Source organism: Polynucleobacter paludilacus, from assembly GCF_018687595.1.
In the GTDB taxonomy this organism is placed as follows: Bacteria; Pseudomonadota; Gammaproteobacteria; order Burkholderiales; family Burkholderiaceae; genus Polynucleobacter; species Polynucleobacter paludilacus.
Map to the genome: position 1 here is coordinate 1,427,321 of NZ_CP061298.1, position 114,491 is coordinate 1,541,811.

Annotated in this window: 115 protein-coding genes, 2 tRNA genes and 1 other RNA gene (2 of these 118 running past the window's edge); 56 read left to right on the forward strand and 62 right to left on the reverse strand. The window is 46.5% G+C overall.

Annotation, left to right across the window (positions count from 1 at the left end; all coding sequences use genetic code 11):
* Both groL and AOC06_RS07475 read right to left on the reverse strand, forming a co-directional pair.
* A protein-coding gene (gene groL / locus AOC06_RS07470; RefSeq protein ID WP_112205210.1) for a chaperonin GroEL crosses the window boundary here: on the reverse strand, positions 1-406 show its start. Its footprint begins 1,247 nt before the window's first position; only the first 406 of its 1,653 coding nucleotides appear in the window; its start codon is at positions 404-406; its stop codon lies beyond the left edge, outside the window.
* A gap of 27 nt (positions 407-433) precedes the next feature.
* A complete protein-coding gene (locus AOC06_RS07475; RefSeq protein ID WP_087909492.1) occupies positions 434-724 on the reverse strand; it encodes a co-chaperone GroES in 291 nt (96 codons plus the stop codon).
* Positions 725-1,038: 314 nt separating this feature from the next.
* Between AOC06_RS07475 and AOC06_RS07480 the strand changes: the two genes are divergently transcribed.
* Genes AOC06_RS07480 through dacB form a run of 4 tightly spaced genes read left to right on the forward strand, consistent with a single transcriptional unit; the run spans position 1,039 to position 6,521 of the window.
* Complete coding sequence (locus AOC06_RS07480) at positions 1,039-1,872, forward strand: diguanylate phosphodiesterase (protein ID WP_215379880.1); 834 nt, start codon at positions 1,039-1,041, stop codon at positions 1,870-1,872.
* Positions 1,872-2,495, forward strand: coding sequence for a response regulator transcription factor (locus AOC06_RS07485; protein ID WP_215336245.1), 624 nt, complete (start codon positions 1,872-1,874; stop codon positions 2,493-2,495). Before AOC06_RS07480 ends, AOC06_RS07485 begins: the two co-directional genes overlap by 1 nt.
* Positions 2,496-2,502: 7 nt before the next feature.
* Positions 2,503-4,995 carry an ATP-binding protein gene (locus AOC06_RS07490; protein WP_215379882.1) on the forward strand — a complete coding sequence of 831 codons (2,493 nt, stop codon included), beginning with the start codon at positions 2,503-2,505 and terminating at the stop codon, positions 4,993-4,995.
* A gap of 2 nt (positions 4,996-4,997) precedes the next feature.
* Positions 4,998-6,521 (forward strand): D-alanyl-D-alanine carboxypeptidase/D-alanyl-D-alanine endopeptidase, encoded by a 1,524-nt coding sequence (dacB, locus tag AOC06_RS07495; protein ID WP_215379884.1) that lies wholly within the window; start codon positions 4,998-5,000, stop codon positions 6,519-6,521.
* Here dacB and AOC06_RS07500 read toward each other — a convergent pair.
* The 7 genes from AOC06_RS07500 to AOC06_RS07530 all read right to left on the reverse strand — a co-directional run bounded on the left by AOC06_RS07500 (position 6,467) and on the right by AOC06_RS07530 (position 13,997).
* Positions 6,467-7,558, reverse strand: coding sequence for an L-threonylcarbamoyladenylate synthase (locus AOC06_RS07500; RefSeq protein ID WP_215379886.1), 1,092 nt, complete (start codon positions 7,556-7,558; stop codon positions 6,467-6,469). The genes dacB and AOC06_RS07500 overlap by 55 nt on opposite strands.
* Before the next feature lie 3 nt (positions 7,559-7,561).
* Positions 7,562-8,746 carry a 5-(carboxyamino)imidazole ribonucleotide synthase gene (locus AOC06_RS07505; protein ID WP_215379888.1) on the reverse strand — a complete coding sequence of 395 codons (1,185 nt, stop codon included), beginning with the start codon at positions 8,744-8,746 and terminating at the stop codon, positions 7,562-7,564.
* A 5-nt stretch (positions 8,747-8,751) separates the two neighbouring features.
* Positions 8,752-9,258: a 5-(carboxyamino)imidazole ribonucleotide mutase gene (gene purE / locus AOC06_RS07510; RefSeq protein ID WP_215351890.1), complete on the reverse strand. Its 507-nt coding sequence runs from the start codon at positions 9,256-9,258 to the stop codon at positions 8,752-8,754.
* Positions 9,259-9,331: 73 nt separating this feature from the next.
* On the reverse strand, positions 9,332-10,231 hold the full coding sequence (locus AOC06_RS07515) for a phosphoribosylaminoimidazolesuccinocarboxamide synthase (protein WP_215379891.1): 900 nt from the start codon (positions 10,229-10,231) through the stop codon (positions 9,332-9,334).
* A 7-nt stretch (positions 10,232-10,238) separates the two neighbouring features.
* Positions 10,239-11,303, reverse strand: coding sequence for a class II fructose-bisphosphate aldolase (fba, locus tag AOC06_RS07520; protein WP_215379893.1), 1,065 nt, complete (start codon positions 11,301-11,303; stop codon positions 10,239-10,241).
* A gap of 43 nt (positions 11,304-11,346) precedes the next feature.
* On the reverse strand, positions 11,347-12,783 hold the full coding sequence (pyk, locus tag AOC06_RS07525; RefSeq protein ID WP_215379896.1) for a pyruvate kinase: 1,437 nt from the start codon (positions 12,781-12,783) through the stop codon (positions 11,347-11,349).
* A gap of 2 nt (positions 12,784-12,785) precedes the next feature.
* On the reverse strand, positions 12,786-13,997 hold the full coding sequence (locus AOC06_RS07530; protein ID WP_215379899.1) for a phosphoglycerate kinase: 1,212 nt from the start codon (positions 13,995-13,997) through the stop codon (positions 12,786-12,788).
* Positions 13,998-14,188: 191 nt separating this feature from the next.
* Here AOC06_RS07530 and AOC06_RS07535 point away from each other — a divergent pair, with 191 nt between their 5' ends.
* From AOC06_RS07535 to AOC06_RS07550, 4 genes are read left to right on the forward strand one after another with little or no spacing between them, the layout of a single operon-like run.
* Complete coding sequence (locus AOC06_RS07535; RefSeq protein ID WP_215336265.1) at positions 14,189-15,112, forward strand: branched-chain amino acid transaminase; 924 nt, start codon at positions 14,189-14,191, stop codon at positions 15,110-15,112.
* Positions 15,113-15,136: 24 nt separating this feature from the next.
* Positions 15,137-15,325 carry a zinc-finger domain-containing protein gene (locus AOC06_RS07540; RefSeq protein ID WP_215336267.1) on the forward strand — a complete coding sequence of 63 codons (189 nt, stop codon included), beginning with the start codon at positions 15,137-15,139 and terminating at the stop codon, positions 15,323-15,325.
* Positions 15,326-15,376: 51 nt separating this feature from the next.
* Complete coding sequence (gene waaF, locus AOC06_RS07545) at positions 15,377-16,405, forward strand: lipopolysaccharide heptosyltransferase II (protein WP_215379902.1); 1,029 nt, start codon at positions 15,377-15,379, stop codon at positions 16,403-16,405.
* A gap of 21 nt (positions 16,406-16,426) precedes the next feature.
* Positions 16,427-16,861 carry a nuclear transport factor 2 family protein gene (locus AOC06_RS07550; RefSeq protein ID WP_215379904.1) on the forward strand — a complete coding sequence of 145 codons (435 nt, stop codon included), beginning with the start codon at positions 16,427-16,429 and terminating at the stop codon, positions 16,859-16,861.
* Positions 16,862-16,873: 12 nt separating this feature from the next.
* Here the strand turns inward: AOC06_RS07550 and AOC06_RS07555 are convergent, their stop codons facing one another.
* The gene (locus AOC06_RS07555; RefSeq protein ID WP_255879932.1) at positions 16,874-18,592 is read right to left on the reverse strand and encodes a M48 family metalloprotease; all 1,719 of its coding nucleotides are present in this window, start codon (positions 18,590-18,592) and stop codon (positions 16,874-16,876) included.
* A 22-nt stretch (positions 18,593-18,614) separates the two neighbouring features.
* Between AOC06_RS07555 and moaC the strand changes: the two genes are divergently transcribed.
* Complete coding sequence (gene moaC / locus AOC06_RS07560; protein ID WP_215379906.1) at positions 18,615-19,094, forward strand: cyclic pyranopterin monophosphate synthase MoaC; 480 nt, start codon at positions 18,615-18,617, stop codon at positions 19,092-19,094.
* 29 nt (positions 19,095-19,123) lie between these two features.
* Here moaC and AOC06_RS07565 read toward each other — a convergent pair whose 3' ends face one another.
* The 10 genes from AOC06_RS07565 to AOC06_RS07610 all read right to left on the reverse strand — a co-directional run bounded on the left by AOC06_RS07565 (position 19,124) and on the right by AOC06_RS07610 (position 26,986).
* The gene (locus AOC06_RS07565; protein ID WP_215379907.1) at positions 19,124-19,642 is read right to left on the reverse strand and encodes a pilin; all 519 of its coding nucleotides are present in this window, start codon (positions 19,640-19,642) and stop codon (positions 19,124-19,126) included.
* Between the two features lie 127 nt (positions 19,643-19,769).
* A complete protein-coding gene (locus tag AOC06_RS07570) occupies positions 19,770-20,477 on the reverse strand; it encodes a TerC family protein (RefSeq protein ID WP_215379909.1) in 708 nt (235 codons plus the stop codon).
* 80 nt (positions 20,478-20,557) lie between these two features.
* Positions 20,558-21,451: a succinate--CoA ligase subunit alpha gene (gene sucD, locus AOC06_RS07575; protein WP_215336282.1), complete on the reverse strand. Its 894-nt coding sequence runs from the start codon at positions 21,449-21,451 to the stop codon at positions 20,558-20,560.
* Between the two features lie 16 nt (positions 21,452-21,467).
* On the reverse strand, positions 21,468-22,637 hold the full coding sequence (gene sucC / locus AOC06_RS07580; RefSeq protein WP_215379911.1) for an ADP-forming succinate--CoA ligase subunit beta: 1,170 nt from the start codon (positions 22,635-22,637) through the stop codon (positions 21,468-21,470).
* 187 nt (positions 22,638-22,824) lie between these two features.
* A complete protein-coding gene (locus AOC06_RS07585; RefSeq protein WP_215379912.1) occupies positions 22,825-23,352 on the reverse strand; it encodes a regulatory protein RecX in 528 nt (175 codons plus the stop codon).
* Positions 23,353-23,356: 4 nt separating this feature from the next.
* Positions 23,357-24,442 (reverse strand): recombinase RecA, encoded by a 1,086-nt coding sequence (gene recA / locus AOC06_RS07590; protein WP_439650702.1) that lies wholly within the window; start codon positions 24,440-24,442, stop codon positions 23,357-23,359.
* 139 nt (positions 24,443-24,581) lie between these two features.
* Positions 24,582-25,103 (reverse strand): DUF2878 domain-containing protein, encoded by a 522-nt coding sequence (locus tag AOC06_RS07595; protein ID WP_255879933.1) that lies wholly within the window; start codon positions 25,101-25,103, stop codon positions 24,582-24,584.
* A gap of 54 nt (positions 25,104-25,157) precedes the next feature.
* Positions 25,158-25,234: transfer RNA gene (locus tag AOC06_RS07600), tRNA-Met, on the reverse strand.
* A 31-nt stretch (positions 25,235-25,265) separates the two neighbouring features.
* On the reverse strand, positions 25,266-25,883 hold the full coding sequence (locus tag AOC06_RS07605) for a flavin reductase family protein (RefSeq protein WP_215379918.1): 618 nt from the start codon (positions 25,881-25,883) through the stop codon (positions 25,266-25,268).
* Between the two features lie 5 nt (positions 25,884-25,888).
* Positions 25,889-26,986 carry a linear amide C-N hydrolase gene (locus AOC06_RS07610; protein ID WP_215379921.1) on the reverse strand — a complete coding sequence of 366 codons (1,098 nt, stop codon included), beginning with the start codon at positions 26,984-26,986 and terminating at the stop codon, positions 25,889-25,891.
* Positions 26,987-27,259: 273 nt separating this feature from the next.
* Between AOC06_RS07610 and AOC06_RS07615 the strand changes: the two genes are divergently transcribed.
* Positions 27,260-27,889, forward strand: a complete 630-nt coding sequence (locus tag AOC06_RS07615; protein WP_215379922.1) for an MOSC domain-containing protein — start codon at positions 27,260-27,262, stop codon at positions 27,887-27,889.
* Between the two features lie 58 nt (positions 27,890-27,947).
* Here the strand turns inward: AOC06_RS07615 and AOC06_RS07620 are convergent, their stop codons facing one another.
* The gene (locus AOC06_RS07620) at positions 27,948-29,618 is read right to left on the reverse strand and encodes an MFS transporter (protein ID WP_215379924.1); all 1,671 of its coding nucleotides are present in this window, start codon (positions 29,616-29,618) and stop codon (positions 27,948-27,950) included.
* A gap of 156 nt (positions 29,619-29,774) precedes the next feature.
* Here AOC06_RS07620 and AOC06_RS07625 point away from each other — a divergent pair, with 156 nt between their 5' ends.
* Positions 29,775-31,373, forward strand: a complete 1,599-nt coding sequence (locus tag AOC06_RS07625) for a gamma-glutamyltransferase family protein (protein WP_215379926.1) — start codon at positions 29,775-29,777, stop codon at positions 31,371-31,373.
* Here the strand turns inward: AOC06_RS07625 and AOC06_RS07630 are convergent.
* Together AOC06_RS07630 and AOC06_RS07635 are read right to left on the reverse strand one after the other, a co-directional pair.
* A complete protein-coding gene (locus tag AOC06_RS07630; protein ID WP_215379928.1) occupies positions 31,360-31,989 on the reverse strand; it encodes a trimeric intracellular cation channel family protein in 630 nt (209 codons plus the stop codon). The two genes, AOC06_RS07625 and AOC06_RS07630, sit on opposite strands and share 14 nt — an antisense overlap.
* 12 nt (positions 31,990-32,001) lie before the next feature.
* Positions 32,002-32,526 (reverse strand): gamma carbonic anhydrase family protein, encoded by a 525-nt coding sequence (locus AOC06_RS07635; protein WP_215379931.1) that lies wholly within the window; start codon positions 32,524-32,526, stop codon positions 32,002-32,004.
* Positions 32,527-32,616: 90 nt separating this feature from the next.
* Between AOC06_RS07635 and AOC06_RS07640 the strand changes: the two genes are divergently transcribed.
* Entirely contained in the window at positions 32,617-32,979 is a 363-nt protein-coding gene (locus AOC06_RS07640; RefSeq protein ID WP_215351385.1) for a Rap1a/Tai family immunity protein, read from the forward strand.
* Between the two features lie 26 nt (positions 32,980-33,005).
* Complete coding sequence (locus tag AOC06_RS07645) at positions 33,006-33,293, forward strand: YMGG-like glycine zipper-containing protein (protein ID WP_255879934.1); 288 nt, start codon at positions 33,006-33,008, stop codon at positions 33,291-33,293.
* Positions 33,294-33,321: 28 nt separating this feature from the next.
* On the opposite strand, the gene AOC06_RS07650 is transcribed toward AOC06_RS07645, so the two are convergent.
* Positions 33,322-33,714, reverse strand: a complete 393-nt coding sequence (locus AOC06_RS07650; protein WP_255879936.1) for an OsmC family protein — start codon at positions 33,712-33,714, stop codon at positions 33,322-33,324.
* Between the two features lie 74 nt (positions 33,715-33,788).
* Here AOC06_RS07650 and AOC06_RS07655 point away from each other — a divergent pair, with 74 nt between their 5' ends.
* Genes AOC06_RS07655 through AOC06_RS07695 form a run of 9 tightly spaced genes read left to right on the forward strand, consistent with a single transcriptional unit; the run spans position 33,789 to position 43,692 of the window.
* A complete protein-coding gene (locus AOC06_RS07655; protein WP_215379933.1) occupies positions 33,789-35,051 on the forward strand; it encodes a putative Na+/H+ antiporter in 1,263 nt (420 codons plus the stop codon).
* 58 nt (positions 35,052-35,109) lie between these two features.
* Positions 35,110-36,456, forward strand: coding sequence for a tRNA (N6-isopentenyl adenosine(37)-C2)-methylthiotransferase MiaB (gene miaB / locus AOC06_RS07660; protein WP_215379935.1), 1,347 nt, complete (start codon positions 35,110-35,112; stop codon positions 36,454-36,456).
* Entirely contained in the window at positions 36,446-36,904 is a 459-nt protein-coding gene (gene ybeY, locus AOC06_RS07665) for an rRNA maturation RNase YbeY (protein WP_215379937.1), read from the forward strand. The genes miaB and ybeY overlap by 11 nt, the downstream gene beginning before the upstream one ends.
* Positions 36,905-36,948: 44 nt before the next feature.
* Positions 36,949-37,794: a CorC family transporter gene (locus AOC06_RS07670; protein WP_215379939.1), complete on the forward strand. Its 846-nt coding sequence runs from the start codon at positions 36,949-36,951 to the stop codon at positions 37,792-37,794.
* A gap of 14 nt (positions 37,795-37,808) precedes the next feature.
* Positions 37,809-39,314, forward strand: coding sequence for an apolipoprotein N-acyltransferase (lnt, locus tag AOC06_RS07675; protein WP_215379940.1), 1,506 nt, complete (start codon positions 37,809-37,811; stop codon positions 39,312-39,314).
* Between the two features lie 49 nt (positions 39,315-39,363).
* A complete protein-coding gene (gene glyQ / locus AOC06_RS07680; protein ID WP_215379942.1) occupies positions 39,364-40,251 on the forward strand; it encodes a glycine--tRNA ligase subunit alpha in 888 nt (295 codons plus the stop codon).
* Complete coding sequence (glyS, locus tag AOC06_RS07685; protein ID WP_215379943.1) at positions 40,248-42,386, forward strand: glycine--tRNA ligase subunit beta; 2,139 nt, start codon at positions 40,248-40,250, stop codon at positions 42,384-42,386. The genes glyQ and glyS overlap by 4 nt, the downstream gene beginning before the upstream one ends.
* On the forward strand, positions 42,383-42,955 hold the full coding sequence (gene gmhB / locus AOC06_RS07690; protein WP_215336310.1) for a D-glycero-beta-D-manno-heptose 1,7-bisphosphate 7-phosphatase: 573 nt from the start codon (positions 42,383-42,385) through the stop codon (positions 42,953-42,955). Before glyS ends, gmhB begins: the two co-directional genes overlap by 4 nt.
* A gap of 5 nt (positions 42,956-42,960) precedes the next feature.
* A complete protein-coding gene (locus tag AOC06_RS07695) occupies positions 42,961-43,692 on the forward strand; it encodes a lysophospholipid acyltransferase family protein (RefSeq protein ID WP_215381898.1) in 732 nt (243 codons plus the stop codon).
* Here the strand turns inward: AOC06_RS07695 and rsmA are convergent.
* From rsmA to AOC06_RS07715, 4 genes are read right to left on the reverse strand one after another with little or no spacing between them, the layout of a single operon-like run.
* Positions 43,689-44,477 (reverse strand): 16S rRNA (adenine(1518)-N(6)/adenine(1519)-N(6))-dimethyltransferase RsmA, encoded by a 789-nt coding sequence (gene rsmA, locus AOC06_RS07700; RefSeq protein WP_215379946.1) that lies wholly within the window; start codon positions 44,475-44,477, stop codon positions 43,689-43,691. The two genes, AOC06_RS07695 and rsmA, sit on opposite strands and share 4 nt — an antisense overlap.
* On the reverse strand, positions 44,478-45,482 hold the full coding sequence (gene pdxA, locus AOC06_RS07705; RefSeq protein ID WP_215379949.1) for a 4-hydroxythreonine-4-phosphate dehydrogenase PdxA: 1,005 nt from the start codon (positions 45,480-45,482) through the stop codon (positions 44,478-44,480).
* Positions 45,460-46,968: a peptidylprolyl isomerase gene (locus tag AOC06_RS07710; RefSeq protein ID WP_255879937.1), complete on the reverse strand. Its 1,509-nt coding sequence runs from the start codon at positions 46,966-46,968 to the stop codon at positions 45,460-45,462. Before AOC06_RS07710 ends, pdxA begins: the two co-directional genes overlap by 23 nt.
* The gene (locus AOC06_RS07715; protein WP_215379952.1) at positions 46,965-49,487 is read right to left on the reverse strand and encodes an LPS-assembly protein LptD; all 2,523 of its coding nucleotides are present in this window, start codon (positions 49,485-49,487) and stop codon (positions 46,965-46,967) included. The genes AOC06_RS07710 and AOC06_RS07715 overlap by 4 nt, the downstream gene beginning before the upstream one ends.
* A gap of 32 nt (positions 49,488-49,519) precedes the next feature.
* Here AOC06_RS07715 and AOC06_RS07720 point away from each other — a divergent pair, with 32 nt between their 5' ends.
* From AOC06_RS07720 to ruvB, 10 genes are all read left to right on the forward strand, one after another.
* Complete coding sequence (locus tag AOC06_RS07720) at positions 49,520-50,512, forward strand: aminoglycoside phosphotransferase family protein (RefSeq protein ID WP_215379954.1); 993 nt, start codon at positions 49,520-49,522, stop codon at positions 50,510-50,512.
* Positions 50,509-51,231, forward strand: coding sequence for an N-acetylmuramate alpha-1-phosphate uridylyltransferase MurU (gene murU / locus AOC06_RS07725; RefSeq protein ID WP_215379956.1), 723 nt, complete (start codon positions 50,509-50,511; stop codon positions 51,229-51,231). The genes AOC06_RS07720 and murU overlap by 4 nt, the downstream gene beginning before the upstream one ends.
* A complete protein-coding gene (pepP, locus tag AOC06_RS07730) occupies positions 51,218-52,561 on the forward strand; it encodes a Xaa-Pro aminopeptidase (protein WP_215379958.1) in 1,344 nt (447 codons plus the stop codon). Before murU ends, pepP begins: the two co-directional genes overlap by 14 nt.
* A gap of 10 nt (positions 52,562-52,571) precedes the next feature.
* Positions 52,572-53,729 carry an FAD-dependent monooxygenase gene (locus AOC06_RS07735; RefSeq protein ID WP_215379960.1) on the forward strand — a complete coding sequence of 386 codons (1,158 nt, stop codon included), beginning with the start codon at positions 52,572-52,574 and terminating at the stop codon, positions 53,727-53,729.
* 138 nt (positions 53,730-53,867) lie between these two features.
* Positions 53,868-54,884 (forward strand): tRNA dihydrouridine synthase DusB, encoded by a 1,017-nt coding sequence (gene dusB, locus AOC06_RS07740; RefSeq protein ID WP_215379962.1) that lies wholly within the window; start codon positions 53,868-53,870, stop codon positions 54,882-54,884.
* Between the two features lie 15 nt (positions 54,885-54,899).
* On the forward strand, positions 54,900-55,139 hold the full coding sequence (locus tag AOC06_RS07745; protein WP_215379964.1) for a helix-turn-helix domain-containing protein: 240 nt from the start codon (positions 54,900-54,902) through the stop codon (positions 55,137-55,139).
* 23 nt (positions 55,140-55,162) lie between these two features.
* Positions 55,163-56,746 carry a bifunctional phosphoribosylaminoimidazolecarboxamide formyltransferase/IMP cyclohydrolase gene (purH, locus tag AOC06_RS07750; RefSeq protein ID WP_215379967.1) on the forward strand — a complete coding sequence of 528 codons (1,584 nt, stop codon included), beginning with the start codon at positions 55,163-55,165 and terminating at the stop codon, positions 56,744-56,746.
* Between the two features lie 15 nt (positions 56,747-56,761).
* A complete protein-coding gene (gene ruvC / locus AOC06_RS07755) occupies positions 56,762-57,289 on the forward strand; it encodes a crossover junction endodeoxyribonuclease RuvC (RefSeq protein WP_215379970.1) in 528 nt (175 codons plus the stop codon).
* 18 nt (positions 57,290-57,307) lie between these two features.
* Positions 57,308-57,889 (forward strand): Holliday junction branch migration protein RuvA, encoded by a 582-nt coding sequence (gene ruvA, locus AOC06_RS07760; protein ID WP_215379971.1) that lies wholly within the window; start codon positions 57,308-57,310, stop codon positions 57,887-57,889.
* 17 nt (positions 57,890-57,906) lie between these two features.
* Complete coding sequence (gene ruvB, locus AOC06_RS07765; protein ID WP_215379973.1) at positions 57,907-58,977, forward strand: Holliday junction branch migration DNA helicase RuvB; 1,071 nt, start codon at positions 57,907-57,909, stop codon at positions 58,975-58,977.
* A 6-nt stretch (positions 58,978-58,983) separates the two neighbouring features.
* On the opposite strand, the gene tyrS is transcribed toward ruvB, so the two are convergent.
* Positions 58,984-60,216, reverse strand: coding sequence for a tyrosine--tRNA ligase (gene tyrS / locus AOC06_RS07770; protein ID WP_215379975.1), 1,233 nt, complete (start codon positions 60,214-60,216; stop codon positions 58,984-58,986).
* Between the two features lie 73 nt (positions 60,217-60,289).
* Here tyrS and AOC06_RS07775 point away from each other — a divergent pair, with 73 nt between their 5' ends.
* The gene (locus AOC06_RS07775) at positions 60,290-61,417 is read left to right on the forward strand and encodes an anhydro-N-acetylmuramic acid kinase (protein WP_215379977.1); all 1,128 of its coding nucleotides are present in this window, start codon (positions 60,290-60,292) and stop codon (positions 61,415-61,417) included.
* A gap of 12 nt (positions 61,418-61,429) precedes the next feature.
* Here AOC06_RS07775 and erpA read toward each other — a convergent pair whose 3' ends face one another.
* From erpA to rplM, 4 genes are all read right to left on the reverse strand, one after another.
* Positions 61,430-61,804, reverse strand: a complete 375-nt coding sequence (gene erpA / locus AOC06_RS07780; RefSeq protein ID WP_215336341.1) for an iron-sulfur cluster insertion protein ErpA — start codon at positions 61,802-61,804, stop codon at positions 61,430-61,432.
* 69 nt (positions 61,805-61,873) lie between these two features.
* On the reverse strand, positions 61,874-62,932 hold the full coding sequence (argC, locus tag AOC06_RS07785; protein WP_215275026.1) for an N-acetyl-gamma-glutamyl-phosphate reductase: 1,059 nt from the start codon (positions 62,930-62,932) through the stop codon (positions 61,874-61,876).
* A gap of 120 nt (positions 62,933-63,052) precedes the next feature.
* On the reverse strand, positions 63,053-63,454 hold the full coding sequence (rpsI, locus tag AOC06_RS07790) for a 30S ribosomal protein S9 (protein ID WP_062310144.1): 402 nt from the start codon (positions 63,452-63,454) through the stop codon (positions 63,053-63,055).
* Between the two features lie 9 nt (positions 63,455-63,463).
* Positions 63,464-63,892, reverse strand: a complete 429-nt coding sequence (rplM, locus tag AOC06_RS07795) for a 50S ribosomal protein L13 (protein WP_112205386.1) — start codon at positions 63,890-63,892, stop codon at positions 63,464-63,466.
* Between the two features lie 403 nt (positions 63,893-64,295).
* On the opposite strand from rplM, the gene AOC06_RS07800 reads away from it, so the two are divergent.
* The gene (locus tag AOC06_RS07800; protein ID WP_215275027.1) at positions 64,296-64,718 is read left to right on the forward strand and encodes an OsmC family protein; all 423 of its coding nucleotides are present in this window, start codon (positions 64,296-64,298) and stop codon (positions 64,716-64,718) included.
* On the opposite strand, the gene rnpB is transcribed toward AOC06_RS07800, so the two are convergent.
* From rnpB to AOC06_RS07865, 13 genes are all read right to left on the reverse strand, one after another.
* Positions 64,719-65,025: RNase P RNA component class A (gene rnpB, locus AOC06_RS07805), an RNA gene on the reverse strand.
* A gap of 40 nt (positions 65,026-65,065) precedes the next feature.
* On the reverse strand, positions 65,066-66,130 hold the full coding sequence (gene pyrC / locus AOC06_RS07810; protein WP_215381900.1) for a dihydroorotase: 1,065 nt from the start codon (positions 66,128-66,130) through the stop codon (positions 65,066-65,068).
* A 16-nt stretch (positions 66,131-66,146) separates the two neighbouring features.
* Entirely contained in the window at positions 66,147-67,466 is a 1,320-nt protein-coding gene (locus tag AOC06_RS07815) for a glycerate kinase type-2 family protein (RefSeq protein ID WP_215379979.1), read from the reverse strand.
* A gap of 9 nt (positions 67,467-67,475) precedes the next feature.
* Positions 67,476-69,299, reverse strand: coding sequence for an ABCB family ABC transporter ATP-binding protein/permease (locus AOC06_RS07820; RefSeq protein WP_215379980.1), 1,824 nt, complete (start codon positions 69,297-69,299; stop codon positions 67,476-67,478).
* Positions 69,296-69,745 (reverse strand): dihydroneopterin triphosphate diphosphatase, encoded by a 450-nt coding sequence (gene nudB, locus AOC06_RS07825; RefSeq protein WP_215379983.1) that lies wholly within the window; start codon positions 69,743-69,745, stop codon positions 69,296-69,298. The genes AOC06_RS07820 and nudB overlap by 4 nt, the downstream gene beginning before the upstream one ends.
* A gap of 12 nt (positions 69,746-69,757) precedes the next feature.
* Positions 69,758-71,557: an aspartate--tRNA ligase gene (gene aspS / locus AOC06_RS07830; RefSeq protein WP_215379985.1), complete on the reverse strand. Its 1,800-nt coding sequence runs from the start codon at positions 71,555-71,557 to the stop codon at positions 69,758-69,760.
* A gap of 16 nt (positions 71,558-71,573) precedes the next feature.
* Positions 71,574-72,227, reverse strand: coding sequence for a DUF502 domain-containing protein (locus AOC06_RS07835; RefSeq protein WP_215336355.1), 654 nt, complete (start codon positions 72,225-72,227; stop codon positions 71,574-71,576).
* Positions 72,228-72,280: 53 nt separating this feature from the next.
* On the reverse strand, positions 72,281-73,861 hold the full coding sequence (ubiB, locus tag AOC06_RS07840; RefSeq protein WP_215379987.1) for a ubiquinone biosynthesis regulatory protein kinase UbiB: 1,581 nt from the start codon (positions 73,859-73,861) through the stop codon (positions 72,281-72,283).
* A gap of 2 nt (positions 73,862-73,863) precedes the next feature.
* Positions 73,864-74,484: a ubiquinone biosynthesis accessory factor UbiJ gene (locus AOC06_RS07845; protein WP_215379989.1), complete on the reverse strand. Its 621-nt coding sequence runs from the start codon at positions 74,482-74,484 to the stop codon at positions 73,864-73,866.
* A 51-nt stretch (positions 74,485-74,535) separates the two neighbouring features.
* Complete coding sequence (locus AOC06_RS07850) at positions 74,536-75,423, reverse strand: Tim44 domain-containing protein (RefSeq protein WP_215379991.1); 888 nt, start codon at positions 75,421-75,423, stop codon at positions 74,536-74,538.
* A gap of 50 nt (positions 75,424-75,473) precedes the next feature.
* A complete protein-coding gene (gene ubiE / locus AOC06_RS07855) occupies positions 75,474-76,217 on the reverse strand; it encodes a bifunctional demethylmenaquinone methyltransferase/2-methoxy-6-polyprenyl-1,4-benzoquinol methylase UbiE (protein ID WP_215379993.1) in 744 nt (247 codons plus the stop codon).
* Positions 76,218-76,234: 17 nt separating this feature from the next.
* Positions 76,235-76,627: a gamma-butyrobetaine hydroxylase family protein gene (locus tag AOC06_RS07860; RefSeq protein WP_215381901.1), complete on the reverse strand. Its 393-nt coding sequence runs from the start codon at positions 76,625-76,627 to the stop codon at positions 76,235-76,237.
* A complete protein-coding gene (locus AOC06_RS07865; RefSeq protein ID WP_215379995.1) occupies positions 76,627-80,466 on the reverse strand; it encodes a DUF3683 domain-containing protein in 3,840 nt (1,279 codons plus the stop codon). The genes AOC06_RS07860 and AOC06_RS07865 overlap by 1 nt, the downstream gene beginning before the upstream one ends.
* 134 nt (positions 80,467-80,600) lie before the next feature.
* Here AOC06_RS07865 and ilvA point away from each other — a divergent pair, with 134 nt between their 5' ends.
* The 3 genes from ilvA to queF are packed head-to-tail and all read left to right on the forward strand — an operon-like array spanning position 80,601 to position 83,863.
* Positions 80,601-82,121, forward strand: a complete 1,521-nt coding sequence (gene ilvA / locus AOC06_RS07870) for a threonine ammonia-lyase, biosynthetic (protein WP_215379998.1) — start codon at positions 80,601-80,603, stop codon at positions 82,119-82,121.
* Position 82,122: 1 nt separating this feature from the next.
* Positions 82,123-83,031, forward strand: a complete 909-nt coding sequence (locus AOC06_RS07875) for a 5'-nucleotidase (RefSeq protein WP_215380001.1) — start codon at positions 82,123-82,125, stop codon at positions 83,029-83,031.
* Between the two features lie 4 nt (positions 83,032-83,035).
* Positions 83,036-83,863 carry an NADPH-dependent 7-cyano-7-deazaguanine reductase QueF gene (gene queF, locus AOC06_RS07880; protein WP_215380004.1) on the forward strand — a complete coding sequence of 276 codons (828 nt, stop codon included), beginning with the start codon at positions 83,036-83,038 and terminating at the stop codon, positions 83,861-83,863.
* Positions 83,864-83,869: 6 nt separating this feature from the next.
* On the opposite strand, the gene ssb is transcribed toward queF, so the two are convergent.
* On the reverse strand, positions 83,870-84,325 hold the full coding sequence (gene ssb / locus AOC06_RS07885) for a single-stranded DNA-binding protein (RefSeq protein ID WP_215271884.1): 456 nt from the start codon (positions 84,323-84,325) through the stop codon (positions 83,870-83,872).
* 64 nt (positions 84,326-84,389) lie between these two features.
* Entirely contained in the window at positions 84,390-85,556 is a 1,167-nt protein-coding gene (locus AOC06_RS07890) for an MFS transporter (protein WP_215380007.1), read from the reverse strand.
* Between the two features lie 37 nt (positions 85,557-85,593).
* Between AOC06_RS07890 and uvrA the strand changes: the two genes are divergently transcribed.
* Positions 85,594-88,479: an excinuclease ABC subunit UvrA gene (uvrA, locus tag AOC06_RS07895; RefSeq protein WP_215380008.1), complete on the forward strand. Its 2,886-nt coding sequence runs from the start codon at positions 85,594-85,596 to the stop codon at positions 88,477-88,479.
* A gap of 23 nt (positions 88,480-88,502) precedes the next feature.
* Here the strand turns inward: uvrA and AOC06_RS07900 are convergent, their stop codons facing one another.
* Entirely contained in the window at positions 88,503-90,485 is a 1,983-nt protein-coding gene (locus tag AOC06_RS07900) for a monovalent cation:proton antiporter family protein (protein WP_215352001.1), read from the reverse strand.
* 11 nt (positions 90,486-90,496) lie between these two features.
* Between AOC06_RS07900 and AOC06_RS07905 the strand changes: the two genes are divergently transcribed.
* The 9 genes from AOC06_RS07905 (at position 90,497) to rapZ (ending at position 96,903) form a co-directional block, all read left to right on the forward strand.
* Complete coding sequence (locus tag AOC06_RS07905; protein ID WP_215380010.1) at positions 90,497-91,489, forward strand: KpsF/GutQ family sugar-phosphate isomerase; 993 nt, start codon at positions 90,497-90,499, stop codon at positions 91,487-91,489.
* A 3-nt stretch (positions 91,490-91,492) separates the two neighbouring features.
* Positions 91,493-92,065, forward strand: a complete 573-nt coding sequence (locus AOC06_RS07910) for a KdsC family phosphatase (RefSeq protein ID WP_215380012.1) — start codon at positions 91,493-91,495, stop codon at positions 92,063-92,065.
* Between the two features lie 3 nt (positions 92,066-92,068).
* The gene (gene lptC / locus AOC06_RS07915) at positions 92,069-92,710 is read left to right on the forward strand and encodes an LPS export ABC transporter periplasmic protein LptC (RefSeq protein ID WP_215380013.1); all 642 of its coding nucleotides are present in this window, start codon (positions 92,069-92,071) and stop codon (positions 92,708-92,710) included.
* A complete protein-coding gene (locus AOC06_RS07920; RefSeq protein WP_215380015.1) occupies positions 92,707-93,270 on the forward strand; it encodes an LptA/OstA family protein in 564 nt (187 codons plus the stop codon). Before lptC ends, AOC06_RS07920 begins: the two co-directional genes overlap by 4 nt.
* Positions 93,267-94,031, forward strand: coding sequence for an LPS export ABC transporter ATP-binding protein (gene lptB / locus AOC06_RS07925; RefSeq protein ID WP_215380017.1), 765 nt, complete (start codon positions 93,267-93,269; stop codon positions 94,029-94,031). Before AOC06_RS07920 ends, lptB begins: the two co-directional genes overlap by 4 nt.
* Before the next feature lie 182 nt (positions 94,032-94,213).
* On the forward strand, positions 94,214-94,537 hold the full coding sequence (gene hpf, locus AOC06_RS07930) for a ribosome hibernation-promoting factor, HPF/YfiA family (RefSeq protein ID WP_215337001.1): 324 nt from the start codon (positions 94,214-94,216) through the stop codon (positions 94,535-94,537).
* A gap of 33 nt (positions 94,538-94,570) precedes the next feature.
* The gene (locus tag AOC06_RS07935; RefSeq protein ID WP_215380019.1) at positions 94,571-95,026 is read left to right on the forward strand and encodes a PTS sugar transporter subunit IIA; all 456 of its coding nucleotides are present in this window, start codon (positions 94,571-94,573) and stop codon (positions 95,024-95,026) included.
* Positions 95,027-96,013 carry an HPr(Ser) kinase/phosphatase gene (gene hprK / locus AOC06_RS07940; RefSeq protein WP_215380022.1) on the forward strand — a complete coding sequence of 329 codons (987 nt, stop codon included), beginning with the start codon at positions 95,027-95,029 and terminating at the stop codon, positions 96,011-96,013.
* On the forward strand, positions 96,013-96,903 hold the full coding sequence (rapZ, locus tag AOC06_RS07945; protein ID WP_215380024.1) for an RNase adapter RapZ: 891 nt from the start codon (positions 96,013-96,015) through the stop codon (positions 96,901-96,903). The genes hprK and rapZ overlap by 1 nt, the downstream gene beginning before the upstream one ends.
* Here the strand turns inward: rapZ and mutY are convergent.
* The gene (gene mutY / locus AOC06_RS07950; protein ID WP_215380025.1) at positions 96,848-98,008 is read right to left on the reverse strand and encodes an A/G-specific adenine glycosylase; all 1,161 of its coding nucleotides are present in this window, start codon (positions 98,006-98,008) and stop codon (positions 96,848-96,850) included. The genes rapZ and mutY overlap by 56 nt on opposite strands.
* 13 nt (positions 98,009-98,021) lie before the next feature.
* Positions 98,022-98,858 (reverse strand): bifunctional DNA-formamidopyrimidine glycosylase/DNA-(apurinic or apyrimidinic site) lyase, encoded by an 837-nt coding sequence (mutM, locus tag AOC06_RS07955; protein ID WP_215380027.1) that lies wholly within the window; start codon positions 98,856-98,858, stop codon positions 98,022-98,024.
* 35 nt (positions 98,859-98,893) lie between these two features.
* Here mutM and AOC06_RS07960 point away from each other — a divergent pair, with 35 nt between their 5' ends.
* From AOC06_RS07960 to pth, 6 genes are all read left to right on the forward strand, one after another.
* Entirely contained in the window at positions 98,894-100,378 is a 1,485-nt protein-coding gene (locus AOC06_RS07960; protein WP_215380029.1) for a lipoprotein insertase outer membrane protein LolB, read from the forward strand.
* Positions 100,371-101,255: a 4-(cytidine 5'-diphospho)-2-C-methyl-D-erythritol kinase gene (ispE, locus tag AOC06_RS07965; protein ID WP_215380031.1), complete on the forward strand. Its 885-nt coding sequence runs from the start codon at positions 100,371-100,373 to the stop codon at positions 101,253-101,255. Before AOC06_RS07960 ends, ispE begins: the two co-directional genes overlap by 8 nt.
* A gap of 4 nt (positions 101,256-101,259) precedes the next feature.
* Positions 101,260-101,336 (forward strand) — tRNA-Gln (locus AOC06_RS07970).
* Between the two features lie 73 nt (positions 101,337-101,409).
* Complete coding sequence (locus AOC06_RS07975; protein ID WP_215336386.1) at positions 101,410-102,366, forward strand: ribose-phosphate pyrophosphokinase; 957 nt, start codon at positions 101,410-101,412, stop codon at positions 102,364-102,366.
* A 137-nt stretch (positions 102,367-102,503) separates the two neighbouring features.
* A complete protein-coding gene (locus AOC06_RS07980) occupies positions 102,504-103,151 on the forward strand; it encodes a 50S ribosomal protein L25/general stress protein Ctc (protein ID WP_215380033.1) in 648 nt (215 codons plus the stop codon).
* A gap of 87 nt (positions 103,152-103,238) precedes the next feature.
* Complete coding sequence (pth, locus tag AOC06_RS07985; protein ID WP_215380036.1) at positions 103,239-103,829, forward strand: aminoacyl-tRNA hydrolase; 591 nt, start codon at positions 103,239-103,241, stop codon at positions 103,827-103,829.
* On the opposite strand, the gene AOC06_RS07990 is transcribed toward pth, so the two are convergent.
* The 5 genes from AOC06_RS07990 to AOC06_RS08010 are packed head-to-tail and all read right to left on the reverse strand — an operon-like array spanning position 103,826 to position 107,959.
* On the reverse strand, positions 103,826-104,089 hold the full coding sequence (locus AOC06_RS07990; RefSeq protein WP_215380039.1) for a YfhL family 4Fe-4S dicluster ferredoxin: 264 nt from the start codon (positions 104,087-104,089) through the stop codon (positions 103,826-103,828). The two genes, pth and AOC06_RS07990, sit on opposite strands and share 4 nt — an antisense overlap.
* Positions 104,090-104,107: 18 nt before the next feature.
* Positions 104,108-104,599, reverse strand: a complete 492-nt coding sequence (gene coaD / locus AOC06_RS07995; RefSeq protein ID WP_215336393.1) for a pantetheine-phosphate adenylyltransferase — start codon at positions 104,597-104,599, stop codon at positions 104,108-104,110.
* Positions 104,600-104,634: 35 nt separating this feature from the next.
* Positions 104,635-105,252, reverse strand: coding sequence for a 16S rRNA (guanine(966)-N(2))-methyltransferase RsmD (gene rsmD, locus AOC06_RS08000; RefSeq protein WP_215380042.1), 618 nt, complete (start codon positions 105,250-105,252; stop codon positions 104,635-104,637).
* A gap of 2 nt (positions 105,253-105,254) precedes the next feature.
* A complete protein-coding gene (locus AOC06_RS08005; RefSeq protein ID WP_215380043.1) occupies positions 105,255-106,592 on the reverse strand; it encodes a M16 family metallopeptidase in 1,338 nt (445 codons plus the stop codon).
* Positions 106,589-107,959 carry a M16 family metallopeptidase gene (locus tag AOC06_RS08010; protein WP_215380045.1) on the reverse strand — a complete coding sequence of 457 codons (1,371 nt, stop codon included), beginning with the start codon at positions 107,957-107,959 and terminating at the stop codon, positions 106,589-106,591. The genes AOC06_RS08005 and AOC06_RS08010 overlap by 4 nt, the downstream gene beginning before the upstream one ends.
* A 60-nt stretch (positions 107,960-108,019) precedes the next feature.
* On the opposite strand from AOC06_RS08010, the gene ftsY reads away from it, so the two are divergent.
* Positions 108,020-108,910, forward strand: a complete 891-nt coding sequence (ftsY, locus tag AOC06_RS08015) for a signal recognition particle-docking protein FtsY (protein ID WP_215380047.1) — start codon at positions 108,020-108,022, stop codon at positions 108,908-108,910.
* Between the two features lie 92 nt (positions 108,911-109,002).
* A complete protein-coding gene (rpoH, locus tag AOC06_RS08020) occupies positions 109,003-109,944 on the forward strand; it encodes an RNA polymerase sigma factor RpoH (RefSeq protein ID WP_215380048.1) in 942 nt (313 codons plus the stop codon).
* A 10-nt stretch (positions 109,945-109,954) separates the two neighbouring features.
* Here rpoH and AOC06_RS08025 read toward each other — a convergent pair whose 3' ends face one another.
* The 5 genes from AOC06_RS08025 to AOC06_RS08045 are packed head-to-tail and all read right to left on the reverse strand — an operon-like array spanning position 109,955 to position 113,986.
* Positions 109,955-110,545 carry an SCO family protein gene (locus tag AOC06_RS08025; RefSeq protein WP_215380050.1) on the reverse strand — a complete coding sequence of 197 codons (591 nt, stop codon included), beginning with the start codon at positions 110,543-110,545 and terminating at the stop codon, positions 109,955-109,957.
* A 1-nt stretch (position 110,546) separates the two neighbouring features.
* Positions 110,547-111,440: a heme o synthase gene (gene cyoE / locus AOC06_RS08030; protein ID WP_215380052.1), complete on the reverse strand. Its 894-nt coding sequence runs from the start codon at positions 111,438-111,440 to the stop codon at positions 110,547-110,549.
* The gene (locus AOC06_RS08035; protein WP_215380055.1) at positions 111,437-112,567 is read right to left on the reverse strand and encodes a COX15/CtaA family protein; all 1,131 of its coding nucleotides are present in this window, start codon (positions 112,565-112,567) and stop codon (positions 111,437-111,439) included. The genes cyoE and AOC06_RS08035 overlap by 4 nt, the downstream gene beginning before the upstream one ends.
* Positions 112,567-113,223 carry a redox-active disulfide-containing membrane protein gene (locus tag AOC06_RS08040; RefSeq protein WP_215380058.1) on the reverse strand — a complete coding sequence of 219 codons (657 nt, stop codon included), beginning with the start codon at positions 113,221-113,223 and terminating at the stop codon, positions 112,567-112,569. The genes AOC06_RS08035 and AOC06_RS08040 overlap by 1 nt, the downstream gene beginning before the upstream one ends.
* On the reverse strand, positions 113,216-113,986 hold the full coding sequence (locus AOC06_RS08045; RefSeq protein ID WP_255879940.1) for an SURF1 family protein: 771 nt from the start codon (positions 113,984-113,986) through the stop codon (positions 113,216-113,218). Before AOC06_RS08045 ends, AOC06_RS08040 begins: the two co-directional genes overlap by 8 nt.
* A gap of 14 nt (positions 113,987-114,000) precedes the next feature.
* Between AOC06_RS08045 and AOC06_RS08050 the strand changes: the two genes are divergently transcribed.
* Positions 114,001-114,213 carry a twin transmembrane helix small protein gene (locus AOC06_RS08050; protein WP_215336407.1) on the forward strand — a complete coding sequence of 71 codons (213 nt, stop codon included), beginning with the start codon at positions 114,001-114,003 and terminating at the stop codon, positions 114,211-114,213.
* 57 nt (positions 114,214-114,270) lie between these two features.
* Here the strand turns inward: AOC06_RS08050 and AOC06_RS08055 are convergent, their stop codons facing one another.
* On the reverse strand, positions 114,271-114,491 hold the 3' end of the coding sequence (locus AOC06_RS08055) for a cytochrome c oxidase subunit 3 (protein WP_215380061.1). The gene runs 634 nt beyond the window's last position; 221 of the gene's 855 nt are visible here — the last part of the coding sequence; its start codon lies beyond the right edge, outside the window — the gene reads right to left on this strand; the stop codon is at positions 114,271-114,273.

Genomic DNA, 114,491 nt, shown 5'->3' on the forward strand with positions numbered 1-114,491 from the left:
TGCTGATCTTCTTGAGTTCTTCAAGGGCAGCAGTTACCGCCTTATCAATACCGCGCTTCAAATCCATTGGATTATGGCCTGATACGACATACTTCATGCCTTCGCGCACAATCGACTGAGCTAAGACAGTAGCGGTAGTTGTTCCGTCACCCGCGATATCAGCGGTTTTAGAAGCAACTTCTTTAACCATCTGCGCGCCCATGTTCTGGAGCTTATCTTTGAGTTCGATTTCTTTTGCTACAGATACACCATCTTTAGTAATAGTTGGGCCACCAAAGGAGCGCTCCATCACCACATTGCGACCCTTTGGTCCCAATGTTGTTTTTACTGCGTTCGCGAGAATATTGACACCCTCAACCATCTTGGTCCGGGCGCTATCTCCAAATACGACGTCTTTTGCTGCCATGATTGAATTCCTTTCTTAAATACCGAATTACTTCTGTACAACAGCCATGATGTCTTCTTCGCGCATCACGAGAAGTTCATCGCCATCGACTTTGACTGTCTGACCCGCATACTTGCCAAATAGGACTCGATCGCCCACTTTGACATCAGGTGCATTGAGTTTTCCACTGTCATCACGCTTGCCAGGGCCCACTGCTAAAACTTCGCCTTGGTCTGGTTTTTCAGCAGCAGCATCAGGGATGATGATTCCTGAGGCAGTCTTTGATTCTTGATCTAAACGCTTAATGATTACGCGATCATGTAAAGGACGCAGATTCATTCCTTCTCCTAAGTTAGTGGTTGTTAACTAAATAAAAACTATATAAATCAATTATTTGCAATCTCTACACACAAGTACTTAGCAAAAATTAGGGTTTATCACCCGATTAGCACTCATGTGTTGTGAGTGCTGATTATATAGGTCTGACTTCCTATATTTCAAGATCTTGAACCCATAAATTTTGTAAGGATTAATGGCTTTCCTATACTCAATATGGCTGGGGTAGGAAGTTTCCTACGGATAAATCAGCCTTAAGCCCTTTCGGCTCCAATCCGTCCTGCATAGACTGGACGGTCACAGATTGGAGAATGCTGATGAGCCCGAAATCCCGGCTGTACACCCTTGTAAAAGCATGGAAGAACAAACCCTTCCAGGAGGTCCGCGATGCTTGCTCGGAGTCTTGGTTAAGTCTAGGCCCCGAGGAAATCGCCGAACAACAATCTTGGTCAAAGCGGCAGGCGATTAGCCATGAACCGATTTTTAATCTGAAAGGCACAAAACTGACAGGCACTTTATATAGACCCCTTTTGGAAGCGAAGGATCTTCAACTCTTGCGACTATTGATGGAGGGCTTAGATACCATCGCTTTTTGGCATCGAAGCGGTCGCTCAATCTCAGGAGTTTTGCCAATTCCGTTTCATACCCTTTCTTCAAAAAACCATGTAGACGCATTCATTGATCTGATTCTCAATTCTCGACTGCCCGTGGGCTCATTGATTTTAGGCCTACAACATCTTTCTGATACGAAGCTCACACCAGATTCTGAGGAAGGCTTATCTCGCATCCGTCGACTTGGTGTCGGCATTCATCTTTTAGATTTCACCGCAACTCCAGAAGAGGTCAATCTGATAGAAAAATTTAGGCTTGAAGGTATTCATCTGACATTACCCCATTTTCGCAATCAAGAACTACCCACTCTCCTCATCTCTCAAATTCAAAGTGCTGGCACGAAGATATATGCCAGTCATTTGACCCTTGTGCATGATCTTGAAAATGCTAAACGTCTCCAAGCTGATTACTGCTATGGAGGCTTAATGATGCCTCCAGTAAGTCGCCATCAAATTTTTCATATTAATGACAGTCGTATTGCCAAAGCCATTTTTTCGCTGCACTCACATAACAACCTCAACCAAAATGGAGACAAATAATGAGAAAACAAGTGATGTTAGTAGATGACCATCCCGCTATGCTGATGGCCCTGAAAAGCATGCTGCAAGACCAATTACTTTTTGAAGTGGTTGGTCAGGCCCAAAATGGGGAGGAATGCTTACGCTCGATCAAGGAGATGAATCCCAATTTGATCATTCTCGATTTAGATATGCCCAAGACTGATGGTTTTGATGTCATTAGACGTATCGGTCTAATGTATCCAGAGGTACGTATTCTCGTGCTCTCAAGCCTGGATGAGTCGGTTTACGGAGGTCGAGTCCGCTCTTTGGGTGCACACGGCTTTGTCAATAAGACTGCTGGAGCTGACATCATTCTTTCCGCCTGTCTCGCTATTTCTCAAGGCTATAACTTCTTTGCGCATGGTCGAAATGGCAATAGCTCTTTGACAGATAACGATAAGTTAGCGCTGATTTCTGATCGCGAATTACAAGTCATGAAGTACCTCGGCAAAGGCAATACTAATCAGCAAATTTCTGACATGCTGCATATCAGCAATAAAACTGTGGCTACCTATAAGACGCGGGTCTTTGATAAGTTAGGCATTAATAATATTGCAGACTTAATTTTATTCTGTCGTAACAATCACATTATCGAAAGTTAATTTGGTAATGCATCGATTCATTTTTTTGAGTACGGCATTTGTCTGTCTAACGGCAAGTAACTTTGTGCACTCATTGTCTTTATCTTCGGAAGAGCAAAAGTGGGTCGATGCACACCCCATCGTACGATTTAGTATTCATGAGAAATATCGGCCTTACCTTAGCTCTGCTACAGACAAGGAGGGTGAAGGAATATTTAGAGCTCTACTGGATCGTTTAAGCGATCACACCCAACAAGAATTTCATCCGATTTGGCGACATTCTGATGCCGAGATCTTTCATCAGCTTACCTCTGGCCAAATCCATTTTGTGATTGATCCTCCTAACTTGAATCACAAGCCAGGCCCTGCCTTACTGCTATCTGATCCTGTGTTCTGGGGGCAAGATGTACTAGTGGGCTATAAAGGTGCTAACTTAGATGGCCCAAGGAGCAATAGCAAAGTGCTCTATTTTGATCGTGGCTATTCCAAGTTTCGGGATCAAGATTTAGCCCCAAACACCCCTAGCCCTAACTTAGCGAGATTAAGTGCTTCCCTCATTCAAAGAGAGGTTGAAGCCCTAGTGATGCCGGCCAGACTAGCCACTCAGCTCCTAAAGAAATGGAATCATCCCGAGATCGGCATCGTTGGGCATTATGGCCACCAACCCTTTCCCTATCGGTTACTGATGGCAGAAAATCATGCGCCCTTAGATCGGATCATTCAGCGCTTTTTAAACGATCTAGACCCACTTGAATCAGCAAATGACTTTGGCTTACCAAAACTTGCATCAATCGCGACAACTAAAGAGTCTAGTCATGCCCAATGGCTCTTGACATTGATTTTGCTATTGATCGGAGGGGCTTTTATTTGGGATCTTCAAAAGAAGCGGGCAGCACAAGATTTACTTGGCCAAACGCTATTGAAAGCGAAAAATATAGCTGAACAGGCTAATGCTGCAAAGTCTTCTTTCTTGGCAACGATGAGCCATGAAATACGAACTCCAATGAACGCTATTCTGGGCATACAAGAACTGTTACTCAATAATCCGAGTATTCCTCCCAATGAGAAGCTCTTACTCAAAAGCGCTCATAGCTCTGCTCAATCTTTACTGGGAATCTTGAATCAAGTTTTAGATCTATCAAAAATTGAAGCAGGAAAGCTCAGCCTTAATCCGGTTTCATATGATCTAAAGGCTTTGATTGACGATATTCATGCTTCTTTTTCGCCAATTGCAAAAAAGGGAGGCTTAATTCTTCACACTACGGTAGATAAAAGACTTGCAGAAGTGCTAATGGTTGATGGCTTACGCTTTAGGCAAATTTTGCAAAATCTCATCAGCAATGCAATCAAATTTACCAAAGAAGGTGAGATCTATTTTTCAGTGAGCGTGCTTGCGGATGATCATGCCGGTCAGCTCCTGGAATTTAGAGTCATTGATACCGGCATCGGAATGCGTTCTGATGAAATTGAATTAGCCCTTCAAGAATTTGAGCAGCTCTCAGTAACGGGTCAAGTAAATCAGAATAGTGCCATACAGGGCAGTGGACTGGGTTTGGCGATCACCAAACGCTTACTAGAGTCAATGGATAGTCACCTCTACTTTGACAGCGCACCGGGATTCGGAACCAATGTCCATTTTTCAGTTGCCCTTTCGAGAACAGGGGATGCAGCAGTAAGCCACTCAAGCCATGCGACAGCTCGATCTTATGTCACTGAAAGTATTACCGGCCGACAAAAAAACAGGGGACAAAATATTGCTGCTTTAGTGGTGGAAGATCATGCAGCTAGTCGCCAAATTTTATCCCTCCAACTTGAGGCTCTGGGGTTCAAGGTTTTGGTTTGCGAGTCTGGAACCAAAGCGCTTGATCTCATTGATGAGCATCATTTTGACTTACTGCTGACAGATCAGTCTATCCCAGGCATGCAGGGTTCCGAGCTTTCCAGAAAAATCAGGGCCTCAGGCAACACCGATCTGATTATTATTGGGATTACTGCCGATATCTATGCCCTAGAATCTCGTAGCGTATTCATGAGCGCTGGCATGAATAGCGTCTTAATTAAACCACTTAGCCTTAAGACACTCGAGAGAGAACTGAGGCAATATTTTTATTTCAATGAAGAATCCTCCAACGATCTGGGCGTTGAATATTCATTCGACAATTTTGGTCCACTTCTTCAAAATGATCCAAACAAAATATTGCTCGTTCTTGATGAAATTCAAAAGGTTCATGATGAGTCACTAAAGGCACTCCGGAACTCATATTCGAAAGGAAAGCTCTCCCAGAAGGACTTTGAGCAGTTGCTTCATAAAATCAAAGGCGGCGCCGCCCTTTTGAATGCAAAACAGTTCATAGCGGATTGCATGATCCTGGAGGCAGACACTCATTTAGAAAGCAGAATTTCAAGCCTGATTGACTTATTAGAGGAGCAGAATTTACTGATCGAGAGATACAAGAATAGATTAGCGATAGCTCCCAAAAATGAATGTTTTAATGGAATCCAAATTACGCCTAGAATCTAGGAATGTCTTTACTTAAGCCACTAAAAATTCTGACTTTATTGCTGGTGTGTCAGCTTGCTCATGCTGCACCAGATCAAATGCTCCATTCGCTACCGAAGGCTGTTTTAACTAGCCTAGAAAAGAATCAAATTTCTCCTGAGGCTATGGGGGTTTCAGTTATGGAGATTCTTAAGACGGGGTCAGGAAAATCTGAAGCGAGAGCAGTCTTAGATTGGAACGCCAGTAAGCCCATGAATCCAGCTTCAACCATGAAGCTCTTAACTACACTCACTAGCTTGGAAGTATTGGGTCCAGGTTATCGTTGGCGCACTAATTTATATACTGATGGCCTCATTCGACAAGGTGTTCTCAAAGGCAATCTTTACCTCCAGGGGAGCGGGGATCCAAAGCTTATACCTGAAGAGTTAGCCAAGATGATGCAAGCATTACAGAATCTTGGCATCCAAAAGATTGATGGCAACCTCATCTTTGATAGAAGCGCTTACGCTAAAGACGTTATGGAGCAGCAATCTATTGACGGGGAAGAATCTCGCGCTTACAACGTTTCCCCCGACCCTCTACTCTACTCATTTCGAACCTTATCTTTCACCTTGAGTAAATCGCGTACGGCAGATTTCATTGATGTTAGCTATACGCCCACCCTATCTCAATTGACCATCAATAATCAACTAAGACTAGTGAATCAATCTTGTGATAACTGGAAAAAGAGAATTGCTTTTGACTTGATTGGCAACAATAAGCAGAACATTGGAGAAAAAATACTTACAGCAAACTTTAACGGCTATTTCCCCGCTACCTGTACTAATGCTGCTTATAACGTGGTTGCAATCGATGCCAATACTTTTTTAACCAAAGGCTTCTCTGCAGCTTGGGAGCAATCTGGCGGGACTTGGGCGCAAGCACCCGATGGCGAAGACGGGACAGTACCAGTCTCCGCCAGACCGCTACTGCAATTTGAAGGAATTAAGCTTACAGATGATGTTCAGGACATCAATAAGTTTTCTAATAACGTCATGGCTAGACAAGTCTTACTGACACTGGCTTTAGAGAAAGTGGGTAAACCCGCGAGTGTCGAGAACGGTGATTTAGTCATTCGGAGCTGGCTAAAAAAGATGAATCTACAGTTTCCGGAGCTTGTCATTGAAAACGGGGCTGGTTTATCTAGAAATGAAGCCATCACTCCAGAACATATGAATCAGCTGTTAGTGCTTGCTCGAAGCCTTCCAACAGGAGATATTTTTTATAACAGTCTACCGATTGCTGGAGTAGATGGCACGATGAGAAATCGTTTGTTAGTTCAATTGCGTAAATTTCTTCATCTACAGAAAAAACCGGAAGCTCGAATTAAGACAGGGTCACTCTCTGATGTACGCTCGATATCAGGATATGTAGTGAGCAAGTCTGGAAAAATATACGCCGTCACTGCGTTTATTAATGATCCAAATGCCAATAGAGGCATTGAGGCGCAAGATCAGCTGTTGTCTTGGCTACTAGAGGATGGTCCTGAGCCAAAGCAAGCACGCTGAAGCCGGTCTCTAACCCCATCCCACTCCTCGCCTGGGGGTGGCTCCGGTATCAGAATCAAATCCCAACCCTGCTCATCTAAGTCCCGCAACGTTCTATACAAACGATTTGCAAAATGGCGTGGATTGCTTGAAATCAGTATCTCTTCTACATCAATCGAGGGGTGATCTTCTAAACCTAAAGATGATTCTGAATCCCAAACAGCAACTGCAACTCGAGACTTGATGTCGGGGAATTCTGTGAGTGTATCCAGCACCTGTCCTGAGGAATACATTCTTAAGGGAGTGTTGGGAGCGTAGTGAGCTCGTAAGCTACCCGATACCCTCGGTAAATTTTGGTGCTCGAGATTATTTTGCTCGCCTGGTCTGACAACCTGAATGCCTGTCTTTGCGAGAATTTCGGAGGGCGTAATGGCGCCGGGCCTCAAGAGCACAGGGGAGCCTTCGGAGGACAAATCCAAAATAGTGGATTCAATTCCGACTTCGCAATCCCCTCCATCCAAAATCATCAAATCCAGAGTGTTTTCAAACTCACTTCGCACATCAGCTGCATTTGTTGGCGAAATTTTTCCGAAACGGTTTGCTGAGGGAGCAACAATACCGCCTTTAAATTTTCTTAATAGAGCTTGTGCAACAGGATGTGCAGGGGCGCGAATTGCGACGGTATCTTGACCTCCGGTAACTTCGGTCAAAACACTTTTATCTTTCTTAAAAACCAAAGTCAGGGGGCCTGGCCAAAAGGCATTAACCAAAACCAGCGCTTGTTCCGATATATCACGTACCCATGGGCTTAGTACCGCACTCCAATCAATTTCGTTTTGATCGAACCGATCTGGTGCAGCAACATGAACGATCAAAGGGTGGTTTGATGGTCGCCCTTTGGTAGCAAAGATTTTCTTTACCGCCTCAGGGTTTTTGGCATCAGCACCCAAGCCATAGACAGTCTCAGTCGGAAAGGCGACTAACCCTCCCTCCCGGAGAGTTTGTGCTGCTTCACTAATCACCACTGAAGATTGAAGTGAGGGAATATTGTTAGGCATTGCCTACGGCTCAATTCCTAATTCTGAAGCAACTGCAGCGCAAGTTGCTCTAGCGTCGTCCAAAGTTTCACCGAGACAATTAACGTGCCCCATTTTTCTACCGATACGGGGAACCGACTTGCCATAAAGATGTAATTTTGCGTCTGAGTGACCTAATACCTTATTCCATGCCGGCTCTTTAGCTTGATCATCAATCCCCTCAAACCAGAGATCGCCCAATAAGTTGAGCATCGAAACGGGGGCCAGTAATCGGGTATCGCCCAAAGGAAGGCGAGCCATTGCTCGGACCTGCTGTTCGAACTGACTGCTAATGCAGGCATCCATCGTGTAGTGTCCAGAATTATGGGGGCGTGGGGCAATTTCATTGGCGATGATTTCACCGTTCTTCAACACAAAAAACTCAATACACAAAACCCCAACATAATCAATTTTTCGAATGAGTGCTTTGGCAGCCTCAACAATTTTCTTTTCTTGCTCTGACTGTAATGATGGTGCTGGAACTGTAGAGGTATGCAAAATACCGTCACGGTGAATATTTTGCGAAACCGGATAAACCACTACGGTATCGTCATGACCTCGTACTGCAAGAGCTGAAACCTCAAAATCTAAATCCATACGCTTTTCTAATACACAAGGCACGCGTGCAAACTCATTCCAAGCAGCATTTAACTCTGCAGCATTTTGAACGGTGATTTGGCCTTTACCGTCGTAACCCATTCGAGCAGTCTTCAAAATTCCGGGTAATAAATCTGCAGGCACCTGCGCGATATCGGTATCATGCTCAATCACAAAATGCGGTGCTGGGCCAATATTGGTTTCAGCCTTCCAAGTAGCTAAGAATTTTTTTTCAGCAATGCGGTTTTGCGCCAGGGATACGCAGGCGCTTCTAGGTGCAACAAAAGCGCCCAGAGATTCAAGCTGATCTAAAGCTTGTGCAGGCACATTTTCAAACTCGGTGCTGACAGAAGCACAAAGTGATGCCATTTCTGTGAGTGCTTTTAAGTCTAGATAGTCAGCCTGAATAAATTTTTCTGCGATCGATCCAGCAGGACTCTCAGCATCCGGGTCTAATACGCAAACTTTGTAACCCATTGCTTGAGCAGCCTGGGTAAACATTCGACCTAATTGACCACCACCTAAAATTCCAAGATAGGAGCCCGGCAAAACGGGCTCTAAACGCTGAACCATCTGATTTAATATCCTGGCAGATTCATTGAACGCGCAGTTTCAGATTGTTTAGCGCGAAAAGCCTCTAGCTGCTGTGCCAAGGCTGGATCTGAAATTGCTAAATTTGCAATGACATGTAAAGCAGCGTTGGCTGCACCAGCTTCACCAATAGCAAAAGTAGCTACAGGAATCCCTTTAGGCATTTGCACAATCGAAAAGAGGGAATCCTCGCCACGAAGATACTTACTAGCCACCGGAACACCATAAACTGGAACGATTGTCTTTGAAGCCAACATACCTGGTAAATGAGCGGCGCCGCCGGCACCAGCAATAATGGCTTGCAGGCCATTATGACGTGCTTGCTCTGCATACTGAAACATATCATCAGGCATGCGATGAGCGGATAAGACTTTGGCTTCGTGAGCGATACCAAATGAATCTAGCATTTGAGCAGCGTGTTGCATGGTGTCCCAATCTGAATTGGAGCCCATCACGATTCCGACTACTGGTTTTTTGCCCAACTTCTCACTCATTTACTTCTCCGGAGCTAATTTCTTGTATAAGTTTCTATTATCCCAGCCTTTTACTGGGTTTTGCTAGGTGAACTTAACCTGCCTGGGTCAAACGCGCTAGCGCCTCACGGTACTTTTGAGCAGTTTGTTCAATCACAGCTACTGGCAACTCAGGGGCTGGGGGGCGCTTAGCCCAAGGCTTGCCATTAAGCTGAGCAGTCTCCAGCCAATCACGGACAAACTGCTTATCATAGGAAGGGGGATTGGAGCCCACATGATAGGTTTCAGCAGGCCAGAAGCGAGAAGAATCAGCTGTCAGGATTTCATCCATCAAGACTAGATCACCATTTGTATCAAGCCCAAACTCAAACTTGGTATCGGCAATGATGATGCCGCGACTTGCAGCATATTCAGAGGCCTCTTTATACAAACGAATGCTAACGTCGCGGATTTGCTTAGCTAGCTTCTCACCAATGAGTTCAATCACTTGCTGAAAAGAAATATTTTCATCGTGCTCACCAATCTCGGCTTTTGCAGCAGGGGTAAAAATGGGTTCAGGCAGCTTCTGCGCATTCTCTAAACCTTCAGGCAAAGTAATGCCGCAAACCTTGCCTGTCTCTTGATAATCCTTCCAACCACTTCCTGCCAAATAACCACGCACAACCGCCTCAACCAAAATTGGCTTAAGACGCTTAGCCACAACCGCACGACCCTGAACTTGTTCTACTTCCTTAGGAGCGACAACTGAAGCTGGATCAATACCGGTGAGATGATTTGGAATGACATTTGCTAATTTATCGAACCAAAAATTAGCCATTTGATTGAGCACAATGCCCTTCTCAGGAATAGGCTGACCCATCACCACATCAAAAGCAGATAAGCGATCGGTGGTAATCATGAGCAACTTATCATCGCCCACAGCATAAACATCACGCACCTTACCCTTTGACAGCAGAGGCAAGGATTGAATAGAAGTGGAATATAGAGCAGGCATTAAATTTTCACTTTACGATTTGGGCTAATTCACCACTGCGATAGCGCTCAGCCATTTTCTCTAGTGAAATGGGCTTGATTTTCGCAGCCTGTCCAGCTGAGCCAAAGGCTTCGAAGCGAGCAATACACACTTTCTTAGCGGCTTCACGCGCAGGCTTTAGATAGTCGCGGGGATCGAATTTACTTGGGTTTTCAAATAAGTAACGACGAATTGCGCCAGTCATCGCCAAACGAATATCGGTATCAATATTAATCTTACGTACGCCGTTCTTAATACCTTCTTGAATTTCTTCAACAGGAACTCCATAGGTTTCTTTCATATCGCCACCAAACTCACGAATCTCAGCCAATAATTCTTGAGGCACGCTAGATGAGCCATGCATCACCAAATGCGTATTCGGAATACGAGTATGAATTTCTTTGATCCGCTCTATTGCCAAAATGTCACCAGTTGGCTTCTTGGTAAATTTATAAGCGCCATGACTGGTTCCAATCGCGATTGCTAAAGCATCGCATTGGGTGGCTTTCACAAAATCAGCAGCTTGCTCAACGTCGGTAAGCAACTGCTCACGAGTCATCATTCCGTCAGCGCCGTGACCATCTTCTTTATCACCTTTCATTGTTTCCAAAGAGCCTAGGACGCCCAATTCAGCCTCTACAGTGACGCCAATAGAGTGGGAAAACTTCACCACCTCTTTTGAGACATCTACGTTGTACTCATAGCTGGCAACAGACTTACCGTCTGCCTCGAGGGAACCATCCATCATCACACTAGTGAAGCCGCTCTTAATAGCAGCCATACAGACCGCAGGGCTTTGTCCGTGGTCTTGGTGCATCACAACTGGAATATGAGGATAAGCCTCTACCGCTGCAGAGATGAGGTGCCTTAAAAAGGCTTCGCCAGCATATTTTCGAGCTCCTGCTGAGGCTTGCATGATGACTGGAGAACCCACTTCATTAGCAGCTTCCATGATGGCTTGAACCTGCTCAAGATTGTTTACATTAAAGGCTGGCAGACCATAGCCATTTTCTGCGGCGTGATCCAAAAGTTGGCGCATTGAAACTAAAGACATAGTGTGTTCTCTTAATCTAGGGTTAAGTGGTTAATTAATTAGCTTACTTTACGTGAATAATTTTGAGGGTATTGGTGCCACCAGGCTGGCCCATTGGCTCACCAGAGGTTAAAACTACGGTATCGCCCTCATGAACAGCCCCGATATTTTTTAGACATGACTCAACTTCACTCAAAGCTGTTTCACGGTCTGAGCTGTAGTTCAAGCTCAGAGGAATGACATTGCGATAAGTACTCAGAGCGCGCTGTGTCGCAATCTTGGAGGTGAGCGCATAGATCGGTACATGGATATTGTGACGACTCATCCAAATTGGAGTAGAACCAGAGTCAGTTAAAGCTGCGATGGCTTTTGCATTGAGATGATGGGCCGTGAATAAAGCTCCAAGAGCTATCGTTTGATCGATGCGACTGAAAGTTTGGTCTAAAAAGTCTGTATCCAACTTCACATTATCTGATTTCTCAGCTTCAACACAAATCTCTGCCATTGCTTTAATCGTTTGCACTGGGTACATTCCAGCTGCAGATTCTGCGGATAGCATGACAGCGTCAGTTCCGTCTAAGACGGCATTAGCTACATCGCTCACCTCTGCACGCGTTGGAACGGGGGCATTAATCATTGACTCCATCATTTGGGTTGCGGTGATCGTAAACTTGTCTGCCTCACGCGCTAATGTGATCATACGTTTTTGTAATGCTGGTACCGCAGGATTACCAACCTCAATCGCTAAATCTCCGCGCGCAACCATAATGCCATCACTCTCCTGAATGATGCTGAGTAATGCATCGGTTTCAATCGCTTCAGCACGCTCTACCTTAGCAATCGTTTTGACTCTACCGACTTTATGCTTTGTACTCGCTGCATCCGCTAGCTTGCGGGCATAGGCCATATCGGCGCCATCTTTTGGAAAGCTAATCGCCAGAAAATCCACGCCCATAGCAATAGCTGCATCCAAGTCGACAATATCTTTTTCAGTTAATGCAGGAGCAGTCAGGCCACCACCAGCGCGGTTAATTCCTTTGTTATTGGATAAAGGACCACCCTGCTCAACGCGAGTGAGAATTTCACCGCCGTTTACGCTTTGCACGCGCAATACGACTAAACCATCATTTAATAAGAGTCGATCATTGGGCTGGACATCGCTAGGTAATTCTTTGTAATCGAGGCCGACACGATCTTGATTGCCCATCTGACAATTGACGTCCAGGATAAAGTCAGCGCCCTCTTTGAGTTGAATTTTGTTTTCTGCAAACTTACCAATCCGAATCTTGGGACCCTGCAGGTCTGCCATGATGCCGACCTCTTTGCCAAGCTCAGCTGAAATACTGCGTACTAAATCGTGACGCGCCTTGTGGTCAGCAATCGTGCCATGTGAGAAATTCATTCTCACCACATCTACGCCAGCCAGAATCATCTCTCTTAAGACTTCTGGCTTTTCAGAGGCTGGCCCTAAGGTGGCAATGATCTTGGTTGCTCTTAACATGCTTAGTCTTTCGCTCTTTCAGCCAGAACCTCAAAGGCGGGCAAGGTTTTACCTTCGAGGAACTCCAAGAAAGCCCCGCCCCCAGTAGAAATATAGTCAACTTGATTCTCAATGCCGTACTTTGCAATTGCTGCCAGAGTATCGCCGCCGCCAGCAATTGAAAACGCTGGAGAGTGGGCAATCGCCGCAGCTAGCATCTTTGTGCCGCCGCCAAATTGATCAATCTCAAACACACCAAGCGGGCCATTCCAAACAATCGTTCCTGCATGCGCCAACATAATGGATAGTCTTGCTGCGGTCTTGGGTCCAATATCCAAAATCATGTCGTCTTCCGCAACTTGATCAGCGGGCACACGATTAGCACGCGCTAAGGGAGAGAGCTCATTAGCCACTACGACATCTTCAGGAATAGGTACATGCGCGCCGCGCTTTTCCATGAGCTCCATAATTTCTTTGGCTTCATTAACCAAGTCTGGCTCAGCTAGTGATTTGCCAATTGGCAACCCTTTAGCCAACATAAAGGTATTTGCAATTCCACCACCCACAATTAGCTCATCCACTTTTGCAGATAAGGCTTTAAGAATCGTTAACTTCGATGAGACTTTTGAACCAGCAACAATCGCAACTAGCGGGCGCTTTGGATCAGCCAAGGCCCGACTTAGTGCATCTAACTCTGCTGCCATCAGCGGACCTGCGCACGCAACGGGTGCAAATTTAGCAACACCATACGTTGTAGCTTCAGCTCGGTGCGCAGTTCCAAAGGCATCGTTTACATAGACATCGCACAATGCCGCAATCTTTTTAGATAGCTCATCCGTATTTTTCTTTTCGCCCACATTCAAACGACAGTTTTCCAGCAATACCAAATCACCAGGCGCAAGCTCAAAACCACCATCAACCCAATCACTAATTAAAGGAACTTTGCGATTGAGCAACTCGGCAATTCGATGAGCCACAGGAGCCAAGCTATCTTCAGGTTTAAATTCGCCCTCAGTTGGTCGCCCAAGGTGGGAAGTCACCATTACTGCAGCCCCGGCTTCTAAACAAATTTGTACCGCTGGCATCGACGCCCGAATCCGAGTGTCCTCTGTAATATTGCCTGCCTCATCCTGGGGAACATTCAGGTCAGACCGAATCAGGACCCGTTTTCCCTTTAGTAGACCGGCTGCGGCCAAGTCACTTAAGCGTTTCACTTTAAAAAGGGTGTCTGACATAGAAAATAAAGGCGGTATTGGTTAGGTTTATAGGTAGTTCTCCATTCTAAATCCTCCAAGTTCCTACCCACCTAGAGATTTAGCCTACCTGCTCTACAATAAGGTTTCGAAGGCATTCCGAATCCGGGAATTAACCCATTTAGCGCGCCTTCCACTTAACCTAGACTGATCTGGAATAAAAGGTAGAAAACATGTCGATGTCTGACCGCGATGGCTTTATTTGGTCCGATGGGAAGCTAATCCCATGGCGCGAGGCCAATATTCATGTCCTGACTCATAGCCTGCATTACGGCATGAGCGTATTCGAAGGCATCAGAGCCTATAAAACCCCTCAAGGAACGGCTATTTTTCGCCTTTCAGACCATGTTAAGCGCTTGATCAATGGCACCAAGATATTCCAGATGAAACTGCCCTTTAGTGCTGAGCAAATTGGTCAAGGGATTCAAGAAGTCGTCAGTAGCAATAAATTAGAGTCTTGCTATATTCGCCCAATCGTTTTCATTGGCTCCGAAAAGCTTGGGATCTCCCCCAAGGGCAATACGATTCATACCTCAATTGCAGCTTGGGAATGGGGTGCATATCTAGGCGAGGATGGCCTCAACAAGGGTATCCGAGTCAAAACCTCGTCTTTTACCCGCCACCATGTCAATTCTTCCTTGGTCAGAGCAAAAGCATCTGGCTACTACATTAACTCTATCCTAGCTAACCAAGAAGTTACCGCCAATGGTTACGATGAAGCCCTTCTACTAGACATTGAGGGTTATGTTTCGGAAGGCTCTGGAGAGAACTTGTTTATGGTTCGTAATGGAGTGATTTACACCCCGGACCTGGCCTCTTGCCTTGAGGGCATCACTCGCGAATCCGTGATGCAGATTGCCAAAGACCTTGGCTACGAGGTAAAAGAGAAGCGCATCACACGTGATGAAATCTACTCTGCTGATGAAGCCTTCTTTACTGGTACTGCTGCCGAAGTAACACCGATTCGTGAATTAGATGATCGCACAATCGGTGATGGCAAAAAAGGTCCGATTACTGCCAAAATTCAAGACACTTACTTTTCCGCGGTTTATGGGAAAAATGATCGTTATCAATCTTGGCTAACCTACGTAAAGTAATCATTTCAATCATCGGGAACTCATATGAGTGAAGCAAATATTGTGATGGTGGACGGCAAAGATCTGCCTTTGCACTGTCCAACTAATAAAACTCCGAGCTGGAACTCTCATCCACGAGTCTTTTTGGATATCACTGATACCGGCGAAGCGAAGTGCCCATACTGTGGCACCGAATACAAACTCATTCCTGGAACAGCGCCCCACGGGCACTAAATCCATTCGCATCTCCACCAATATTGAGATGCGTCATCGGGATACCCTCTTATGTACCGTATTCTGATCATTGCCCCTAACTGGATTGGAGACGCTGTTATGTCTCAGCCTTTTTTGGCGGCACTTAAGCTCAATTACCCCAAGGCACAAATTGATGTTTTGGCTACTCCATGGGTAGCCCCAATATACCGAGCATGTCCAGAAATTCATTCTGTAATTGAAGCCCCCCTTGAGCATAAAAAATTGCAATGGGCCTTGCGCAAGCAATTAGCACAGGGCTTGAAAGCAAAGTCTTATCAGGCTTGCTATGTCTTGCCTAATAGCTTTAAATCTGCACTCATTCCATGGCTGGCAAACATTCCATTTCGTATTGGTTATCGTGGTGAAGCGCGCTTTGGTCTCATTAATTTTGCACTGAACAATCCAAGCAAAACAGAGCGGCCTCCGATGGTTGAGCGCTATTTAGCACTAGCCCATCTTCTTAATAACGAGGGGCAAGCCCAAAATATCGGATCGCCAGTTCCCAGCTTACAAAGCTCTGCTGAAATCACTCACACCACGCAAGATAAATTAGCGCGTGCCAATATCAAACCACATGCACTGTATATCTTCTGTCCCGGTGCAGAATATGGTGTCACTAAGCGCTGGCCAGCAGAGTACTTTGCAGAACTCGCTAAAAAGATCTTGGGTCAGAACATCGAAAATCAAATTATTTTATTAGGCAGCCAGAGCGATCATCACTCAGGTCAAATAATTGCTCAGCAAGATCCGGGCAGAATTCATAACTGGTGCGGGCAGACTTCGCTTGATGAAGCGATGGCAGTCATTGGCCTTAGTAAGACTGTGATTAGCAATGACTCTGGGTTAATGCATATTGCGGCAGCCCTGAAGAAGTCACAAATTGCCATCTTCGGATCTAGCGACCCCAAACATACCCCGCCTCTATCCAATAAGGCACAAATCATTTGGCTGAACTTACCCTGTAGCCCTTGTCATCGCAGAGAATGCCCTTTGGGGCATCTAAACTGTCTCAAGGAAATTTCCCCAGAACGGGTGTTTAATAGCATTACCGCAGAATAAGAACTCACTCAGAAAGCCAACATGTCAAAACTTGCCAGACTCTTTCATAACGCAGATGACGTGGTTGATGCTTGGCGTGAGGCCCTCAGAAATCGGGATGTACAAACTGCTCTCGATATTTGGCTTGATGATGATTCCATTACTTGCGTTTTACCAGAAGGTCAGCGCCTAACGGGTCATGCAGAAATTCGGGATGGCCTTGAGAGATTGTTGTCCAAACAGCCCTTATTTCTGGAGCCAATTGCCTGCATTGGTCACACAATTCTGGGTGCAGCAATTTATGACACCACTGAAGCCGTCCATTTGAAAGCAGATCAAATTGAAGCGGCTTTCTTTCTGAACATTACTTTGGTATTACTGCAGGATAGTCAAGGATGGCGGATCGCTCATTTACATGCCAGCCACTCTACTGAAGATACTTTTGATGCCCCTACGACTCTTCATGGTCTACACTAAATCTATTCGATACTAACCACTAGTTTTACCCAGATCTTTTTGCTCTTCCTGAAAACGTCTCTGCATATCTCTTAAGCGAGCATCGATCATAGAGGCTTGGTAAAAATCAGATCCCCCTATTGATCTGGCAATTTTCAGCTGCTCAATTGCTGCATTCCAGGACCCCTCCAAAGCATATTTCTCACCTAAAGCGTAATGGCGCATTGGATCATTTTTTGCCTGATCATAAGCTTGAGATAAGAGCCCCCACCAAAGGATTTCATTTGGCTGAGCTTTAGTGTGCGCCTTCAGCCATGAAATTGCCTCATTGGTTCGCCCCATTTTGAGCTCAGCATTGATGAGGGCGGCACCTGCTGCATAAGATTGGGGGTATGCCTTTAAGGTAGCCTGCGCAATCTGTAGAGCATCGTCATTTTTTCCTTTGGCAAGCGCCAACTCAGAAGCAGTGATATCTAAGGATAGGCTCTGTCTTTGCACAGAAGAGTTCGGTGCAATTTCTGCATGGGCAACTTTACGAGCGTCTTGAAGGTAAGCTTCAGCCTGATCAATTTTTCCCTGGCGTTGTGCAATCAGAGCAAGGCCATACAGACCTTCCATTTGCTTTCCGGGTTGCGCTTGTTTACTCAGGCTGTCAAAAATATTCTTGAGATCATAAAGTCCACTAGTTGTTCCAGACTGCTCCAGTCGAGCGCGGGCTTTAATAAAGTAAAACTCAATATTAGTTGGAACGGTGCGGTTAGGCATGGAACGAACCCGATCTTGCATATCCGCGATGCGATCCGTTGTTAGGGGATGGGTGCGAACATAGGCAGGCACACCGCTATCCATAATGCCAGTGGCTTTTTGTAAGCGTTGAAAGAAATCTGGTGCTCCATGAATGTCGTAACCGCTGCCACTCAAAATCTGAAATCCCACTCGATCTGCCTCTCGCTCTGCATCACGAGAATATGAAAGCTGATTATTGACGGCAATAGCTTGACCGCCTTGCATCAGCCCAGCAGCAGCACTAGGGTTTCGCGAAGCTGCAAGAGCACCCAACACCATACCCGCCAAGGCGATCATCGTATTGGTCGATTGCTTATCCAGCTGACGCGCCATGTGTCGCTGCAGAACATGCCCAGTTTCGTGCCCCATCACCGAAGCCACTTCGGAATCTGTTTCGGCGCTCACAATTAAGCCCGTATGAAAGCCGATAAATCCACCAGGCAATGCAAAAGCGTTAATCGAGCTATCTTTGACAGCAAAGATTTCATACTGATAAGAGCCACTTCCTTGCTCATTGGCACCGCCCAATTGCATGCGTTTGGCTGATTGCAACAGACGTCTTTCCATCTCATTCAAATAATCGTAAAGGGGTAAATCATTCGAGTAGTCCGGATCCGGCCGAATTTGTCGCATGATCATTTCGCCATACTTACGTTCATCAATCCGACTTAACGCATCTCCACCCGGGTCGCCCATGTCTGGAAGAATAATATTTGGCTGGGTTGGAGCCGCTGAGCGTGTGGGTAAATTAGCAGAGCGGGCATCGGGGGATTGCATGGCTCGCCCAATATTCTGAATCGCAGCTGAATTTCCCTCGACAGAAACATCTCCTGAAGGGGCCGCAGACGCCGTATTGGCACCCCATGCCAATTGCGTATTACTCGACATCGTCAGAATCATGACCAGAAAATAGGTCAGATAACGCCGAGCAAGGGATGTCAAATACGATATTTTTATATCATCCATCCCTATATGGTAAAACTAATCCATGAACAAACTTACCCATTTTGATGACAGTGGCCAAGCCCATATGGTTAATGTTGGAAATAAACCCAATACCCATCGGATTGCAGTTGCCTCAGGTCGCATCCTCATGCAGGCAGAAACCCTTCAGATGATTGAAGCGGGTAGCCATAAGAAGGGTGATGTTTTAGGCATCGCCAGAATCGCAGGGATTCAAGCCTCCAAGAAAACATCTGACCTGATTCCACTTTGTCATCCCCTCGCCCTGACACACGTCAGCTTAGAGTTTGAGTCAGACCTAAAAGAGAACTCTATCCACTGCACGGTTCAAGCTGAAACTACCGGCCCTACCGGTGTTGAAATGGAAGCGCTCACCGCAGTCCAAGTTGCCCTCCTCACCATCTACGATATGTGCAAAGCAGTAGACCGCGGCATGGTAATAAGTGAAGTCAAACTACTTGAGAAGAGTGGTGGTAAATCTGGAGAGTGGAAATCCAATAAGTAAATTGAGGTCGCATCTAGCGACCTCAAGACTCATTTAGAAGTCCTGCATTCTGAAGGCAGCAACTGAGGCAATAGGTTCGTTTCTGCCGACCTACAAGTCCAACCGCCAGCCCAGGTTGAACCCTCAGGTTTTGATAAATCAATTGGCCTGGGGATATTTGCATCAGGATCATTTGTGGGAACTAGATGCAAAGTATTCTTTCCTTCAGGCGCAACACTCACTTGGTAATCAACGGCAATTACTCCCGATCGAGTAATTTCAATTTCCTTAACGCTTCTAGTTGGGTTAAATGAGAAGGACCCTTGAGTGGCCTCATCCATCGAGACAGTCCCACGGCTGGCAAAAGCTTCCGTTACAGCAAGTTTTGCACTAGAAGCCAAATTCATACCCTCAACCACGCGACTACGGGCGATATAGTCTTGATACTGCGGTACCGCTATTGCAACTAATATTCCAATGATGGCCACAACCACCATTACCTCAATTAAGGTAAATCCCCGTTCTTGCTCATCAAGCAATTGATCATCCAATCGAACTATTTTTTGCATATCAAAATCTCCTGAGGTGAAAAGCAAGATCTTCAACCTTGCACCAAGAAATTTCTACCCCTCCTAAAGTCAGAAAAGCCAGTATTGAAGACTGGCTTTTCTGAAAAAGATGCACTCTTAAAGTGATCTACCCTAGGGTCTTGCTAGCTTCTTTCTTTTTTAAATAACTTCCTAGTAAGATCACAATCACAACACCAATCCCCTCAAAAATCATATGGGCATCAGCCATAGCCGCTTGCATTGAATCTTTAATTGCAGGATCCTCAACCAACATTCCACCGGCCAGCAAACCCAAAAGGCCCGCACCAACAGTAATGATGACTGGAAAGCGATCCATCACCTTGAGCAACAGAGAGCTACCAAAAATGATCAGCGGAATAGAAAGCCCTAAACCGACTATTAACAAAATAAGGCGTGTTTCCTCAGGGCCTTTTTGAGCGGCTGCAGCAACTGCAATCACATTATCAAGGCTCATGACCAGATCAGCCACTAAGATTGTTCGTATAGCAGCCCAAATATTAGAGTGCCCATGAAGCTCGTCTTCCTCACCGCTATCAGCCAAGAGTTGAACTCCGATATAGACCAATAAGATAGCGCCAATGATTTTTAAGTAAGGAAGTGCCAATAACTGGACTGCCGTCACAGTCAATATCACACGCAAAACAATAGCGGCCGCACTTCCCCAAAAGATCGCCCGCTTTTGCTGATCTTTAGCAAGATTACGGGAGGCCATCGCAATTACCACGGCGTTATCGCCAGACAGGAGAATATTTGCAACGATGATGGATAGTAAAGCTGTCCAGAATGGCGCTTCTGATAAAACTGAAAAGTCCATGTTGTCTCCTACATTATTTTTATTTATGAACTACATCATAGGGCAGACTTTTTTGCCTGCCCTATGTCAAAACAAGCTTTTTACAACATTGCCTTCAATAAAGCTGCCATCTCAGATGGATTCTTAGTCACTTTAAAGCCACACTCCTCCATCACGGCTAATTTGGCATCTGCAGTATCGGCTCCACCAGAAATCAATGCGCCGGCATGGCCCATGCGCTTGCCGGGAGGGGCAGTGACACCCGCAATAAAACCAACGATGGGCTTTTTCATATTGTCTTTACACCAACGTGCTGCTTCGGCCTCATCAGGCCCACCAATCTCACCAATCATGATCACTGCATCAGTATCGGGATCTTCATTAAACATCTTCATGATGTCGATATGTTTTAGACCATTGATAGGGTCGCCACCAATACCAACAGCAGTGGATTGACCTAAACCGATTGCGGTGAGCTGACCCACAGCCTCATAAGTCAAAGTTCCTGAGCGGCTAACAACCCCAATGCGACCTTTTTTATGAATGTGTCCTGGCATGATGCCGATCTTGATTTCATCAGGCGTGATGATTCCAGGGCAATTTGGCCCCAGCAATAAAGTCTTTTTACCGCCAGCCGCTTCCTTAGCCTTCATCTTATTGCGCACTTCCAACATATCTCTGACGGGAATGCCTTCAGTAATGCAGATCACAAAATCAAGATCTGCTTCTACTGCCTCCCAAATAGCCGCTGCGGCACCTGGAGGCGGTACATAAATGACTGAAGTAGTTGCACCAGTTTGCTGAGCAGCCTCTTTGACAGTTCCATAAATCGGAATATTGAAAATCGACTCGCCTGCTTTTTTGGGATTTACGCCAGCAACAAAACAATTCTTGCCGTTGGCATACTCCTGGCATTTTTCAGTATGGAACTGACCGGTCTTACCGGTAATTCCTTGCGTAATCACTTTAGTATTTTTATTAACCAATATAGACATTTTCAGAGTTCCCTGATTATTTGTTTTTAGCAACAGCGGCAACAACTTTGGTTGCAGCTTCAGCCATGGAGTCAGCGCTGATGATTGGCAAACCAGATTCAGCCAGAATCTTTTTACCTAACTCTTCATTGGTACCCTTCATGCGCACAACTAAAGGTACAGTCAGATTGACTGCTTTACAAGCAGTTACTACACCATCAGCAATCACATCACAACGCATAATTCCACCAAAAATATTGACCAAAATTGCTTCAACATGTTTGTTCTTCAGCATAATCTTAAAAGCTTCGGTCACCTTCTCAGCAGTAGCACCACCGCCGACATCCAAGAAGTTGGCTGGTTCGCCACCGAATAACTTAATCGTATCCATCGTTGCCATTGCTAGACCGGCACCGTTCACTAAGCAGCCAATGTTGCCGTCCAAGGAGATATAAGCAAGATCAAATTTAGAAGCCTCAATCTCGGCTGCATCTTCTTCGTCGATATCGCGATAGGCAACGATTTCTGGGTGGCGATACAGGGCGTTTGGATCAAAGTTAAATTTGGCATCTAAGGCCTTAATCTTGCCGTTGCCTTCGAGAATCAATGGATTAATCTCGACCAAGGATGCATCGGTATCCCAATAAGTCTTGTAGAGGTTTTTAAATACATCGCGAGCCATCGGTATCGACGCATCCGGAATACCAATACCCTTAGCTACCGTATCGCACTGCGCGTCTGTCAAACCAATCAATGGATCAACAAACACCTTAATAATTTTTTCAGGATGGGTGGCAGCAACTTCTTCAATATCCATACCACCTTCGCTAGAAGCCATGATCACATTCTTTTGTGTGCCACGGTCAGTCACGATGCTGAAGTAATACTCTTTTTTAATATCTGCACCATCTTCAATCAGCAAACGGTTAACCTTCTGACCATCTGGACCGGTTTGATGTGTCTTCAATTGCATACCCAAAATCTCTGAAGCATATTTTTTTACCTCATCCATGCTCTTAGCCAGCTTCACGCCACCGCCCTTACCTCGGCCGCCCGCATGAATTTGCGCCTTCACCACCCAAACAGGTCCGCCCAGTTTTTGAGCTACAGCCAAAGCCTCATCAACACTAAATGCAGGTATGCCATTAGGAACTGGCACATTAAATTGGCGCAAAAGTTCTTTGCCTTGGTACTCGTGAATTTTCATAATGACTCCGGAAACGGTATCTTTTGATGGAAGTGATGTGGATTAGTAAGGCCAACTTCACCCTCTAGTCAGAGATTTTCACCCATGCTTGTGACAAGCAAATTGAATAAATCTGTCAGGCTTTATCGACCTCTGAAGTCTAGCATGCTGCAACGCCGCAAGATGGCCTGATCTATCCGTAATTCCCCTAGTCTAGGGAACGGCCGCCAACAATCTTGATCACCACATCGGCACTAAAGCCCTTTGAAGCCAGAAAACGGTACTGCCTGGCTCGTTCTTTCTGATCCTCAGCCAGAACTCCAAACTTTCGTTCCCAAAGCTCTTGGGCCCGCTCTCGCTCGGTTTCCCTTAATCCCTGCATTAAGGTGCTGGTCTTTGTGGGATCAACCCCAGCCTGTAAGAGCTCATCCTGAATTTTGCGTGCCCCATAGCGCTCACTTCGACGCCGCACAAGGGCTTCAGCAAAGCGCTCATCCGAGAGCCAGCCGCAAGCCTCAAAATCATCGAGGACTGCCTCTATCTGTTTCGTTACATCAGCTGCAGCCAGTTTGGGCTCAGCATCACTAGCCGATAGCTCTTTTTTCATCGATCGCGCCATCGACTCTTGTAACTTAGCAGCCAAACCCTTACGGCTATATTCTTTTGAAGATAAAAGGCGCAAAGCCCGAGCTTTTAAACTCGGGCTTTGTTTGGCTTTACCGCTAAATTCAGACATCGAATTATTCGACTTCCTCTTCTTCGCCTATTACATCTGCTACTACTGCTGTACCGGCTTTGACACCCAACTTCTCACGTATTTTGCTCTCAATATCCTTAGCAATTTCTGGATTCTCTTTTAAGAAATCGCGGACATTATCTTTGCCTTGACCAATACGATCGCCGTTATAGCTATACCAAGAGCCCGATTTTTCAACTAAATCTGCCTCAACACCCATGTCGATAATCTCGCCTTCTCTAGAGATACCAGCGCCATACATGATGTCGAAAATAGCTTCGCGGAATGGTGGTGAAACCTTATTCTTAACGACCTTGACGCGGGTTTCATTACCAACAACTTCGTCACCCTTTTTGATGCTGCCAATCCGGCGAATATCCAAACGCATCGATGCGTAGAACTTCAGAGCGTTACCGCCGGTAGTAGTTTCTGGGGAACCAAACATCACACCAATCTTCATCCGAATTTGGTTGATGAAAATGACTGTTGTATTGGTCCGCTTAATGGCGCCAGTCAATTTACGCAATGCTTGACTCATTAAACGCGCCTGTAAGCCTGGCAATGAATCACCCATATCGCCTTCAATCTCTGCTCTTGGTACTAAAGCTGCTACGGAGTCAATGACGATTAAGTCAATTGAGCCTGAGCGCACTAATGCATCGGTAATTTCCAATGCTTGCTCACCAGTGTCTGGCTGAGAGATTAGTAAATTATTGACATCCACACCCAAGCGGGATGCGTACTGCACATCCAGAGCATGCTCTGCGTCGATAAATGCGCAGGTTCCACCTAACTTTTGCATTTCTGCAATGGCATGCAAGGTTAAGGTTGTTTTACCGGAAGATTCTGGGCCGTAGATTTCGATGACGCGACCACGTGCTAAACCACCAACCCCAAGTGCAATATCCAAACCCAATGAGCCACTGGATACGACCTGAATATCTTGGCTGATCTCAGCATCGCCCAATCGCATGATGGAGCCTTTGCCGAACTGCTTTTCAATCTGCGCTAATGCTGCTGTTAGCGCCTTTTGCTTGTCTCCGCTCATCCCCTCAAACTCTGAAGAGGCTGATTTTTTCTTATCATCCAAGGCCATTTTGATTCCTTTTTCGCTATGTTTAGGGCTATTTCCCGTAGATTTACTGGCTGCTTAACAACTTAGCAGTTACTGTATATAAAAACAGTAGTTCTTGCAAGCCCTCATGCCAAGGAATTTACAGATTTTTCTTTCAGACCCTGTCGCTTGTTGTTTTATTCCAATAGAAAAATAAGGGGATAGCGACAGCCCACACTAAAGATATCAGGACCATACCAGGCAATTTATCACCCATACCCCAGTTACCCGCTCCCAACTTCATTCCCGCCTCGTATGAGAGGGGTCCTGCAATTGCTCCCAGTGCAGCCCCCAATATGGGCCTCCCTTTTAACCAGATCAAAGAGCCATTGATCGTGCTGGCGACCAATACCCATAGCGCCCACATCCAAGCAGGGGATAAATATTGACTGGGCCAAAGATCATTAAAGCCCAAAAAGCCTAAATTCATTATTAGTGAGTCAGTACTCACTCCGTATATAAACGCTTTGCATAATAGAACCCCCTCCGCCTTCCGATCCTCAGATTGCCATATATGAAAAAATACATAGAGCAGGGTTCCAAGTACCGCCCAGAATGCCTGGTTATGGGCTGCACCCAAAACACAAGCAAACCACCCTACTTGAAAGAAAATAAAGTTCCAAACTTTAGCCATCATTCATTAAACCCCAGATATGAAAAAGGCCACTGCGAAACGCAATGGCCTTGGATTTGGTGGCGAATCAGGGATTTGAACCCCGGACCTGCGGATTATGATTCCGTCGCTCTAACCAGCTGAGCTAATTCGCCGAACTCATGATTATAAGGTGAAAAAGAACTCTTAGCGAGGTCTCAATAGCTCAAAGAGCTGATCTTGCCCAATTATGAAGTAATCACCTCGGCCGCCAGCCCTGAGGATATGACCTGCAGTAGCAGTGTCATAAATACCGTCTTTTAATAAAGATTGATCGATATGAATATTCACCACCTCCCCCAATACCAACCAAGTCTCCACTTTTTCCCCTGAAATCCCTTTGAGTTGAAGGATCTCGGTGCACTTACATTCAAATGCAACTTTAGCCTTCGCTACTCTTGGAGGAATCACTAATTTGGATGCAGCCTTATCAAGGCTGAGGGCATCAAACTCGCTGGTTTCGGGTGGAAAAGCGGCTGAAGATTGATTCATCACTTCAGCCAAATCTTTGGTAACTAAGTTCCAAACAAACTCACCCGTCTCTTCAATGTTTCTGACCGTATCTTTGTAGCCTACGCTAGAAAAACCGATGATGGGTGGAATATAGTTAAAGGCATTAAAGAAGCTATAAGGAGCAAGATTGGCTACACCCGCTTTGCTTTGCGAAGAGATCCACCCAATCGGCCTGGGCCCAACAATGGCATTAAATGGATCATGGGATAAGCCATGTCCATTCTTGGGTTCATAGGAATACATCTGCGACATACGTTTTAATTAATTGGAATATAGGTCTGAGGTTTATTCAGATCGTAATACTTAACATCTTTAGCATTGAAATCGATTTTCTTCATATCAAATGACTGCACATTCGTAGTCTCAAACATCTTGACGTAGTACATCATGTTTTTGTTATCGGCTACAACAGTCCACTCGGTAATCTCAATTCCACCGGCGCCACCGCCGTAAGCATTAGAGGCTGGCAAGCTAATCGCGCCAGGAGGAATATCAAAGCTACCCAAGATATGCCAAGCAGTATGGGTTTGCTGCTCAGTGCTCACGTTAGTTGGTGCAGACTTTGATAGAAAGAGTGCACGAATAAAGCGGCTTGGACTCAAATAGTCGCCAGGTAAACCATGCAAGCCACTGCCAGAGCTCGGTGGTACGTAAGTAGCCCCATTAATGACCATCGGATCTTTTTCAACTGGTGTCAAGTTTGCGTAGTTACCAATACTATTGAGCTGATCCCTAAAGGCAGGATCATTGGTCATCACAGTGACGGGATTATCTGTAATTACTAGCTCGCCCTTCAGGTACTCAATCACAATACTTTTACCTGTTGCATCATGCAAAGTCATCCGAACTGGCGCTGATTGATTATGGAATGCAGGAATAATTGAACGGTTCACTTTGATCTTTTCAAAGCCGACCTTTACTTCACCAACAGTCGCAAAATTCGTTAAGGCATACATCAGCATTTGCACAGAAGCGATGCTATTAGCGGAATCAGCAGGGCTTACTTTTTGATACTCGGCAGTATTGGGTGCATTCAGCAAACCCCCTACCAAGCCTTTTTCATTCATACCATCGACTAGCACTGGCAGGCCTAAGCCATTCATTCCGACAGCGGCATATTTAGTGGTCCAATTCAAGCCAGAGCCAGGCTTGCTGTCTACGCCAACACCCTGCGCTTGATAATTGCGAGGAATGACTGTGAGCTGGGATCTGAGGGGTAAACCGAATTCCATCGTACGGCCATATACAAAGCCACCATCATTACCTTTTAATAAAAAACTAGTGCAGGCATTACCTGTCAGCGGGCTCAAAGCAAAAGTGCTTGCAAGCGCTATCGTGAGTATTTTCTTAATCATGATGAAAACCTTACCGAATGAATAGATGGATGAGTTAATGAATCAATACTAACCACTCTTTATGACTAGCCCTATTGGGATAAGCCATTAGCGCAAGGCATCAATTTGGGTTATCTTTGCTACATTCTTAGCAAAAGGCAAAAGCCAGCATTGCTGGATCATCCAGAAATGAATTTGCAAGGTAGATGCTGACGCGGTAAAGCAATGGCAGCAAGTATTCATAAAAGTAAGTCATTACCCCTATTTTAAAGCCCATCTGAAAGTGACCGTAATATGACTCAAGCTCACTCTGGAAAGCTCCTCTCCATTTCCATTGGAAAAGTAAGCGGACTATTTGCTCAAAACGGTTCCGAACCCTCTAGGGTGGTATCAGCTATTCATAAGCAATCGATTAGCAATCTCGATAATCCCATTTCAGTAGAAATTACCAAGCTGGGTGTGCAAGGTGATGAGCAGGCCGACCTCACAGTTCATGGCGGAATTGAAAAAGCCATTTATGTATATCCATCCGAACATTACCCTTTTTGGAACGAACTCCTCACGCGAGAAACAAAACGGCCTGTCAATTTAACGCCAGGATCGCTTGGGGAAAACTTCACTATCGAAGGCTTACTCGAGACCAATGTATACGTTGGTGACATTCTCATCATCGGCGATCTTGAATTCACCGTAGTCAAACTGCGCGAGCCCTGCTTTAAGTTCAATGCCAAGATGGGATACAAAGGTGCCGCTAAAGCCATGCTGCAATCGGGTTTCAGTGGCTGGTATCTCAGGGTCAATCGGGTCGGCGCACTCGCTGCTGGTGCCGGTATCGAACTCATACCTGGCAGCCGCCAAACATCGATTGCCGATCAAAATACGGCATTACTCAATCGCAGTAAACAGCAAGATTTATGGGAATAAAAAACCCGACCAAGAGGTCGGGTTCTTATTAAAGCTCAGTAAGACTGTATTCAACTACTTAGTCACGTGCGTAAATATCCACATCTTTAGTTTCACGAACGAACAAGGTACCAATAACCAAGGTCATTGCAGCAATGATGATTGGGTACCAGAGACCGTAGTAAATGTTACCGTTCTGCGCTACCAAGGCAAAGGAGATGGTTGGCAGCAAGCCACCGAACCAACCGTTACCAATATGGTATGGCAAGGACATTGAGGTGTAACGAATACGGGTTGGGAACATCTCTACCAACATTGCGGCGATTGGGCCGTATACCATCGTTACCAACAAGACCAAGAAAGCCAAGAGCAAGAAGGTTGCAAAGTAGTTAATTGCAGCTGGATCTGCTTTGACTGGATAGCCGGCAGCTGTCAAGTCATCACGAATCGCTTTCTTAAATGCTGCATCTTTTGCTTTTGCTTCAGCTGGATCGAGACCTTTTGATGAATAACCTTCAATCTCAGTTTCTCCAATCTTGACCTTAGCCACGCTGCCTGCTGGTCCAGCAACTGTGGTGTAGCTAGCGGAGTTGGAAGCCATCACCTGTTTTGCAATATCGCAAGAGCTGGTGAACTTCGCAGTACCGGTTGGGTTGAACTGGAAAGTACATTCAGACAAATCAGCAGTAATTGTCGCTGGTGATGTAGCCATTGCATTTTCCAATGCAGGATTCGCAAAGTGTGTCAGTCCATTAAATACGGAGACTGGAGTATTTGGAATATAGGTAATCACCGCCAACAACAAACCGCCCATGATGATCACCTTACGACCAATTCTGTCGGACAAGCTACCAAATACGACGAAGAATGGCGTGGCAACCAACAAGGCAGCCGCAATCAATAGATTAGCTGTTTTAGCGTCTACCTTCAGAACTTGAGTAAGGTAGAACAAAGCATAGAACTGACCTGTGTACCAAACTACAGCTTGGCCAGCAACTAAACCAAAGAGCGCCAAAATCACAATCTTCAAGTTCTTCCATTGACCGAAAGACTCACCCAGAGGTGACTTAGACAACTTGCCTTCTTCTTTCATCTTCTTAAACGCTGGTGATTCGTTCATTGACATGCGAATCCATACTGAAACACCTAAGAGTGCAATCGAGACGATGAAAGGAACACGCCAGCCCCAAACTTCAAAATCAGGCCCGGTGAATTCACGAGTGAACAAAATCACTAACAAGGAAAGGAAGAGGCCCATTGTTGCTGTGGTCTGAATCCAAGCAGTATAGGCACCGCGCTTACCATTAGGAGCGTGCTCTGCAACATAGGTTGCCGCACCACCATACTCGCCTCCTAAAGCTAAGCCTTGCAATAAACGCAGGGCAATCAGCAACACTGGAGCAGTCACACCAATCGTTGCATAGTTTGGCAAAATACCAACCACAAAGGTGGATCCACCCATAATCAGGATAGTCACTAAGAAGGTGTACTTACGACCAATCAAATCACCTAGACGACCAAATACCAATGCACCAAAAGGGCGAACGATAAAGCCGGCAGCGAAAGCCAATAAGGCGAAAATGAAAGCAGAGCCCGCATCTAAGCCTGAGAAGAATTGCTTGGCAATAATGGCAGCCAATGAACCGTATAGATAAAAGTCGTACCACTCAAAGACTGTTCCGAGTGAAGAAGCAAAAATCACTTTGCGTTCTGCGGCAGTCATTGGGGCTGCTTTGATTGATGTTGACATCAGTAGCTCCTAAATATTTTTATGGAATTAAACAACGAAGCAATTATGCTGTGAAAAAATCGAGATAAATCCATTACTTAGGGTAATTCCTCATCAAAACAGATTGGGGTTTTCCCGCGATCTACAATCGAGTATTCAATAAGGCTAAGTCGATATATGCAACAAAAATGGGGTATTCAAGGAATGGCGGTTGCACCTCATTCCCTAGCATCAGAATCTGCAGTAGCCGTTCTGCGAGAGGGCGGTAACGCATTGGAGGCCATGATTGCGGCAGCTGCAACCATTGCCGTGGTGTATCCCCACATGAACTCGATTGGCGGAGATTCTTTTTGGGTCATTCACTCCCCCGGCAAAGCCATGGGCGGCATTGATGCCTGTGGGGCTGCTGCAGGCCTAGCCACTAAACAATGGTATGCGAATCAAGGCATTACTAAAGCCATCCCTTTCAGGGGTCCAGTAGCTGCAAATACCGTTGCAGGAACGATTTCAGGCTGGGGAGCTGCACAAGCACTTTCTCAGAAAGCCTTAAGAGGCAAGATCCCGCTCTCACGATTACTAGCAGACGCAATTCACTATGCAGAAGCTGGTGTGCCAGTCACTTTCAGTCAATCTAGCTTGACTGCTAAGAAACGAGAAGAGTTAAGTCCCATTCCTGGTTTTGCAGAAACCTTTCTTGTTAATGGACGTGCTCCAGCAGTCGGCAGTATTTTCAAACAAGAGCGTCTGGCAAAAACCTTACGACAAATTGCCAGAAAAGGAACCGAGGATTACTACCGCGGCGATCTTGCTGAGTTGCTGGCCAAAGAGCTTGCTGAACTAGGAAGCCCACTACGACTTGGTGATTTGCGTCGCCATCATGCCAAGCTGATTGATCCTCTCGAGCTCAAACATAGCTTGGGCAATGTTTACAACATGACCCCGCCAACGCAAGGTGTTGTGTCCTTAATGATTCTGGGGATTCTGGATCAACTCAATCTCAAGCGCTTCAAAGTCGATAGCGCAGAATATGTTCATCACTGTGTTGAAGCAACCAAGCAGGCCTTTAAAGTACGCGATCAATTCGTTACCGATCCTGCATACATGAAAAAACAAGCGCAATCTTTTTTAGCTCCTGCTTTTTTAAAGAAGCTAGCAAAAAATATTGATCCTGAAAAAGCATTACCTTGGGGCCAGGGCAAAGGTCCAGCGGATACGATCTGGATGGGTGTAGTTGACAAACAGGGCAATAGCGTTTCTTTCATTCAAAGCATTTATCACGAGTTTGGTGCCGGGATTGTGTTGCCAAGTTCAGGCGTCAATTGGCAAAACCGTGGCTGCAGTTTTTCTCTAGATCCGAAAACACTCAATCACCTTGAGCCTTATCGCAAACCATTCCACACCCTCAATCCTGCACTAGCTTTATTCAAAGATGGCAAGACGATGGTGTACGGAACGATGGGTGGCGATGGACAACCCCAAACACAATGTGCAGTCTTCACCAGAACGGCAACGTATGGCCTTGATCCACAAGATGCCATCAGTCGCCCACGCTGGTTACTTGGGCGTACTTGGGGTCAGACAAGCGACAGCCTCAAACTCGAATCCCGCTTTAGCCCTTGGGTTGCGAAAGAATTGCATGCACTGGGTCATGAAATTGAAATGCTCGACGCCTTCGATGAAACCGTGGGACATGCTGGCTGCATTATTCGCGAACCTTCAGGCACTTTAAGGGGTGGCTGGGATCCCCGCAGCGATGGAGCAGTTAGCGCGTTTTAGTGATGAAAGCTTTGGGCACGCTCAAATTCCAATGAATCGCTGCTGCACGCAAGCCAAAGATGGCGAACATGCAGAGCACTGCGGATTCAAAACGGTGTTCCGGCAAAAAGTTGAGCGCAAAAATATAAAGACAGCAACCCAAGGTAACTGGGATTGCATACAACTCATGCGACATGAGTAAAGTTTTTCTACCCGCCAAAACATCTCGCAATAAGCCGCCGCCAATCGCGGTGACTACTCCCAAAATCACGGGGGCGACTGGTAAACCAAAATCCAGCTGCCATGCTTTGAACGCCCCTTGAATGCCAAATAAGGCTGCACCCAAACCATCCAAATACAGCATGGATCGATAAATTTGGGGTTGAGTAAAAAAAGATTCAGCAACAAAGGTAGCCATACTGGCGGCTAAAGCAAGCCATACATACAGTGGCGCTTGTGACCAAAAACTGGGGACACCCAAAATGATGTCTCGAATCGTTCCACCACCAATTGCGGTAATCACCCCCAGCACTAGGACTCCAAAAAGATCAACGCCACGGTCCGCAATCGCCAACACTCCCGTTACTGCGAAAGCAACGGTGGCAACAATGCTGATCCAAAATTGAATATCTTGCATGGCAAGTCTAGATTAGGAAATAGGCTTGAGGGTCTTCAGATAGCGCTGGGCGTTGCTGACATAACGTCCAGCAATGTCTTCGATCTTTTTCATTTGCTCATCATCAAGCATCTTCACGACTTTGGCTGGTGAACCCAAAATCATCGAACCATCTGGAAACTCTTTCCCTTCAGTTACAAGCGCACCTGCGCCAACTAAGCAATGCTTACCAATCTTGGCGCCATTCAAAATAACGGCACCAATACCAATCAGACTGCCATCACCAATTTGGCAACCATGCAACATCACTTTATGACCTATTGTGACGTGCTTACCAATCAAGAGCTCAAAGCCAGGATCGGTATGCAATACCGAGGCATCCTGAACGTTACTACCTTCACCAATTTGAATTAGATCGTTATCACCCCGAATGACAACCTGAGGCCAAATGCTCACGTTTTCATGAAGCGCTACGCGACCAATCACTTCAGCGCTCTCGGCAACCCATACGCTCTTCGCTAATGCGGGAGCAATGCCTTCCAGTTCAAATATAGCCATAAGACATTATAGGATTACCCTAATTGATCGCATGTTTAACTGAATCGATCATATACTGAAGTTTATAAATCACTTACTCAAGGGGATTACATGAAAAAAATACTAGTAGCTCTGAGCATCTTCGCCAGCTGCGTTGGCAACGTCTATGCGGATGAAAAAGTTCCCGTCTTAAGTACTCAAGAATTAGTGAATTCCTGCAAATTGCCAGCCAGTCCTGAGGCCCGGAGTTTCTGCATTGGGTACACAACGGCAATTTATGACACTTATTTAGCTACGCGTCATCCGCAGAAGGCTAAGCCCTTTATTTGCGTTAAACAACCTGCCCCACAACGCGATGAAGTCATTGGTGATTTTGTCAAATGGACTGGCACTAATCCTCAAGCTGCAGACAAACCAGCCGCGGGAACATTTCTAGGCTTTTTAGCAGTGCGCTTTCCTTGTGCTAAACAATAAATCCGTTCAATCTTAGGAGTAGTTATATGAAAAAAATGATCGCCCTCCTTATTACTGCATTCGCCATCACGGCCTGCTCGAATATGAGTAATACGGAACAACGCACTTTATCTGGAGCAGGAATTGGAGCAGCGGCAGGTGCTGTTGGCACGGCAGTACTTCATGGCAATCCGATTTGGGGAGCTGTTGGTGGTGCAGCAGTTGGCGCTGCTTCAGGCTATGTGTATGACGCCTACAAGAAACAACAAGCCTCTGAATACAATGCTGGCTATAAGGCTGGCAAGACCGGCTCAACGCCTGCCACCCCAAACTAAATTCGGTTTTCCTGAAACCCAGCTTGGTTTAATTCACCAGCTGGGTTTTTATTTGGATCTCGCCTGAGAGTGCTTTATGAATTGGGCATTTATTAGCGATCTCTAAGAGGCGTTGTTTTTCCTCTTCACTTAACACGCCAAATAATTGAATATCGCGGTTAAATTTTTCAATATCATTCTCACGCTCAACCTGCACTGTGACGATTGCATTAGTTAAGTTCATCGCTTTACGACCAGCATACATTTTGAGGGTCATGCTAGTGCAAGATGCCAAAGCAGCAGCCAAGTACTCATGTGGGGAAGGGCCAGTACTATCGCCACCTGAAGTAGCCTCGACATCCGCCAATAAGTGAAAATCTCCGATCGCAAGCTTTTGCTGGAATGAGCCTACTCCGAACTGGGATTGTGCATTTCTGATCATGACGTTCTCTTTATTTAATTTCGACTAATTCTGAAGGTTATTTATCTCGAAAGATCTACTGATACTATGCCGGTATGAACTTCTCCCTCACCGAAATCGGCGCTAGTACTATTTTTGCGCTTGCAGTATTGCATACTTTTAGCACCACTTATTTTGAGGCTTTAGCCAAGAGTCACCGAAGGCATGCAGGCCTTTGGCACCTGCTAGGCGAAGTTGAAATCGTCTTTGGTTTCTGGGCTGCCATCCTCATTGTTTTTCTCGCCCTGGTTGATAATCTAGAAATAGCCAGACATTACGCTAACTCCAGAAACTTCACAGAAGCTCTCTTCGTTTTTGCCATCATGGTTGTTGCCGGCAGTAAGCCTATCCTCAACTTTGTGACTCACATCTTGCACGCGCTTGGCAAAATTCTCCAAACTGTTTTGAGAACTAAGTCGACGCCCACTTTGTATTTTTTAACTCTGAGCATTACGCCTGTACTCGGTTCATTTATTACAGAAGCTGCTGCAATGACCTTGGCGGCTTTTTTATTGAGAGATCTGGTGTATCGCCACTCTTGTTCCAAGCTCATGCTCTTCGGCACCCTAGGGGTATTGTTTGTCAACATCTCGATTGGCGGCACTCTGACAAACTTTGCAGCGCCTCCCGTTCTGATGGTGGCTTCCGCTTGGAATTGGGATAGCGCCTTCATGATGAGTCATTTTGGTATTGAGTCTTGTATTGCAATTTTGATTAACGCATTGCTCATCACCGTCTTGTTACGAAAAGAATTTGTTGAGCCACAATCAGAAACACGTCCTGATAAAACTCCACTCACAGTGACCTTGGTTCATCTTTTATTTTTAGTAGGTGTTGTCGTTTTTGCACATGATCCAGTGATCTTTATGTGGTTGTTATTATTTTTCATTGGCTACACCACCGCATACCCCAAGTACCAAAGCCCCCTCATTCTGAGAGAGGCCTTATTGGTAGGCTTCTTCTTGGCCGGCCTAATTGTTCTAGGTGGACTACAAGAATGGTGGCTACAACCAATTTTGCAAAACATGAGTCCAACTGCTGTCTTTTATGGTGCGCTTGGTCTAACCGCCCTAACCGACAATGCAGCGCTCACGTATTTAGGCTCTCTAGTTACGGGTACATCGCTGGAATTTAAACTGGCCCTAGTCGGTGGTGCTGTTGCTGGAGGCGGCCTCACAGTCATCGCGAATGCCCCCAATCCTGCTGGATTGGCCATTCTGCGGCCTTATTTTCCGAATGCCGCTGTTTCTGCTGGCATGTTGCTCTTAGCAGCCATTCCGCCTACTTTAGTAACGATCCTGGCCTATCGATTCCTCTGATCTGTACAATCCCGTAAAATCAACGCTTCGCCCCCAGTTATAAACCTGAGAACGGCATATGAAGAAGCTCTATATCAAAACCTTTGGCTGTCAAATGAATGAGTACGATTCTGACAAGATGGCTGACATCCTCCATGCTGATGAGGGCATGACCATCACCGACACACCAGAAGATGCTGATGTTGTACTTTTGAACACCTGCTCGATTCGGGAAAAGGCAGAAGACAAAGTGTTCTCTGACCTCGGCCGATTACGAGAGCTCAAAAAACGTAAACCCAATTTACTCATTGGGGTTGGCGGTTGTGTTGCGAGCCAAGAAGGTCAGCAGATCATCAATCGAGCGCCATATGTCGACGTGGTCTTTGGCCCCCAAACACTCCACCGCCTGCCTGACCTGATTGCGCAGCGCCATCAAACCGGTAGGCCTCAAGTAGACATTTCTTTTCCAGAAATTGAAAAGTTTGATCACTTGCCAGCTTCACGTAAAACCCGCGGCTCCGCATACGTCTCGATCATGGAGGGCTGCTCTAAGTATTGTAGTTATTGCGTAGTGCCCTATACCCGAGGCGAAGAAGTCTCACGCCCCCTTGATGATGTTTTGACCGAAGTAGCAAGCTTGGCAGCACAAGGCATTAAAGAAATTGTTTTGCTGGGGCAAAATGTAAACGCTTATCTGGGTAAGATGAGTGACAGCAGTGAACTTGCTGACTTCGCTTTGCTAATTGAGTATGTTGCAGAAATTCCGGGGGTTGAGCGGATTCGCTTTACAACCAGTCATCCAAAAGAATTTACGCAACGCTTAATTGATGTGTATGCAAAAGTACCCAAGCTAGTTAGCCACTTACATTTACCTGTTCAGCACGCCTCCGATTCCGTCCTCTCTGCCATGAAGCGCGGCTATACCGCCCTGGAATATAAAAGCATCATTCGTAAAATGCGCGCTGTTCGGCCTGATCTCACACTCTCCAGTGACTTCATCGTTGGGTTTCCAGGTGAAACCGATGAGGACTTTAATAAGTTGCTCAAGATGGTTGAAGAACTTCAGTTTGATAATAGTTTTTGCTTTATTTTCAGCCCTCGGCCTGGAACCCCTGCCGCCAATTTGACTGATGACACGCCTTATGAGGTCAAACTCCAACGCCTACAAACCCTGCTGGCACTAATTGACTCACAGGGAGAAAAAATTAGTCAACGCATGCTTGGCAATACCGAAACCATTTTGGTTGAGGGTCTTGCAAAAGACGGGATCAATCTTCAAGGACGTTCTGCAAATAATCGCATCATTCATATTGAAATACCCGATCACAATGTAGATAGCTGGATCGGAAAAATGGTGGACGTCAAAATTACTGAGGTATTGAATTACACCTTACGCGGCGAATTGATTGAATCCCATGTCATCTAAACTTCAGATTGATATTCAATTCGCAAGTCCAGCAATCGAAGCGGCCATCAATCAAGTCGCATCTAATACCCTTTTAAAAAAATGGATCAAAGCTGCTACCAATAAAGTAGGTCTCATTACCATTCGCTTTGTGAATTCCGCTGAATCAAAGAAGATGAATGCCTCTTACCGCAAGAAAAACAACGCAACGAATGTTCTGACCTTTCCCTATGCTTTAGATAAAGCCAGTCTCAATGCTGACATCATCTTGTGCCTTCCCGTGATTCAAAAGGAAGCTAAAGAGCAAGATAAGACCATGAAGTCGCATCTAGCCCACCTTATCATTCACGGCTGCTTACATGCCCAAGGCCATGATCATGAAATTTCCAAGCAAGCTCTAAAAATGGAAGCGCTTGAGATTAAGCTACTCAAAGAGCTTGGTTTTGCCAATCCCTATACCCCTCAGTAATCCACTGTAACCAATTTCATCCCCATCTACGCTATTCTTGCACCATGCCCGACCCCAATAAATCATTACTTGAACGCTTAACCGCTTTTCTAAGCCCCGTACCCATTAGCAGCACAGAACGTCGTCAAGAATTAATCCTGACACTTCGAGAAGCCGAATCTGAGGGGCTGATCGATGCAGATGCCTTATCAATGATTGAAGGCGTATTCCAAGTGGGGCAGCTATGTGCGCGCGATATTTTGGTGCCTCGCGCCCAAATTGATTGGATTGATATCAACCTACCATTAGCAGAAATTATTCAAAACGTGATTACTGCTGCTCACTCCCGCTTTCCTGTATTTGAAGGTAGCCGAGATAACATCATTGGCACTCTGCTTGCTAAAGATCTTCTTCGTAATGCCAGTGAAAAAGATTTTCAGGTGCGCGATTGGTTACGACCTGCCGTGTTTATTCCGGAATCAAAACGTTTGAGCGTGTTACTAAGGGATTTCAAAGACAACCGCAATCATTTAGCAATCGTGGTGGACGAGTACAGTGGTGTAGCTGGAATCATCACCATTGAAGATGTGCTTGAACAAATTGTGGGCGATATCGAAGATGAGCATGATGTTGATGAAGAAGCTGACAATATCATCGCCTTAGATAATGGTGATATCCGGGTCAAGGGTATCACTGAGCTCGAACAATTTAATGAAGTTGTAGGGACTGATTTTTCCGAAGAGGATATTGATACCGTTGCCGGTCTTGTTATTCAACATCTGGGTCGAGTACCTAAAATTGGTGAGCTCATTAAACTGGGGAATATCGAGTTTGAGATTCAGCGTGCCGACCCTAGACAGATTCATATTTTGTTAGCAAGAAAAATCAATCAGAAACCTACATCTGATTGAGATTGCATGCTGTTTTGAAAAATCCTACCCGATTTCTCGCCCTCATCTTATTTGGCGCAGTTCTTGCCTGTTCGGCCGAACTGCCTTATGGCGGGTGGATTCAAATTCCGATTCTTACCCTAGTTTGGTGGGGTTTACTTCAGTTTAAACACGCATCGCTCAAGCAATTTTTGCTAGCAGGCTTGGTTTTTGGTTTGGGCTATTTTGTAGTGGGCCTATCCTGGATCTACATCAGCTTGCACGATGTAGGAAAAATGAACTTCCTTCTGTCATGTGCAGCGGTCGTTTTACTTTCTACCTATACCGCAATATTTTTCTCTTTAGCCTGTCTGCCACTCTATTTCTTTAAGAAAGATTCTTTTTACACCGGATGCTTTCTTGCAGCCAGCTGGGTCTTGATTGAATGCCTACGTGGGTTTTTCCTCACCGGCTTTCCTTGGTTGGGTTTAGCAGAAGCTCAAGTGAATGGTCCGTTTGGGCTAGCAGCTCCTTACCTCGGTGGCTTAGCTTGTACCTTCCTAGTAGTGTGGAGTTCATGGCAACTCTTGCATATTCGCAAACATGCCGTACTCAGCATTGCTCCAGTCGCACTCATAGTTACTCTTGTTCAGATCGGGGGGCTATGGAGTTTTACCAAGCCCACCGGCTCACCCTTAAGCATTGAGCTCGTACAAGGCAATTTTTCACAGAGTCTCATCTTTAGGCCCGAAGGCGTAATGCAACAAATTGACTATTACTCAAATGTCATGAAGCGCTCTTCCGCTGAATTAATTGTCGCACCTGAAACTGCCTTCTCTTGGCCTGATATCAATTTACCCCAGGGCACACTGGAGTCTTTGCAAGATAACGTCAATCAACATCACAAGACATTACTGTTTGGGATCATCGGCCGACGTATCAATCCAAGCGATGGCAGGGAGTTTTCAAATCGAGCGCTCGGACTAAATCAAAATGCCGCAGTATATGAGTACGATAAATCTCACCTGGTTCCTTTTGGAGAGTTCATTCCCCCTGGATTTCATTGGTTTGTTAATGCCTTCAATGTCCCTTTGAGTGACTTTTCACGTGGCTCGATGAGTCAGTCACCTTTCAGGATTGTGAGAGATGGCAAGGATCCACTCTTTGCCGCGATCACCATATGCTATGAAGACGTCTTCGGTAGTGAGCTTGCCACCCGCCTTCGACATAGCCCCGAAGCAACCAATCTATTGATTAACATCACTAATCTTGCTTGGTTTGGCGATTCTCAAGCCCCAGGTCAACAACTCAGACTTTCTCAACTACGATCTCTAGAAACAGGTCTGCCTGCCCTTCGTGCGACCAATACTGGCATTACTGCAGTCCTAGGACCAGATGGGAAAGTGATTGAGCAATTGCCTAAATTTACGCAAACCTCTTTAGTTGGCTCTGTTCAGGCTTACACAGGCAGAACACCTTATGTCATTTGGGGTAATGCGCCAATTTTGACCATCTCTTTCCTACTTCTCTTGATTGGCATCATTCGTCAAAGACGGTTTTAGTAATCGCCCAGCTTCGCCATGTAAAATCAATGGCTTAGCTAGGTTAAACATGCTTACATTTCAGCAAATCATTCTTAAACTTCAAGAGTATTGGGACCAACAAGGTTGCGCCCTACTTCAGCCTATTGACCTTGAGGTTGGCGCAGGCACATCGCATACCGCCACCTTTTTAAGGGCAATTGGTCCTGAGCCCTGGAAGGCTGCTTATGTTCAGCCATCCCGCCGCCCAAAAGACGGTCGTTATGGCGAGAACCCCAATCGCTTGCAACACTACTACCAATATCAAGTGGTGCTCAAGCCAGCTCCAGCAAACATCCTAGAGCTCTATTTAGGATCACTGGCAGCGCTCGGTTTAGATCTTAAAGAAAATGATGTTCGCTTCGTCGAGGATGATTGGGAAAATCCTACCCTCGGTGCCTGGGGCTTAGGTTGGGAAGTTTGGCTCAACGGTATGGAAGTCACACAATTTACCTACTTCCAACAAGTTGGTGGTATTGACTGTAGGCCCGTACTTGGTGAAATAACCTATGGTATTGAGCGCCTGGCGATGTATATCCAGAATTGTTCGAATGTTTTCGATCTTGTTTGGGCAGACGGCATCTCCTATGGTGACGTGTATCACCAGAACGAAGTTGAGCAGTCTTCTTACAACTTCGAACACTCCAATACCGATTTACTCTTTGCGAACTTCAGTAATTATGAGGGTGAGGCAAAACGCTTAATGGAAGTACCTCTAGCCTTACCCGCTTATGAAATGGTTCTCAAAGCCGCCCACACTTTTAATTTGCTGGATGCGCGTGGAGCCATTTCGGTTACCGAGCGGGCTGCCTATATCGGTCGAATTCGGAATCTTTCCCGTGCAGTGGCGCAAGCCTACTTCGAGTCTCGCGAGAAATTGGGCTTTCCGATGTGTCAACGCAGTTCCACTAAATCATGAGTACATTGAATCCCGGCCCTACTTCAGCCAGCCTTCTACTTGAAGTATTTACAGAAGAGCTGCCTCCCAAATCCTTACGTCGTTTAGGTCAGGCTTTTAGTGATGGGATTACGGATTCCCTTAAAGTAGCAGGCCTGTTGAGCGAACAATCTATCGTCACTGGGTTTGCAAGCCCCCGTCGCTTGGCAGTCCACATCACAGAGGTGCTTAATCAAGCTCCCGATTATCCAGTCCGAGAAAAATTACTTCCTATTTCTATTGCCTATGATGCGCAGGGTCAAGCTACCGCCCCATTACTAAAGAAACTGGCTAGCCTAGGTTATGCTGACATTGATCTTTCTACCTTAGAGAAATCGGGTGAAGGGAAGAATGAAGCACTCTATTTAAATGTAGTTGCAAAAGGTGCAGCTCTAGAGCCCACGGTACAACAAGCGCTCGAACAAACTCTGAGTAAATTACCGGTCGCTAAGATGATGCATTATCAAGTCACACGCGCCAATGGCGACTTGGTCGATGTTCAATTTGCCCGTCCAGTGCATGGCATTGTGGCTTTACATGGTAATAGTCCGCTTCAGATCAGCGCCCTAGGAATTGATTCAGGAAATAAAACCGATGGACATCGCTTTTTATCTCCTGGGGCAATCAACATTGAGAGTGCCGATCAATACGAAACCTCACTCGAGACCAAGGGAAAAATTGTTCCCAGCTTTACAAAACGTCGCCAACAAATTGAGGCGGCACTACTCAAGACTGCAGGTGATGATCTGGTGCTGATGCCAGACGGCCTGCTTGATGAAGTGACAGCCCTAGTTGAGTGGCCAGCAATTTATGAGTGTCATTTTGATGCTGAGTTTTTAGACGTTCCACAAGAATGTTTAATTCTGACGATGCAAACCAATCAGAAATATTTTGCATTAACGGATAAACAAGGCAAGCTCAGAAACCGCTTCTTAATTGTCTCCAATATTCAAACTGATCAGCCTGCAGCAATCATTTCAGGGAATGAACGTGTGGTGCGCCCCCGTTTATCTGACGCACGCTTCTTTTTCCATCAAGATCAAAAGCGTTCCTTAGCCTCTCGAGTAAATGATCTCGCAAGAGTGGTGTATCACAATCAATTGGGTAATCAACTCGATCGCACCAAGCGGGTTCAAGCGATTGCGCTTGGTATCGCCAAATTACTCGGATGGAAAGAAACCCTTGCTACTAGAGCAGCTGAGATTGCTAAAACGGATTTGCTGACTGATATGGTGGGTGAGTTCCCAGAGCTTCAGGGAATCATGGGTCGCTACTATGCGACTCTCGATAAAGAAAATGATGAGGTAGCAGCAGCTTGCAGTGAGCACTATATGCCACGCTTTGCTGGTGATGCTTTGCCAAGCACTCAAACTGGAACTATCCTGGCAATCGCTGACAAACTAGAAACCTTAGTCGGCATTTGGGGGGTTGGGCTAGCCCCCACAGGCGATAAAGACCCTTACGCACTGCGACGTCATGCACTGGGTATCTGTCGCTTGCTGTTAGAAAAAAATCTGTCTTTGAGTCTGCCGACCCTAATTGAACTAGCGCGCCAACAATTTGCGCAAAAGGAAGTTCAGGAAAAAGCCCAAGTTACTGAAATCAATGAATTTATTCTGGACCGCTTGCGTGCTTATCTTCGCGATCAAGCAATTGGCGGCAAACCCTTTACCAACCCTGAAATTGAAGCTGTCTTGAGCCAAGCACCAGAACATATCAATGACATCATCGCCCGTCTGTCCGCTTTAAGAGCATTCAATGCCCTCACACAAGCCGGCCAATTGGCGGCTGCTAACAAGCGCATTAGCAATATTCTGAAAAAGACCACCACTGCCATTCCCGACACTTGTTCAGAAAAGCTTTTGCAGGTTCCTGCAGAAATTGCATTGCATCAAGCTTTTGAGGCATTAAAACCCAGTCTTGATTTGGCTTATGCAAAACATCAATTTGTTGAGCTATTAAAAGCATTAGTTGCTTTGAGTGACCCGATCGATCAGTTCTTCGCGGACGTCATGGTGATGGATCCTGATCCAAAATTACGCGATAACCGCCTAGCCCTTTTACAAGAACTACACCAAAAAATGAATTTAGTCGCAGATCTCGGCAAATTAGCATGAGCAATAGCTCTTCTAAATTCATTATTCTCGACCGCGATGGCGTGATTAACGAAGATCGAGATGACTACGTCAAATCTGTTGATGAATGGATTCCGCTACCAGGTAGCTTAGAGGCTATCGCCCTACTCAATCAAGCTGGCTACCAAATTGCAATTGCAACCAACCAGTCTGGCTTAGCGCGCGGTTTCTTTAGCATCAGTGATTTACATGCCATGCATAACAAGATGGCTCATTTACTCAAGCCCCTAGGAGGGCATATTGATAGCATCTTCTTTTGCCCACACATCGATGCACATGCATGCGACTGTCGTAAACCTGCACCAGGAATGATGAAAGAAATCGCTTTGCGATACCACAGAAATCAGCACAAACATCCCTTGGAAGGCATTCCTGTGGTTGGCGATTCCCTTCGAGACCTTCAAGCCGGAGTTGCCCTAGGCGCTTCACCTCATCTTGTTCTCACTGGCAAGGGCCAAAAGACTCTAGCGGGGGGAAACCTGCCTGAAGGAACCGAAATCCACCAAGACCTTCTGGCTTTTGCCAATAGCTTTCTCAAGGGCGTAGCATAAAGATGATGACTTTCATACGCTCAACTCTTTTCACTCTCTTCTTGCTGGTCTTTACGCCGATTTGGTCCGTGCTGTGTATGCTGGCTTTTCCTTTTCTCAACCCAGAGAATCGCTATCGCTTTATTGGGCTATGGAATAAGGTGGTCATATACGTTCTGAAGCATCTCTGTGGCATTCGTTTTGAGATTCGGGGCATGGAGAATATGCTGGCTGCACTAGATCAACCGGTCGTCGTTCTCAGCAAACACCAATCTGCTTATGAGACGATCGCTTACATTGCCTTGCTTCCTAAACAACTGTGTTTTGTATTTAAGCGTGAGCTCTTGTGGATTCCATTTTTTGGCTGGGCCTTGGCTCTACTCAAAATGATCCACATTAATCGAGCTAGCAAAGAAACGGCAGCACTTTCTGTTGCAAGCCAAGGTCGCAAACGCCTAAGTGAAGGCAAATGGATATTGATGTTCCCTGAGGGTACTAGAACCCCCGTCGGCTCTCATAAGCCCTATCGCAAAGGCGGAGCTCGTCTTGCTAGTGCCACTGGTGCTATCGTGATTCCGATTGCCCATAATGCTGGGCACTTCTGGCCACGCAATAGCTTCATGAAATACCCTGGCACCGTCATCTTCTCAATTGGCCCCGCGCTTGCTTCTGCAGGAAAATCTGGTGACCAACTCCATCAAGAAGTTGAAGGCTGGATTGAAGCAGAGATGAGAAAAATAGATCCGAGCGCTTACTAAGCTGAGATTCTATTGGCTAATAATTTAGCCCACGCAATATAACGATCTACCGAAATATCCTGCGCTCTAGCTTTGAGCTCATGCTCACCCAGACTTAAACGATCGGCATAGGCCTGTAAATTAGTCCGCAACATTTTACGTCTCTGAGCAAAGGCTGCTGCTACCACTTTTTCAAGGGCGCTCCACTCCTGAGAACTTAAGTCAAAATCTGTACGGGGAATCATTCTGACTACTGCAGAATTCACCTTAGGCTGAGGATCAAAAGCTTCAGGTGGAACCTCTAATACCTGCTCCATATGATAACGAGCCTGCAGCATGACAGAGAGCCGACTAAAGTCAGAGCTGCCGGCTGGTGCAACCATTCTTTCCACCACCTCTGCTTGCAACATAAATACTTGCTCATCAATCTGGCTGGCTGCCGATACCAAATGAAATAGGAGTGGTGAAGAGATGTTGTAAGGTAGATTGCCTACGACCTTACATTGACCCTGATGGGTGCCTCGCTGTTTTGCCCATTCAGAAAAATTAAACTGAAGTGCATCGCCCTCTATGACATTGAGCCCTGGTAAATTTTCTTGTCTCCAGTACGCAACGAGGTCTCGATCGATCTCTAGAAGATCTAGATGATCTAGATTGGCTAATAAGGGGCGAGTTAACGCACCTAAGCCTGGTCCGATTTCAATGATGTGCGAATCTGCAGCAGGATGAATCAGAGCGACGATGGCATGAATAATGCCGTTATCCTGCAAGAAATTTTGGCCAAATCGTTTTCGGGCGCGATGCATCTATAACAAGCTATTGTGATGCAGTGCTAGTGAGTAGGCCAACCGGAGTGCCTCTAACATGCTGCGATGATCGGCTAGGCCTTTTCCAGCAATATCAAGAGCCGTACCATGATCTACTGAAGTACGAATCATTGGCAAACCCAATGTAACGTTAACACCGCTGCCGAAACTAACAAATTTAAATGGTGCCAAACCTTGATCGTGATACATAGCCAAGAAGGCATCTGTTTTATTCAGGGATTGAACATCAAACATCGTGTCGCCCGGATAAGGACCTGATACCGCGATTCCTGCATCACGCGCTAAATGAATTGCAGGAATAATCTGATCAACCTCTTCCCGACCAAGATAGCCAGATTCTCCAGCATGGGGATTCAATCCAGCAACCCGTATTCGAGGATTTGCAATACCAAATTTAGAACGTAAATCATGCTCAATAATTTGAATCGTTTCAAAAAGAAAATTACAGCTCAAAGCAGCTGAAACTTCTTTTAATGGTAAGTGGGTTGTTGCCAGAGCAACTCTTAACTGCTGAGCAGTTTGCAAACCTAAAACACCTGCCTGAAGTTCAGCACAGAGCATCATCACGACATGCTTTACACCGCAACGCTCTGCCAGATACTCAGTGTGGCCTGTAAAGGGGGTTCCCGCGAGATTGATGACACTCTTTTGAAGAGGCGCAGTTACCATCGCATCAAACTGACCCTGCAAACAACGATCGATTGCGAAATCTAGGGTGCTTAAGACATAAGGAGCATTTACAGGATTTAACTCACCAAATTTAACCGGCTCAATCAACGGTACATGATGAATATGCAAACGCTCTCGTATTTTTGGATCCACCGAATTTGAAGCTGACAAAAGATCGCTGCAACCCACTAGGGTAATTTCAAGATCAGTTTGCTCTTTTAAAAATTGGACTGCCGCAGCCAAGGAAACCTCGGGGCCGATGCCTGAGGGCTCACCTGTGGTAACAGCTAATTTAACGATTACCGGTGGCTGCATCTTCAACGTTCAAAATTTTCACCGTTGCAGAATCGCGTAGCTGACGGAGCCAATCTTGATAAGCCTGCTCGAACTTTCTTTGGCGGATTGCGGCTTTTGCAAACTCACGCTGTTTCTCAGTGGTTAGCTCAGCCTGGCGGCGCTCTAAAACTTGAATCAAATGCCAGCCAAACTCAGTTTTAACTGGTGGGCTAACTTCACCAATCTGCAAGCGATTCATTGCTTGTTCGAACTCTGGAACTAATTCACCAGGGCCCATCCATCCTAAATTACCGCCATTAGCGGCAGATCCGTCCTCCGAATACTTCTTAGCAAGATCGCCAAAGTCGGCTGTTTTAGCAACCACCTGCGCTCGATAGCCAGCCAAACGTCTTTCAGCATCTTGGTCACTTAATCCAGCTCGATTCTTGAGCAAAATGTGGCGAGATAAGGTTTGGGTAATCATAATATTTTGTGGCGCACCAGAAGTTGCTGGCTCTTGATCCGGCTGCTGAGGAGGCGCTTGTTGTGATTGTGGGGCTGATGCAGATCGACGATCAAGCACTTTTAAAACATGGTAGCCTGCGGGGCTCTTGACTACATTATTCGCAAGTTGGCCTCCACCAATATTTCTGACTGCCTCATAAAATAATTGAGGTAAGCGATCTGGAGTCCGATAGCCGAGCTCTTGAAATTTAATCTTCGGATTTTCTTTAGAGGCCATTTCACCTAGTTTAAGAAAATCGACATCACCACGAGCATCTCGTAAGAGAGTTTCTGCTTTTTTCTTCGCCTCCGCCTGAGTGCCAGCTCCTGCATTGGGGTCTATGGGAACAAAAATTTGTGCGATATCAATTTCATCAACGCCATTAGCGGCGACTGGAGAACTTGATACTGGTCTAGCTGCAGCGCCTTTTCCCATTGATTGCTCAGCGATGAAATTATCGATCTCAGCATCTGATATCTTGATCTTAGATTCAACTTCACGCTCACGATACCGGCTCATCACAATATCATTTCGAAGCATCTCTTTATATCGATCAAAGCTCATGCCTGATGCAACTACCTTAGCCTTAAAGTCTGCAAAAGTAGTTTTATTTCTAGCAATGATGTCATCTATAATTTTGTTAAGCTCTTTTTGACTAACGGTCACGCCATCTTGCTCAGCTTCTTGAAGTTGAACTTTTTCAATAATGAGACGGTCTAGGATGGCCTTACGCAAAGTAGCAGTATCCGAGGGAAGTTTTGCGCCTTGCTTTTGTAAGCTAGCAATACGATCGTCTATTTCCTTACGGGTAATAAACCCAGTATTAACTACTGCTGCAACACCGTCAATATCTCGAACCTTGCTTTCAGAGCTAGCGTTAGCACTAGTACTCTCGCTATTTGCACCAGCCTTTTTTGGCACCGCTGCTGTTTGAGCAAATGAAAAAGTCGACAAGCAAGCAAGCCCCAAAAATATCGTAGCAAAAAGAGTCTGTCTAAAACGAATTCTGGAATGCATCATTGATAATTCTCATAAATTGAAGGGGGTATGGGCTTCGAAGTTGGCATATATCCAGGTACATTAAGCTTCATGATATCAACTGGATTACTGCCAGCGCTAGCAAAACCCCTAAATTCAACCTGGAAGAGCACCTGGGTAGTCATGAGTTGCGAAGTATTCACTACCTGAGAATACGCGCCTCTAAAGGTCCAGCAATCTCGGGTCCACTCTAGTGCTGCTAAGGAATTCAAGGTTTTACCTGCTAAAGCATCGTAACCCCAGCGCCCTAAAACTGATAACTCGCGCGTGAGCGGCCATTGTCCAGAGATATTGTATTGATTAGTGGTGGTCGCGCCGGGTGTGTATGCTTGATTATTTTGCGCAGAAGCCTGAACAGGCGGGGTATACACATTACGATAGCCGATATTTAAGCTTCTGCCTGGCGTGGGTCGCCAACTAGTCCCCGCAGTAGTTTGAACAAACTGATTGAGCTGGGCGTTATAGTCTCCAAATGCATCAACACTCAAGTTACCCAGCAATCGGACAGATGCAGAGCCCAAGGTATCTTGGTATGTTGAAGGATTAGCAATCGTGCCATTCAAGCCTACCCGTTGTGCCGTAAATTGCTGACGTTGGGCGAGCGTTACCGAGGCTCTTTCGGCGCCTGTATTTGCTTCAATCATGCGGCTCGTAACGCCCCCAGTCAATTTATTATTGTCAGCAATACGGTCGTTACCAATAAAATTATTTTCACTAAAAACCTGAATGAGGCCGAAGCCACCATCTGCAGTATCGAATAGCGGTGTATTAGTTTGATCCTGATATGGTGTGTATACGTAGAATGCGCGAGGCTCCATAGTGAGGAGCATATCTCTGCCAAAAAAACTTTTCAGCTCTGCCGCATCGCGTTCATAAGCCACACCCGAGTCCAAACTAAAAGTAGGTAATACAAAGCCTTGAGCGGGCGCTACAGTACTGTTATTAAAAGCAGTCGCGTTATAGGTATTAGACTGAAAGCTGACTTTCGGTGTGATGTAGTAACCAGGAGTAACCTGGGGTAACGCCATTGCACCTTTGATAACTGTTCGATCAGCTTGGCTATAAACACCAGGAGCGGTAGCAGCTAAATTTCCGCCGATGTTGTATGCAAAGCGTGTGTAATCGGTAGAGAAGGTTGTAGCAGGGCCGCTAGGTAAAGTTACATACTTACCACTCACATCGGCAGCTGTTGGTGTAAGCCGATTGTTATAGGTAGCAGTGACATTCGGCATGATGTTGTAGGGTGACTGAACAATATTCGTCGGGTCTGGTTGGAGCGTCTGGAAAGTTAAAGCGCGGGCAGAGACATTCCAATTACTCAAGCTATCAGTGAGCTGTTTATTCGTACCAACTTCTTGACGAAACTGGCTAGTCACTGCACCAGCAATACTTTGCGAGAAGTCAGTTGGATATAAATTGTCTGAAACCCGGGCGATATTGGCATAACCAGTCCAAGCCCCTGGAATGGGGATGCCGTTTTGACTCAGAGCGCCATTGAAGTTTTCTCTTTGTTGCCAGTCATAGCGCCAACGGTTAGTCCCTGTTTTTCGATCGTAAGGTAAATAGTCGCCCCCTAATGCGCCAGCTTCACTTGTATCCAAAAAACGATATTGAGCACCTAATTGGGTTCCGCGCTGCCCCATTACCCTTGGCAGCAATAGAAGATCTCGATTAGGTGCAATATTGACGTAATACGGCTGTGTGACATCAATACCATTATTAGAGTTATACCCAGCGACTGGAGCCAATAAACCAGAACGCCGCTGGCCAGAAGTGGGAACAGAGAAATACGGCACATAGGCAATTGGTACATCAAAGAATCGCATCACCCCGTTAGTACCAGTCATTTCTTTTTGCTCGTTATCGATTTCAATTTTGCTGGCCGTGAAATACCAATCGAGATTTTCTGGATTACAGGTTGTATAGGTTGCGTTATCAAACACAAATACATCGGCACTTTGGATTGTTAGTTTTTTTGCATTTCCATTTGCATGGGAATCACGCAACTCATAATTCGGCGTTTCCATCTCACCCTCACGGGCATCGACATTAAAGCGTGCAGTAGGTCCCTTAAAGGCAGTGTTTCCTTTAATTAATTCGGCATTGCCAATTAATGTCGCCACATCACTATCCGGGTCGTAAGAAATTTCATCGGCTTTCATGACGGCGCCATTACGACGGATTTGTGCGCGACCAATCAAATGCATATCTCGATCAACCAACCCATCAATCGCATCGCTTGATGTAAAAGTTAAAGCCTTGCCATCTGGAATAGGCTTGCCTACACGCAATTGATCATCCAATTTCAAAACCGTTACATCGCCTCGATCAGGAATTAAAATAGAGCCTACGGATGATTGAGAATTGAGGGGTAATGGAGCGGGGGCCTGGGCAATCGAATGAGTAGCCAGCCCAAGCAAACCTAACCCCATCAAAACGCGCAGGATTAGCTTACTAGAAAGAGGGGCGCAAAGGCCGGCGCGACGGCGATAATGACTCATGGATCTTGACCCGCCTTATTATACGAATCGACATGACCGACATACGCTTAGACACCCTGCGCAAATGGCTAAAAGGCCTAGAGCCTAGCTGGCAATTAGGCCTTGCCAGTTTGGCACCGGCTTCTGCTGATGCTAGTTTTCGGAGGTATTTCCGAATTGCGTCCAAAACCCCTCATTTTGAGACTTTGATCGTCATGGATGCCCCGCCTGAACATGAGCCCTTAGACGAGTTTATTCAGGTTGACCTATTACTTGAAAATGCGGGTCTTAATGTTCCCAAAATCCTGGAAAAAAATATCGCTGAGGGCTTTCTTTTGCTCAATGATTTGGGTAGAAAAACCTATCTTGCAGAGCTCAATCCTGACTCAGCAAACTGGCTTTATGAAGATGCAACTCAGGCATTGATCAAAATGCAATTAGCCAGCAAACCAGATGTACTTCCAAACTATGATGCCGCTCTTTTACTGCGCGAGCTCCAACTCTTTCCAGAGTGGTATTTAAATAAGCATCTTGGTATTCAATTGGATTTAAAACAAGAACAGCTCATCCAAGAGGCTTTTGATCACATCATTCAAAATAATCTAGCACAAGCCAAAGTCTATGTTCATCGCGACTACCATTCACGTAATTTGATGGTTACAGAACAGAACAATCCGGGCGTGATTGACTTTCAAGATGCAGTGTATGGCCCAATTACTTACGATGCTGCATCGCTTTGGCGTGATGCCTATATTGCATGGCCTGAAGAGAAGGTTTTAGACTGGGTGATTCACTTTTGGGAAGCTGGAAGAAAAGCTGGCCTTGCAATGCCAGAAGATTTTGGTGAGTTTTATCGCGATTTCGAATGGATGGGACTGCAACGTCATCTCAAAATCTTAGGTATCTTTGCAAGGCTATTTCATCGCGATGGCAAAGATGCTTATCTAAAAGATATTCCCCTCGTCTTGGAATACGCGATTGCAACAGCCAATCGCTATATCGAGTTAAGACCACTTGCTCGTCTTTTGGAATCTACTCGTAGATGAGTCAATTTTCTGCACTTCCGTGTCTTTTGCTTGCTGCGGGTAGAGGTGAACGTATGCGCCCTCTTACAGATGAATTACCTAAGCCATTACTGAAGATTGGTAATCAATCTTTATTAGAAAGACACCTTAACTTACTCAGCAAAGCAGGAATCAAGGAAGTGGTGATTAATCACGCTTGGCTTGGAGAAAAAATTGAAGATGCGCTGGGTGACGGGGCTCAATTTGGCTTACATATTGAATATTCTCGAGAAGGTACCGCACTGGAAACCGCGGGTGGCATTCATAAAGCCTTGGAACTGCTGAAACCAAAGGATTATTTACTAGTCATTAATGGAGATGTTTTCTGTCCCGACTTTCCCATTGAGGCTCTTTTAGAACAAATGTCTACTTTAAGAGTCAATCCTGCAAAACCTTTGGCCTACCTAGTGATGGTGCCCAATCCGATTCAGCATCCCAATGGTGACTTTTATCTACGAGATGGGGTCATTCAAGATAACCCCTCACCTAATGCAGAAAAACTCACCTTCTCAGGCATCGGGATCTATCACTACAGTCTATTCACTCATATCCAAAGTGGGGCATCGGCTAAATTAGCCCCTCTTTTGAGGGAGGCCATGGGTAGAAATCAGATTCTCGGTGAAAAATATCTCGGTCCGTGGCACGATGTCGGTACACCTCAACGTTTACAAGAACTCAATGCGGCATATGCATCAAGCTGAAATTTACCAATCTCGCAGATTAAAACTCTCAGAGCAGATCCGGTCTAAAACGGGTAGCGGTATCGCAATCATCTCAACTGCACCAGAAGTGGCTCGTAGTCGGGATAGTGAATTTCCTTATCGCCATGACAGTGATTTCTTTTATCTCACTGGCTTTGATGAGCCAGGAGCAACCCTAGTAATCATCGTGCAGGATAAGTCAGTTGAGTCACACCTATTTTGTCGTCCAAAAGATCTTGAAAGAGAAATTTGGGATGGGATCCGACTGGGACCAGATGCCGCACCTGAATCGCTGGGACTGGAGTTTGCCTACAGCAACCAAGAGTTAGATACCAAACTCAGTGAATTATTGAGCAGGCATGAAGCAATCTATTTTCGCTTGGCCGAGAATGCGGAATCAGATCGTCGCCTAAGACATTGGATGGAACAAGTACGCAAACAAAGTCGCTCAGGCTTGAATCCACCAACGCAATTTCATGATGTTGATGCGCTGATTCATGAAATGCGCTTATTCAAAGATGCTCATGAAATCGACATCATGAGACGGGCAGCAGCCATTTCGGCACGCGCCCACATTCGGGCGATGCAAGCCTGTAAGCCCGGCATGCGTGAATACCAACTCGAAGCTGAACTCCTTCACGAATTTCGTTTTCACGGCTCGCAAAGCGTAGCCTATAACAGCATCGTGGCTACTGGCGAGAACGCTTGCATTCTCCATTACCGAGCTGGCAATGCACAATTGCAGAGCGGCGATTTATGTCTGATTGATGCAGGCTGCGAACTCGATAGTTATGCCTCTGACATTACTCGCACCTTTCCTGTGAATGGAAAATTTACCGGTCCTCAGCGGGCTTTGTATGAGATCACTTTGCATGCTCAAGAAGCGGCCATTGCAGAAACTCGTCCCGGCAATACTTTTATTCAGCCGCATGATGCTGCTATCAAAGTATTAACGCAAGGACTGCTGGATGAAAAGCTTCTCAAGCTTGCTGAATTGGGCTCCCTAGAAAATGCCATCGAAACCGGTGCCTATCGTCGCTTTTATATGCACCGCACTTCACATTGGCTGGGAATGGACGTTCATGATGTGGGCTCCTACAGAGAGGCTAGCACTCATACCGATAAACCTTGGCGCATTCTTCAGCCCAATATGACTCTCACTATTGAGCCCGGCCTCTACATCAGGCCAGCAGAAGATATATCCGAAGCCTTTTGGAACATTGGCATCCGGATTGAAGATGATGCCGTTGTCACTGCTTCAGGTTGTGAATTGATTTCTCGTGGAGTGCCCGTTAAGGCCGAAGAAATCGAATCCCTCATGCGCCAGTAATCGTGATCCGATGAAAAGCCTTGCTTGCGATATTCTGATTTTAGGTGGTGGTCCCGTTGGTCTGGCTTGTGCCGCATGGACTCTGCAAAAGCATCCGGAAGCTCGACTTACTCTCCTCGATCGCAATCCAGGAAACGATCAGGATCTAGGTTCTGCCGATACTAGAGGTATCGCCCTCTCTCACGGCAGTAAGCTTTTACTCGATACGATTGGTGCCTGGCCTAACGAGAGCGCACCCATTCATCAAGTGCATGTGTCTCAAGCTGGCCGCTTTGGTCGCGCTCTGATGACGAGAGAAGAGCTCAAGCAAGATGCGCTTGGTCATATTGTTCGCTACCGAGATATTCATCTGGCATTACGCAATGCGCTGCGCACTCTGCAAAAGAATAGTCAAAATTTTTCTTGGCAACATATTGATGCAGCTGAGGTATTACCAACAATCGAAGCTAAATGCATTGTTCATGCCGAAGGAGGATTATTTAAAACCCAAGATTGGGTTGAATCTGGTCGCGACTACGGCCAAGCTGCATTAGTTGGCCTAGTTGAAGTGGAAACAGCAACCCCGCATATGGCATGGGAGCGGTTTACTTCTGAGGGCCCCTTAGCAGTTCTTCCCAGCCACTATGGCAACAATATTTTGAATCTTGTCTGGTGCGGCTCTCCTGAGTCCACCAAAAAACGGCTTGCCTTAAAGGATGCAGAATTTCTCTCTGCCCTGGAGAGTGAATTTGGCACACGGATTGGGCGCTTTCTTAAAATACAAGATCGTCGCTTTTACGATTTAGGTCTAAATTACCGCAAACAGATTCATCAAGGCAATACCGTTTGGATCGGCAATGCGGCTCAAACCCTGCACCCAGTTGCAGGACAGGGTTTGAATTTGGGTCTGCGAGACGCCTATCTCCTCTCAGAAAAACTCAGCGGCGTATTTGCCAGATCTGCACAAGGAGCAAGCGCGCAAGCAATCGAGCATGCACTGTCTGAATATGCCCAAAGCCGGCAAGTAGATCGAAAAGCAACGATTGGTCTCACGGATATGATGGCCAGAGTCTTTACTTCAAACCTAATCCCCGTCGTACTTGCCAGGGGCCTCGCTTTATCGGCTCTTCAATGGCTTCCACCCGTAAAGACCGCACTTGCCCGTCAAATGATGTTTGGAAGGCGCTAGCAGCCTTTAAAGCAGCTCTATGGTCATTCAAATACAAGCATTAATTTGCCTAAAATTTAGGCAAATCTAGGGACGCCTGTGCTAAAGTTACACCCTTTCCCATCAGCTCAAACTGCCTTTTTAGCCACGTCTAAATACATGAAAATCGGTCCTCATCAGCTCGCCAATCAGCTCTTCGTTGCCCCGATGGCAGGAGTGACAGATCGACCTTTTCGTCAGCTCTGTAAAAAACTCGGCGCTGGTTATGCGGTATCCGAAATGATCGCCTCTAATGCGCTCTTGTGGAATAGTGAGAAGACTCAGCGCCGCGCAAATCACCAAGGCGAATTCAAGCCGATTGCGGTGCAGATTGCTGGCGCTGACCCAGCCATGATGGCTGCTGCTGCCAAACTCAACGTAGATCATGGCGCTCAAATCATTGACATTAATATGGGTTGCCCAGCGAAAAAAGTCTGTAATGTTGCCGCTGGCTCTGCCTTATTGCGGGATGAGCCATTGGTGCAACAAATCATTGAAGCGGTAGTCAAGGCTGTTGGAGTTGGTCCTGATGCAGTTCCAGTTACTCTGAAAATTCGGACTGGCTGGGATCGTGAGCATAAAAATGCACTAGCTGTAGCAAAACTTGCAGAGCAATCTGGCATCTCTATGTTGACTATTCATGGACGTACTCGCGCGGATTTGTATCACGGAGCAGCAGAATATGAAACGATTCAAGCCGTAAAAAATAGTGCACGAATTCCGGTGGTAGCGAATGGTGATATCACTACTCCAGAAAAAGCAGCTCAAGTTTTAAAACTGACTGGTGCTGATGCCATCATGATTGGTCGTGCTGCGCAAGGTCGCCCTTGGATCTTTCGAGAAATCGCGCACTATCTTGCTACTGGTGAAACCTTGCCGACGCCCGAGATTGCTGAGATTCAAGACATCATGAACGAACACTTGCTCGATCATTACGCTTTTTATGGTGAATACATTGGTCTACGTACTGCACGAAAGCATATTGGCTGGTATTGCAAGGGTTTGCGTAATTCTCATCACTTTAGGCAGAAGATGAATACCGCCGATGATTGCAAGACCCAACTGCAAATGGTGAATGATTTTTTTGATGAAATGAAATCTCATTCTGATCGTCTCCTCTTTTTAGAAGCCGCGTAAATTCGCAATTGATTCATGACTAATAAACACCCTATTACTGAGTGCGTTCAAACGCACCTCCAGCACTACCTTGATGATCTTAAGGGCACAGCGCCATCTGATGTTTATCGAATGGTCTTAGAGGTAGTAGAAAAACCCATGCTAGAGATTGTCATGCGTCACGCAAAAGATAATCAGTCTCTAGCCGCTCAATATCTGGGTATTAATCGCAATACTTTGCATAAAAAGTTAGTCGAGCACAAGCTCATTAAATAATCTCTTTTCTTTGAATAAATCCCATGATTCGTACTGCACTCCTCTCTGTTTCTGATAAACACGGCATCGTCGACTTTGCCAAAGAGCTGCATGCTCTCGGCATCCAGCTCATCTCCACTGGGGGCACAGCTAAGCTGCTTGCTGAAAATAACTTACCCGTCATTGAGGTCTCCGCATTAACTCACTTTCCAGAAATGCTCGATGGTCGCGTGAAGACCCTTCACCCGATGGTGCACGGCGGTCTTTTGGCACGCAGAGATTCAAAAGAGCATATGGCTGCCTTGAAAGAGCATGGTATTGGCACGATTGATATGCTGGTTATTAACCTCTATCCCTTTAATCAAACAGTGGCAAAAACAGACTGCACCTTTGAGGATGCGATTGAGAATATTGATATAGGCGGCCCAGCAATGTTGCGAGCTGCCGCCAAGAATCATCAAGATGTCACGGTATTGATCTCGCCGGACGACTACATAGCAGTTCTCGCTGAGATGAAGTCGAATCAAAATCGTGTTTCTTATAAAACTAATTTAGCCTTGGCCAAGAAAGTCTTTGCGCATACTGCTCAATACGATGGTGCTATTGCAAATTACCTATCCTCTTTGGGCGATGACCTAATTCATCAGCAACGATCTTCATACCCAGAGACTCTGCACCTGGCATTCGAGAAGGTCCAAGAGATGCGCTATGGTGAAAATCCTCATCAATCTGCTGCGTTCTACAAAGATCTCCAAACAGTAGATGGGGCTCTAGCAAACTATCGCCAATTGCAAGGTAAAGAGCTTTCCTATAACAACATTGCAGATGCAGACGCTGCCTGGGAATGCGTGAAGAGTTTCTCTACCAGCAATGGTAATAACACTCCCGCCTGCGTCATCATCAAACACGCCAATCCTTGCGGTGTTGCAGTTGCCAGCTCGGCTCTGGAAGCCTATCAAAAAGCCTTTAAGACGGATCCAAACTCCGCATTTGGTGGAATCATCGCCTTGAATGTGCCCTGTGATGGTCCTGCGGCTGAAGCCATCTCAAAACAATTTGTGGAAGTCCTGATTGCGCCCAGCTTTAGCAAAGAGGCTATAGCTATCTTTGCGGCAAAGCAAAATGTTCGCCTATTAGAAATTCCACTAGGCACTGGTTTTAATGCTTTTGATTTCAAAAGAGTGGGGGGTGGCTTATTAGTGCAATCTCCTGATGCGAAAAATGTTTTGCAAAATGAGATCAAAGTGGTTAGTCAGAGACAGCCTACGCCGAAAGAGCTCAATGACATGATGTTTGCTTGGCGCGTTGCGAAGTTTGTCAAATCGAATGCAATTGTGTATTGCGCAGACGGGATGACTCTGGGTATTGGCGCTGGCCAGATGAGTCGCGTAGACTCTGCAAGAATGGCAAGCATTAAAGCTGAAAATGCAGGACTGAGTCTCAAAGGATCAGCCGTGGCGAGTGATGCTTTCTTCCCCTTCCGCGATGGTTTGGATGTTGTAGTTAGCGCAGGTGCCAGCTGTGCCATTCAACCAGGCGGTAGCATGCGTGATGAAGAAATCATCGCCGCAGCCAATGAACATGGCATTGCCATGATCTTCACTGGCACGCGTCACTTCCGCCATTAAGCACGAGATTACTCAATGCGCTGGATAGGAATTGATCCTGGTTTACGGACAACGGGCTTTGGTGTCATTGATGTTGATGGACAAAAATTGATCTATGTTGCCTCGGGCACCATTGAAAGCGGTGATCCTGCCAAAGGTCTTCCTGAGCGCTTAGGTGCTCTCTATGCTGGATTAATCGAAGTATTGGAGACCTATCGTCCAGAGTCAGCTGCAATTGAAGAGGTCTTTCTGAATGTGAATCCTCGTTCTACTTTAATGTTGGGGCAGGCGCGTGGTGCAGTCATCGCTGCTCTCGTTTCTAAAAAACTCCCTGTAGCTGAGTACAGCGCCCTAAGAGTGAAGCAAGCTATCGTTGGAACAGGCCGTGCTGCCAAGCCCCAGGTCCAAGAAATGGTGAAACGCTTACTCCGACTCAATCGTGCCCCTGGCTCTGATGCCTCCGATGCCTTGGGTGTGGCTATTTGCGCCGCGCATCATGCACAAATACCGAAGGTAATCACGGCTGCACTTGCGTCCAAGAAGCCTCTGAAGCCAAAAGCCTAAACAGGTTAAGATCACCCTATGATTGGTCGTATTCAAGGAACCCTCGTCACAGTTCACCCACCGCGCCTCCTGGTAGATTGCCAAGGTGTTGGTTATGAAATTGATGTGCCGATGAGCACCCTGTACCAGCTCCCCGAAGTGAATCAAAAAATTACTTTACTCACTCATTTTCAAGTGCGTGAGGATGCCCAACAGCTCTTTGGCTTTGCGACTGAAACTGAGCGCGAGGCATTTCGACAACTCATTAAGATCAGCGGTGTTGGCTCTAGAACTGCTTTAGCCATTCTCTCTGGGATGAGCGTCAATGAGTTAGCGCAGGCCATCGCACTTCAAGAAGCCGATCGCCTGACTCAGGTTCCCGGCATCGGGAAGAAGACTGCTGAGCGGCTTTGCTTAGAGCTAAAGGGTAAGCTTGCGCCCGATTTAGGAATTGCTAATGGTAAGCCGCAAGCGATTGAGGCAAGCAGCGAGATATTGCAGGCCCTTCTAGCTCTCGGTTACTCAGAAAAAGAGGCACTCTTGGCACTTAAACAAATCCCACCCGACAGCACAGTTTCTGACGGTATTCGGATGGGCTTGAAGTATCTATCTAAAGCTTAAAGCACTACACTTGCAGCATGGCAATTCATACTGACGATCTCAACTCTATTCCTGAAGATTTACCGGAAGGTAATGATCGCATCGTCAGTGGTGCCGCAGGTAACGCCGAGGCGGTTTTTGAAAAAGCACTCCGCCCAAAACAGCTTGATGAATATGTTGGCCAAACTAAGGCTCGCGCCCAACTAGAAATCTTTATTAGCGCCACGAGAGCGCGTCAAGAGGCTCTTGACCACGTTCTGTTATTTGGGCCTCCAGGGCTTGGTAAAACCACACTTGCCCACATCATCGCCAGAGAGCTGGGTGTCAATTTGCGGCAAACTAGCGGCCCAGTTCTTGATAGGCCTGGCGATCTTGCTGCGTTACTGACTAATCTCGAAGCAAATGATGTGCTCTTCATTGATGAGATTCATAGACTGTCCCCAGTTGTTGAAGAAATTCTGTACCCGGCACTAGAGGACTACAGCCTAGATATCATGATTGGTGAAGGCCCTGCAGCACGGAGCGTCAAAATTGATCTCAAGCCATTTACCCTCATTGGTGCGACGACTCGTGCAGGGATGCTTACCAACCCCCTGCGGGATCGCTTTGGTATTGTGGCTAGACTCGAGTTCTACACTACAGAAGAACTGACCAAGATTATTAATCGCTCAGCAAGCCTTCTCAAAGCAGATATCGATCCAGAAGGCTCAGTAGAAATCGCTAAGCGTGCCCGTGGAACGCCACGAATCGCCAATCGGTTATTGCGCCGTGTACGAGACTATGCTGAAGTCAAAGGCACAGGCACCATTACTAAAGCGATGGCTGATGCTGCACTGAAAATGCTAGATGTAGACCCAAGCGGCTTTGATGTGATGGATAGAAAACTCTTAGAAGCCATCATGCATAAATTCGATGGTGGTCCAGTTGGGATTGATAATTTGGCTGCAGCAATTGGTGAGGAGCGTGACACCATCGAGGATGTTCTAGAGCCCTACCTGATTCAACAAGGATATCTACAGAGAACTTCTAGAGGAAGAGTGGCAACCCGTCAGGCTTATGAGCATTTTGGTTTAACGCCACCTAGTGGCAATACCAGCTTAGACCTATAGCTCTAATCAGCTCAGCGTCACTTTTGCAAACTTACGCTTCCCAACCTGCACAATATACGTTCCGGCCTCAATCTTTAATTGCTTATCAGCAATCGTTACGCCGTCAATCTTCACACCGTTTTGTTCAATATTGCGCATCGCTTCAGATGTAGACGGCGCCAATCCAGCAGCCTTGAGGAGGTTGGCGATCCCCATGGGGGCACCATTAAAAGTGACTTCAGGAATCTCATCGGGTACACCGCCCTTGGCGCGGTGATTAAAGTCTTCTAGTGCTTTTTCAGCAGCCGCTTGTGAATGAAAGCGCGCCACGATTTCTTGGGCAAGTAACACTTTGCAATCTTTTGGATTTCTGCCAGCAGCAACTTCCTGCTTCATGAGATCGATTTCAGCCATTGGGCGGAATGACAATAAGGTGAAGTAATCCCACATCAAATCATCCGAGATACTCAAGAGCTTGCCAAACATCTCGCCAGGCGCTTCACTGATGCCAATGTAATTACCTTTGGACTTACTCATTTTCTCAACGCCATCTAGACCCACCAAGAGTGGCATAGTCAATATACACTGAGGCTCTTGGCCATACTCACGCTGGAGCTCACGACCAACAAGAAGATTAAATTTCTGATCTGTACCACCGAGCTCTAAATCACTCTTGAGGGCAACAGAGTCATAACCTTGCATGAGTGGATATAAAAATTCATGAATAGAAATAGGCACGCCGTTGCGATAGCGCTTAGTAAAATCATCGCGCTCCAACATGCGAGCAACGGTATGTTTTGCTGCTAACTGAATCATGCCGCGCGCACCCAGTGGATCACACCACTCACTGTTATAGCGCACTTCAGTTTTGGTAGGATCGAGCACCATACTTGCTTGACGATAGTAAGTCTCAGCATTGACAGCGATCTCCTCTGCAGTCAATGGTGGGCGAGTGGCATTGCGACCCGATGGATCACCGATCATGCTAGTAAAGTCGCCGATCAAGAAGATGACCGTATGCCCTAAGTCTTGCAATTGTCGTAATTTATTCAGAACTACCGTATGCCCCAAATGAATATCAGGCGCCGTAGGATCTAAACCTAATTTAATCCTGAGCGGAGTCTTGGTCACTTGGCTACGGGCTAACTTTTGGACCCAATCGGACTCAACCAATAGCTCATCACAGCCACGTTTAGTCACTTCAAGTGCCGCGAAGACTTCGGGGGTCAAAGGATATTTTTGTTCTGGTTTTGCCATCATACTGATTCGGATGCTGATACAGTTATTTAGTATTTCAAATGTTAAGCATAATTGTCGCATTCCTGAGAACTCGATGAACAAACCGCACTCTCTCTACATTGGCCTCATGTCTGGCACTAGCCTAGATGGGATCGACGCCGTTCTAGCCAAGATCGGACCCAATGGAGAAACGAGCGCCCAAGCAGCCTTTAGCACCCCCTTTGATCCTGAGCTTCGTAAGACCCTGTTTGAACTTCAAAGCCCTGGGGACAATGAACTCCACCGGGAGAAGCAAGCCGGCAATGCATTGGCTTTGGCCTATGCAGAGGCAGTAAGCCAACTTCTCAACAAAGCTCATTTACAGCCATCTGATATTGCTGCGATTGGCGCCCATGGACAAACCATTCGCCACCAACCGCAGCTTGGGGAATTGGGATACACCCACCAAACATTGAATGCCGCCCTTTTGGCCGAGAAAACCGGGATCGATGTCATTGCTGACTTTAGAAGTCGTGATCTCGCTGCTGGTGGACACGGCGCACCTTTAGTTCCCGCTTTTCATGCGCAGCAATTTACATCAACTGAAAATCTCGCCATTCTCAATATTGGCGGTATCGCTAATTTCACACTGCTTCCAAAAAATGGTGCAGTTACTGGCTTTGATTGTGGTCCTGGAAATATGTTGATGGATGCCTGGATTTATGAACACCAAGGCAATTCTTTTGATGAAAATGGCGCATGGGCATCCCAAGGCAAAGTAAATGAAGATTTACTAAGAAAAATGTTGGCTGATCCATTCTTTAAAAAGTTACCACCAAAAAGCACTGGTCGAGATGACTTTCATCTTGAATGGTTAAAAGAAAAATTAGGCGAAGAAAATCACCGTACCGAGGATGTACAAGCAACACTTCTGCACTTAACAGCACACTCTGCTTTAGAGGCTTTGCTACATCATGCCCCGCAAACCCAGAAGTTGATTGTCTGCGGGGGTGGCGCAAAGAATAAAGCCCTCATGAATTTGCTCAAAGTCAAAGCACAACATGTGTTTAAACAGCCTTTAGAAATCGCGAGTAGTGAAGCTGTTGGGATTGATCCTCAACTCGTGGAAGGCCTTGCCTTTGCTTGGCTCGCCTGGGCTCATAAAGAAAAACGGCCGGCAAATCTGCCAGCCGTAACGGGGGCTAAAGGGCTCAGAATCTTAGGCGCTTGTTACCCAGCCTAGTTTCTAAAGATCTTAAGCCGAGAAAGAAGAACCGCAACCGCAAGTGGTGGTTGCATTCGGATTCTTAATCACAAACTGTGAACCATGAATATCTTCTTTGTAATCAATCTCTGCACCAACTAAATATTGGAAGCTCATTGAGTCGACCAGAAGTGTCACACCATTTTTTTCAAACTCAGTGTCATCTTCATTCACAGCATCATCAAAAGTAAATCCATACTGGAATCCTGAGCAACCGCCACCTTGGACGAATACTCTTAATTTGAGGCTGGGATTGCCCTCTTCGGCAATCAGGTCAGCCACTTTTGCGGCAGCGCTATCCGTAAACACCAACGGTGTTGGTGGCTCTGCAAGATCCTGCGCAACTTGGGTAGCAACTTCAGTCATGATGAACTCCTAATTCGAAAGGCAATAGTTCATTTTAGGCTTTAAATCCCCAGTCTGCTGGAAAGGTCTTTAGGGCAATAAGGCAATCTGGGTTAAGCCCATAGTCTCGGGCAAGCCAAACATCAAGTTTAGGCACTGCACACCCTGACCAGAAGCCCCTTTAACCAGATTGTCCTCAACCACCAAAATGACCAAAGTATCGCCATTGCCAGGCCGATGGATCGCAATTCGAAGGCCATTACTCCCTCTTACCGAACGCGTCTCTGGATGACTTCCGGCTGGCATGACATCCACAAAGGGCTCATCCTTGTAGTAGTTCTCATACAGCTTTTGATAATCGACCTCTTTGCCCACCTCGGTTAGACGCACATACAAAGTGGAATGAATACCTCTAATCATTGGGGTGAGATGGGGCACAAATGTCAAACCAATCTGTTCATGACCAGCGATAGCTTTGAGTCCTTGAACAATCTCAGGTAAGTGACGATGGCCTTTAACGCCATAAGCCTTAAAGTTATCACTAGCCTCAGCCATCAAGGTGCCGATCTCGGCTTTACGTCCTGCACCTGAAGTGCCGGACTTCGAATCCGAAATAATATGTTCGCCGTCAATCAGTTGTTTACCACCAGTGGATTTTGGAGAAAGTAGTGGCGCGAGACCTAATTGCACAGAAGTTGGATAGCAACCCGCAAGCCCAACGACCCGCGCTTTCTGAATGGCATCCCGGTTAATTTCTGGCAGGCCATAGACAGCCTCTGCCAAGACATCAGGGCAACTATGCTCCATGCCATACCATTTTTGAAACTCAGCAACGTCTTTCAAACGAAAGTCTGCAGCCAAATCCAATACCTTAACGCCTGCAGCCAAAAGTGCTTTTGCCTGAGCCATAGCAACACCATGCGGTGTGGCAAAAAATACGGCATCACATTCAGTTAGATTAGCATCCTCTGGCGTAGTGAACTTGAGATCAACTCGGCCACGCAAGGAAGGAAACATATCTGCTACGGGCATACCTGCTTCAGTACGCGAAGTAATCGCCTGAATCTGGACTTCAGGATGCTGTGTCAATAAACGGAGTAACTCCACTCCGGTATATCCAGTTCCACCAACGATGCCAACCTTAATCATGCTGATCTCCAATTTCAATAAGCCATAGCTTACTGCTTGATTCTGACAAATACTTTCATTTTAGAAACAAAAAGGGCCGCTTGCGCGACCCTTTCATCAAAACATAGCGACTGAAAGAAATTAGCGCTTACTGAACTGCTTGCGACGACGCGCGCCGTGCAGACCAACCTTTTTACGCTCAACTTCACGAGCATCGCGTGTTACCAAACCTGCTTTAGACAGGGTTGGCTTCAAAGCATTGTCGTAGTCGATCAAAGCACGAGTAACACCGTGGCGAACCGCGCCAGCTTGGCCAGTCTCACCACCACCAGTTACGTTCACTTTGATATCAAAGGTCGTTAAATGGGCAGTAAGAGCCAAAGGTTGACGAGCGATCATGCGGGATGTCTCGCGTGCGAAATAAGCATCGATAGGCTTACCGTTAACAGTAATCTCACCTTTGCCTGATTTAATAAATACACGGGCTACAGAGCTCTTGCGACGACCTGTACCGTAATTCCAATTTCCGTAATTAATAGCCATTTGGGTTCCTTAAATCTCTAACGCTTTAGGCTGTTGAGCCGTATGCGGATGATTAGCGTCGCCATAGACTTTTAATTTCTTGATCATGGCATAGCCGAGTGGGCCTTTTGGCAACATACCTTTCACAGCCTTCTCTAAGGCGCGACCAGGAAAACGATCTTGCATCTTGTCGAAGTTGGTCGTACTGATACCGCCTGGGTATCCGCTGTGACGGTGATAGAGTTTATTCAAGCCTTTAGTGCCAGTAACACGAAGCTTGGATGAGTTGATTACGACGATAAAGTCGCCAGTATCAACGTGGGGTGTGAATTCAGGCTTGTGCTTGCCGCGTAGACGGTGTGCCACTTCACTGGCGACACGACCGAGGACTTTGTCCGTAGCGTCAATCACGAACCATTCACGCGTTACCTCATGGGATTTTGCGGAAAAAGTTTTCATGATTTCTCAAATTGTTATTGTCAAAAAATACTCCAATCAAACTACATCCACTTTGGCCCTGCTTATGTTTGCAGGCTCGCAGATTCAGCAACTTAATCGGCAAAACAATTACCGCTGACAAGTCGGTAATCCAGTAAAGCCTTGAATTGTAACCCAAAAAAAACCCAGGAACGAGTCCTGGGTTGGAATCCACCGATGTTTGGGTGGAGGAGACACTGGGAGGTAAATCGATCTCTTGTATAAGACTGATCACCAATATGGTTATTTGACCATAATTTATGGTGCAATGCAAGAAAATTGATCTAAGTCAATTTTTTGGCATATAGAATATCTACGCGTAATCCCCTTATAATGGCTAAATCATTGATAATATTGATTAATTTAGAAGTTAGGGATCACTAATATGGATTGCACAGTTTCTTGGTTAGGTAATGGTGGTATGGCTTTTTCAGCCGAAACCGGCAGCGGCCATTTACTCAATATGGATGGCGCCCCAGAGGCCGGCGGCAAAAATCTGGCTCCTAGGCCCATGGAGCTGCTCTTGGCGGGGGCGGGCGGATGCTCGGCCTTTGATGTGGTTTTAATCCTACAAAAGGCCCGTCAGGCTGTTTCTGGCTGCGATGTGAAGCTCAAGGCTGAGAGGGCTAACGAAGACCCTAAAGTCTTTACTAAGATTGATTTACATTTCATCGTTACCGGGAAAGACTTGGACCAAACCAAGGTTGAGCGAGCAGTCAAACTCTCTCACGATAAGTATTGCTCTGCTACAGCGATGCTCGCTAAAACGGCTGAACTGACTTACAGCATCGAAGTCCGTTCCGAATAAGTGCAGAGCCAATCGATAAGCCGGATTCTGTCGCCTAGACTCGCGTCTAGGGGCAATCATTCCTCTAGGCCGTTAGTTACCTAACGGCTCAAGCTCCCTACCCGCAGACTCAGCGGGACGCCTCATCGCCTGCTTACTTGGGATTGCTCCGGGTGGAGGTTACCGCGTTTCACCGTAACTAAATACGCTCGTCTCTGTGGCCCTATTCCGCACGTCGCCGTGGATGGCCGTTAGCCATCACCCTTCCCTATGGAGTCCGGACTTTCCTCCCCCTCAATAAAGAGGCGGCGATTGCCTAATTGACTCTGCGCCTGCAGTCTAACGCAGTCAGGAAAAAACGTTTGGAATTAAGCTGAAATGAGAGACCAAGCAACGCTCTCGCCAGCTCGCAACGGAATGATGGTCTCACCACCAAATGGCAGCTCTTGCGGAATGCTCTGAGCCTGTTTTGCTAAAGTCATTTTTTGGGTATTCCGTGGCAAGGAATAAAAATCTGGTCCAAAGAAACTTGCAAAGCCCTCTAGGCGATCGAGCTTACCAACACTATCAAAAGCTTCGGCATACAGTCCCATTGCATTGAACGCGCTATAACAACCCGCACAGCCGCAAGCACTCTCTTTTGCACCCTTGGAGTGAGGCGCACTATCAGTACCCAAGAAAAAACGGGGATTACCACTGGTAGCCACTTCCAATAAAGCAAGTCGGTGCTCTTCACGCTTCAATACAGGCAAGCAATAGTGGTGTGGACGAATACCACCAGCAAAAATAGCATTACGATTCATTAATAGATGCTGCGGAGTAATCGTTGCGCCAATCAAATGTTTTTCATTCGTAGCCGCATCGCGGACATAGTGAGCAGCTTGTAAGGTAGTAATGTGCTCAAAGATAATCTTGAGCTCTGGCAAGTCTTTACGCAAAGGTTCGAGCACACGATCGATAAACACTGCTTCGCGATCAAAGATATCAATTTCAGAATTCGTCACTTCACCGTGAACCAGCAGTGGCATACCCACTGATTGCATCGCTTCAAGAGCAGCATAACAACGACGCAGATCACTCACACCGGCATCACTATTCGTAGTGGCGCCAGCGGGATACAACTTAAAACCCACAATCCCATCCGCCTTTGCCTTGAGCACCTCTTCAGCAGAAGTGTTATCTGTCAAATACAAGGTCATTAGAGGCGTAAAGTTTTTGATCTGCAGAGATGCAAGCTTAGCTTCAATTCTGGAGCGATAGGCCTTAGCCAATTCAACCGTAGTAACCGGAGGCTTTAAGTTCGGCATGATAATGGCACGCGCAAACTGTCTTGCGGTATCTACCAACACGCTACCCATAACTTCACCATCGCGAATATGCAAATGCCAATCATCCGGCTGAGTAATCTGAATCTGTTGTGGGTTGGTCGACATGGTGATGACTTTAAGATTAATTAAGCAAGATGATACGGAAATCATTCACATTGGTCAGAGTGGGTCCAGTTTCTACCAAAGCGCTCAATTCTGCAAAGAATCCATAACAATCATGCGCTTCCAGAAATTGACTGGGTTTAAGGCCCCTGGCTTTACTGGCTTCACGCAGTTCTGGGGTAAACCAAGCACCCGCGTTCTTTTCACTACCGTCAATTCCATCGGTATCGGCAGCTAATGCCGCCAATTGAGAAATATGTCCGGTTTCTGTAAATAAAGAGAGCAAAAACTCGCTGCAGCGACCGCCTCGACCTTTGATGCCAGCAGGAAGGGTTACCGTACATTCACCCCCAGAAATGACCGCAAGTGGCTTGCTCCCGCCATTTTTTTCAATCAGCTCCTTAGCAAGTTTCGCCTGATCAACGCCAACCTCTTTAGCCTCACCAGTAATGGTGTCACCCAGAATGATTGGCTCGTAGCCTTCAGATCGAACATAGTCTGCAGCCGCCTCCAAACTTTTATAAGCTGTTGCAATGACATGATTTCTGACGTGCCCATTTTGTAAATCAGATTCTTTCAGTGTTTCGGGTATCAGCCCTGCTAGGCCTTTTTGCAAATGCTCAATTACTGATGCCGGTATCGCACTTTCATCTAACTGATGCTTCACCAAAATATCTACAGCATCCCGATAGCATGAGTAATCCGCAGCACAAGGCCCGCTTCCAATATCCGCAGGCTGATCTCCCGTGACATCAGAAATCAATAAGGCTTCAACTCGGGCACCGCGTTGCATTGCCGCTCTAGCTAAATTACCGCCCAAGATTGCAGATAAGTGCTTACGAACAATATTCATTTCCTCAATAGGGGCGCCGCATCTTAGCAATGCTTGAGTTGTTGTACGCATGTCCTCCATGCTGATACCAGGCTGAGGTAAGGTCAACAAGCTTGAGCCCCCGCCAGATACCAACACAATCAATACGTCATCCGCATTCAGTTGGTTTACTAATTGGAAAACTGCTTTTGCCCCATCCATGCCCGCTTGATCTGGGACTGGATGGCTCGCCTCAATAATCTGAATATACTCAGTTGGCGACCCATGCCCGTAGCGGGTCAGAACTACGCCATTAATCTCCGTATTGGGCCAATACTGTTTGGCAAAGCGCTCTAAGGCGCTAGCCATTGAGGCGCTTGCCTTACCTGCACCAACAACCAAACACTTTCCTTGTGGCGAGCCATCAGCAAAGATTTTTTCTAGGTATTCGGGCACGATTTGCTGAGGATCGGCGACAGCTAAAGCAGCAGCAAAAGCATTTTGAAGAATGGTTTTTTGATTACTCATCAGAGTATTCTAATCAAGCGTAGCCCGCTCTTGCATTTGCCACATCTCGGCGTAGCGACCTTGCAGCGCTAGCAACTCAGTATGGGTGCCTCTCTCTAGAATCTGCCCATGCTCCATCACCAAGATCTGGTCTGCATGAACGATCGTTGAAAGACGATGGGCAATGATGAGGGTAGTGCGATTTTTAGCTAAACTGAGCAATTCTTCCTGAAAAGCCCGCTCTGTCTTGGAATCTAGGGCTGAAGTGGCTTCATCGAAGATCAGCATAGCTGGCTTCTTCAACAAAGTACGAGCAATCGCTACCCTTTGCTTTTCCCCTCCAGATAACTTCAGACCCCGCTCTCCAACTTGGGTGTTATAGCGATCCGGTAGTCGCTCAATAAAACCGTCGATTTGTGCTGCCCGCGCCGCCTCTTGAACTGCCTCTGGAGTGGCTCCTGGATTTCCGTACGCAATGTTATAACCAATCGTATCGTTAAATAGCACGGTGTCCTGAGGAACAATGCCAATCACCTTACGCAAACTGGTTTGCTGCACATCTTGAATATTTTGGCCATCGATGAAAATCTTGCCTGACTGCACATCATAAAATCGAAACAGCAAACGGGCTAAGGTGCTTTTACCTGCGCCACTCTGACCAACCACAGCCGTAATAGTCCCCGCTGGAATATGAAAGCTCACATCGCGCAGAATCTCGCGCTTTGCATCGTAGTGGAAAGAGACATGCTCAAAGTGGACATCAGGTCCAATCGCATAGTTCTGAATAACTAAAGGCTGTGCGCTGGGAGAGTCGGCAATTTCTTTATCGGTATTGAGTAGCGAAAACATACGATCCATATCCGTCAGGGACTGCTTGATCTCTCGATAAATCACACCTAAAAAATTTAGGGGGATGTAAAGCTGAATCATTAGCGTATTGACTAGGACTAGGTCACCCAGACTCATCGTGCCATTAATAACACCAGAGGTGGCACGCCATAAAATCAGAATCAAGCCTACCGCGATGATGATTTGCTGACCCAAGTTCAGAACGGCCAAGGACTTTTGCGACTTGACTGCCGCTATTTGATATCGAGCTAGATTTTCATCATAGCGTCGAGCTTCAAATGCCTCATTACCAAAATACTTTACCGTCTCAAAATTTAATAGGGAGTCGATCGCTTTTTGATTGGCTTTGGAATCCATCTCATTCATGGTGCGACGGAAATGGGTTCGCCATTCAGTCACAACGACCGTGAAAGTAATGTATAGCACTAGTGCTACCAGCGTAATGAGCGCAAACCAAATATCGTAGGAGTAGGCGAGATAACCAAGAACCAGAATAAATTCGATGAGCGTTGGCAAAATGCTATACAGCGAATACTGAATCAGAGACTGAATCCCTCTGGTGCCACGCTCAATATCTCTACTCACTCCCCCCGTCTGACGTGCCAGATGAAAGCTCAAGGAAAGTGCGTGTAAATGCTCAAACACCTGTAGCGCCACCTTACGCACTGCATTTTGCGTGACCTTGGCAAACAGAGCTTCGCGCAATTCATTAAATAATGAGGCAGAGATTCTCAACAAGCCATAAGCGATGATGAGAGCAACTGGAACAGCCAATAAGGCTTGGCCTGAATCAGCTTTGATATTCAAAGCATCGATCAAACGCTTCATCAAAATTGGAATGCCTAGATTGGCCACCTTCGCCGCAACTAAGCACATCAGGGCAAGAAATACCCTTAAACGGTACTCCAATAGGTAAGGCAGCAGATCACGAATGACACGCCAATCACTGCGTTGCGAGACCGCCAGAGAAGGCTCTGTGGGTCTAGGACCCGATAAATGTCTCATGATGCTTTCGAAGAAAATAAACGCAAAATAGCTTGGCCATTGCTAGGAGAAAAGCATTTAGCGGCAGCGGTAGCAAATGGAAGCCACTGGTAAGCAATGTGCTCTCGGGGTGAAAGCCTAATCGCAACGTCATCAGGCACCTTTAATGAGAACCAGTGTTCGGTATTTTTAATTACGCCGTCTTCGTACTTAAAGCGCCATTGTGGATAGATTTCGTATTCAATATGGTGATGCATATCTTGCAACGCGCCAGGACTTAGCTTATGGACATCGATACCTGTTTCTTCCTGCACTTCCCTGATCGCAGCTTGCCTTAAATCTTCACTAGCAAAATCAATGCTGCCTGTTACGGATTGCCAAAAGTTTTCTCGATCTGCCCGCTCAATCAATAGAACTTCCCCATTCGATTTATAGATGACCACTAAAACCGAGACGGGGATTTTCAAGATTAGACTAGCTTATGCAGTAGGTGCCGCTTGGCGAAGGCGGATGTGTAATTCTCGTAACTGACGCTCATCGACCGGACTAGGTGCCTGGGTCAACAAACATTGTGCCCGTTGTGTTTTAGGGAAGGCAATCACATCACGAATTGACTCAGCGCCAGTCATCATTGTCACAATACGGTCCAAGCCGAAAGCGATACCACCATGAGGAGGGGCGCCGTACTGTAGAGCATCTAACAAGAATCCAAATTTAGCTTGCGCTTCCTCTGGACCGATCTTCAGAGCACGGAATACTTGGCTTTGAACCGCCTCTTGGTGAATACGCACAGAGCCGCCACCAATCTCACTACCATTTAAGACCATGTCGTAAGCCTTTGCCAAGCACTTGCCTGGATCGGTCTCGAGATGCTGCAAGTGCTCATCTTTAGGGCTCGTGAATGGGTGATGACAAGCAACCCAACGGGCTTCAGCGTCATCGTAATCAAACATAGGGAAGTCAACTACCCACAAAGGCTTCCAGCCTTCAGTGAATAAGCCATGTTCTTTACCCCAAGCAGAATGACCAATCCGTAAACGTAAATTGCCGATTGCGTCATTAACCACTTTTTCTTTATCGGCTCCAAAGAAAATAATGTCGCCATCTTTTGCACCTGTACGCTTCAAGATGGCCTCGATTGCAGCATCGTGGAGATTCTTAACGATGGGAGACTGCAAGCCATTGCGGCCTTCGGCAACCGAATTGACCTTAATCCAAGCCAAACCTTTTGCACCATATATCGATACAAATTGCGTGTAATCATCGATTTCACTACGGCTGATCTCGGCGCCTCCAGGAACACATAATCCCACTACCCGACCGCCTGCTTGATTGGCGGCTCCAGAGAAGACCTTGAAATCGACATCTTTCATCAGATCAGTCAGCTCTGTAAATTCCATTGCAACCCGTAAGTCGGGTTTATCTGAGCCATAGCGAGCCATACCTTCTGAATACGGCATAGTTGGAAAAGGATTAGGCAACTCAACATTCATCGTTGTTTTGAAAATGTGACGAATCATATTTTCAAATAAATCCCGAATCTCGATCTCATCTAAGAATGCAGTTTCGCAATCAATCTGAGTAAATTCTGGCTGACGATCGGCACGTAAGTCTTCGTCACGGAAGCACTTGGTAATTTGGTAGTAACGATCAAAACCGGCCACCATCAATAATTGCTTAAACAATTGAGGGGACTGTGGCAAAGCAAAAAATTGTCCATCATGCACACGGGAAGGAACCAAATAATCGCGCGCACCCTCAGGGGTACTCTTGGTAAGCATCGGCGTTTCGATATCAATAAAACCTGCAGCATCTAAATAACGGCGGCACTCCATGGCAACGTTGTAACGCAAACGCAGATTCTTTTGCATTTGTGGACGACGCAAGTCGAGAACACGATGGGTCAAGCGGGTTGTCTCGGATAAATTTTCGTCATCAATCTGGAATGGTGGCGTTACAGATGCATTGAGAATGACTAGCTTATGGCATAGAATTTCAACCTTGCCGCTGACCAAATCGGCATTCTCGGTACCAGCAGGACGCGCCCGCACTAGGCCCGTAATCTGAATACAAAACTCGTTACGCACTTGCTCGGCAAGTCCAAACATCTCGGGGCGATCAGGATCGCAAACGATCTGGACAAAACCCTCGCGATCGCGCAAGTCAATAAAAATCACGCCGCCGTGATCACGACGACGGTTAACCCAACCAGCAAGGGTAACTTCTTTACCAATCAGTGAATCGCTTACCTGGCCACAGGTATGACTTCGCATCGACATAACAATTTCCTATAAATCAAAGAGGTTTTGGTGACTCTAATGCAGTCTTACCAATAGAACTATTTGGCGGGACAGATCCCATTGAAACAATATGTTTCAGTGCTTCTTCAACACTCATATCTAGTGCAATCGTTTGTTCACGAGGCACGATCATGAAGAAACCTGAAGTTGGATTGGGAGTCGTAGGTAAAAAGACATTCACATAGTCTGCACCCAACTTAGTACTAATTTCTTTCGCAGGCAACCCAGTTTGAAACGCAATTGCCCAAGAATCAGCATGGGGATATCGAATCAGCAAAGCCTTACTAAAGGCGTTGCCATTACCAGACAATAAGGTGGTGGAAACCTGTTGAACGCTTGAATAGATAGAGCGAACGATTGGAATGCGATTAACAAATTTATCCCAAATTCTCATCCACCACTGTCCAGCAAAATGAATTGCCAACAAACCCGTAAAGATGACTACCAGAATGACGATCAGAATTCCGACCCCCGGAAGGTTACGGAAATGCTGTAAATCGGATGAAAATTGCTCTGGGAAAACCGCAATAATGGCGCTCATGACGGAACCAAAAACACCGTCAAGTAAGCCTAAGCCCCACGTGATCACCCAAATGGTGACAGCCATGGGAGCCCAAACGAGAATTCCAGCGATAAAGTATTTTTTCATGTTTTTTGCCTAACCACGCATTTTAACGGGTTAGAGGGCCCTAAGGCGAGAGCCTAGTAAATACCGAGGCTAATTAAGAGGATCCCAGCTAAAAAGCCGCCCGCAAAGAGGAGGGAGCCCACAATTAGACGATGGGTCCGGCGCTCTTCCATTAGCACTGCCCTTAAAACCTCCAACTCCCCGTTTTGCTCTTGATGTTGACTTTGGGCCAGGCTATCCGCAATCAATCTAGGAAGGGTAGGCAGAATTTTTGCCCAGGCAGGTGCCTCAGCCTTGAGGCCATCAATAAAGCCTCTCCATCCCAGCTGCTTATCAACCCACTTTTCTAAAATCGGCTTGGCTGTTTTCCACAAATCCAAATCAGGATCGAGTTCGCGAGCTAGCCCTTCTACGTTTAATAACGTTTTTTGTAAAAGCGTTAACTGGGGCTGAATCTCCACCTTAAAGCGGCGCGAGGTTTGGAATAAACGCATCAACACAATCCCCAAAGAAATCTCTTTTAAGGGTCGATCAAAGTAAGGCTCGCAAACTGAACGTACTGCCCCCTCTAATTCCTCGACTCTGGTATTCGCCGGAACCCAACCAGACTCGATATGTAGCTCAGCCACTCTTCGGTAATCGCGATTAAAGAAAGCTAAGAAGTTTTGAGCCAAATAATTTTTATCGATTTCACTTAGCGTACCGACAATACCGAAGTCAAAAGAAATAAAGCGGCCAAATGTTTCAGGCTCCAGGCTGATGGAAATATTTCCAGGATGCATGTCTGCATGAAAGAAGCCGTACTCAAATACTTGAGTAAAAAAGATCTCAACGCCATCAGCAGCAAGTTTCTTAAAGTCCACTCCTGCTGCGCGTAACTCTGCAGTACGGCCAATGGAGATGCCATCCATTCTTTCCATGACGATGACATTAGTTCTGCATAGATCCCAATACATTTCAGGGATCATGAGTTTCTTGGAATCAATAAAGTAGCGACGAAGTTGACTCGCGTTAGCAGCTTCGCGCATCAAATCAAGCTCATCATGCAAATAAATATCAAACTCAGCCACAACTTCACGCGGCTTTAAGCGCCGACCATCTTCTGATGTTTTCTCGATGATTTTGGCCAGGTCTCTCATCAACGCCAAGTCACCCTCGATCACCGGCAGAATGCCTGGGCGAAGTACCTTGACGGCCACCGACCGGCCCTGCCACTCTGGATGCTTATCCGTTCCACGCAATACCCCGAAGTGCACCTGAGCCACTGAGGCACTGGCTATAGGGGTGGCATCAAAACTTTCAAAGACCGTTTCAATAGGCGCCCCCAATGCCGCTTCAATCAAATTCCGTGACTCAGCATTTGAAAATGGTGGCACCTGATCTTGCAGCTTAGCTAACTCATTAGCAATATCCTCAGGTAAGAGATCTCGACGCGTAGAGAGAACTTGACCAAACTTCACAAAAATTGGACCCAGCTCTTCTAGCGTTAAGCGAATCCGTTCGCCTCTTGGCAAGTTAGCGCTCGGAGAAATCCAACACAGAATAGACAAAAGACCGCGGCGTAATCCAGGCCTGAGATTGTCCCGCAATAATGGGAGCAAACCATAACGCCAAGCGGTGAAGAAAATAAAAAAGAGGCGGCTGATTCTGCGCATAATTATGTTGTTTTTTTCTCAAGTAGAGCAATGCGTTTTTCAATTCGATCTACCGAGTCACGCAGCTCATTTAATTCATGCTTACGAGCAATGAAATCGCGTTTATTCAGAAGTATTTTTCTTTCCTCACTGACATACTCCACCACATTTTGTAGAAAGTCTTTTGAAGCAGCTTGACCAGCCTTTGCAATGGACTTAGCTTGTCGTACTGCAAAATGCGCTGGGGCATCACCAATGAATTTCGCCAAGTCTTCTTCATACTCCCAGCGAACCTGAGAAACCAGTCGCCCAATCAATTGGGCCAGATCAGCATCGCCACTGAGTTTGACTGCTTTAAAAGCTTGATCACGCAAATTTCCAGGGCTCGCAAGCAAATCAGACAGCGCCTTGGCTGAGACCTCTAAAACTAAAGATGCTTTATCAACAGTACTTAGCGCTGAGAGATTTCCCTCTGGAGTGATCTCTACAACCATCATCCCCATCGGCAGGTTTAAGCAAATACTCTTACCTGCATGAAGATTCAGTTCTGCCCTTGCCCATGGCTCACTGGCCAATACATGATTTACCCCGCGACATAGCGCGCCGGCAGCAAGGTGATGGGTTGTGGAAGTCAGGCTATTCATGGGTGCAAAAAACCCGCACGAATGCGGGTTTCCTTAGGAAAGTACCTAAGCTTAAACCAACTGCTGAATACCCGCTAGTACCCAACCTCCAGGGCCATTTACCGGCTTACTCAGGTTCCAGATTTCTGAAAAGTTACTTGCCGGAGCAGAAACTTGCTCACGAATCATGCCCGTAAACTGAACGCTACAGTAATAATTGGTATCCGCCGTTTCAATTCCCAGCAAACTTGCCTGCATGCTGACCACTTCAGTCTGGTTGGAAGCATCAAATCTGCCTGCCAAATCTTGCTGAATAGTGGTGAACATCTCGGGAGTGGTGTATTCCTTTAGTGAAACTAAATCTCCCTGATCCCACGCTTTTTGAAGACGAACAAAGAATTGTTTGGCGTTCTCTAAAAAAGAATACTCATCAAAACCAGGGGGCATGGTTGATTGAAAAGTTTCAGCAACTGGAGCAACACTACTAAAGCCATTATTGACGGGCTGAAAAGCCGGCTCTTGTTTAGCAAGAGGGTCACTACTCCGCTGCGCACCTTGAGCACCTGAAAGAGATGGCAATAAACGTCGGATCACAAACATAATGGCAAAGCCAACTAGCAGCGCAATGAGCAAACCAGAAAACATGGACGCCATACCTTCACCCAAACCGAAGTGGGAAAAGAGATAAGCAATGCCCAAGCCTGCCGCTAAGCCGCCCAACATGCCACCCATTCCTCCAAAACGACTTGGGGCCGCTGGTTGCGCTGGGGCTGCTGCTGGAGTTGCAGGCTGTGCTTGCTGTGCAGGCCTTTGTGGTGGAGTAGCTTGTCTTTGGATTGGTGCACTAGGAGCGCGACCAAAACTTCTGCCGCCGCCCAGACGAACTGCATTAGCATCGCCCACTACTGCACATAACAAAGTACAGCTTAAGAGTACTGCTTTAAAAAAGCGCTTATTCATGCTACCCCTTCAATAATCATGTAATACATAGACTACCATCGCATTGAATTTTAATATTTCATGCCGATATGGAGAGCCACAATACCCCCTGTCATGCGATGGGTATCAACTTCATCAAAGCCTACTGCCAACATCATTTCTTTGAGTGTCTCCGCATCTGGATGCATCCGGATGGATTCAGCCAAGTAACGATAACTCTCAGCATCTTGCGCAATCTTTTCGCCTAACCAAGGCAGAACTTTAAAAGAGTAAGCGTCATAAATGGGTTTCAAGAACTCATCGGGCTTAGAAAACTCCAAGACCAGTACGCGGCTACCAGGCTTAATGACTCGCAACATCTCTGCTAGGGCTACTTCTTTATGCGTCATATTGCGCAGGCCAAATGCGACGGTCACGACGTCAAAATAATTTGCAGGAAAGGGAATCTTTTCAGCATCAAACTGAACACAGGGTAAAGCTAGGCCATCATCTAGCAAGCGATCCCGGCCGACGCCTAACATGGAGGCATTAATGTCGCTCAACCAAACTTGAGCATCTGCATTAGTACCGTACTGGGCTGCTTGCGCAAACGCTTTTGCTAAGTCGCCAGTACCACCAGCAATGTCTAAGACTTTTTGGCCAGGGCGGACTTGCGCACGGGCAATCGTAACTTTCTTCCACAGACGATGCAAACCAAAAGACATCAGGTCATTCATCACGTCATATTTACTGGCCACCGAATGAAATACTTCAGCCACCTTACCGGCCTTCTCTACTTCGTCAACACTCTGATAACCAAAATGGGTTTTACTCATACTGACTCTCTAGATAGTTAATGACTGCCACAGGAATGGGTATCTTTACCCGAGCTCATTACCGCATCTCGCTCAACTCCGTGAACCTCGAGCTTCTTCAAATATTCCACCCATAAGCTTTCTTGATTCTCAGCCAAATGAAGCAAATATTCCCAGGTAAATAAACCAGAATCATGTCCATCAGAAAAGGTAGGCTTGATCGCATAATGACCAACAGGTTCAATTTGTATGATCACCACTTCGCGCTTCCCGGTTTGCAAAGTTTCTTGACCAGGACCATGTCCCTGTACTTCAGCCGAGGGTGAATGCACTCTCAAAAACTCAAAAGGCAAACGAAAGCTTCTGCCATCCTCATAACTCAACTCCAAGACTTTGGATTGCTGATGAGAAACGATTTGATTGGGAATAATCAAACCAGCACCCTCTCAATACCGCCCTGGTTCGCTTTTGCCACATATTCTTGCATCCAGTCATCGCCCAAGATTTTCTGAGCCATCTCAACCACGATGTAATCAGCCGTAGTACCGCTATCAGCGTCAAAACGGGTCAGGCCTTGCAAGCAAGATGGGCAGCTCGTCAGCACCTTCACATCAACTGCTGGATCATCCTTGCGAAGTGCATTGGCACCTTTTTCCATTTCAATTTCTTTACGGAAGCGAACTTGAGTTGAGATGTCAGGTCGAGTAATTGCCAAGGTTCCAGACTCACCACAGCAGCGATCATTTTTAGGAATCGCTTTACCGTTTTCTTGCTGAATCAATTCATTCACAGTCTTCAGTGGATCTTGCAACTTCATCGGCGAATGGCAAGGATCGTGATACATATATTTGACACCCGTCACGCCAGAGAGCTTCACACCTTTCTCGAGCAAATACTCATGAATGTCAATAATTCGACAGCCGGGGAAGATTTGTTCAAACTGATAACCTGCCAATTGATCGTAGCAAGTACCGCAAGACACTACAACAGTTTTGATGTCTAAATAGTTGAGCGTATTGGCAACACGGTGAAAGAGTACTCGATTGTCGGTAATCATTTTGTCGGCTTTATCAAAGTCGCCATTACCGCGCTGAGGGTAACCACAGCAGAGATAGCCTGGAGGTAAAACGGTTTGCACCCCGACATTCCAAAGCATTGCCTGAGTGGCCAAGCCTACTTGAGAAAACAAGCGCTCCGAACCGCAGCCTGGGAAATAAAATACAGCCTCAGTATCAGCAGAAGTGGTTTTTGGATCTCGGATAATGGGTACATAGTTGGCATCTTCAATGTCAAGCAAAGCACGGGCGGTCTTCTTAGGTAAATTCCCAGGCATTTTCTTATTCACAAAGAAAATCACCTGCTCTTTAACGCTCAGCTTACCAACCGTTGCAGGTGGGTGAGCTGTTTGCTTGCGAGCCAGCCTACTAAATAAATCATTACCAAGTCGCTGAGCTTTATAGCCCCAACCAATCATCGTCTTCCGTACGAGATTAATGGTGTCAGGACTGGTTGCATTCAAGAACAGCATCGATGCTGCAGTACCTGGGTTAAAGCGTTGCTGCCCCATCTTGCGCAACAAATTGCGCATATTCATCGTGACATCGCCAAAGTCAATTTTGACTGGACAAGGCGTTAAGCACTTATGACACACTGTGCAATGGGCTGCCACATCATCAAACATCTCCCAATGCTTAATAGAGACACCGCGACGCGTTTGCTCTTCATACAGAAAAGCTTCAATTAATAAGGAGGTTGCCAAAATCTTGTCGCGCGGACTGTAGAGCAAATTAGCGCGAGGAACATGGGTTGAGCAGACCGGCTTACATTTGCCACATCGCAAGCAATCTTTGATGCTATCGGCAATTGCACCAATATCACTTTGCTGCATGATGATGGACTCATGGCCCATTAGTCCAAAGCTTGGGGTGTATGCCATACCAAGATCAGCATGTGGCATCAATTTGCCTTTATTGAATCGACCCTCTGGATCAACCCGATTTTTATAGGCGCGGAAATCTTTTAACTCGGCTTCAGTTAAATACTCTAATTTTGTAATGCCAATGCCGTGCTCACCAGAGATGACGCCATCGAGCGAGCGAGCCAATTTCATGATGCGATCGACTGCATGATGTGCATCTTGCAACATCTCGTAGTCATCTGAGTTCACTGGCAAATTGGTATGGACATTGCCATCACCTGCATGCATATGCAAGGCGACAAATACCCGCTTACGCAAAATCTGCTTATGGATTGCTTCTAGTTCATTCAAGATGGGTTCAAAAGCTAAACCACCAAACATGATCCTCAACTCAGCGCGAATCTCAGTTTTCCAAGATGCCCGCAAACTGTAGTCTTGCAGCTGTGGAAAGTAAGTGTCCATCTTAGTGAGCCACTCGGACCAGCGTGCACGCACTCCCGCAATCAGATCAAGAGCCTGCTGAACTCGATCACCTAAGATTTCTGCACTAGGAATTTCATCATCTTCAGTAGATTTTCCGAGTGGAAGAGCACTTTTTCTTAAGAAGTGCTCTAAACCATCTAAGACCTGCAACTTATTTTTTAAGGACAACTCAATATTGATACGCTCAATACCATCGGTGTACTCACCCATGCGCGGCAAGGGAATCACTACATCCTCATTAATCTTGAACGCATTGGTATGGCGTGCGATTGCTGCAGTACGAGCTCGGTCCAACCAGAACTTCTTCCGAGCCTCAGGACTCACAGCGACAAAACCCTCGCCGACTCGAAGATTAGCCATGCGCACGACTTCACTAGTGGCCGCCGCTACTGCCTCTTCATCGTCACCAGCAATATCGCCCAGTAAAACCATTTTAGGAAGACTATTACGCTTGGATTTGGTGGAATAACCAACAGCTTTCAAGTAGCGATCATCTAAATGCTCAAGACCTGCCAAGATCGGTCCACCCTGCTTACTCAAACCATCTAAGTAGGCTTTGATTTCGACAATGCTTGGGATCGCTTCACGTGCTTGACCAAAGAACTCTAAGCAAACGGTACGCATATATTTCGGCATGCGATGCAAGATCCAAGTTGCACTTGTGATCAAACCATCACAGCCTTCTTTTTGAACGCCAGGCAATCCTGATAAAAACTTATCAGTCACATCCTTGCCTAAACCTTCTTTACGGAAACGCTTACCCTCAGACTCAATGATTTCAGTTTTGAGAACACGTTTCCCAGGCTCACTCAAACCATCAGACCAGGTCAACTGAAAGCGCACTAGGGGAGCATCATGAATCTTGCCGAGGTTGTGATCTAAACGTTCTATGTCCAGCCAATTACCTTCTGGATCAACCATGCGCCAGCTGGCTAAATTATCTAAAGCAGTACCCCAGAGGACGGCTTTCTTACCGCCTGCATTCATCGCAATGTTCCCGCCGATGCAACTCGCATCAGCGGAAGTAGGATCTACCGCAAAAACTAAACCGGCGTGTTCTGCTGCATCCGCAACGCGGCGTGTCACTACGCCAGCGCCAGTAAATATCGTTGGAACTTCTTGTGAGACGCCCGGTAAATGTTTGCCCTTAACGCCATCAATCTGTTCAAGCTTTTCAGTGTTGATAACTGCAGACAAGGCATACAGCGGAATTGCGCCGCCGGTATAACCAGTACCACCGCCTCGAGGAATCATCGTGAGACCTAGCTCAATACATCCTTTGACAAGGCCTGGAATTTCAGATTCATAGTCAGGCTTCAACACTACCAGCGGAAACTCAACACGCCAATCGGTAGCATCTGTAACGTGAGCCGCACGAGAAACACCATCAAAGCAAATATTGTCGGAAGCGGTAAAGCGGCCCAGTACTTTGCGCGCCTGTTTACGAATCCGCTCGACCTCTTTAAAGCCATTTTCAAAATTCTCAACGGCACGATGTGCGGCATTTAACAGGAGTTGCACTTGTGGGGCAGACTCTCCGCTAGCGCGTTTTTTGACCTCGCCAAGGCGATGCCACAGCGCATCAGTCAGCATCTGGCGACGATTCGCGTTATCTAATAAGTCATCCTGCAGGAAGGGGTTGCGCTGCACCACCCAAATGTCCCCCAGAACCTCAAACAACATCCGTGCAGAACGGCCTGTTTTTCTAACGCCGCGGAGCTCATTCAGGGTCTGCCAAGACTCCTCACCCAGAATTCGGATGACGATTTCCCGGTCAGAAAAAGAAGTGTAGTTGTAAGGTATTTCCCGCAGACGGGGTGAGCCCTCGTCGGCTTCAAATAACTGATTTAATGCTAGTGGAGCATTCATGGTGTGATATTCGTTAAAGAAGCATTTTAATAGAGCATCCCCGATATTGGCAGGAAACCTAAAAAGATGTTGAGGAAGTCTATAAACCCCAGCAAAACTAAGGGCTTAGAACCCAACCGTGGTACGCTCATTGGATGGCAACCGACTACTTAAAGAAAATATTAGCTGCCCGGGTCTACGACGTAGCCAGGGAGACCGAACTGGAGCTGGCCCCCGAATTGAGCAAGCGTTTGGGGAATCAAGTTTTACTCAAAAGGGAAGATAACCAACCTGTTTTCTCATTCAAATTGCGGGGCGCCTATAACAAAATGGCGCATCTATCCCCAGGAGCATTAAAACGGGGGGTGATTGCAGCCTCCGCTGGAAATCATGCCCAAGGGGTAGCTTTGGCTGCAGCCAAAATGAAGACTAAGGCGGTCATTGTGATGCCTGTCACCACCCCCAGCCTCAAAATTGATGCGGTTAAAGCCCGCGGTGGCTCTTGGGTTGAAGTCATTCTGCACGGCGAGTCTTACAGCGATGCTTTCGCCTACTCTCAAATCTTGGAAAAAAAACGGGGATTAACTTTTGTTCACCCCTTTGATGATCCCGATGTCATTGCAGGTCAAGGCACGATTGCCATGGAGATTTTTCAGCAATATGAAAAACCCATTGATGCGATTTTTGTTGCTATCGGTGGTGGTGGCCTCATCGCAGGTATTGGCGAGTACGTCAAAGCCGTAAGCCCTAAAACCAAAGTCATCGGTGTGCAGTCAGTGGACTCAGATGCAATGAAGCGCTCACTTGAGGCGAATCGTCGCATCGAAATGAAAGACGTTGGACTTTTCTCAGATGGTACTGCCGTCAAACTGGTCGGCAAAGAAACCTTTCGCATCTGTAAGAAGGTGGTTGATGAAATCATTACTGTTGATACCGATGAAATCTGTGCCGCCATCAATGATGTCTTTACCGATACTCGTAGCATCTTAGAACCTGCTGGAGCCTTAGCGATTGCTGGCCTCAAGAAATATGTTGAACTGCACCATACCAAGAAGAAAACCTTGGTAGCGGTGGCCTGCGGAGCCAATATGAACTTTAGCCGTCTACGCTTTGTTGCTGAGCGGGCTGATGTTGGAGAATTTAAAGAGGCAGTCTTTGCCGTCACAATTCCCGAAGAGCGCGGGTCATTCAAACGGTTCTGTGAGCTACTAGGTAAACGGAATGTGACTGAGTTCAACTACCGCATCGCAGATCAAAAGCAAGCCCATATTTTTGTTGGCATAGGTACACAAAAGGCCGGGGATAGCGAGGCAATTGCTAAACATTTCCGCAAGGCGAAGTTTGCTACGATCGATTTAACCCATGATGAACTTGCTAAATCTCACTTGCGGCACATGGTCGGCGGTCACTCTGCGCTTGCTCAGGATGAGCAACTCTATCGCTTTGAGTTTCCTGAGCGTCCAGGTGCGCTGATGAAATTCTTAACAAGCATGGCTCCCAACTGGAACATTAGTCTGTTCCACTACCGTAACCATGGCGCTGACTATGGACGCATTTTGGTAGGCATTCAAGTTCCTAAAAATGAGCAGAAGCAATTCCAATCATTCGTGGCAAAGCTAGGCTATCCACATTGGAACGAAACTAACAATCCCGCTTATCGTCTCTTCCTCAAATAAGATGTCTTTCTCACTCACCGGAAAACTGGTTGTCGCAATTTCATCGCGCGCCCTCTTCGATTTTGAAGAAGAGAATCGCATCTTTGAGTCGACCGATGACAGCGCCTATATGAAGCTCCAGCTTGAGCGCCTATCTAAGGCTGCACAAACTGGAGTAGCCTTCCCACTAGTTAAGAAACTCCTTGCCTTCAACGAAGAGGGTGAGCAACGAGTTGAGGTAGTCATACTCTCGCGTAATGATCCAGTAAGTGGTCTACGAGTCTTCCGCTCTGCAGAGCATCATGGCTTGCATCTTGAGCGCGGTGTATTTACCAGAGGTAGACCTCCTTACCATTACCTGCGCTCTTTGAAGGCCAATCTTTTCTTGTCTGCCAATGAGGATGATGTCAGAGCAACTATTGATGCTGGCTTCCCAGCGGCACGGGTGTATCCGGAGTCCAGCAAAACAGCGGAATCTCATCCCAACGAAATTCGTATCGCCTTTGACGGTGATGCAGTGCTCTTTTCTGATGAAGCCGAGCAAGTCTTTCAGAATAAAGGCCTCGAAGCGTTTGTCGACCATGAAAGTAAGAAAGCAGATATCCCACTACCTCCTGGCCCCTTCAAACCCTTGCTTGAAGCATTGCATCGCCTTCAGCGCTCTACCAGCGAAAAAGGCATGCGGATTCGCACTGCATTAGTTACTGCACGCTCTGCACCCGCCCATGAACGTGCGATTCGCACGCTGATGGCTTGGGGTATTGATGTTGATGAAGCAATGTTTTTAGGCGGCTTAACGAAGAGTGAATTTCTCCGAGAGTTTGAGCCTGATTTCTTTTTTGACGACCAAACAGGTCACTGCCAATCAGCCGCTTCAGTTGCGCCCACAGGGCATGTTGTATCTGGCGTCTCTAATCGGCTGAAAGATTAATCAAATGAATTCATTACAACTCGGCAAGAGCACGCCCTATCCAAATCAATACGATCCAAGTTTACTTTTTCCAATTCAACGCTCGGTCAATCGCGCAAAACTCAGCATCCAAGAAAATGCTCCACTTCCTTTTATGGGGGTCGATATTTGGAATGCCTTTGAACTCAGTTGGCTCAATCCCAAAGGCAAACCTCAAATCGCTTTGGCTGAGTTCCAAATTCCTGCAGACTCACCCAATATGATTGAGTCGAAATCTTTCAAGCTCTACCTCAACAGTCTTAATAGCGCACACTTCGAAAGCGAAGATGCCGTACGTGAACGCTTAATCACAGACCTATCAGCAGTAGCTGGAAGTAAAGTCATCACTCGCATCAACCCAACTGAAGAGATTGCCAAACAAGGTATGCAAGAAATGGGTGGGGTCTTATTAGATCGGCTGGATATCGAGGTAGATCCTGGAGCGAGTGCCGATCCCAGCTTATTAAGCGTTAATGAATCCTTTAGCCCGGTTGAGCAATGTTTAGTCTCCCATTTACTCAAATCCAATTGCCCCGTTACAGGCCAGCCCGATTGGGCAAGCATCCAAATTCGGTATCAGGGTAGACCCATTTTGGAAGAAGGCTTGCTGCGCTACTTAATTGGCTTTAGGCAGCTCGGTGAGTTTCATGAGCATTGTGTAGAAACCATTTTTTGTGACATCAAGCAGCAATGTAAACCAGAAAAACTATCTGTCTATGCTCGCTATACACGAAGAGGTGGCTTAGACATCAACCCCTTCCGCACCGATCACAACGCTGTCTGGCCTGACAACACGCGCCACGCCAGACAGTAATCCAATTTAGAACGGAATATCGTCGTCCATTGCGCCCAAAGAGGCAGCATTGGAAGATGCTGCTGGTGCAGAAGACTCAACAGACTTTGAACGACTGTAGCTCTCGCCACCTTCGCTACCGCCTACTGGCTTACCACCCAACATTTGCATGGTTTCAGAAACAATCTCTGTAGAGTATTTCTCTTGACCACTCGCATCAGTCCACTTACGAGTGCGTAAGCGACCCTCTACGTACACTTGTGAACCTTTTTTCAAATACTGACCAGCGATTTCTGCAAGCTTGCCAAAGAATGCAACACGATGCCATTCTGTGGTCTCTTTCATTTCACCAGTTTGTTTGTCTTTGTAACGGTCTGAAGTCGCTACTGAGATATTCGTTACTGCGTCGCCACTAGGCATATAACGCGTTTCTGGGTCACGTCCTACATTACCCACGATGATGACTTTATTTACCGAAGCCATGTTGTCTCCCGAAGAAAAATACCGCTGTTAAAAAATGATGAAGCTTAGGTGCTATCTCTGCAGCTTATGCCTTATCAGCTGATCTGGCGGGCAATTCCTGCATTGACCAAGCAATTATAAGCCAGCAAATTAAGAGGCCAGCGCCCGCCGCAAAGACTGAGAAAGTGCCAAGGCTATCCATTAAATAGCCCCCTAGCACGGCTCCACTAAATAGGCCAATAGATTGGGTGGTGTTGTAAACCCCTAGGGCTGTTCCCTTGGATTCTTTAGCAAAACGAGAAACCAGAGAAGGTTGCAGTGCCTCTAATAAATTAAAACCTACAAAGTAAATCACAAGCGCAGTAGCAATGACTGAAATTGAAGTTGCACTCGTAAAAATACTTTCAGCAATGACCAGTAAAACAATAGCTACTATCAATACAGTCCGCAAGCGATGTTTCTTTTCTCCTAAAATCAAAATGGGTGCCATGATGACAAAAGAAAGTAGTACTACTGGTAAATAAATTTCCCAATGCGAGGTGAGTGGCAAGCCAGCCTGAACCAGAAGACGGGGCACCACCAAGAACATTGCGACTTGGGTGGCGTGCAGAACAAAAACCCCCGCATTTAAACGCATGAGCTCTGGACGAAAAAAAACCTCCCGTAAAGAGGCAGACTGCGCCTGGGGTTCAGGTTTCGAGTTCGGCAAGACAAAGTGGGTAACCAGCATCGCCATGACACCCAAGCCAGCCAAGACAATAAAAATTCCGCGCATCGTAATGAGGCGATAAAGGGGGGCTGCAATGACTAAAGAAAGGGCAAAGGACAAGGCAATACTCCCGCCAACTAGGGCCATAGCGCGGGTGCGGACTTGCTCACGAGTTAAATCCGCGACCCAGGCCGAGATTGCAGCTGAAATCGCCCCCGCCCCCATCACGCCCCGTCCAATTGCGATCCAGAGCAGATCATCCCTTGCAGAACAGATCAAAGCACCAGCAATAAAGAAAGATAAGCCCCAGAAAACCACAGGCTTACGACCAATGCGGTCGGAGAGGCGCCCCAAAGGAATGTAGAGACAAGCCTGCACAATATTGAAGATTCCTAGGGCTAGACCAACCCAAAGTGCCCGCTCGCCGCCCGGCAGCCCATGGGCATAGACGCTAAAAACTGGCAAAAGCAGGAATAGACCCAGCATTCGAAGGCCAAAGATGCCTGCCAAGGCCAGAGTGGAGCGAAGTTCAGAAGGATTCATAAGAAAAGGCTATATTAACAAGTTACCCAAAAAAATCATGAATAACGAAATTAAAATCCGCGGCGCACGCACGCACAACCTTAAAAATATCAATCTGGATATTCCCCGAGAAAAACTGGTGGTCCTGACCGGCCTATCTGGTTCTGGCAAAAGCTCCCTCGCCTTTGACACCCTATATGCCGAAGGTCAACGACGCTATGTTGAGTCTCTTTCGGCATATGCCCGTCAATTTTTACAGTTAATGGAAAAGCCTGACGTCGATGTGATTGAGGGTCTTTCTCCAGCAATTTCGATTGAACAAAAAGCGACTAGCCATAACCCCCGCTCTACAGTGGGTACCGTTACAGAAATTCATGATTACTTACGCTTGCTATTTGCTAGAGCAGGGACACCCCATTGCCCAGAACACGATTTGGCTTTAGAAGCACAGAGTGTTTCGCAAATGGTGGATACCGTCTTGTCGATGCCCGAAGATACGAAGTTAATGATCTTGGCTCCGGTAGTCAGTGAGCGTAAAGGCGAATTTGTTGACTTATTCCAAGATCTGCAAGCTCAAGGTTTTGTGCGCTTTAGAGTTCGCTCTGGTGGTGGCACGACTAATACTGCTAAAGCCGAAATCTTTGAAGTAGACCAACTACCTTCACTCAAGAAAAATGATAAGCACTCCATCGAGGTGGTAGTTGACCGCATCAAAGTGCGGCCTGACATCCAGCAACGTGTAGCGGAATCTTTTGAGACTGCCCTCCGCTTAGCAGAAGGCAAGGCCATGGTTGTCAATATGGATACTGGCAAAGAGATGATCTTCTCAAGCAAGTTTGCTTGCCCGATTTGTTCTTATTCTCTTCAAGAGCTTGAGCCGCGCCTCTTTTCGTTTAACAATCCGATGGGTGCCTGCCCTTCGTGTGATGGTCTGGGTCATATCTCCTTCTTTGATCCAAAGCGAATTGTTGCCCACCCAGAATCATCTTTAGCCTCTGGTGCAATCAAAGGCTGGGACCGGCGTAATCAGTTCTATTTCAAACTATTACAGACACTTGCTAAACATGGTGGCTTTGATCTTGAAAAGCCCTTTGATAAATTGAGCAAGAAAGCCCAAGACCTAATTCTCATGGGCTCAGGGGAAGACAAGATTCCATTTGAATACATCAATGAGCGTGGCAAACCCAGTATTCGGGAACACGCTTTCGAGGGGATCGTGGCGAACTTTGAAAGACGCTATCGCGAAACCGACTCGATGGCAGTTCGAGAAGAGCTCGCACGTTATCAAAATATGCGCTCCTGCCCCGATTGCAGTGGAAGTCGCTTACGTAAAGAGGCACGCTTTGTTAAGGTCGGTGACGGCAAACAATCGCGAGCGATTTATGAAATCAGCGCACTGCCTTTAAAAGAAGCTAAAGAATATTTTGAAGAACTCACCTTAAAAGGTGCCAAAAGAGAAATCGCTGACAAGATTGTTAAAGAAATCGGTTCACGTCTACGCTTCTTAAATGATGTCGGTTTAGATTATCTTTCCTTAGAGCGCAGCGCAGATACCCTCTCCGGTGGGGAAGCACAACGCATTCGACTCGCCTCACAGATTGGCTCCGGCCTCACGGGCGTGATGTATGTCCTAGACGAACCTTCTATCGGCTTACATCAACGTGATAATGATCGCTTAATTGGCACCCTCAAACACTTACGAGACTTGGGTAATAGCGTGCTGGTAGTTGAGCATGATGAAGACATGATTCGTGCTTCCGATTACGTCATTGATATCGGACCAGGTGCTGGAGTCCATGGCGGTGAAATCGTTTCACAAGGCACACCTGCTCAAGTTGAGGCAGACCCTAAATCACTCACTGGAGCCTATCTCTCCGGACGAGAAGCCATTGCGGTTCCAGAAAAACGAATTCAACCCGATGATCGCTACTTAGAAATCCTCGGTGCCCGGGGTAATAATTTGCAGTCTGTTCATGCCAAGATTCCAGTAGGTTTGCTGACTTGCGTTACTGGTGTATCAGGGTCGGGTAAATCGACCCTCATTAATGACACTCTGCATCATGCAGTCGCACAACACTTGTATGGCTCTACAGCTGAACCCGCTGCGCACGATTCGATTAAAGGACTTGAGCACTTCGATAAAGTCATTAGTGTTGACCAATCCCCGATTGGTAGAACGCCTCGCTCGAATCCGGCAACCTATACCGGGCTCTTTACGCCGATTCGTGAACTCTTTGCTGGCGTACCCTCAGCGCGTGAACGTGGCTACGAAGCCGGTCGCTTCTCTTTCAACGTCAAAGGCGGACGCTGTGATGCCTGCGAGGGTGATGGCGTATTAAAAGTAGAGATGCACTTCTTACCTGATGTCTATGTCCCATGCGATGTTTGTCATGGCAAACGTTACAACCGTGAAACCTTGGACATTCGCTATAAAGGGAAAAATATTCACGAAGTGCTCTCAATGACCATTGAGCAAGCGCATGAGTTTTTTGAAGCTGTGCCGGTTGTTAAACGTAAGCTCAAAACCTTACTCGATGTCGGCTTGGGTTACGTCAAGTTAGGTCAAAGCGCTACCACCTTGTCTGGTGGTGAAGCCCAACGTGTAAAACTCTCTTTAGAGTTATCGAAACGCGACACGGGTAGAACACTCTATATTTTGGATGAGCCAACTACCGGCCTACATTTCCATGACATTCAACTTTTGCTGACAGTGATTCAGACGCTGAAGAAACAGGGCAATACGATCGTGATCATTGAACATAATCTAGATGTCATTAAAACGGCAGATTGGCTCATTGACCTTGGACCCAAGGGTGGCGCAGGTGGTGGACAAATTATTGCGACCGGAAGTCCTGAAGATGTTGCCAAAAACAGTGCTAGTTTCACTGGCCACTACTTAGCACCACTACTGAAGCGTAAAAATCCTCCAGCTAAAAAGAAATAGCCAGATTTCGAAACTGCAGTTTGCTAAATTAATTTAGCTTGGGCTAAATCCGTTGCCTCTGGGTTCCCTGAGAGCACTAAGACGTCATTGGCTTGTAAGCGGAGCTCTGGGCTCAATTCGAGTTTGATGTAATCCATGCCGCCCATCTTACGTCTTACCGCCTGTACGCTTACACCTTCATTTTCAAGATGAAGCTCCTCCAAGGTCTTACCTACGCTGGCTGACTCTGGCAATAGAGTGATCGATTGCAAGCGCCAAGATTCATTAGGCTCTGATTCAGTTTCTACTGAGCCCCTGAAATATCCCCTCAACAAACTGTAGCGCGCCTCGCGGGCACTTGTGATTTGCCGGACCACTTTACGCAGCGGAATGCCCATCATCAACAAGACATGGGATGCCATCATTAAGCTGCCCTCGATGAGTTCGGGCACTACTTCAGTAGCGCCAGCGGCTTGTAACTTACCTAGATCTGCGTCATCTTTAGTGCGTACCAAAACAATCATGCCAGGGCGCAGGCGCTCAACCTGATGCAGTACCTTGAGTGTCGCTGGCGTATCAGCATAAGTAATCACCACTGCTTTTGCTTTTGATAAGCCGGCGGCAGTCAGATAGTTTTCTCGACTGGCATCACCATAAACTACGTTATCTCCGGCAGCGGCAGCTTCCTTCACTCGATCAGGGTCCATATCCAAAGCAAGATACGGAATCTTTTGCTGATCCAGCATCCTTGCCAAGCTTTGTCCCGATCGACCAAAACCACAAATCAATACATGATTCGTGGTGCGGACGCTCTTTGCTGCAAGCTGAGTTAAAGCTAAGGATTGCAAGAGCCACTCATTGCTTGAGAAACGCATTGCGATGCGATCACTATATTGAATTAAGAAGGGAGCGCCAAACATTGAGAGCAGCATGGCAGCCAATACCGCCTGACTTAAGGCAGGATCGATCAAGTCAAGACCATCAATTTGATTCAGCAACACAAAACCAAACTCACCGGCTTGCGCCAAACATAATCCGGTACGTATTGAGATGCCAGGGCTTGAACCAAAAGCGCGTGAGAGCAAAGCAATCAACCCAAACTTAAATACTAAGGGTCCAACAAGCAATGCTAAGACCAAGACCCATTGCGCCTGAATGACTTTGAAATCAAGCAGCATACCGATCGTAATAAAAAATAGTCCGAGGAGCACATCGCGAAAAGGCTTGATATCTTCTTCCACCTGATGACGAAACGGTGTTTCTGAAATCAACATTCCTGCAAGAAATGCGCCGAGTGCCAATGACAAACCAAAGTGCTCAGTTAACGCTGCCATTCCCAACACAATCAGCAAGAGGTTTAACATGAACAACTCTTGCGATCTCAGCTTGACTACCAATCTGAACCAACGGCTCATGACGGTTTGGCCAATATAAAAAATGAGGAATAAGGCAATCGCAATCTTGATGCCGGCAGTCGAGAGAGCAAAAATCAGATCTTTTGGATTTTTGCCTAAAGAAGGTAACAAAATCAGCAGGAAAACCACTGCTAAATCTTGAAACAATAAGATACCAATGACGTTTCGCCCATGCTGAGTCTCGAGTTCAGATCGATCCGCAATGAGCTTTGTCACAATTGCGGTCGAGGACATCGCCAAGGCACCTCCAAGCGCAATCGCTGCCTGCCAAGAAATGGGATAAATCCAGTTCATAAGGAGACTCGCTGGTACCGCCAAAAGCATGGTCAAAATGACCTGACTCGCCCCTAAACCAAATACGATCCTGCGCATCGAGCGCAGCCGGTGGAGGTTGAACTCTAGACCAAGCGAAAACATTAAGAAAACCACCCCAAACTCGGCTAGATACTTGACTGTGGCCGAGTCGTTCGCTAGGGCCAGGGCATTGGGACCAATCAGCACCCCTATCGCCAAATAGCCCAAAATAGGGGGTAGGCCAAAATAGCGGAAAATAAGAACCCCGGCCACCCCAAAGGCCAACAAGATGAGAGTTAATTGAAGAACTGACGGCATATACTCACCCCATGATAGCTAAGACTCGTGAAAGAACCCTAAAGCTCGCGCGTGACACCCTCACTATTGAGGCTGCTGCGCTACAGAACATGCGTGACCGACTGGAAGGCGCCAATGCAGACGCTCTAGTTCACGCTGTTGAGCTGTTACATGCCTGCAAAGGTCGCATCGTCGTGTCGGGGATCGGAAAATCCGGCCATATTGCCCGCAAAATTGCTGCCACATTTGCATCCACTGGTTCCCCAGCCTTTTTTGTTCACCCTGCTGAAGCGAGTCATGGCGACCTAGGAATGGTCACCCGGGATGATGTCTTTGTTGCGCTTTCCAATTCTGGTGAGACTGAAGAGCTCTTAACAATTGTTCCTATTGTCAAACGGACTGGCGCAAAACTCATTGCGCTTACTGGCGCACCTCATTCTGCTCTAGCCAAACTTGCCGATGCTCACTTGGACACCAGCGTGGAGAAAGAGGCCTGCCCTTTAAATCTCGCCCCTACTTCTAGCACTACCGCGGCACTGGCCATGGGCGATGCGCTTGCCGTTGCACTCCTAGATGCGCGCGGGTTTCAGGCAGAAGATTTTTTACGCTCCCACCCAGGTGGCAGATTAGGCCGCAAACTACTGACACACGTTAGTGAAGTAATGCGCAGCTTAGAAGACACACCAAAAATTGGAATTGATGCTTCGTTTAAAGCGGCTTTACTTGAAATGACTGCCAAGCGCATGGGCATGGTGGTCACGCTAGATGCAAATCAAAAAGTCATGGGCATACTGACTGATGGTGATTTACGACGTCTCCTCGAAAAGAATGTAGATCTCGCGAGCATTACGCTTAAGGATGCAACAACGAGTGCGCCACGCACCATTCCACCAGAGTTATTGGCTGAGGAAGCAATTGAAATGATGGAGAAACATCGTATCAATCATTTGGTCGTTAGCGATGCCAATGGTACTTTGCTTGGCGCCCTCAACTTGCACGATTTGTTTGCAGCTAAGGTCATTTAATTCATGCCAACTGCGTTCGGAACCCACAACACCAATCCACTGAGTCAGTTCCCACAAGCCTGGGATCGCGCCAGTAAAGTAAAGCTACTTGTTTTAGATGTCGATGGGGTTATGACCAATGGCCAGGTCTGGATTGGGGCTGATGGAAAAGAATCTCTTAAAGCCTTTGATATTCAAGATGGATTAGGCATTAAGCAATTATCTCAATGCGGCATACCCACCGCCGTCATCACCGGGCGGAGCTCCAAGATGGTCTTGGCGCGCTGCGAAGAATTAGGCATCACCCATGTACACATGGGCGTTAATAACAAAGCTCAGGCGCTCAATGAAGTACTCAAGAAAATCAACCTTCGTCATGAAGACTGCGCTGTTATGGGAGATGACTGGCCCGATCTCGCCATGATGGCAAAAGCAGGATTCAAAGTTTCTCCCTTCCAGGGACACCAAGCTGTAAAAGATATCGCCCACTATATTTGCTCCATGAAAGGTGGCAATGGTGCTGTACGTGAGGTTGCTGACCTGATCCTCAAAGCACAAAATCGATATGAGGAATTGCTGCGACAGGCGCTGAGTTAAGCAATGGAACTCAATCCAGAACAAATTAAGCTTGGTGCATGGCGATTATTTTTACGTCTACTCCCTCTAATCATTATGGGATTATTCGTTCTCATGACTTTTTGGCTAGTTAAAAAGACTAGTGCTCCTGAAGGTCCGGCCCTCGCCAGAGTGCGCCTACATGAGCCAGACTATACGATTCATAATGGGGCACTGTCCGCTCTCAATGAGCTAGGTCAAACAAAATATCGGGTATTGGGCAAAAAGGTAACGCACTACGATGATGATGCATCGATCGATATCGATACCCCACGGATGCGTTTATTCCAAGCCGATAAAACTCCAGTTACCGTTAAATCAGATAAGGGTCATCTCGATGGTGATTTAACGATTCTAGATTTAATTGATAACGCAGAGATTTTTAAACCCGCTCAGGCAGCTACATCGACTACTCCCGCAAGCTTTCGTATGTTAGCCCAGTCTTCCTACTTCAAAGTACTGATCAATGATGACATCATTGAGACGGACCGCCCCATTACCCTTGAGCAGGGTATCTCCGTGATGCATTCCACTGAAGGTGGAAAGTTTAATAACGTTGAGCAAAGCATGACACTCCTTGGGCAAGTGAAAGGGCGCATTGAACGCACCCAAGAAAAGAACCAATGAACCCACTTTCGCTAACCTATCGCCACCTTTGTCTAATTAGCCTGCTCATTGTTTTTTTTGGCGCAGCTCATGCAGAAAAAGCCGATCAAAAGAAACCGCTGATACTAGAGGCCGATAAAGTTTCTGTGAATGATGTGCAGCAAGCTTATGAGCTCAATGGCAATATTCTGTTAATCAAAGGGAGCATTCTCGTTACGGGCGAACAGGGCAACATTAAAGTCGACCCAGAGGGTTATGAGTTTGTTACGATGCAAAGCGATGAAGACAGTAGCGCTAGCTTCAGGCAGCGACGCGAGGGGCCTGCGAACGAATTCATACAAGCCAATGGCAAGGATGTCGTCTACGATGCCAAAACTGAAATATTGACTATTACCGGTGACGCCAGTATGAAGCGGCTGCTAAATATGCAAATGCTGGATCAACTGCGTGGGTGGAAAATTGAGTACGATGACGTTAAGCAGTACTATCGGGTATTTCCACCACCCAATGCCAAAGAGAGTGATTTGCCCCTAGCAAGAGCAATACTTTCACCCAGACAAAAAGCTACTTTAGAAAAATGACTGTAGATTCGAATTCAAGTTCCGCTGCAACGCTCAGTGCACATCATTTGCAGAAACACTATGGCTCACGCACAGTCGTCAGGGATGTCTCATTAGAGGTGAAATGTGGAGAGGTTGTCGGCTTGCTGGGTCCGAACGGTGCCGGTAAAACCACTTCCTTTTATATGATTGTTGGGCTAGTCCCGCTTGATGATGGCAGAATCATTTTGGACGGCACAGATATCACCCATTTGCCGATTCACGAACGCGCGCGCATGGGACTCTCCTACTTGCCTCAAGAGGCTTCGGTGTTCCGGAAATTGAATGTTGCAGAAAACATTCAAGCGGTTTTAGAGCTGCAAGCGCAAGGTGGCGTTCCGCTCAGCAAAGCTGAAATTCAGAGTCGGCTTGATGAGCTGTTGGGCGAACTCCAAATTAGCCACTTACGTGATAACCCTGCGCTTTCCTTATCGGGCGGCGAGAGACGACGTGTAGAGATTGCGCGTGCGCTAGCGTCACAACCCAAATTCATTTTGCTCGACGAACCCTTTGCCGGCGTAGACCCAATCGCCGTTGGCGAAATTCAGCGAATTGTTCGTTTCTTGCGAGATCGCCAGATTGGAGTATTAATTACTGACCACAATGTCCGTGAAACTCTAGGCATTTGTGACCACGCTTACATTATTAGCGAGGGTTCTGTCCTTGCTGCAGGTAAGCCCGATGAAATTATCGAAAACGATGCCGTCCGCAGAGTCTATCTCGGCGAGAATTTCCGGATGTAATTCAGGATCTTTTTGATCTTTTTTCATTAAATATCGTAACCCCCTCTTGGTTTTCAGTGGAATCACTGATACGCTAAAGGTTCATGAATTCCAATCCACAGACATAAATCCGTAAATCAAGGGGCACGCTACGCACCCTGGTTATTGCCATGCGTAGACAGCGTTGTTAATGGGAGCTGATGATGAATTTAAAGATTAATAGCCGTCATGTAGAAGTTACACCAGGAATGCGGGAACATCTTGAGGCGGGTTTTGCCAAAATTCGCAAACATTTTGATCATGTAATCGATGCATCCGCATTTTTGATGGTAGATAAAGCCAAAGAAAAAGATTTGCGCCAGACCGCTGAAATCACAATTCACCTCAAGGGCAAAGAGCTCTTTGCTCAAGCCCACCACTCTGACCTCTACCATGCGATGGATGCCGTGGTTGATAAATTAGAGCGCCAAGTCGTTAAACACAAAGAAAAAATCCAAGATCACCATCACGAAAAGCATTTCGACTAGTGTTTACCCTCAGGACACCTATAATCATTTGATATGAATGCCCTGAATGATCTTTTTACCCTCGACTGCATCACCCTAGACAGCCCTGCCAAAAACAGGGCTGAGGTATTTGTGGATGCAGCTAAGCTTTTTTCCAATCAAATTGGTATCAACGCCGACTTGGTGGTGGAGTTTCTCAATGCGCGAGAAGCGCTTGGCTCTACCGCCCTCGGTGCTGGTGTCGCTATCCCCCATGGCCGAGTTAAAGGCTTAAAGCAACCTATTGCTGCTTTTATCAGACTAAAAAATCCAATCGATTTTGCAGCTCCTGATGGTGAAGCTGTTTCGATCTTGATCTTTTTATTGGTTCCTGAAAAAGCCACCCAAGAGCATTTAGAGATTCTTTCCTCAATCGCCCAACTCTTATCCGATGCTGATGCTCGCAAGATTTTATCTACTGAAGCTGATCCAGGAAAAATCTGCGAACTCATTCAAAACTGGACTCATTAAATGACGCAGCCCCTATTACTTGAAGGCGTCACTGCTCAGCAAATATTTGACGACAACGTTGCTGAGCTCAAGCTTTCTTGGATTGGTGGACTTGAGGGAGCAGATCGCACATTCCCTCCTGAGGCAGTAAAGGCTGCTGCGGCAAGCTCGGACCTGGTGGGGCACTTAAACCTGATTCACCCTAGTCGAATTCAAATTTTTGGCGAGCAAGAGGTGGTGTATCACGCCCAGCTTGATCAACAGCAGCGACAAGAGCAAATTGCCTCATTGATTTCAAAAACGCCGCCTTGTGTAATTGTTGCTGATGGAAAGGCTGCGGATCCTGATCTACAACTCTTTTGCCAACGATCATCAACCCCGCTCTTTACTACCGGCATCTCAGCAGCATCTGTCATTGATCATTTGCGGACCTATTTATCAAAGATTGGCGCACCACAAATTACGATGCATGGCGTGTTCATGGATATTTTGGGTTTAGGCGTTTTACTCACCGGTGAATCGGGTCTTGGCAAAAGCGAATTAGGACTGGAGTTAATTTCTCGTGGCCACGGTTTAGTAGCTGACGATGCTGTCGATTTTGCACGTCTTGGCCCTGATTACATTGAAGGTCGCTGTCCAGTCATCCTCCGCGACTTACTGGAAGTGCGAGGTCTAGGCTTATTAGACATTCGAACTATTTTTGGAGAAACTGCCGTTCGCCGGAAGCTCAAGTTACGTTTAATCGTCCAGCTTGTCCGTCGCACTGATGGTGAATTTGAGCGACTGCCGCTTGAAGCCCAGCATCTTGATGTTTTGGGAATTCCGATTCGGACGGTGAAGATTCAGGTGGCTGCCGGTAGAAACTTGGCAGTACTGGTAGAGGCTGCGGTTCGCAATACCATTTTGCAATTACGCGGTATTGATACTCTTAAGGAATTTATTGAGCGTCAACGCCAACAAATGAATGCTGAGCCCGACAACACCAAAATTCAGGGGCGCTTACTCTAATGCAAATTAATCTGATCACCGGAATTTCTGGCTCAGGTAAATCAGTGGCTCTGCGGGCCTTTGAGGATGCAGGTTTTGATTGTGTTGATAATCTGCCAGTTTCACTACTAGAAAGCTTAGCAGGCAATCTTGAAAAGGAGGGAAGCAAACAGCTGGCTGTCGCCATTGATGCTCGACGTGGCGAATCCATTTCTGAGCTCCCTAAAATTTTAGAGAGCTTACGCAGCCAACATGAGCTCAGAGTGATCTTCCTCAGCGCAGATACCGACTCTTTGGTGCAACGCTTCTCAGAAACTCGTCGGCGCCACCCCTTATCAGAGAATAGTAAAACTTTCGAGTCAGCTACCTTGATCGAGGCGATTGATCGTGAGCGTGCCTTGTTAGAACCACTGCGTAGCCAAGCCCATTGCATTGATACCAGCACCATCCCTGCTCATGCTTTGCGCTCATGGATATATGACCTTGTAAAAGATAAATCACTTGGTCTTAATGTAGTTTTTCAATCATTTGGCTTTAAAAAGGGGGTTCCCAGCGAAGCAGATCTTGTGTTTGACGTTCGGTGCTTGCCCAACCCTCACTATGACAAAGTCCTAAAACCATTGACAGGTCATGATCAAGCAGTCAAAGCGTTCTTGGAACAAATTCCGGAAGTAGTGAGCATGGAAAAAGACATTATTCAATTTATCGAGAAATGGCTTCCCCACTATATTGCGGATGGCCGCAGCTATCTGACGATTGCAATTGGTTGCACGGGCGGGCAACACCGCTCCGTCTATCTAGTAAATCGTCTAATCAAGCATTTCCAGAATCAAAAAGCATTAAGTGATTTACAGATTAGCTTTTTGTCCCGACATCGCGAGCTAGACTCAATCCCTGTAAAAGCAGCTTGATTGGCTGAGGCAGGCCGTATTGTCCGAGCTTGCGAAGATCTATCCATTTAAGAGTAGGATCAACAAAACAATATCGTTCTTGTGAATGGCTTTCCCAAATTTGCATCCACAAGCGACGATGTGTGAACACATGCCTAATCTCCTCTTTATGCAACAAGGGGGAGCATTGTTTGAAAAGGGTCTTTACATTCTCCCCCGTCAAAACAGTTGTCAACAGATTGAGTGAACTCGTCTTAGAGGGTGAGTGAGAGAGTTTGAGGTTGACTGGCTGACGGGCCATCCATTCTGACTCTGGCAAAGACCATAACCCTCCCCAAATTGCTTTTGGGGGACGCTTCTGTAGTAAGACAAAATCACCATGGCGCAGTAGAACCATATTGCAGATAAATTCTGGTGACTTTGCCTTACTGATTTTTTTGGGTAGCAGTAAAACCTGATCGCTTAAGTTAGCCTGGCAGTTTTTTTCAAACGGGCACCGCTGTTGTCCGCTAATACAAACGGGTTTACGAGCCGTACACCACGTTGCCCCAAAGTCCATCAAGGCCTGGGTATAAGTTGGCATACTCTTTGCAGATTTTGGCAATAAGTGCTCTGCTACTGTCCAGAGTGCATCTGTCACCGCCTTTTCTTGCAAACTTTTATCTATCGCAAATAAGCGCGCCAAAATGCGCTTCACATTGGCGTCTAAGATGGGGGCGCGCTCCTCAAAGGCGAAAGCAGCAATAGCGCCTGCAGTTGATCTACCAATACCTTTGAGCTGCTCTAGCAGAAGAGGGTCTTTAGGAAAGCACCCATCAAACTCCTCCACCACCTGCTTAGCACAAGCATGGAGATTTCTAGCGCGCGAGTAATAACCCAGCCCAGCCCACTCTGCTAAGACCTCATCGATATTTGCTGCAGCGAGTTTTTTCACCGTAGGGAAACGCTTCATGAAGCGGGGGTAACGGTCGAGCACTGTAGCTACTTGAGTTTGTTGCAGCATGATTTCAGAAACCCAAACTGCATAAGGATCGCGATGACCTTGCCAAGGAAGACCGTGGCGGCCATCGCGCTGATGCCAAGCAATTAAGCGATCAGCAAATTGGTCAAGAAATGATTTGCTCACTACAGACTATCCATTAACGTTTTTGACAGTGAGGGCAAAAATACGTTGAACGCTGACCTTGAGTCATTTGCTTAATGGGAGTTTTGCAAACCTTGCATGGTAAATCTTTACGATCATATGTTTTGGTTTGAACCATAAAGTGGCCTGGATCACCGTCTGTATTAACAAAATCTTTGAGTGAACTCCCACCAGCTTCAATGGCTTTTTTGAGAATCAACCTCACTGCAGCCGCGAGACGAGCGCATTGTGGTCGGGTTAATTTACCCGCAGGCTTTGCAGGATGAATTCCAGCCTCAAACAAACTTTCGGAGCAGTAGATATTGCCGACTCCCACGACGGCCTCGCCAGCCAATAAAAATTGCTTTACCGCAATCGTGCGCTTACGGGATTTCTGAAACAGAAGTTGTGCGCCTTGCTCGCCCATGAACGCTTCTGAGAAAGGTTCTACACCGAGTTTTTTTAATAAGGGATATTCCTCAATCGGTCCCTTAACTTTAGGGTGCCAAAGTACTGCACCGAATTTTCTGGGATCATGCAGACGTAAACTCAAGCGTCCAAAATCCATCGTTACCCGATCATGAATCTTTAAGACCTCATCGATCGGCAAGACCCTTAAAGTACCTGTCATCCCGAGATGAACCAGGAGGTAACCATCATCCATTTCCAATAAGAGGTATTTTCCTCGGCGAGTAATGGCGTGCAGTTTTTGCCCAAGGAGAGCTCTGGGTAGATGTTTTGGAACAGGCCAGCGCAGACGACCGTCGATGATTTTGACTGCCGTGACTTTGCGGCCCTCTAGGTGTGGCTGGATTCCGAGTCTAGTGACTTCTACTTCTGGGAGTTCTGGCATGAATCGATTGTAGATTCGCGGATTAGAATGTGCTTATGAACCGATTCAATAAATCTGCCTTGCACTCTATTTGCCTAGTCTGGCTGTTTGGCGCAATGAGCTGCCTAAGCCTAAATACCTTTGCCCAATCTGAGAATCCCGGCAATGGGGAGGCGGTATTTGAGATTCTGGCCTCAGAAATCGCTCTCCAGCGAGGTGAAGGGGGTATTGCCTACAACACCTATTTAGAGCTAGCTCGCCGCTATCAAGATCCAAGATTAGCCCAAAGAGCAATGGAGATCGCGATTAATGCGGGGGCTCCAGATCTAGCACTACAGGCTGCGCAAGCTTGGCAAGGTTTGGCACCGACCCAGACCAAGCCCAAAGAGGTCGTTGTCACCCTGCTGATTCTCAATCAACGTTGGTCGGAAGCGGTTCAACCAACCATTGCCTTGCTGAATCAAGAATCTTTAGCTGAACGTGAAAATACACTACTTCAGATCCAAACCCTCATTAGCAAAGCCTCGAATGAATCTGATGCCCTGCATGCCTTTTATGAGATTGTCTCTGCCCTAAAACCAGCCCCAAAGAATCTGGGAATTCTGTATACCTATGCAATGGCTGCCGAAAATAGCGGGCACACCGAAATCATGGAAAGGGTATTACGGCAGATCCTGGTTAAAAATCCCAATGATGCCAATGCGCTCAATGCCCTTGGTTATTCTCTGGCGGACCGGAACCAACAACTCGGTGAAGCATATAAGCTCATTTCAAAAGCGCATCATTTGTCACCAGATGATCCTTATATTTTGGATAGTCTGGGTTGGGTGAATTTTCGACTAGGAAAAAATGCGCTCGCATTAGAAGAGCTTAAGCAAGCTTTTAGTATGAAGCCGGAGGCAGATATCGCTGCCCATATTGGGGAAGTCCTCTGGATCATGAATCGCCATTCTGAGGCCGATACGATTTGGTCTGAAGGACAAAAGCTGGATGCAAATAATGCGACCCTGAAAGAAACCATCAAGCGTTTGAAGCCCGATTGGTCATTAAGCGCACCTTCATCTCAAGGATCATGGGATGGTCGATTTGCAGTCAAAATTACAGGCATCACTGATACCCAAAATCAAGGGGGCTCAGGCGGCTTTACCCTAACGCAAGATGCTCAGAAAGATATTTTAGAAATTCGTAATCCAGTTGGTGGATCAATTGCAAAAATCACTATCACCCCCGGTGAAGCGAGTCTGGAAAGTAATGGCAAAACAGTTACCGCCGTAGATGCCGACACACTAGTGCAAAATACTTTAGGTCTGCCACTCCCCGCCAGAGGCCTATCTAATTGGCTTAGAGGGGAAGTACGTCCGGGTAGTAGCGCTAGCGTTGAGCGTAACAAAAATGGTCAAGTCAGCCAAATTATTCAAGATGGCTGGAATCTAAACTACACCTGGTCTAAATCAAATACTTTAGAAAAACTGAATCTCAGTCGCAATTCTAATATCGGCTCGATTGATATTCGCCTTGTGTTTGATAAACCGAATGAGTGATTTTTTAGAGCTTCAGTCACCCGCTAAGCTCAATCTCTTCTTACACATTATTGGTCGTCGCAGTGATGGTTACCATTTGTTGCAATCTGTTTTTCAACTAATTGATTGGTGCGACACCATTCAACTGCAATCGATTCCTGAGAATACAATTCGCCGTGTTAACCCTCTGCCCAACATCCCCTCCGCACAAGATCTCGTGGTTCGTGCAGCCCAGCTTATAAAAGATGTCTATCAAGTCAAGCAGGGTGTGGAAATTACAGTGGATAAACGGATTCCGATGGGTGCTGGACTCGGCGGTGGCTCATCGAATGCAGCTACTGTTTTAATCGGTTTGAACCGCCTATGGAAACTCAAACTCGATCTCACCACGCTATCTGAGCTAGGCCTGAAATTGGGTGCAGATGTTCCATTTTTTCTCTTTGGCCAAAATGCTTTTGTAGAGGGCATTGGCGAACAGCTCCAGGCTATTAATCTCGAATCCGAGCGCTTCTTAGTCATTTTTCCTGGGCAAAACATTGCTACCGCAGGCATTTTCCAAGACCCTCAATTGACCAGAAATCACGCTGCGATTACAATAGATCGCTTATTTGCTTCGCCACTAAGCTATAACAGCAGCCAATTTGGCAATGACTGTGAATCTGTAGCGATGCGAATATGTCCTGAAGTGAAGCAAGCTTTGGCTTGGATTGCGGCGAATGTGCCAGGTTCCGCACCGCGGATGTCCGGCTCTGGAAGCAGCGTGTTTACTGTCTTACATCAAGATCAGAAAGCCGCCGATCTAGAAAATCGCCTACAAAATCTTCCATCAGGATGGGTGGGTCGAATTGTTGAGGGCTTAAATAAAAATCCCGCTTACAATTTGATTTCTTTGGAGTAGCTGTAGGGGAATCGCCAAGCTGGTTAAGGCACTGGATTTTGATTCCAGCATGCGAAGGTTCGAATCCTTCTTCCCCTGCCAAATTCTATAGAAATGCTTAAAAGATATCTGATAGATTCTTCAACCCTTTACTGTAAAGCCCATATCTGCCCATATGAATGCTGACCATCTGACCCTTTTTACCGGCAATGCAAACCCCACCTTGGCCCATGCGGTTGCCAAAGAGCTCAACCTACAAATGGGCAAAGCCTTTGTTGGGCGCTTTTCAGATGGTGAAATTCAGGTAGAAATTCAAGAGAATGTAAGGGGTAAAAACGTTGTTGTAATCCAGTCAACTTGTGCCCCTACCAACGACAATTTGATGGAGCTCATGATCATGATTGATGCTCTAAAGCGAGCATCCGCCGGCCGTATAACCGCAGTGATCCCTTACTTCGGTTATGCCAGACAGGATCGTCGGCCCCGCTCTGCACGGGTAGCCATTTCCGCTCGTATCGTTGCCAATATGTTGCAGTCTGTTGCCGGAATTGAACGCGTCTTAACCATGGACCTCCACGCCGATCAGATCCAAGGTTTCTTTGATATTCCCGTTGACAATATTTACGCCTCCCCCGTTTTGCTTGCTGACTTGCAGGCCCAAAAGACTCAAAAAGAGTTAATTATTGTCTCCCCTGATATTGGCGGCGTGGTTCGCGCCCGCGCAATGGCCAAACAATTAGGCACAGATTTAGCAATTATTGATAAACGCCGCCCCAAGGCCAATGTATCTGAAGTGATGCATTTAATTGGTGAAGTAGAAGGTCGCCATTGTGTCATCATGGATGACATCATTGATACCGGCGGCACTTTATGCAAGGCTGCTGAGGCACTTAAAGATCGAGGTGCTAAGGGTGTAACAGCGTACTGTACCCATGCCGTACTTTCAGGTGGTGCTGTAGCCAGAATCGCTGCCTCTGAGCTTGATGAGCTCGTCGTGACGGATACCATCCCACTGAGTGCGGAAGCCTTAAAAGTGAGCAAAATACGCCCATTAAGCGTAGCGCCCATCCTTGCTGAGACCCTGTCTCGAATCAGCAAAGGCGATTCAGTGATGTCCTTATTTGCGGAATAATCCCAAAAAAGGGGTTTGGAGCCCCTTTTTCAGATTTTTTGGTCCTTTCGCAGTCAAAACCCCTGTTCCCACGCTATAATCGAAGGCTTTTCTGTTTGGTCGCGAACGGAAATTAACCTTAATTTGGGAGTTCAAATATGAAAGTAGTCGCTTTTGAAAGAAGCGTACAGGGAACGGGTGCGAGCCGCCGCCTGCGCAACTCCGGTAAAACTCCGGGAATCATTTATGGCAGCAAAGATCCAGCAGTAGCTATTGAGCTCGATCACAATGCCCTTTTCCACGCTCTCCGCAAGGAAGCTTTTCACTCATCTATTCTCGATCTCGAAATTGATGGCAAAGCACAAAAAGTCTTGCTACGTGATTACCAGATGCATCCATTTAAGCCTCTGGTTTTGCATATCGACTTTCAGCGTGTTTCTGCAACCGAAAAGGTTCATATGCGCATTCCATTGCACTTCACCCATGCTGATGAATCTGCAGCCGTGAAATTGCAAGGCGCCATCATTAGTCACATTGCCAATGATTTGGAAATCTCTTGCTTGCCTGCAGATTTGCCTGAATTCATTGAAGTGAACTTGGCTAATATCGAAGTTGGTCATGCGATTCACGCTAAGGATCTCACTTTGCCAAAAGGCGTTTCCTTGGTATTGCATGTTGAGCAAGAAAATCCTGTTTTGGTTAACGCTCGTGTTCCAACCGTTAAAGCCGCAGATACCGAAGAGGCTCCTGCTGCTCCAGCGGCCGCTGCTCCTGCGGATGCCTCTAAGGAAAAGGATAAGGCTTAATCCCTTTAAGCAACCTATCTTTGTATTACAGAAGACCCGCTTGCACGCGGGTTTTCTTTTTTGTACAAATACTTTTATGCTCACACTATGACTAAATTAATTGTTGGCTTAGGTAACCCAGGCAATGAACATGAATATGATCGCCACAATGCGGGCTTTTGGTTTGTTGATGCTTTAGCAAAACAATTGGGAGTGCGCTTCGAAACTGAAAAACGGTTTCTGGGTAAGGCTGCAAAAGCGAAGTGGGAATCAGAAGATCTTTGGCTACTCAAGCCCGATACCTACATGAATCTCAGTGGGCAAGCAGTAGGTGCTTTGTGTCGCTTCCACAAGATTAAACCTGAAGATGTCTTGGTAGTGCAAGATGAGCTAGATCTTAAACCTGGTAGTGCACGACTCAAGCTGGGCGGTGGAACTGGGGGTCACAATGGTCTCAAGGATATTCAAGCGCATCTAGGCACCCCTCAGTACTGGAGACTCCGCCTAGGCATTGGCCATCCTCGTGATCTTGCTGGTGATGGTCGGGCTATGGATGTAGCAGATTACGTTTTAAGAAAACCCTTGCTGGCTGAGCAAAAGTTAATTGGCGAGAGCATTCAGAACGGTTTAGATTGTTTGCCACTCTTGCTGAGGGGCGATCCCCAAGCGGCAATGTTGAATCTCCACTCTAAAGACTAGGCCGCGTCTGTTTTGAGTGCAGTTAGTTTATGGTATTTCACCAGTAGCTGCTCCCGTGACTCCACATGGTCCGGATGCAGCGGGATGCAGTCAACGGGACATACTTGTCGACACTGAGGCGCATCAAAATGTCCTACACATTCAGTACATTTACTAGGGTTAATTTCATAAATCTCAATACCCATATAAATGGCATCGTTAGGGCATTCGGGTTCGCAGACATCGCAATTGATGCACTCGTCCGTAATCATTAAAGCCATGATTCAGAATGCCTTTGGCTATTTCAATTTATTTGCTGCTGTTTTTTGTATCAGCCATTTTTCAACTGACGGAAAGACAAACTTACTGACATCACCACCCATCAAGGCAATTTCTCGTACGAAAGTCCCTGAGATAAATTGATATTGATCTGATGGGGTTAAGAAGAGGGTTTCAACATCAGGTAGTAAATAGCGATTCATGCCTGCCATCTGAAATTCATACTCAAAGTCAGAGACCGCCCGAAGGCCGCGGACGATGACCCGCGCATGATGCTCACGCGCAAAATCTTTTAGCAAACCAGTAAAGCCCACAATTTTGACATTGGTGTAATGGCCCAATACCTCTTTGGCGATCTCAATGCGCTCATCCAGATTGAAAAAGGGATGCTTGCTCCGACTATCGGCAACGCCCACAATCACTTCTGAAAAAATACTTGAGGCACGTCTTACCAAATCTTCATGACCGCGAGTGAAGGGGTCAAAGGTTCCTGGATATACAGCGACAGTCATTTACTCTCCTAGGGCTAAATCTATCTATAAAGAGTTTAGTCGCTTCTGCCAATAAATAGACAGGCTTTTACCTGTCCAGCCTCTAAGTACTTTCCACAATCCCAAGCCGGTAGTAGGTTTTGGATTTCCTCAAGGGATCGACTTGCTGGAAATTCAACATAAATACAGCCTCCAGAGCTTGAGGAACAGACCCGGGAGGACTCGTTTAGGGCCTGATTTAATAGGCCCTCATCTTGAAAGGGTGGGTCAATAAAGATCAGATCAAAGGATTGATCGGCTTGACGTTTTAAAAACTCTAGACCATCTTGCTGGTTAATCTGAACTACTCCAGCTACAGGTGAAGATTGGAGGGCAGCAAGGTTGCTTGTCAAAGCTAAATACGCTTTTTTATTTTTCTCCAACAACTGCACGCTTGCTGCTCCGCGAGAAGCGGCCTCAAATCCTAAAACACCGGTACCTGCGAAGACATCCAGACAACGTAAGCCAGAAAGATCTTGCCCCAGCCAATTAAAGAGAGTCTCCCGAATACGATCGGTGGTGGGTCTGAGATCTGGCAAATCAATCACCTCAAGTAAGCGACTCCGCCAAACTCCACCAATAATACGAATTCTCTTCGGCAATTCAACTGACTGCTTAGATACACTTTTGGACATCGTTATTGCTTAGCGCCTAAAACGACAATTTTCATTCGATCCATTGCGAGATATTTTTGGAATGCAGTTTCAATTTGATCCCTCGTTACGGCATTTACTTGCTCAGTCCAAGTATCTAACGTATTTAGGGGTAAGCCATTCCAAGCAATCGATGACACGTTATCGAGTAATTTACGATTATTATCAATCCGCAAAGGAAATCCATTTACTAAATTCGCTTTAGCAGCATCAAGTTCAGACTGTGTCGGACCCTTTGCAATAAATTGCGCAATGTTTTCTGTCATCACATCGAGAGCCATGCTGGCTTGATCGTTTTTTGTTTGTAAGCCCGCCTGAAAAATACCATTATCTTGACCGGGTACAAAATAACTAAAGACACTATAGGCAAGACCACGCTTCTCACGAACTTCATTCATGAGGCGAGAAACAAATCCACCACCGCCCAAAGCATAGTTCCCTACCATCAAGGGAAAGTAGTCAGGATTATTTCGTGCGATTGCCGTCATACCCATAGCGATATGCGCTTGCTGAGAATCAAACGGAATCTGCACCTCGCGGTCTGCAATGCTTTCAATCGGTGAGCGTAATAATTCTGGAAGTGGGGGGATCACCGGTCCTGACTGCGGCAAATCGTTGACAAGGGTTTGCACAATTTCCTGAGCCTCGGCTCTGTTGACATCCCCAACCATACTCACAATCACGCGATCACTTCGATAAAACTGCTGGTGAAATTGCTTCAATTCAGATGCAGTTAATCCCGCAATGCTTTTGACCGTCATGGCATTACCTAAGGGGTAATCCCCATAAATAGCTTTTCTGAAGCGTCGGTCTAATACAAAATCCGGTTTGGTTTCTGCCTCTAGCAAGCCTGCGCTGATTCTCTGCTTTTCTCGATTGATAACTGTGGGCTCATAGCTTGGATTGCTTAAGATTTGTCTCGCGAGCCCTACTGCACGATCCCGAATATCAGATCTACTCAGACAACGAATCCGAATCAAAGCCCGCTCACCTGTCACCCCCACACTGAGATCTGCACCAAGATCGGCGACTTGATCGGCAATCTGATCCTCTGTAAGAGTACCCTTAGAGGAGCGAACACCCTTGTTCAATAAGCCCCCAGTCAGACTAGCTAAACCACTTTTTGTGCTTGGGTCATACCGACTTCCTGCATCGATACTGATTTCAATATCCAGCATCGGCAGAGTTTTGGTCTGCACTAAATACCCCTTGGCCCCATGGAAAGAATCTAACTGCTCGATGGGTAAAGCTGCCTGCACACTACTGGTCAGGCCTAGCGCTATGAGGGCAATCAAAATAAGGGGCTTGTAATAAGATTTCATTTCTGCGCCTCCGCCTTGGTTGATTGACGTGCTTGGGGATCCAAAATGGCGATTGTCAAGGTAGTGTCAAGCAAGTATTTTTTAGCAACAGCCTGAACTTGCACTGGAGTAATTTTTTGCATGCGCTCTAAGACGGTATCCAAATCTTTCCAGGAAAATCCTGCCATCTCGAAACCACCAATCTCCATGGCTTGGCCAAAAATCGAATCCCTTTTATAAACTTGATTGGATAGCAACCGAGTTTGAATGCGTTTTAATTCAGAATCCAATACGCCTTTATTAGCAACTTCTGCTAGCGCCTTCCGAATTCCTGCCTCGGCCTGAGCAACCGTTTTGCCCTTTGCCAAATCCGCTCCCACGATAAACAGAGCTGGTCCACGAGAAATCATGTCGTATTGAGCATCAACGTTATCCGCTAGACGCTCTTGCTTTACTAATTCGCGATTCAGTCGAGCATTGTCATAGCCATCCAGTACTGCAGCCAATAACTCTAAGGCATAAGGCTCATCATTATTGATGTCATCAGGCTGTAAGTGCGGCACCTTCCATGCCATCACTAATTGAGCTCCATCTGCTGGCGCTTTGACGTGAACCTGCTTCACTCCTTTTTGCTCAGGCTCAAGCTGGGGTTTACGAACAGGCAATGCATGAGCCTGTATACCCCCATAATATTTTTCTACCAGCCGGTGGATCTGTTCAGGGTCGACATCTCCGCTGATAACCACTGTTGCATTATTGGGTGCATACCAATGTTGATACCACTGGCGTGCATCGCTTGCCTTCATATTGATTAAGTCATTCATCCACCCGATTACTGGATGACGATAGGGGGAACTCATGAAGGCAGTTGCCATTAAGGATTCATTTAATAGGCTGTCGGGATTATCTTCAGTCCGCAGACGTCGCTCTTCCATGACTACCTGAATCTCTTTTGTAAATTCGGCATCATCAAAATTGAGATTGACCATCCGATCGGCCTCTAATTCCATTACCTTATTCAGCTTAGATTTTTCAACTTGCTGGAAAAAAGCGGTGTAGTCGCGGGAAGTAAACGCGTTTTCACGTCCACCTTCTGCAGCAACTAGGCGAGAAAATTCTCCGGCCTTGATCTTATCTGTGCCCTTAAACATCATGTGCTCCAAGACATGGGCAACCCCGGTTGTGCCATTGAATTCATCCATGGAGCCCGCTCGATACCAAACCATATGCGCCACGGTAGGGGCCCGATGGTCTTCTCTAATAATCAACTTGAGGCCATTACTCAGAAAATACTCATGAGTGTCATCAGAAGACTGGGTAGAGGCTCCCAATGCGAATTGGCTGGTGACCAAGAATCCAAAGAATAGAAGTTGAAGATAGTGCCGCATCTGGGTTTGCCTTGTTCTCAGATTAAATTGATAAGATGCAAGTTTTGGATTGTATCGATAATGCTTGGCCTACGTAAAACCCTCGGATCGCTTTTTAAATCAAGCCGGATTGATGAGGCTTGGTTTGATACTCTGGAAGAGTCCTTGATTCAGAGTGATGTGGGTATGCCAACCTGTACGCAATTAATGACTAGCTTACGTCAAGCCGCCAAATCAGAAAAAGTCCAAGACTCAGAAACCCTACAAGCATTATTGATTCAAGAACTCACCAAGCTATTACAGCCATTGGAGGCTCACCCTAACCCAATCTTTGAGCACCAAAACCATCATCATCCTGAAATCTGGCTGATTGTTGGCGTCAATGGCGCAGGTAAAACCACCACCATTGGTAAGCTCTGTAAACAATTTCAGTCACAGGGCAAATCGATTCTCCTAGCTGCTGGCGATACCTTTCGCGCAGCCGCACGCAATCAACTCTTGGAGTGGGGACAGCGCAATCAGGTCGATGTCATTGCCCAAGAAAGTGGCGATGCAGCTGCAGTAGCGCATGATGCTATTCATGCTGCAATCTCGCGCAAGACCGATATATTAGTCATTGACACTGCAGGCAGACTAGCGACACAAGACCATTTGATGGAAGAGTTGAAGAAAGTCAAACGCGTCATTGCCAAGGCCCTCCCAGGAGCGCCTCATCACACACTCTTGATCTTGGATGGCAATACTGGTCAGAATGGTTTAAATCAAGTCAGAGCCTTTCATGAAGCCCTGGAGCTCACCGGTCTTATCGTTAGCAAACTCGATGGGACTGCCAAAGGTGGGGTGATTTGCGCCCTTGCTCACACCTTTCAAAGCGGCCCCAAACCCGCAGTTCTAGCGCTGGGCAAAGGTGAGGGAATTGAGGATTTAATCCCCTTCAATGCTGCTCAATATTCATCAGAATTATTCAATTAAATCAGTATCTTACGCCCATAAAAATACATTAGCACTCGCTTGACAAGAGTGCTAAAATACTCTCATTAAGTTACTTAAATAATCAAACAAAAATGGTCGAAAAGAAAGCTTACAAGCCAACCGCTCGTGCTGTGCCCACCGTCCTAGCGGCGTCGCAGCCTGGGGGTGCTATGGCCTTTCCTACCATGCCATCCCTTGGGGTTGGCACTTTAGATGCTTATATTGCCTACGTCAATCGCGTACCAATGTTAAGCGCTGCAGAAGAATTGCATCTAGCGCAAGAGTTTCGTCGCACTGAAAATGTGGATGCCGCGAGAACTTTGGTGCTCTCTCACCTTCGTTTGGTGGTATCGGTCGCGCGTCAGTATTTAGGCTACGGCATTCCACATGCAGACCTGATTCAAGAAGGTAATGTGGGTCTGATGAAGGCCGTTAAACGCTACGATCCTAGTCAAGGCGCACGCTTGGTGTCTTATTCAATTCATTGGATTAAAGCGGAGATTCATGAGTACATTCTTAAGAATTGGCGCTTAGTCAAGGTAGCAACAACTAAAGCACAGCGCAAACTGTTCTTTAATTTACGCAGTAACAAGCCCACTCTAGCCACGCTCAAGCCCAGTGAAGTCGATGCCCTGGCAAAAGCACTAGACGTTCGCGGCGAAGATGTAAAAGAAATGGAAATGCGACTTGCTGGTGGCGATATCACGCTAGAAGGTGATGATCGTGATGAAGACTCTGCTTATGCACCAATTCAATGGTTGGCAGATTCAAGTCAAGAACCCACTGCCATGCTCGCAGCCGTAGAGGCAGACAATCTTCAGGGTCCTCAATTAGATAAAGCATTAATGTCTCTCGACGAGCGCAGCCGCAATATTGTGCAATCTCGTTGGTTGGCAATGGATGCCGATGGTCATGGCACTAAAACGCTACATGACCTTGCAGCAGAGTATGGAATTTCTGCCGAGCGCGTGAGACAGATCGAAACGTCTGCTCTCAAAAAGATGCGTACTTTACTTCAAGCGCAAGCCGCTTAAACTAGACCACTTATTTCAGCAGCTCTTTCAAGTCATGCGCTAAGGTCTCGGGGCCTTGTGCATGTTTAATGTAGAGACGTAAGTGCCCCTCTGGATCGAAGACATAGCTACCAGCGGTGTGATCGATTGTGTAAGACCCTGGGGATAAGCCGGGTACCTTCTTGTAGTAGATCTTAAAATCCTTAGTGACTTTTTCAAGGGCAGCTTCGTCGGCAGGACGCAGACCCATAAAGCGTGGATCAAATGAGGGCACATACTGTTTTAAGATTGCAGCCGTATCACGCTCTGGATCAACGGTGACAAACAATACCTGCACCTTATCTGCCTGAGAGCCGAGCAGCATCATGGCTTGCTGCATTTCGGTTAAGGTAGTTGGACAAACATCAGGACATTGAGTGTAGCCAAAGAAGATTACTACTACTTTACCTTTGAAGTCTGACAAGGTTCTGATTTTTCCGTCCACATCGAGCAAACTAAAATCACTACCGAAGCCACTGGCGCCCGTAATGTCGATATTTTTAAACTCAGGCTTAGGACTACATGCCAACAGAGCCAGAGCCATCAAAGTCATTACGAGGGAGCGGATAGAAAATCGCTTCATCTTAAATAAAGTAATGATCAATTAATAAAGCAGCAAACAAAAGCGATAAATAGGTGATCGAAAAACGAAACGTTTTCTTCGCTAATGCATCGCTATAAGAAACAAATAAAGCAATTACGTAAGCCAAGAAAATCAATCCTAATACTAGGGCTGAGATCAAATACACCAAACCACTCATGCCGTAGATGTACGGTAATAAAGTAGCTGCAATCAATATCAGGGTATATAACAAAATATTGAGAAGCGTAAAACGCTCACCATGGGTTACGGGAAGCATAGGTAGGCCTGATTGCACATAGTCATCCCGACGATATAGAGCTAAGGCCCAAAAGTGTGGTGGCGTCCATACAAAGATAATTAACACCAATAGCCAGGCCTCAGCCGGCACAGAATTCGTTACCGCAGCCCAACCCAAAGCAGGCGGCATCGCACCGGAGAGACCACCGATCACGATGTTCTGAGGGGTGGCTGGCTTAAGCAACCAGGTATAGATCACTGCATAACCTACAAAAGTAGCTACGGTAAGCCACATGGTTAATGGGTTCGTGAAATTCCACAAAACAAACATGCCGAGTGAACCCAGCACAATTGAAAAAATAGTAATATGAAATGGAGAAATTTCGCCGGTAGCTGAAGGGCGCCAAGCAGTTCGCTTCATCTTGGCATCAACCGCCTGCTCAATCAAACAATTCATTGCAAATGCAGCACCTGCCAATAACCAAATGCCGACGACACCCCCAATTAAAATATGAGTAGGGACCATACCCGGTGTAGCTAAGAACATTCCAATCACGGCACAAAAAACAGCCAACTGCGTCACGCGAGGCTTTGTTAGCACCCAAAATTGGCGCCAACGAGGCAGCTGTTCAGCAGAATGAGTATGTGGAGTATTCATGATCGCTTTGGCATCTTAATCTGAATTGCTGTTTTCCATGAAGCCCAACTACTCAGCCTGACCAAACAAAAGACCAAACCAGCAGCTCCTGCAGTGTGCAAGAGTGCAGCAAGTAGGGGCCATTGAAAAACAACATTAGAAATTCCAGTCACCAGTTGCAACAATAAAAGGGCTATTAATAGGCTGCCTAGTCGATAGAGCTCGGGTTGAGCAGTCTTGCTTACACTGTGTACGCTCAGAGCCAATGTAGCTAAAGCCAGAATCGCAACCATAGCGAACAAACGGTGTGCCCAATGAATGGTTTGCAATGCTTCAGGAGAAATGTAATCCCCCATTGCATTCTTGCCCAATTCTCTCCAGAACGTAAACCCTTCATGCCAGTTAGCATCAGGCCACCATGCACCATTGCAAAGCGGAAAATCTGGACAAGCCAATACTGCGTAATTGGTACTGACCCAAGCGCCTAAAAAGATTTGCATTGCTAGAACAACGAGAGCAAAACTCACGAGCCATGCAGAGAGTGGTTTTTGTCTCAGAGGCACAATGACTGAAGATGGACTTGACCAATTCTGCTGTGCATACAGCGTAAGACAGGCGAGTAGGCATAGAGCCAACATCAGATGTGTACTCACGATAATCGGCTGAAGTTTTAGGGTCACTGTCCATGCTCCAAAAGCACCCTGAACACAAACCAGTACCAATAAACCTAGACTCGCAATTAAGGACCACTTACCAAAAGATTTGACTTTGGTCCAGGCCATGATCACTTGAACAATAATTAAAGTGCCGACTGTCATCGCCAGATAGCGATGAATCATTTCAATCCACGCTTTAAGCAGGGTAACTGGACCTGATGGCATAGAGGTCTCAGCCAGCTGGATATCTCCGATAGCATGCCAGGGATTAGAACTTCCATAACACCCTGGCCAGTCGGGACAGCCCAAACCAGAATCACTTAAGCGAGTGAAGGCACCAAAAATAATTAAATCAAACGTCATAAAGACCAAAAGCCAATTCAGCTTCTGAAAAAATGAATAGCCAGGCTTTTTCCAAAGATAAGCTACAGGAATGCCAGCAAAGATGAGGGCAATCACTGCAAGCTCAGAGAATAAAGCTAAAGTGGGCATTACTGACTTTCGCCCTTATGGTTTAAGCGCAGTAATTTTTCTAAATCTTTTTTGATACTACCGAATTCTTTTGGTGAATTCGTCACCGGAAAGTACATCATCTTTTGAGCACTAGGATCAATCAACTGAATGGCTTCACCAGCGCCCTGCGCATTCAGCCAATCATTAAATTGCGCCCTCAGCTTAGGATCTGTAGGTAAATTCACCACGCTAAAACCCGCTACCTCGTGATCATAGGCCTTGGCAATCTCGGGATCAATTGGCTTACCATCCACATTGACCCACAGTAGTTGCACTCGACCCCCTTCTCGACCCACACCAACTCGCAACTGTCGCATTAAATATAAGCCCTCAACACAGGATGTATTTTGCGCTGTGCACTCTGCGGCAGGGCGTGCGATTAACATAGTCCACTTTCCACTCAGCGGTACCTCAAACCATGCCGGATTGGTATCTTGCACTGGCTGCACTAAAGTGCCGAAATTGGTCTTACCACCCTCTGGCTTAAATACGTAATACGCTAAATAGGATGCAATGACTGGTGCAGCACAGGCAAGCAATAAGAGCAACATTTGTAGACGCCCACGACGAGTCCGCGCATCAATTGCTGCACCTTCTGACTGTGCAGAAGGAATTAATAGCTCTTCTTTACTCACTCATACCCCCAGATAACTTTCGGTATTGCCGTATACCCGAAATCAACCAAAACAAGAATGCGCATACTGCCAAAGCAAACCACTGAAAGGCATAAGCATAATGGCGATCTACCCCTGTTGTCAGTGGGGCCCATTGTCTCAGCAAACCATCGGCCTGCCCATTCTCGATCTCACGCAAGATAAAAGGACTTTGGCTCCAACCATGACTCTTGGCCTCCTGCTCAAGATCCAGATTTTGTTGAATCCGGGGTTGAATGGGTTGATCAGAATTACCAACCCCAAATTGATAGACCTTGCCTGGATTAGCAAATACGATTCCCTCTACTGAAACAGGTTTACCAGGTGTAGCCACAGAGGGAAGCTTGAGTCGATCTAAACCATTGCGGGGAGCCCAGCCCCGATTTACCCAAAGAATCCGTCCACTATCCAGCCTTAATGGCATCAAGACATAAAACCCAGCCTGAGCCGCCTCTCCGTCTTTAGGGACCGGCTGTGGACGGTTATCCAGCCAAATTGCCTCCTCTGGAATAAAAATGCCTTGCGCAACCATGCGTCGCTGATTGGTCTCAGCCAAAGTCCAGTCTTGCGCGCCCGCCTGTAGCGCTGGCATGGCTTGCTTGGCGACTAAGTTGGCAGCGAGCATAATCTTTTCATTGGCTCTGCGTAACTGCCAAAAGCCTGCACTGCTGCAAATGATGATCGTGATTAAGGCTGCTAAAGTAGCAACTATGCGCTTAGTAACGAGGCTAGAAAAAATATTCAATTGAGGATGTTGAAATGAAGTGGATTATTCCCATCGTACTGCTAATGATCGTTGGAAGCTTGGGCTCAGCCCTGTATTACATGATGAAAGGTAAAGGCTCTAGCCCAAAAATGGTGTATTCCTTAATGTTCCGTATTGGGCTATCACTGCTGCTATTCATCGGTATTTTGCTTGCGTATTACTTTGGACTCATACAGCCTACCGGTATCCGGGTTGGCAGCAACTAAAGAAATCAATTACGCCGTAAAACAAATCGGGGCTTAAAGCCCCGATTCTGATTTAACTTACATCCAGTAAACGCAGATGTATAAACCGAGCCAGACAACGTCAACAAAGTGCCAGTACCAAGCGGCACCTTCAAAGGCAAAATGGTGCTCAGGGGTAAAGTCACCACGAATCAAGCGACGCAATACGATTGCCAACATGGTGCCGCCTAAGAACACGTGGAAGCCATGGAAGCCCGTCAGCATGAAAAAGGTTGAGCCATAAACACCTGAGGTCAATT

Bases quoted from the DNA above. Each gene is read 5' to 3' on its own strand.
- aspS (WP_215379985.1), bottom strand. From the start codon at position 71,557: ATGTCGATGCGAAGTCATACCTGTGGCCAGGTAAGCGATTCACTGATT.
- AOC06_RS07935 (WP_215380019.1), top strand. From the start codon at position 94,571: ATGAATGCCCTGAATGATCTTTTTACCCTCGACTGCATCACCCTAGAC.
- AOC06_RS07585 (WP_215379912.1), bottom strand. From the start codon at position 23,352: ATGTCTGAATTTAGCGGTAAAGCCAAACAAAGCCCGAGTTTAAAAGCT.
- purE (WP_215351890.1), bottom strand. From the start codon at position 9,258: ATGAGTGAGAAGTTGGGCAAAAAACCAGTAGTCGGAATCGTGATGGGC.
- hpf (WP_215337001.1), top strand. From the start codon at position 94,214: ATGAATTTAAAGATTAATAGCCGTCATGTAGAAGTTACACCAGGAATG.
- AOC06_RS07485 (WP_215336245.1), top strand. From the start codon at position 1,872: ATGAGAAAACAAGTGATGTTAGTAGATGACCATCCCGCTATGCTGATG.
- lptC (WP_215380013.1), top strand. From the start codon at position 92,069: ATGGAACTCAATCCAGAACAAATTAAGCTTGGTGCATGGCGATTATTT.
- pth (WP_215380036.1), top strand. From the start codon at position 103,239: ATGACTAAATTAATTGTTGGCTTAGGTAACCCAGGCAATGAACATGAA.
- AOC06_RS07710 (WP_255879937.1), bottom strand. From the start codon at position 46,968: ATGATGCATTCCAGAATTCGTTTTAGACAGACTCTTTTTGCTACGATA.
- AOC06_RS07875 (WP_215380001.1), top strand. From the start codon at position 82,123: ATGTCTTTCTCACTCACCGGAAAACTGGTTGTCGCAATTTCATCGCGC.
- AOC06_RS07980 (WP_215380033.1), top strand. From the start codon at position 102,504: ATGAAAGTAGTCGCTTTTGAAAGAAGCGTACAGGGAACGGGTGCGAGC.
- ispE (WP_215380031.1), top strand. From the start codon at position 100,371: ATGAGTGATTTTTTAGAGCTTCAGTCACCCGCTAAGCTCAATCTCTTC.
- AOC06_RS07540 (WP_215336267.1), top strand. From the start codon at position 15,137: ATGAGTGAAGCAAATATTGTGATGGTGGACGGCAAAGATCTGCCTTTG.
- AOC06_RS07850 (WP_215379991.1), bottom strand. From the start codon at position 75,423: ATGAATAAGCGCTTTTTTAAAGCAGTACTCTTAAGCTGTACTTTGTTA.
- AOC06_RS07735 (WP_215379960.1), top strand. From the start codon at position 52,572: ATGAAAAGCCTTGCTTGCGATATTCTGATTTTAGGTGGTGGTCCCGTT.
- AOC06_RS07960 (WP_215380029.1), top strand. From the start codon at position 98,894: ATGAACCGATTCAATAAATCTGCCTTGCACTCTATTTGCCTAGTCTGG.
- sucC (WP_215379911.1), bottom strand. From the start codon at position 22,637: ATGAAAATTCACGAGTACCAAGGCAAAGAACTTTTGCGCCAATTTAAT.
- moaC (WP_215379906.1), top strand. From the start codon at position 18,615: ATGAACAAACTTACCCATTTTGATGACAGTGGCCAAGCCCATATGGTT.
- purH (WP_215379967.1), top strand. From the start codon at position 55,163: ATGATTCGTACTGCACTCCTCTCTGTTTCTGATAAACACGGCATCGTC.
- ssb (WP_215271884.1), bottom strand. From the start codon at position 84,325: ATGGCTTCGGTAAATAAAGTCATCATCGTGGGTAATGTAGGACGTGAC.
- mutM (WP_215380027.1), bottom strand. From the start codon at position 98,858: ATGCCAGAACTCCCAGAAGTAGAAGTCACTAGACTCGGAATCCAGCCA.
- hprK (WP_215380022.1), top strand. From the start codon at position 95,027: ATGACGCAGCCCCTATTACTTGAAGGCGTCACTGCTCAGCAAATATTT.
- argC (WP_215275026.1), bottom strand. From the start codon at position 62,932: ATGATTAAGGTTGGCATCGTTGGTGGAACTGGATATACCGGAGTGGAG.
- ilvA (WP_215379998.1), top strand. From the start codon at position 80,601: ATGGCAACCGACTACTTAAAGAAAATATTAGCTGCCCGGGTCTACGAC.
- pyk (WP_215379896.1), bottom strand. From the start codon at position 12,783: ATGTTAAGAGCAACCAAGATCATTGCCACCTTAGGGCCAGCCTCTGAA.
- AOC06_RS07720 (WP_215379954.1), top strand. From the start codon at position 49,520: ATGACCGACATACGCTTAGACACCCTGCGCAAATGGCTAAAAGGCCTA.
- glyS (WP_215379943.1), top strand. From the start codon at position 40,248: ATGAGTACATTGAATCCCGGCCCTACTTCAGCCAGCCTTCTACTTGAA.
- murU (WP_215379956.1), top strand. From the start codon at position 50,509: ATGAGTCAATTTTCTGCACTTCCGTGTCTTTTGCTTGCTGCGGGTAGA.
- AOC06_RS07890 (WP_215380007.1), bottom strand. From the start codon at position 85,556: ATGAATCCTTCTGAACTTCGCTCCACTCTGGCCTTGGCAGGCATCTTT.
- AOC06_RS07490 (WP_215379882.1), top strand. From the start codon at position 2,503: ATGCATCGATTCATTTTTTTGAGTACGGCATTTGTCTGTCTAACGGCA.
- AOC06_RS07905 (WP_215380010.1), top strand. From the start codon at position 90,497: ATGATAGCTAAGACTCGTGAAAGAACCCTAAAGCTCGCGCGTGACACC.
- ubiB (WP_215379987.1), bottom strand. From the start codon at position 73,861: ATGCGCAGAATCAGCCGCCTCTTTTTTATTTTCTTCACCGCTTGGCGT.
- AOC06_RS07900 (WP_215352001.1), bottom strand. From the start codon at position 90,485: ATGCCGTCAGTTCTTCAATTAACTCTCATCTTGTTGGCCTTTGGGGTG.
- AOC06_RS08035 (WP_215380055.1), bottom strand. From the start codon at position 112,567: ATGCCCACTTTAGCTTTATTCTCTGAGCTTGCAGTGATTGCCCTCATC.
- rplM (WP_112205386.1), bottom strand. From the start codon at position 63,892: ATGAAAACTTTTTCCGCAAAATCCCATGAGGTAACGCGTGAATGGTTC.
- AOC06_RS07745 (WP_215379964.1), top strand. From the start codon at position 54,900: ATGACTAATAAACACCCTATTACTGAGTGCGTTCAAACGCACCTCCAG.
- AOC06_RS08050 (WP_215336407.1), top strand. From the start codon at position 114,001: ATGAAGTGGATTATTCCCATCGTACTGCTAATGATCGTTGGAAGCTTG.
- AOC06_RS07555 (WP_255879932.1), bottom strand. From the start codon at position 18,592: ATGGATGATATAAAAATATCGTATTTGACATCCCTTGCTCGGCGTTAT.
- AOC06_RS07500 (WP_215379886.1), bottom strand. From the start codon at position 7,558: ATGCCTAACAATATTCCCTCACTTCAATCTTCAGTGGTGATTAGTGAA.
- AOC06_RS07650 (WP_255879936.1), bottom strand. From the start codon at position 33,714: ATGATCAGAAATGCACAATCCCAGTTCGGAGTAGGCTCATTCCAGCAA.
- AOC06_RS07695 (WP_215381898.1), top strand. From the start codon at position 42,961: ATGACTTTCATACGCTCAACTCTTTTCACTCTCTTCTTGCTGGTCTTT.
- AOC06_RS07715 (WP_215379952.1), bottom strand. From the start codon at position 49,487: ATGAGTCATTATCGCCGTCGCGCCGGCCTTTGCGCCCCTCTTTCTAGT.
- erpA (WP_215336341.1), bottom strand. From the start codon at position 61,804: ATGACTGAAGTTGCTACCCAAGTTGCGCAGGATCTTGCAGAGCCACCA.
- dusB (WP_215379962.1), top strand. From the start codon at position 53,868: ATGAAAATCGGTCCTCATCAGCTCGCCAATCAGCTCTTCGTTGCCCCG.
- queF (WP_215380004.1), top strand. From the start codon at position 83,036: ATGAATTCATTACAACTCGGCAAGAGCACGCCCTATCCAAATCAATAC.
- AOC06_RS07800 (WP_215275027.1), top strand. From the start codon at position 64,296: ATGGATTGCACAGTTTCTTGGTTAGGTAATGGTGGTATGGCTTTTTCA.
- AOC06_RS07620 (WP_215379924.1), bottom strand. From the start codon at position 29,618: ATGTCAACATCAATCAAAGCAGCCCCAATGACTGCCGCAGAACGCAAA.
- lptB (WP_215380017.1), top strand. From the start codon at position 93,267: ATGACTGTAGATTCGAATTCAAGTTCCGCTGCAACGCTCAGTGCACAT.
- waaF (WP_215379902.1), top strand. From the start codon at position 15,377: ATGTACCGTATTCTGATCATTGCCCCTAACTGGATTGGAGACGCTGTT.
- ubiE (WP_215379993.1), bottom strand. From the start codon at position 76,217: ATGAGTAAAACCCATTTTGGTTATCAGAGTGTTGACGAAGTAGAGAAG.
- AOC06_RS07635 (WP_215379931.1), bottom strand. From the start codon at position 32,526: ATGGCTATATTTGAACTGGAAGGCATTGCTCCCGCATTAGCGAAGAGC.
- sucD (WP_215336282.1), bottom strand. From the start codon at position 21,451: ATGTCTATATTGGTTAATAAAAATACTAAAGTGATTACGCAAGGAATT.
- AOC06_RS07480 (WP_215379880.1), top strand. From the start codon at position 1,039: ATGAGCCCGAAATCCCGGCTGTACACCCTTGTAAAAGCATGGAAGAAC.
- rapZ (WP_215380024.1), top strand. From the start codon at position 96,013: ATGCAAATTAATCTGATCACCGGAATTTCTGGCTCAGGTAAATCAGTG.
- AOC06_RS07515 (WP_215379891.1), bottom strand. From the start codon at position 10,231: ATGCCTGCTCTATATTCCACTTCTATTCAATCCTTGCCTCTGCTGTCA.
- AOC06_RS07565 (WP_215379907.1), bottom strand. From the start codon at position 19,642: ATGCAAAAAATAGTTCGATTGGATGATCAATTGCTTGATGAGCAAGAA.
- AOC06_RS07610 (WP_215379921.1), bottom strand. From the start codon at position 26,986: ATGATTAAGAAAATACTCACGATAGCGCTTGCAAGCACTTTTGCTTTG.
- AOC06_RS07645 (WP_255879934.1), top strand. From the start codon at position 33,006: ATGAAAAAAATGATCGCCCTCCTTATTACTGCATTCGCCATCACGGCC.
- dacB (WP_215379884.1), top strand. From the start codon at position 4,998: ATGTCTTTACTTAAGCCACTAAAAATTCTGACTTTATTGCTGGTGTGT.
- AOC06_RS07835 (WP_215336355.1), bottom strand. From the start codon at position 72,227: ATGAAAAAATACTTTATCGCTGGAATTCTCGTTTGGGCTCCCATGGCT.
- coaD (WP_215336393.1), bottom strand. From the start codon at position 104,599: ATGACTGTCGCTGTATATCCAGGAACCTTTGACCCCTTCACTCGCGGT.
- AOC06_RS07615 (WP_215379922.1), top strand. From the start codon at position 27,260: ATGACTCAAGCTCACTCTGGAAAGCTCCTCTCCATTTCCATTGGAAAA.
- AOC06_RS08025 (WP_215380050.1), bottom strand. From the start codon at position 110,545: ATGAAGCGATTTTCTATCCGCTCCCTCGTAATGACTTTGATGGCTCTG.
- AOC06_RS07605 (WP_215379918.1), bottom strand. From the start codon at position 25,883: ATGTCGCAGATGTATTCCTATGAACCCAAGAATGGACATGGCTTATCC.
- gmhB (WP_215336310.1), top strand. From the start codon at position 42,383: ATGAGCAATAGCTCTTCTAAATTCATTATTCTCGACCGCGATGGCGTG.
- pepP (WP_215379958.1), top strand. From the start codon at position 51,218: ATGCATCAAGCTGAAATTTACCAATCTCGCAGATTAAAACTCTCAGAG.
- ruvC (WP_215379970.1), top strand. From the start codon at position 56,762: ATGCGCTGGATAGGAATTGATCCTGGTTTACGGACAACGGGCTTTGGT.
- rpoH (WP_215380048.1), top strand. From the start codon at position 109,003: ATGGTCGAAAAGAAAGCTTACAAGCCAACCGCTCGTGCTGTGCCCACC.
- AOC06_RS07845 (WP_215379989.1), bottom strand. From the start codon at position 74,484: ATGAATAGCCTGACTTCCACAACCCATCACCTTGCTGCCGGCGCGCTA.
- AOC06_RS07595 (WP_255879933.1), bottom strand. From the start codon at position 25,103: ATGATGGCTAAAGTTTGGAACTTTATTTTCTTTCAAGTAGGGTGGTTT.
- miaB (WP_215379935.1), top strand. From the start codon at position 35,110: ATGAAGAAGCTCTATATCAAAACCTTTGGCTGTCAAATGAATGAGTAC.
- AOC06_RS07640 (WP_215351385.1), top strand. From the start codon at position 32,617: ATGAAAAAAATACTAGTAGCTCTGAGCATCTTCGCCAGCTGCGTTGGC.
- glyQ (WP_215379942.1), top strand. From the start codon at position 39,364: ATGCTTACATTTCAGCAAATCATTCTTAAACTTCAAGAGTATTGGGAC.
- rpsI (WP_062310144.1), bottom strand. From the start codon at position 63,454: ATGGCTATTAATTACGGAAATTGGAATTACGGTACAGGTCGTCGCAAG.
- ruvA (WP_215379971.1), top strand. From the start codon at position 57,308: ATGATTGGTCGTATTCAAGGAACCCTCGTCACAGTTCACCCACCGCGC.
- AOC06_RS07990 (WP_215380039.1), bottom strand. From the start codon at position 104,089: ATGGCTTTAATGATTACGGACGAGTGCATCAATTGCGATGTCTGCGAA.
- ruvB (WP_215379973.1), top strand. From the start codon at position 57,907: ATGGCAATTCATACTGACGATCTCAACTCTATTCCTGAAGATTTACCG.
- AOC06_RS07535 (WP_215336265.1), top strand. From the start codon at position 14,189: ATGTCGATGTCTGACCGCGATGGCTTTATTTGGTCCGATGGGAAGCTA.
- AOC06_RS08010 (WP_215380045.1), bottom strand. From the start codon at position 107,959: ATGCGGCACTATCTTCAACTTCTATTCTTTGGATTCTTGGTCACCAGC.
- tyrS (WP_215379975.1), bottom strand. From the start codon at position 60,216: ATGATGGCAAAACCAGAACAAAAATATCCTTTGACCCCCGAAGTCTTC.
- cyoE (WP_215380052.1), bottom strand. From the start codon at position 111,440: ATGAATACTCCACATACTCATTCTGCTGAACAGCTGCCTCGTTGGCGC.
- ftsY (WP_215380047.1), top strand. From the start codon at position 108,020: ATGCTTGGCCTACGTAAAACCCTCGGATCGCTTTTTAAATCAAGCCGG.
- AOC06_RS07975 (WP_215336386.1), top strand. From the start codon at position 101,410: ATGAATGCTGACCATCTGACCCTTTTTACCGGCAATGCAAACCCCACC.
- AOC06_RS07530 (WP_215379899.1), bottom strand. From the start codon at position 13,997: ATGTCAGACACCCTTTTTAAAGTGAAACGCTTAAGTGACTTGGCCGCA.
- AOC06_RS07910 (WP_215380012.1), top strand. From the start codon at position 91,493: ATGCCAACTGCGTTCGGAACCCACAACACCAATCCACTGAGTCAGTTC.
- AOC06_RS07670 (WP_215379939.1), top strand. From the start codon at position 36,949: ATGCCCGACCCCAATAAATCATTACTTGAACGCTTAACCGCTTTTCTA.
- AOC06_RS07550 (WP_215379904.1), top strand. From the start codon at position 16,427: ATGTCAAAACTTGCCAGACTCTTTCATAACGCAGATGACGTGGTTGAT.
- rsmD (WP_215380042.1), bottom strand. From the start codon at position 105,252: ATGTCCAAAAGTGTATCTAAGCAGTCAGTTGAATTGCCGAAGAGAATT.
- AOC06_RS07570 (WP_215379909.1), bottom strand. From the start codon at position 20,477: ATGGACTTTTCAGTTTTATCAGAAGCGCCATTCTGGACAGCTTTACTA.
- pdxA (WP_215379949.1), bottom strand. From the start codon at position 45,482: ATGCAGCCACCGGTAATCGTTAAATTAGCTGTTACCACAGGTGAGCCC.
- ybeY (WP_215379937.1), top strand. From the start codon at position 36,446: ATGTCATCTAAACTTCAGATTGATATTCAATTCGCAAGTCCAGCAATC.
- AOC06_RS07505 (WP_215379888.1), bottom strand. From the start codon at position 8,746: ATGGTTCAGCGTTTAGAGCCCGTTTTGCCGGGCTCCTATCTTGGAATT.
- AOC06_RS07475 (WP_087909492.1), bottom strand. From the start codon at position 724: ATGAATCTGCGTCCTTTACATGATCGCGTAATCATTAAGCGTTTAGAT.
- AOC06_RS07625 (WP_215379926.1), top strand. From the start codon at position 29,775: ATGCAACAAAAATGGGGTATTCAAGGAATGGCGGTTGCACCTCATTCC.
- AOC06_RS07920 (WP_215380015.1), top strand. From the start codon at position 92,707: ATGAACCCACTTTCGCTAACCTATCGCCACCTTTGTCTAATTAGCCTG.
- rsmA (WP_215379946.1), bottom strand. From the start codon at position 44,477: ATGCATCGCGCCCGAAAACGATTTGGCCAAAATTTCTTGCAGGATAAC.
- AOC06_RS07820 (WP_215379980.1), bottom strand. From the start codon at position 69,299: ATGAGACATTTATCGGGTCCTAGACCCACAGAGCCTTCTCTGGCGGTC.
- AOC06_RS08005 (WP_215380043.1), bottom strand. From the start codon at position 106,592: ATGAAATCTTATTACAAGCCCCTTATTTTGATTGCCCTCATAGCGCTA.
- AOC06_RS07655 (WP_215379933.1), top strand. From the start codon at position 33,789: ATGAACTTCTCCCTCACCGAAATCGGCGCTAGTACTATTTTTGCGCTT.
- AOC06_RS07630 (WP_215379928.1), bottom strand. From the start codon at position 31,989: ATGCAAGATATTCAATTTTGGATCAGCATTGTTGCCACCGTTGCTTTC.
- pyrC (WP_215381900.1), bottom strand. From the start codon at position 66,130: ATGTCGACCAACCCACAACAGATTCAGATTACTCAGCCGGATGATTGG.
- AOC06_RS07775 (WP_215379977.1), top strand. From the start codon at position 60,290: ATGAACAAACCGCACTCTCTCTACATTGGCCTCATGTCTGGCACTAGC.
- uvrA (WP_215380008.1), top strand. From the start codon at position 85,594: ATGAATAACGAAATTAAAATCCGCGGCGCACGCACGCACAACCTTAAA.
- fba (WP_215379893.1), bottom strand. From the start codon at position 11,303: ATGTCTTTAGTTTCAATGCGCCAACTTTTGGATCACGCCGCAGAAAAT.
- AOC06_RS07815 (WP_215379979.1), bottom strand. From the start codon at position 67,466: ATGAGTAATCAAAAAACCATTCTTCAAAATGCTTTTGCTGCTGCTTTA.
- AOC06_RS07865 (WP_215379995.1), bottom strand. From the start codon at position 80,466: ATGAATGCTCCACTAGCATTAAATCAGTTATTTGAAGCCGACGAGGGC.